Raw genomic sequence first — 101,371 nt, forward strand, 5'->3', positions numbered from 1 at the left:
TGGCGGCGCCGGGGAAGACCCCGATCCACCAGGCGGTCTGGAGGAAGCTGCGACCCTGGGAGAGCATCGCGCCCCACTCCGGGGACGGCGGCTGCGGCCCGAGGCCGAGGAAGCTCAGCCCGGAGGCGGCGATCAGGGCCGCGCCGAAGCCGACGGTGGCCAGCACCAGCATCGGGCCGATCGCGTTGGGCAGCACGTGACGCAGGATCAGCAGCGGCCGGGGCAGCCCGAGCAGCCGGGCGGCCTCGACGTAGCCGGAGCGCCGCACCACCAGGGTCTCGGCCCGGACGATCCGGGCGTAGCCGGGGACGAAGGCGATCGCGATGGCGGCCATCACGTTCCCCGAGCCGGTGCCGAGCACCGTGACGGCGAGCAGCGCGAGCAGGATCGGCGGCAGCGAGAGCAGGACGTCGGCGGCGCGCATCAGCACCTGGTCGGCGGCCCGGCCGCCGAGGGCGGCGGCCAGGCCGAGCACCGCGCCGCCCGCCACCGCGAGGGCGGTGGAGCCGAGGCCGAGCAGCACCGACGGGCGGGTGCCGTGCAGCACCCGGGCGAACAGGTCGCGGCCCAATTGGTCGGTGCCGAACCAGTGCTGGGCGCTGGGCGCGGCCAGGGCGTGGATCGGATCGGTCTCCACCGGGGAGGCGGAGGTGAACAGGCCGGGGGCGGTCGCGGCAGCCGCGATCAGCACCAGCAGGACGGAGGCCAGCACCAGGGTGGTCCGGCCGGAAGCGGGCTTGGCCATCCGGTCAGCGGCTCCTCAGTCGGGGGTCGGCGGCGAGGTGGAGCAGGTCCACCAGGGTGGAGATCAGGACGAAGACCAGCGCGGAGAGCAGCACCAGGCCGATCACCAGCGGCATGTCCTTGTTGACCGCGCCCTGGAGGCTGAGCGCCCCGATGCCGGGGCGGCCGAAGACCGTCTCCACCAGCACCGCACCGCCGAGCAGCGAGCCGGTCAGCCAGCCGGTCAGGGTGAGCACCGGTCCGGCGGTGTGCCGCAGCGCGTGCCGCAGCAGGACGGCGGAGGCGGCCAGGCCCCGGGAGCGGGCAGTGAGCACGAAGGGCTGGCCGAGCGCGTTCTCCAGGCCCTCCCGGAGCACCTGGGTGAGGACCCCGGTGAGCGGCAGGGCGAGGGTGAGGGCGGGCAGTACCAGGGCCGAGAGGTCCTGGTCGCCGGCCACCGGGAAGATCCGCAGTTGGAAGGAGAAGGCGGTGAGCAGCAGGATGCCGATCCAGTACGAGGGGCTGGAGACCGCCAGCAGCTCCAGCAGCGAGCTCAGCCCGCGCAGGGCCGGCCGGCGGCCGGCCGTCGCCGTGGCTGCGACCAGCGCCAGGACGACGGCCAGCACCAGGGCCGCCAGCGCGAGCTGGACGGTGGAGCCGAGCTGATCACCGATCAGCCCGGCCACCGGCCGCTGGAGTTGGTAGGACTCACCGAGATCGCCGGTGAGCAGGCGGCCCAGGTAGTGCAGGTACTGCACCGCGACCGGCTGGTCCAGCCCGTACGCCGCCCGGATCTCCGCCTTCACCTCGGGGGTGGCGGCGGTGCCCGGGCCGAGCATCACGGTGACGGGGTCACCGGGGACCAGCTGGAGCGCGGCGAAGGCGACCGTGGCGGCCCCGACCAGGACCGCGAGGGCACCCACCAGGCGGACCAGCAGCCGGCGGGCAAGTCCGAGCGCCACCGCGGGGAGACCCCGGGGGGCCGTCAGGTCGTCGTGGGTCATGTCACTTACCGAGCCAGGCGTCGTGGAAGCGCAGCCAGGTGTTCGGGTCGGCGGAGAGGCCGTGCACCTGGGCGGACTGGCCGACGGTCGCGGTGCGGACGTACAGCGGGACGATCAGGCCGAGCTCGATCGCGCGCTGCTGGGTCTTGCCGTAGACCTCCTGACGGACCGTCTTGTCGAAGGTCTCCTTGCCCTTGGTGGTCCACTCGTCGAGTTGGGCGTCCTGGTAGAAGGTCGCGTTCTGGCCGCCCTTGGCGGGCTGGCTGGAGCTGTGGAAGTAGAGCCGGAGGACGTCCGGGTCGAAGCGGGCCCAGCTGTAGTCGGCGATGTGCACCTTGCCGCCGTAGACCTGGGCGATGTAGGTGCCGATGTCCAGGCGGGGGCGGGTGACCTCGATGCCGATCTTCTTCAGGTCGGCCTGGATGGCTTGGCCGAGGGTGTCGCGCTGCTCGCGGACGAACTCGGCGGGCGGCAGCGGCCACTCGATGGTGAGGCGCTTGCCGTCCTTGGTGCGGTAGCCGTCGGCGTCCTTGGCGGTCCAGCCGGCCTCGTCGAGGGACTTCTCGGCGAGCGCCCGGTCGTAGGCCCAGCTGTTCTCGAGGGACTTGTCGTAGTAGGGGGTGGTGGGCGCGACGGGGCTCCAGGCCCGCTTGTTGACGCCGAAGTAGACGCTCTTGACGTCGGTCTCGACGTCGATGCCGCGCTGCACGGCCTTGCGCACCCGCGGGTCGTCCAGCGGCGCCTTGGAGGTGTTCAGCACCAGCGAGTAGACGGCGCCGGGGGCGTCGGTGGAGACGGTCTTCAGCTTGCTGTCGGCCTGCACCGTCTTGACGCCGGACGGCGGGATCGGGTCGGCGACCTGCACCTGGCCGCTGTTCAGCGCGCCGAGCCGGACGGAGTCCTCGGTGAGGAACCGGACGGTCAGCTTGTCGAGGTACGCCGGGCCCTGGTGGGCGGCGCCCGCCGGGGCCCAGTTGTAGTCCGGGTTCTTGCTGAAGACCGCGCTCTGGCCCTTGGTGTAGCTGGTGAAGACGAACGGGCCGGTGCCGACGTCGGCCGGGCCGCCGGCCCCGAGCTTGGGTCCGTTCTCCTTGATGGTCTTCGGCGAGTAGAAGCCCAGGTAGGGGGTGGAGGCGGCCTGGAGGAACGGCGCGAAGGGCTCGGCGAAGTTCACCTTCACCGTCTTCGGGTCGACCACCTCGGTGCCGGTGTAGGGGCCGAGCAGGCTCGCCGCGTACTGCGACTTGGTCTCCTTGGCGACGATCCGGTCGAAGTTGACCTTGACGGCCTCGGCGTCGAAGGGGGTGCCGTCGGTGAACTTCACGCCCTCGCGGAGGTGGAAGGTGAAGCTCTTCAGGTCCGGCGCGGCCTCCCACGTGGTGGCCAGCCAGGGCTGGAACTCGCCCTTGGCGTCCTGCTGGACGAGGGAGTCGAAGACGTTGCGCTGGATCGCGCCGGTGACGTCCTGCTGGCTGACGTGGATGTCGAACGAGATCGGCTCCACGTCGGTGGCGTAGGTGAGCGAGCCGCCCTGGACGGGGGTGCCCTGGGCGCCCCCGTCCTTTGCCGGGGCCGCCGAACCGGTGGCGCCGGAGCCGCAGCCGGTGAGCAGCAGGGTGCCCGCGGCGAGTGCGGCGAGCAGCGGGACGGGACGGGGCCCGGTTCTGGGCATCGGTGTGCTCCGTTTGTTGCGAGAGGAAAGTAAGGAGTTCAGCTGGGGGGAAGTCTGCCGAGGCGGCGGGCCGGGCGGACCCCTAGGCAACCCCTAGCCCACCCCTCCCCCGCCCGACCCCGCCCGGGCCCGCCCCCTGACGGCGGGTCAGTGCACCCGGGCCAGCGGATAGCGCGGCACCGAGCGCCGGCGGGCGATCCGCCAGCCCTCGGGGGTGCGGGTGTAGACGTCCAGGTACTCGCCGTTGTGCACCGCGCCGTCGGCCAGCAGCACCAGGTAGCGGCTGCGGCCCCGGACCACGCCGTCCTCGTCCCGGCGGAACGTGATGTCGACGGTCTGGTGGTCCGGGTGCTCCGGCGCGAGGTCGCGGCTGAACGCCCGGATCGCCTCCAGGCCCTCGAACACGGCTCCGGTGCGGGCGAGTTCGATGACCCCGTCGGGGGCGAAGACGGTGCCGAGGGCCTCGGCGTCGGCGTTGTCGAAGGCGTGCGAGAAGCGGGCCAGCAGCTGGCGCAGCTGCTCCGCGTCGTCGAGGGTGAGCTGATCGGTCACGGCGGTCTCCTGGAACGGGAAGGGGCCCGGCCGGAGGCGTCCGGCCGGGCCAGGGGTACAGAGGGGGGTCAGACGGCGACGGGGGCCAGCTGCTGGATGATGCCGAGGCGGTCCGGCAGCACGCTGTACCGGACCACCCTGCCGTCGCGCACGGTCAGCCGGCTGACGCTGTGTCCGGTGAAGGAGCGGCCGGTGGCCGGCACGCCGAAGATCGGGCCGGAGTGGGTGCCCTCGATCCGCCAGTAGGCGATCACCAGGTCGCCCTCGGCGACCAGGTCCTCGACGGTGGCCTTGACGTCCGGCACGTTGGTCCACAGCCAGCGCAGGTGCTCGCGGAAGTCCTCCTGGCTGCCCGGGCCGTCGGGGCCGACCCGGCTCTCGTCCACCGCGTCCTCGGCGATCAGCTCCTCGACCAGGTCGAGCCGCTGGCCGGTGACCAGCTCGTGGTAGTAGCGCAGGACGACGGCCTTGTTGTCCTCGAGCGTGCTCATCGTTCGTTCTCTCCTCGGGAGTTGTAGGGAATCAGAGGGGGTTCAGCGGGCGGCCGGCGGCAGCAGGATGCCGCCGTTGGCGCTCAGGCCGCCGTCCACCGGCACGGTCACGCCGGTGACGTAGGAGGCGGCGGGCGAGGTGAGGAACCAGACCACCTCGGCCTGCTCGCGGGCCTCGGCCCAGCGCTGGGCCGGGATGCGGCGGGTGATGAAGGCGGAGAACTCCGGGTCGGCGACCTGAGCCGCCGTCAGGCCGGTGACGGTGCCGCCGGGGGCGATCGCGTTGATCCGGATGCCCTCGGCCGCGTAGTCGATCGCGGTGCCCCGGACCAGGTTGATCACGGCCGCCTTGGTGGCGTTGTAGGCCCAGGTGCCCGGGTCGCCGCGCAGGCCGGAGACCGAGGAGGTGGCGACGATCGCGCCGCCCCCGGCGGCCCGCAGGGCGGGCACCGCGGCCCGGATGCCGAGCACCACGCTGCGCACGTTCACCGCGAACAGCCGGTCGAAGCGCTCCACCGCGCCCGCCGACTCCAGCGGACCGCCGCCGCCGGTCCCGGCGTTGAGCACCGCCGCGTCGAGCCGGCCGAAGCGCTCCACGGCCAGCTCCACCGCGCGCTGGTTGGTCGCCTCCTCGGCCACGTCCCCGGCCAGGGTGGCGACGCCGTCCAGCTCCTCCAGCGCCTTCAGGCCGTAGCTGTCCAGGTCCACCGCGACCACCCGGTGGCCGCGCTCGGCGTAGAGCCGCACCGCCGCCTCGCCGATCCCGGAGGCCGCTCCGGTCACCAGTACTACCGGGCTGCTGCCCATGCCCGCTCCTTCGTCTCGATCCACTGCCGGACGGCGTCCGCCGTCGTCGGGGTGTGCTGCTCCAGCACGGTGAAGTGATCGCCGGTGATGTCCCGCACCTCGTGCGGCACCGGCCAGTAGGCGCGCCAGTCGTGACGGCCCGTCGGGTCGACCACGGTGTGGCGCAGGGGGGTGTCGGCGCGCAGCGCCAGCACCGGCGCCTGCACCGGGCCGGGCTGCCAGCCGGCGAAGACGGAGTTGTAGCCGCCCATCGCGGTCAGGCTGGCGTCGCTCCAGACCATGTCGTACTGCCGGATGCGGTCGACCATGCCGGTGAGCATCGCGGTCAGCCACCACTCGCCCATGCCCTCGCGGGAGGCGCTGTCGATCGGGTAGGAGTCGATCAGGCCGAGCCCGGCCACCCGCCGCCCGGCCGCCTCCAGCCGCTCGGTGACGGCGTGCGCGACGCAGCCGCCCATCGAGCGGCCCAGGATCACGAACGGCCGGTCCGGGCCGACCAGTCGGAGCACCGCCTCGGTGTGCAGGGTGAGGAAGGTGTCCAGGGTGTCGGGGAGCAGGTCGCTCGGGGTCCAGCCGGGCGAGGGGAGCACGAAGAAGTCGCGCTCGCCCTGGAAGGAGTGGGCCAGCCGGGCGTACTCGTGCGGGCCGGAGATGGCGCTCAGCGCGGGGAAGGCGACCACCGCCGTCTCGCCCTCGCCGGTGGCCAGCCTCAGCGGCTCCAGGGCGTGCTCGGCCCGCTCGGCGACGGTGAACCGGGACCGCAGGGCGGAGGCCAGCCCGATCAGCCCGGAGGCCTCGCCGAAGCTGCCCTGGGCGGCCAGCCTCCGGTAGAGGGTGGAGAGCGGGTGGCGCGGGTCCTCGCCGTCCGGTGCGGTGGCCACCGAGACCGCGCCCGGGGCGGGCGCCTCGGCCACCAACTCCGCCAGGTGGTCCGCCAGTTGCGTCGGGTCCGGATGGTCGAAGGTGACCGTGGGAGCCAGCCGCAGACCGGTCACGGCGGTCAGCCGGTTCCGCAGCTCGACGGCGGTCAGCGAATCGAGCCCGAGGTCGTTGAACGGGCGCAGCTCGCCGACCGCGCCCGCCTCGGTGCCCAGCACCCCGGCCACCTCGGTGCGCACCAGCTCCAGCAGGGCGGCGGTGCGCTCGGCCGCGGCCAGCGCCAGCAGCTTCGGCAGCAGGGCCGGGCCGCTCGCGGCGGCGGCCCGGGCGGCGGCCCGCCGGCCGGCCGGGACGAGCGCGCCGAGCAGGGCGGGCAGCACGGGCTGGGTGCGCAGCACCGCCAGGTCCAGCGGGGCGGCGACCAGGTAGGGGTCCTCGGCCCGGAGCGCCGCGTCGAACAGCCGGGCGCCCTGCGCGGCACCGATCGGGCGCAGGCCCGCCCGGGCGGCCCGGCGCCGGTCGGCCTCGCCGAGGTGGGCCGTCACGGCGCTGGCCTCCGCCCAGCTGCCCCAGGCCAGCGACTGGCCGGGCAGGCCGATCGAGCGGCGGTGGGCCGCGAGGGCGTCCAGGTAGGTGTTGGCCGCCGAGTAGCTCGCCTGGCCCGGGCCGCCGAAGGCGGCGGCGACGGAGGAGTAGAGCACGAAGGCGGCCAGGTCGTGACCCCGGGTCAGCTCGTGCAGGTGGCGGGCGCCGTCGGCCTTGGGGGCCCAGACGGTCTGCACCCGCTCGGGGGTGAGCGCGGCGAAGACACCGTCGTCCACCACCCCGGCGGTGTGCACCACGGCCGTCAGCGGGTGCTCCTTCGGGATCGCCGCGATGGCCTCCCGGAGTGCCTCGCGGTCGCCCGCGTCGGCCGCCGCGATGGTCACCCGGGCGCCCAGGCCGACCAGCTCGTCCTGGAGTTCCTCGGCCCCGGCCGCCCGGGCGCCGCTGCGGGAGAGCAGCAGCAGGTGCCGCACGCCCCGCTCGGTCACCAGGTGACGGGCCAGCAGCCCGCCCAGCACCCCGGTGCCACCGGTGATCAGGACGGTGCCGTCCTCGTCCCAGGGGCGGGCCGCACCGACCTCCGGCGCAGCCGCCCGGACCAGCCGGGGCACGTGCACCCGGCCTTCGCGCAGGGCGAGTTGGGGCTCCCCGGCGGCCACGGCGGCGGGCACCAGGTGCTGCGAGTCGTGGTCGGTGTCGATCAGGACGATCCGGCCGGGGTGCTCGGACTGGGCGGAGCGCAGCAGCCCCCAGACCGGGGCCAGCACCGGATCGGGCGCCTCACCGGAGACGGGCACGGCGCCGCTGGTGACCACGGCCAGCCGGGTGTCCTGGTCTGCCTCGTCCGCCAGCCACTGCTGAACGGCCGTCAGCACCTCGGCGAGCACGCCCTCGTGACCGGTGACCCGCAGCTCGCTCCAGGTCTCCGGGCCGGCCGGCTCGGCCGCCGGGACCTCCGGCCAGTCCAGCCGGAACAGCGCGTCGCGGTCCGCGCCCGCCGCCGGGGCGAGCTGCTCGGCCGAGACCAGCCGGGCCCGCAGGGCGGCCACCGAGGCGACCGGCTCGCCGGTCTCGTCGGCGACGTCGACCGAGATGGCCTCCGGTTCGGTGTAGCGCAGGCGCACCCGCAGGGCGGCGGCGCCCGCCGCGTGCAGCCGGACGCCGGTGTAGGCGAACGGGAGGCGGCTGGTGCCGGCCGGGGTGTCGGTCAGGCCGTGGTGGGCGGTGACGTGCACGGCGGCGTCCAGCAGGGCCGGGTGCAGGCCGAACTCCCCGGCACTCTCCCGGACTTCCTCCGGCAGCGCGACCTCGGCCCAGAAGGTGTCGCCGTCCCGCCAGGCGGCCCGCAGGCCCCGGAACGCCGGACCGTAGGCGAGCCCGGCGGCGGCCAGCTCGGCGTAGACCTCCTCGGTCGGCAGCTCGGTGGCGCCCGCCGGGGGCCACTCCCGCAGCGCCTCGCCCGGGGCTCCGGGGCCGGCCAGCAGCAGACCGGAGGCATGCCGGCTCCACTCCTCGGTACCGGCCGGGCGGGAGTGCACGGTGACCTCGCGGGCCCCCGTACCGTCCGCGCCGCCGACGGCGACCTGCACGTGCACCGCACCGTGCTCGGGCAGCACCAGCGGAGCCTCGACCACCAGCTCGTCCAGGGTGCCCGCGCCCAGCTCGTCGCCGGCCCGCACCGCGAGCTCCAGCAGGGCGGTGCCGGGCACGATGACGGTGCCCTGCACGGCGTGGTCGGCCAGCCAGGGGTGGGTGCGCAGCGCGAGGCTGCCGGTGAGCACCACGCCCTCGCCGTCCGGGAGCCGGACGGTGGCGCCGAGCAGCGGGTGGGCCGCCTCGGCCAGGCCGAGACCGGCGGCGTCGGCCGCCCGGCCGACCGGGTCCAGCCAGTACCGGCGGCGCTGGAACGGGTAGGTGGGCAGCTCCACCGCGGACGGGTGGGACGGGCGGCCGGTCAGGGCCGGCCAGTCCACCCGGTGGCCCTGGACGTGGATCCGGGCCAGCGCCGTGACGGCACTCTCCGCCTCGCCCCGGTCGCGGCGCAGCGCGGTGGCCGTCACCGGGGCCTCCAGGGTGGCACCGACCAGGCCGGTCAGCGTGCCGTCCGGGCCGAGCTCCACGAAGGTGCTGACCCCCTCGGCGGCCAACTCGCCCACCACGTCGGCGAACCGGACCGGCTCCCGGACCTGCCGCACCCAGTACTGCGGGTCGGTCAGCTCGGCGGCGGTGGCCACCTTGCCGGTGAAGTTGGAGACCACCGGGATCTGCGGCGCACGGAAGGTGAGGCCGGCGGCGATCCGCCCGAACTCGGCGAGCATGCCGTCCAGGTGGGCGGAGTGGAAGGCGTGACTGACCGTCAGCTGCTTGGTCCGCCGGTCGGCGAACACCTCACGGACGGCGGCCACCGCCTCGGCGTCGCCGGAGACCACCACCGAGCGCGGCCCGTTCACGGCCGCCACCTCGGCACCGGGGAGCAGGGCCGCGCGGACCTCCTCCTCGGTCGCCTCGATCGCCACCATGGCGCCACCGCCCGGGAGTTCCTGCATCAGCCGGGCCCGGGCCGCCACCAGGGTGGCCGCGTCGGCCAGCGAGAGCACCCCCGCCACGTGGGCCGCCGCCAGCTCACCGATCGAGTGGCCGGTGACGTAGTCGGGGCGCACGCCCCAGGACTCGTACAGCCGGTACAGCGCCACCTCGACGGCGAACAGCGCGGGCTGGGTCCAGCCCGTCTCGTCCAGGCCCTCGCCGCTCTCGATCACCCCGGCCAGCCCGGGCAGGCCGAGCGCGGCCTGCACGGCGTCGAACGCCTCCGCGAACACCGGGAACGCGGCGGACAACTCCCGCCCCATCCCCACCCGCTGACTGCCCTGGCCGGAGAACAGCACGGCCAGCCGGCCGCTGCCGAGGGTGCTGCCGCTGACCACGCCCGGCCCGGCCAACTCCCGCAGGCCCGCCACCGGGTCGCCGAGCACCACGGCCCGCTCCTCGAAGGCGGCCCGGTCGGCCACCAGGGCCCGCGCCACCTCCAAAGGGTCGGCAGTGGCCAGCAGTTCGGCCACCTGGGCGGCTCGCTGCCGGAGCGCCTCGGGGGTGCGGCCGGAGACCACGAAGGGCAGCACGCCCGGGGCGGCGTCGCCCTCCGCCGCGACCGGCTCGTCCGCCGGGGCCTGCTCGATGATCACGTGCGCGTTGGTGCCACTGGCCCCGAACGCCGAGACGCCGACCCGGCGCGGGCCCTCCGTCTCCGGCCAGGCGCGCTGCTCGGTGAGCAGCTCGACCGCCCCGGCCTCCCAGTCCACGTAGGGGGTGCGCTGCTCGGCGTGCAGGGTGCGCGGCAGCACGCCGTGCCGGATCGCCTGCACCGACTTGATCACCCCGGCCACGCCCGCCGCCGCCTGGGTGTGGCCGATGTTGGACTTCAACGAGCCCAGCAGCAGCGGCTGTCGGCGGTCCTGACCGTAGGTGGCCAGGATCGCCTGGGCCTCGATCGGGTCGCCGAGCCGGGTGCCGGTGCCGTGCGCCTCGACGGCGTGCACGTCGGCGGCGGTCAGCCGGGCCGAGGAGAGCGCCTGCCGGATCACCCGCTGCTGGGCGGGGCCGTTGGGCGCCGTCAGGCCGTTGGAGGCACCGTCCTGGTTGACCGCGCTGCCGCGCAGCACCGCCAGCACGGGGTGGCCGTGGCGCTGGGCGTCGGAGAGGCGCTCGACCAGCAGCAGGCCCACGCCCTCCGCCCAGCCGGTGCCGTCCGCCTCGGCGGCGAAGGCCTTGCAGCGCCCGTCGGCCGACAGGCCGCGCTGGCGGGAGAACTCCACGAAGCCCTGGGCGGTGGCCATCACGCTGACCCCGCCGGCCAGCGCCAGGTCGGATTCGCCGGACCGCAGCGACTGGGCGGCCAGGTGCAGGGCGACCAGCGAGGAGGAGCAGGCGGTGTCCACGGTGACCGCCGGGCCCTCGAAGCCGAAGGTGTAGGAGATCCGCCCGGAGGCGACGCTGTCCAGGCCGCCGATGCCGAGGAAGCCCTCCAACTCGCCCGGGGCGTCGTGCAGTCGGGGCGTGTAGTCGCTGCCCGCGATTCCGGCGAAGACGGCCGTCCGGCTGCCGCGCAGCCCGGCCGGGTCGATCCCGGCCCGCTCGAACGCCTCCCACGCGGTCTCCAGCAGCAGCCGGTGCTGCGGGTCGGTGGCCAGCGCCTCGCGCGGCGAGATGCCGAAGAACTCGGCGTCGAACTCCGGCGTGGTGTCCAGGAATCCGCCGTGCCGGGTGTACGAGGTGCCCGGGTGGTCCGGGTCGGGGTGGTAGAGCGCCTCCAGGTCCCAGCCCCGGTCGGCGGGGAACTCGCCGATGGCGTCGACACCCTCGCTGACGACCCGCCAGAGGTCGTCCGGCGAGGCGATCCCGCCGGGCAGCCGGCAGGCCATCCCGACGATGGCGATCGGCTCGTGCTTGGCCCGCTCCACGTCCTGGAGCCGCTTGGTGGCCTTCTGGGCGTCGGCCAGGGCCCGCTTCAGGTAGTCCCTGAGCTTCTGGTCGTTGGACATCGTTGCCTCTCGGAATCACAGACGGAAGGTGCGTGCGGGCCGCTCAGAGAGCGTCGGAGTTGCCGTCGATCAGGGCGAAGAGCTCGTCGTCGGTGGCGCTGTCCAGGTCGAAGTCCGCGTCGCCGGGGAGTCCCTGGTCGAAGCGGTCCACCAGGGCCCGCAGCCGGGCCAGCACCGCGTCCCGGTCCGGGCCGTCCTCGGCCGCCGGGCCGTCGAACAGGCGCTCCAGCGCGGCCACCGACTCCAGCGCGCCGAGCTCCACCGGCTCGTCGCCCAGCGGGAGTTCGGCCAGCAGGTGGGCGGCCAGCGCCGACGGGTTCGGGTGGTCGAAGACCAGGGTGGCGGGCAGCTCCAGGCCGGTGCCGGCGCCGATCCGGTTGCGCAGTTCGACGGCGGTCAGCGAGCTGAGGCCGAGGTCCCGGAAGGCGCGGTCCGCGCCGACCTCCCCGGTGTCCGGGTGGCCGAGCACCGCCGCCGCCTCCCGGCGGACCAGGTCGAGCAGCAGGGCCTCCCGGGCCGACGGGTCGTCGAGCACCCGGAGCCGGGCCACCCACGGGGCGCTCTCGCCCGCCTCGGCGGCGGCGAAGGCCGGGGCGGTCACGGTCGCGTTGGTGACCGTGGCGTCCAGCCAGTACCGCTGCCGCTGGAAGGCGTAGCCGGGCAGCGCGATCCGGCGCGGCCTGGCCCCGGCCAGCACGCCCGGCCAGTCCACCGGCACCCCGCGCACCCAGAGCTCGGCGGCGGAGAGCAGGAAGCGGTCCAGGCCGCCGTGGTCGCGGCGCAGCGTGCCGGTGACCACCGACCCGGCGCCGGCCCCGGCCGAGGCCAGGGTCTCCTGGAGCGGCACGGTGAGCACCGGGTGCGGGCTGACCTCGACGAAGACCGTGTGGCCCTCGGCGGCCAGCGCCCTGGTGGCCTCCTCGAAGCGGACCGTCTCGCGCAGGTTGGTCACCCAGTACTCGGCGTCCAGCCCGGCGGTGTCCTGCCAGTCCCCGGTGACGGTGGAGAGCAGCGGCACCTCCCCGGTGCGCGGGCGGACCGGGGCGAGCAGCTCCAGCAGCTCCTCCCGCAGCCCGTCCACCTGGGCGGAGTGCGAGGCGTAGTCGACCGGGATCAGCCGGGCCCGGACCTCCTCCGCCTGGTAGCCGGCCACCAGCTCGGCCAGCGCCTCCGGCTCGCCGGAGACCACGGTGGCGGACGGGCCGTTGACCACCGCGACCGAGATCCGGCCGTCCCAGGCCGCGATCCGCTCGGTGACCTCGGCGGCGGGCAGCGCCACCGAGGCCATCCCGCCCCGGCCGGAGAGGGCCAGGATGGCCCGGCTGCGCAGGGCCACCACCCGGGCCCCGTCGGCCAGGCTCAGGCCGCCCGCCACCACGGCGGCGGCGATCTCGCCCTGGCTGTGGCCGACCACCGCGTCCGGGCGGACGCCGTGGGCCTGCCAGAGCTCGGCCAGCGAGACCATCACGGCCCACAGCACCGGCTGCACCACGTCCACCCGGTCCAGGCCGGGCGCACCCGGCTCGCCGCGCAGCACGGCCGGCAGCGACCAGTCGGTGTACGGGGCCAGCGCCGCCGCGCACTCCGCGATCCGGGCGGCGAACGCCGGTGCGGTGTCCAGCAGTTCGACCGCCATGGCGGCCCACTGGGAGCCCTGGCCGGGGAAGACGAAGACGGTCCGGCCGTCCACGTCCGCCCGTCCGGTCACCAGTGCGGCCGAGGGGTCACCGGCGGCCAGCAGCTTCAGCCCGGCCGGGTCGCCGACCACCACCGCCCGCTCCTCCAGCGCGCCCCGGGTGGTGACCAGGGAGTGCGCCACGTCGACGGGCTCGGCGCCTTCGAGCAGCTCGGCCACCAGCCCGGCCTGCTCGCGCAGCGCCTGCGGGGTGCGGGCCGAGACCGCGAACGGCAGCACCGGCGGGGTGGCACCGCGCTCGGGCGCGGCCGCCTCCTCCGGGGCCTGCTCGATGATCACGTGGGCGTTGGTGCCGGAGACCCCGAAGGAGGAGATCCCGGCCCGGCGCGGACGGTCCAGGGCGGGCCAGTCCTGACGCTCGGTCAGCAGCTCGACCGCACCGGCCGACCAGTCCACGTACGGGGACGGCTCGTCCACGTGCAGGGTCTGCGGCAGCACGCCGTGCCGGATCGCCTGCACCATCTTGATCACCCCGGCGGCGCCGGCGGCGGCCTGGGTGTGGCCGATGTTGGACTTCAACGAGCCGAGCAGGAGGGGCTGTTCGCGGTCCTGGCCGTAGGTGGCCAGCAGCGCCTGCGCCTCGATCGGGTCACCGAGCCGGGTGCCGGTGCCGTGGCCCTCCACCGCGTCCACCTCGTGCACGGCCAGCCCGGAGTTGGCCAGCGCCTGCCGGATGACGCGCTGCTGGGACGGACCGCTCGGCGCGGTCAGCCCGTTCGAGGCGCCGTCCTGGTTCACCGCACTGCCGCGCAGCACCGCCAGCACCCGGTGCCCGTTCCGCCGGGCGTCGGAGAGCCGCTCGACCAGCAGCAGGCCCACCCCCTCGCCCCAGCCGGTGCCGTCCGCCGCACCCGCGTACGCCTTGCAGCGGCCGTCCTCGGAGAGGGCGCGCTGGCGGGAGAACTCCACGAAGGTGGTCGGGGTGGACATCACCGCGACGCCACCGGCCAGTGCCAGGTCGCACTCCCCGGCCCGCAGCGACTGGGCGGCCAGGTGCAGGGCGACGAGCGAGGAGGAGCACGCGGTGTCCACCGTGACCGCCGGGCCCTCGAAGCCGAAGGTGTAGGAGATCCGCCCGGAGGCCACCGAGCCCGCCGTGCCGTTGCCGAGCCAGCCCTCCAGCTCGGCCGGGACCTCCCGGACCCGGGGCGCGTAGTCGTGGTACATCACCCCGGCGAAGACGCCGGTCCGACTGCCCCGCAGCGTGGCCGGGTCGATGCCCGCGCTCTCCAGCGCCTCCCAACCGGCCTCCAGCAGCAGCCGCTGCTGGGGGTCGGTGGCCAGCGCCTCGCGCGGCGAGATCCCGAAGAAGCCGGCGTCGAACTCGGCGGCCCGGTCCAGGAATCCGCCGTGCCGGGTGTAGGAGGTACCGGGCCGGTCCGGGTCCGGGTCGTACAGGTTCTCCAGGTCCCAACCCCGGTCGGTCGGGAACTCCCCGACCGCGTCCCGGCCTTCGGCGACCAGCTGCCAGAGCTCGTCCGGGGTGGTCACCCCACCGGGCAGGCGGCAGGCCATGCCGACGATGACGATCGGGTCCTCGGTGGTCCGGGCCTGCGGCGCCGCCGTCCGGACCGCCGGGGCGGGGGCCGCCCCGAGCAGCTCGGTCAGCAGGTGAGCAGCGAGTGCGGTCGGGTTCGGGTGGTCGAAGACCAGGGTGGCGGAGAGCCGCAGGCCGGTGGCCGCGCCGATCCGGTTGCGCAGTTCGACGGCGGTCAGCGAGTCCAGGCCGAGGCTGGTGAACGGGCGCTGGGCGCCGACGCCCGCGGCGTCGGTGCCGAGCACGGCCGCCACCTCGGTACGGACCAGGCGGAGCACTGTGGCCAGCCGCTCGGCCTCGTCGGCCAGCTGGGCCAGCCGCTCGGCGAGCGGGGTCTCCCCCGCCGCCGCGCCGCCGGTGCTGGCCGCCCGGCGGGCCGGGCGGACCAGACCGCGCAGCAGCGCGGGCACCGGACGGCCGCGCAGCGCGGCCAGGTCCAGCGGCGCGGGCACCAGCACCGGACGGTCCGTCAGCAGACCGGCGGCGTCGAACAGCGCGGCCCCCTCGGCCGAGCCGATCGGGCGGATGCCGAGCCGGGCCAGCCGGGCGTGGTCGGTGGCCGACAGGTGGCCGGTGATGCCGCTGGCCTCGGCCCACTGTCCCCAGGCCAGCGACTGTCCCGGCAGGCCGATCGAGCGGCGGTGCGCGGCCAGCGCGTCCAGGTAGGTGTTGGCCGCCGAGTAGCTCGCCTGCCCCGGCGAGCCGAGCACGGCCGCGACGGAGGAGTAGAGCACGAAGGCGGCCAGGTCGTGACCCCTGGTCAGCTCGTGCAGGTGGCGGGCGCCGTCGGCCTTGGGGGCCCAGACGGTGGCCAGCCGCTCGGGGGTGAGCGAACCGAAAACACCGTCGTCCACCACCCCGGCCGTGTGCACCACGGCCGTCAGCGGGTGGGCCGTCGGGATCGCCGCGATGGCCTCCTTCAGCGCCTCGCGGTCGGCCGCGTCGGCCGCCGCGATGGTCACCTCGGCACCCAACCCGACCAGCTCCTCCCGGAGTTCGGCCGCACCGGCGGCCCGGTCACCGCTGCGGGAGAGCAGCAGCAGGTGCCGCACGCCCCGCTCGGTCACCAGGTGACGGGCCAGCAGCCCGCCCAGCACCCCGGTGCCACCGGTGATCAGCACGGTGCCCTCGGGGGCCCAGGGCTGCTGCTCGGCATCCGCCGGCAGGGTCACCCGGGCCAGCCTCGGCACGTGCACCCGGCTGTCCCGGACGGCCAGTTGGGGTTCGCCGGAGGCCAGCAGGGACGGCAGCAGGCCGTCGATCCCGGCGTCGGCGTCGGCGTCCACCAGCACGATCCGCTCGGGGTGCTCGGACTGCGCGGAGCGCAGCAGCCCCCAGACCGGCGCCACCAGGGGATCCGGCACCTGGTCGGCCACCGGGACGGCGCCGGTGGTCCGCACCACCAGCCGCGCCCCCTCGTTGGCCTCGTCCGCCAGCCAGTTCTGAACGGCCGTCAGCACCTCGGCCAGCACACCCTCGCGGGCCTCCACCGTCAGCAGGGTGTGCGCGGCCGCCGTGTCCGCCTCGGGCAGCTCGATCTCCGGCCACTCGACGGCGAACAGCGCGTCCCGGTCGACGGCCGGGGCGGTGCCCAGCACGCCGTCCTGCACCGGCCGGGTGACCAGCGAGCCGACGGTGATCACCGGACGGCCCTCGGTGTCGACGGCCTCGATGGCGTAGTCGTCCGCTCCACCGGCGGTCAGCCGGACCCGGATCCGGTCGGCGCCCGCCGCGTGCAGGCTGACGCCCCGGTAGGCGAAGGGCAGGCGCCGCACTCCGGCCGCACTGCCGTGCAGGGCCGGGAGTTGGGCCGCCGCGTCCAGCAGGGCCGGGTGGATGCCGAAGCGGGCGGCGTCGGGGAGCAGCTGCTCGGGCAGCGCGGCCTCGGCGTACAGGGTGTCCCCGTCCCGCCAGACGGCCGCCAGGCCCCGGAAGGCCAGCCCGTAGTCCAGCCCGACCCCGGCCAGCAGCTCGTACGCCTCGGCGACCGGGATCTCCTCGGCGCCCTGCGGCGGCCAGGCGAACGCCTCGACGGCCGCAGCGGGCCGCTCGGAGAGCACACCGCTGGCGTGCCGGGTCCACTCCCCCGCCGCGCCGGTACGGGAGTGCACCGCGACGGTCCGGGTGCCGTCCGCCGCCGACTCGCCCACGGCGAGCTGGAGTTGGAGTGCGCCCTCGGCGGGGAGCAGCAGCGGGGACTCCACCACCAGCTCCTCCAGGGTGCTCGCGCCGACCTCGTCGCCGGCCCGGACGGCCAGCTCGACCAGGGCCGCGCCGGGGGCCAGTACGGTGCCGAGCGCGACGTGGTCGGCCAGCCAGGGGTGAGTGCGCAGCGAGAGGCTGCCGGTCAGCACCAGGCCCGAGGAGTCCGCCGGGGTGAGCACCGCGCCGAGCACCGGGTGCTCGACCGCGCCGAGGCCGAGGCCCGAGGCGTCGGCGGTCCGCCGGGCCGGCTCCAGCCAGTACCGGCGGCGCTGGAACGGGTAGGTGGGCAGGTCGAGTTCGGGGCGGCGGCCACCGCCGAACAGCACCGGCCAGTCCACCTGGTGGCCCCGGACGTGGATCCGGGCCAGCGCGGTGAGCGCCGTCTCGGCCTCGCTCCGGTCCCGGCGCAGCGCGGCGGCCGTCACCGGCTCGTCCAGGGTGGCGCCGACCAGGCCGGTCAGCGTGCCGTCCGGGCCGAGCTCGACGAAGGTGGAGACCCCCTCGGCGGCCAACTCCCGGACCACGTCCGCGAACCGGACCGCCTCGCGGACGTGGCGAACCCAGTACTGCGGGTCGGTCAGCTCGGCGGCGGTGGCCACCTTGCCGGTGAGGTTGGAGACCACCGGGATCTGCGGGGCCTGGTAGGTGAGCCCGGCGGCCACCCGACCGAAGTCGGCCAGCATGCCGTCCATGTGGGCGGAGTGGAAGGCGTGGCTGACCGTCAGCCGCTTGGTGCGCCGGTCGGCGAAGACCAGCCGGACCGTCTCGGCGGCCTCGGCGTCGCCGGAGACCACCACCGAGCGCGGGCCGTTCACGGCAGCGATGTCGACCCCCGGGACGAGGGCCGCGCGGACCTCCTCCTCGGTCGCCTCGATCGCCACCATGGCTCCGCCGCCCGGGAGTTCCTGCATCAGCCGGGCCCGGGCCGCCACCAGGGTGGCCGCGTCGGCCAGCGAGAGCACCCCCGCCACGTGGGCCGCCGCCAGCTCACCGATCGAGTGACCGGCCAGCAGGTCCGGCCGCACCCCCCACGACTCGTAGAGGCGGTACAGCGCCACCTCGACGGCGAACAGCGCAGGCTGCGTCCATCCCGTCTCGTCCAGCCCCTCCCCACTCTCGATCACCCCGGCCAGACCGGGCAGCCCGAGCGCCGCCACCACCGCGTCGAACGCCTCCGCGAACACCGGGAACGCGGCGGACAACTCCCGCCCCATGCCCACCCGCTGGCTGCCCTGGCCGGAGAACAGGAAGGCCAGGTCGCCGGAGCCGGCCGTACCCCGCACCACGCCGGGGCCGTCCAGCTCGCGCAGCGCCGCGACGCCGCCGAGCACCACCGCGCGCTCCTCCAGCGCGGCGCGGGCGGTCACCAGGGACTGCGCCACCGCCAACGGGCTCTCGGAGTGGGCCAGTTCGGCCACCTGCTTGGCCTGGGCGGCCAGCGCCTCGGGCGAGCGGGCCGAGAGCACGAAGGGCACCAGGGCCGGGGCCTCGACGGCCTGCGGCGCCCGGCTCTGCTCCGGGGCCTGCTCGATGATCACGTGGGCGTTGGTGCCGGAGACGCCGAAGGCCGAGACGCCGGCCCGGCGCGGGCGGTCCAGCGCGGGCCACTCCTGGTCCTCCGTCAGCACCCGCACCGTGCCCGCCGACCAGTCCACGTGCGGGGACGGCGCGTCCACGTGCAGGGTGCGCGGCAGCACGCCGTGCCGGATCGCCTGCACCATCTTGATCACGCCCGCCACGCCCGCCGCCGCCTGGCTGTGGCCGATGTTGGACTTCACCGAGCCGAGCCAGAGCGGGTGCTCGCGCTCCTGCCCGTAGGTGGCGATCAGTGCCTGGGCCTCGATCGGGTCGCCCAGCGTGGTGCCGGTGCCGTGCGCCTCGACGGCGTCCACCTCGTGCGCGGCCAGCCCGGCCTGGGCCAGGGCTTGGCGGATGACGCGCTGCTGGGACGGACCGCTCGGCGCGGTCAGCCCGTTGGAGGCACCGTCCTGGTTCACCGCGCTGCCGCGCAGCACCGCCAGCACCTGGTGGCCGTTGCGCCGCGCGTCGGAGAGCCGCTCGACCAGCAGCAGGCCCACGCCCTCCGCCCAGCCGGTGCCGTCCGCCGCCGCCGCGAAGGCCTTGCAGCGCCCGTCGGGCGACATGGCCCGCTGGCGGGAGAACTCGACGAAGGTGGTCGGCGTGGTCATCAGCAGCACGCCACCCGCCACCGCGAGGTCGGACTCCCCGGAGCGCAGCGACTGCGCGGCCAGGTGCAGGGCGACCAGCGAGGAGGAGCACGCGGTGTCCACGGTGACCGCCGGGCCCTCGAAGCCGAAGGTGTAGGAGATCCGCCCGGAGGCGACCGAGCCCGCGTTGCCGATCCCCAGGTACGCCTCCAGCTCGGCCGGCACCTGCTGCCCGGCACCCGCGTAGTCCCGGCCGGAGATGCCGGCGAAGACGCCCGTCCGGCTGCCGCGCAGCGCGGTCGGGTCGATCCCGGCCCGCTCGAACGCCTCCCAGGTGGTCTCCAGCAGCAGCCGCTGCTGGGGGTCGATCGCCGGCGCCTCGCGCGGCGGGATCCCGAAGAACTCGGCGTCGAACTCGCCGATGCCGTCCAGGAATCCGCCGTGCTTGGAGTAGGAGGTGCCCGGCCGGTCCGGGTCGGGGCTGTAGAGCGACTCCAGGTCCCAGCCCCGGTCGGCGGGGAATTCGGTGAGGGCGTCCACGCCCTCGCTGACGACCCGCCAGAGGTCCTCGGGCGAGCCGACCCCGCCGGGGTAGCGGCAGGCCATCCCGACGATCGCGATCGGGTCCTCGTCCAGGCCCGTGGCGGCCACCGTGACCGACTGCCCGGTGGATTCGGTGCCCCAGAGCTCGGCCGCCAGCCAGTCGGCCAGCGCGGCCGGGGTCGGGTGGTCGAAGACCACGGTGGCGGGCAGGCGGCGGCCGGTGGCCGCGCCCAGCCGGTTGCGGAACTCGACCGCGGTCAGCGAGTCGAAGCCCTGCTGGCGGAACGCCTTGGCCGGGTCGATCGCCTCGGCCGAGCCGTGCCGCTGCACGGCGGCGGCCTCGGCCCGGATCAGGGCCAGCAGGCTGCGGCGGCGCTCGGCGGCCGGCAGCCCGGCCAGCCGGGCCGTCAGGTCGCCTGCGGCGGCCGGGGTGGTGGCCACCGGCTCCGCCTCCCGGCGGATCAGCTCGGCGGCGATCGGGTGGCGGCGGCCCCGGAACAGCACGGGCCAGTCGGCGTCCACCACCACCAGGGTGGTGTCCCCGTGGTCCAGCGCCTGGCCGAGCAGCTCGACGGCCTGCTGCGGCGGCAGCGAGACCAGGCCGTGCCGGAGCAGCTGCTCCTCCGCGCCGTCGGCGGCGATGCCGTCGCCGGCCCAGTGGCCCCAGGCGATCGAGGTGGCGGGGCGGCCGGCCGCCCGGCGGTGCTCGGCCAGTGCGTCCAGGTAGGCGTTGCCGGGCGCGTAGTTGGCCTGCCCGGGGATGCCGCAGAGACCGGCCACCGAGGAGAACAGCACGAAGGCCGACAGGTCCAGCCCGGCGGTCAGCTCGTCCAGCAGTCGCGCCGCGCCGGCCTTGGCCCGCAGCGCCAGCTCCAGCTGAGCCGCCGTCAGGGTCGGGATCAGGCCGTCGTGCAGCGCGGCGGCGGTGTGCACCACGGCGGTCAGCGGACGCTCGGCGGGGATGTCCGCCAGCACGGCGGCCAGCGCCTCGCGGTCGGCCACGTCGGCGGCGGCGAAGCTCACCCCGGTGCCCAGCGCGGCGAGTTCGGCGGCCAGCTCGGCCGCGCCCGGCGCCTCGGCGCCCCGGCGGCTGACCAGCAGCAGGTGCTCGGCGCCCCGGCCGGCCAGCCAGCGGGCCACGTGGCCGCCGAGTGCCCCGGTGCCGCCGGTGATCAGGGTGGTGCCGCTCGGCTGCCAGGGCCGCTCGGCATCCCCGGCGGGGGCGGCAGCGGTCAGGCGGCGCGCGAAGACCCCGGCGGGGCGCAGCGCCAGCTCCACCTCGCGGTCGGCGGAAGTGTCGGCCAGCAGGGCGGTCAGCTGCCGCCAGGTGCCGGCGTCCGGCTCGGCCGGCAGGTCGGCCAGGCCGCCGTGCAGGCCGGGGAGTTCGGCCGCCAGGATGGCTCCGAAGCCCCACACCAGCGCCTGCTGCGGGTCGGTGACCGGGTCGGCCGGGCCGGTGGAGACGGCGCCCCGGGTCAGGTACCAGAGCGGGGCGTGCGCCCCCGCGTCCTCCAGCGCCTGGGCGAGGGCGACCTCGGCGGCGTAGGCCCACGGCACCTCCGGGTGCCCGGGGTGGGCGCCACCGCGCAGCTGGAGCAGCGAGACCACTCCGGCGTGCGGGCCGGCGGCGGCCAGCGCCTCGGTGAGCGCGGCCCGGTCGGTGGAGCCGGGCACGAGCACGGGCCGCGCCCCGGCGGCGGTGAGCGCCTCGGTGAGGGCGGCGGTCCACGGGTGGCCGGTCTGCTCCTCGGGGGTGACGATCAGCCAGCGGCCGTCCAGCGCGGCGCCGTCGGCGGGCTGCACCGGGCGCCAGGTGATCCGGTGGCGCCAGCCGTCGGCGGCGGTGGCGGCGCGGCGGCGCTCCCACCAGGTGGCCAGCGCGGGCAGCACCGGGACGAGCCGCTCGCCGTCCAGGCCGATCGCCTCGCCGAGCCGGGCGGCGTCGCCCTCGCCGACCAGGTCCCAGAAGGCCTCGTCGGGGGCGCCGCCGGTACCGGTCAGCTGCTCGGGCGAGCGGCTGGCGTCCAGCCAGTACCGCTGCCGCTCGAAGGGGTAGGTGGGCAGCTCGGCCGGCCGGGGCCGGGTGCTGGCGAAGGCGGCCGTCCAGTCCACCAGGACGCCACGGACGTGGAGTTCGGCCACCGAGGCCAGCCAGCGGGCCCGGTCGCCGTGGTCGCGCCGCAGCGAGCCGGCCACCACCGGCTGGTCCACCCCGGCCGCGTCCAGGGTGTCCTCGATCGCGCCGGTCAGCACCGGGTGCGGGCTGACCTCGACGAAGACGGTGTGCCCGTCCTCGGCCAGCCGGCGGGTGGCCTGCTCGAAGCGGACGGTGGAGCGCAGGTTGCGGTACCAGTAGTCGGCGTCCAGCCCGGCGGTGTCCAGCCAGTCGCCGGTCACGGTGGAGAGCAGCGGCACCTCGCCGGTGCGCGGGGCCACGGGGGCCAGCAGCTCCAGCAGTTCGGCCCGCAGTGCCTCGGTCTGCACCGAGTGGGAGGCGTAGTCGATGTTCACCGGACGGGTCCGGACGCCCTCCGCCTGGTACCCGGCGGCCAGCTCGGCCAGCGCGTCGAGGTCACCGGAGGCCACGGTGGAGAGCGGGCCGTTCACCACGCCGATGGAGAGCCGGCCGGGCCAGGCGGCGATCCGGGCCTCCACCTCGGCGAGCGGCTTCGGGATCGACAGCATGCCGCCCTTGCCGGAGAGGGTGGCCAGCGCCTGGGCCCGGCGGGCCACGATCCGGGCCGCGTCCGCCAGGCTGAGAGCACCCGCCACGTAGGCGGCGGCCACCTCGCCCTGGCTGTGGCCGACCACCGCGTCGGGGCGCACCCCGTAGGACTTCCACAGCTCGGCCAGCGCCACCATCACGGCCCACAGGGTGGGCTGCACCACGTCCACCCGGTCCGGGTCGGGGCCGCCGGGCAGGCCGCGCACCACGTCCAGCAGCGACCAGTCGGTGTGCGGGGCGAGCGCCTCGGCCGCCCGGGTCAGCGCGGCGGCGAACACCGGCTCGGCGTCCAGCAGTCCGGCCGCCATGCCGGTCCACTGGGAACCCTGGCCGGGGAAGACGAAAACCACCTTGCCGGGGGTGCCGGCCCGCCCGCGCACCACCTGGGGCGCCGTCAGGTCGGCCAGTGCCTCGGGGCCGCCGATCGCGACGGCCCGCTCGGTGAGGTGGGCTCGGCCGGTCGCCAGGGTGTGCGCCAGGTCCAGCGGGGCGACGGCGCCGAAGGCGGCCGAGATCCGGGCGGCCTGGGCGGTCAGCGCCTCGGGAGTGCGGGCGGAGAGCAGGTAGGGCAGCACCTCGGGGGTCTCGCCCGGCTCGGCCGGGGTCTCCTCGGGGGCCTGCTCCACGATCACGTGCGCATTGGTGCCGGAGACCCCGAACGCCGAGACGGCGGCCCGGCGCGGGCGGTCCAGCTCCGGCCAGTCCTGACGCTCGGTCAGCAGCCGGACGGTGCCCTCGGACCAGTCCACGTGCGGGGACGGCGCGTCCACGTGCAGGGTGCGCGGCAGCACGCCGTGCCGGATCGCCTGCACCGACTTGATCACGCCGGCCACCCCGGCGGCGGCCTGGGTGTGGCCGATGTTGGACTTCAACGATCCGAGCCAGAGCGGCCGTTCGGCGTCGTGGGCCTGCCCGTAGGTGGAGATCAGCGCCTGCGCCTCGATCGGGTCGCCGAGCCGGGTGCCGGTGCCGTGCGCCTCGACCAGGTCCACGTCGGCCGGGGTGATCCCGGCCGAGGCCAGCGCCTGCCGGATGACCCGCTGCTGGGAGCTGCCGCTCGGGGCGGTGAGCTGGCTGCTGCGGCCGTCCTGGTTGACCGCCGAGCCGCTGAGCACGGCCAGCACCCGGTGGCCGTTGCGGCGGGCGTCGGAGAGCTTCTCCAGGACCAGCAGACCGGCGCCCTCGCCCCAGCCGGTGCCGTCGGCGGCAGCGGCGAAGGCCTTCACCCGGCCGTCGGGGGCCAGGCCGCGCTGGCGGCTGAACTCGATGAACATGCCGGGTGCCGAGAGCACCGTGGCGCCGCCGGCCAGGGCGAGCGAGCACTCGCCGGAGCGCAGTGCGCCGGCCGCCAGGTGCAGGGCCACCAGGGAGGAGGAGCAGGCGGTGTCGACGGTGACGGCCGGGCCCTCCAGACCCAGGGTGTAGGCGATCCGGCCGGAGGCGACGGAGGTGGTGGTGCCGGTGAGCACGTAGCCGTCGGTCTGCTCGGCGGGCAGGTGGTGCATGGACGGGCCGTACTCCTGGGCGATCACCCCGGCGAACACGCCGGTCCGGGTGCCGCGCAGCGACTCCGGGTCGATCGCGGCATGCTCCAGCGCCTCCCAGGCGGTCTCCAGCAGCAGGCGCTGCTGCGGCTCGGCGGCCAGCGCCTCGCGCGGCGAGACACCGAAGAACGCGGCGTCGAACTCGCCCGCCCGGTAGAGGAATCCGCCCTCCCGGGCGTAGCTGCGCCCGGGCCGGTCCGGGTCCGGGTCGTACAGGTGGTCCAGGTCCCAGCCGCGATCGGTCGGGAACGGGCCGACCACATCGCGCTCCTCGGCGACCAGCTCCCAGAGCGCGTCCGGGGTGTCGGCGCCGCCGGGGAGGCGGCAGGCCATGCCGACGATGGCGATCGGCTCCTCGGGGCCGGTGCCCGCGGCGCGGGCCTCGGCGTCCTTCAGCCGCTGACGGGTCTGGTGCAGCTCGGTGGCCACCTTGTTGAGGTAGTCGCGGAGCTTCTGCTCGTTGCTGCTCATCTCTGCGTGCGCCTCTCAGGAAATTCCGAGCTCGTTGTCGATGAAGTCGAAGATGTCGTCGTTGCTGACTTCGCTGATCCGGTCGGCGATGCCGTCGTCCGGGGTGGCGGCGGGGGCGCCGCCGACGGTGGCCAGCAGGACGGCCAGCCGGGTGGCCGCGTCGGCCCGGTGCTCACCGCCGAGCGCGGCGAGGGCACGCTCCAGGCGGTCGAACTCCGCCGCCAGGTCGACTCGTTCGGTCTGCACCCGGGCCTGGTCCGGCTCGGCGGGTGCCAGGCGCTCCCGCAGGTGGGCCGCCAGCGAGAGCGGGGTCGGGTGGTCGAAGACGGCGGTGGTGGGCAGCCGCAGGCCGGTGGCGGCGTTGATCCGGTTCCGCAGCTCGACCACACCGAGCGAGTCGAAGCCGGTGTCCATGAAGCCGCCGGCGGGGGTGACCGCCTCCGGGCCCGGGTGGCCGAGCACCGAGGCGGCGGTGGAGCGCACCAGGCCGAGCAGGATGCGCTCCCGCTCTCCGGCGGACTTGCCCGCCAACTGCGCGGCCAGCGCCTCCGGTTCGCCACTGGCGGCCGGGCGGGCCCGCCGTCGGGTGAGGCCGGTGAGCACGGGCGAGAGCTTCTCGGCCGGGACGGCGGCGGTGTCGATCCGGGCCGCCACCAGGGCGGCGTACGGGGTGCCGGTGCCGCCCTGCGCGGCCGACGCGCCCGGCCCACCCGAGGTACCCGGCCCGGCCGGTCCGCCGAGGGCGGCGTCGAACAGGGCCAGGCCCTGGTCGTCCGTCATCGGGGCCAGTCCGGTGGCGGCCAGCCGCTCGGCCTCCGCCGCACCGAGCCCGGCCGCCATCCCGCCGGCCTCCGCCCAGACGCCCCAGGCGAGCGAGACGGCGGGCAGCCCGCGCACCCGGCGGTGCTGCGCGATGGCGTCCAACTGGGCGTTCGCGGCAGCGTAGTTGGCCTGCCCGGGATTGCCCAGCACGGCGACGGCGGAGGAGAACAGCACGAAGGCCGACAGCTCCAGGTGCTCGGTGGCGCGGTGCAGGTGCCAGGCACCGTCCGCCTTGGGCCGGGCCACCGAGCGCAGCCGCTCGGGGGTGAGCGAGGTCAGCACGGTGTCGTCCAGCACCCCGGCGGTGTGCACCACGGCGGTCAACGGGTGCTCCGCCGGGACGCTCCCGACCAGGGCGGCGACCGCCGCCGGGTCACCGATGTCGGCGGCCGTGGCGGTGGCGGCGGCCCCGAGCCGGGCCAGCTCGGCCAGCAGCTCCGGCGCACCCGGGGCGTTGACGCCCTGACGGCTCGCCAGCAGCAGGTGCCGGACGCCGTGGTGGGTGACCAGCCGCCGGGCCACCAGTACGCCGAGCGCTCCGGTGCCGCCGGTGACCAGCACGGTGCCGCCCTCGGCGAGCGGGGTCGGCAGGGTGAGCGCCAGCTTGCCGGTGTGCCGGGCCTGGCTGAGCCGGCGCAGCGCCTGCGGGGCCTGCCGGACGTCCTGGGCCAGCACCGGAAGCGGCGTCAACTCCCCGGCCGCGAACAGTCCTTCCAGCTCGGCGAAGATCGCGGCGATCCGCTCCGGATCGACGTCGAACAGGTCGAAGGCCAGGTAGGCGGCCCCGTCGTGGTCGGCCGCCACGGTGGCCGGGTCGCGCTGGTCGGTCTTGCCCATCTCGACGAACCGCCCGCCCGGGGCGAGCAGCCGCAGCGAGGCGTCGGTGTACTCGCCCGCGAGGGCGTTCAGCACCACGTCCACGCCGCGCCCCTCGGTGACCGCGCGGAAGTCGGCCTCGAAGTCCAGTGTCCGGCTGGAGGCGATCCGGTCCTCCTCGACGCCCAGGCCGCGCAGCACCTCCCACTTGGCCGGGCTGGCCGTGCCGTGCACCACCGAGCCGCCCTGGCGGGCGAGTTGGACGGCCGCCTGACCGACGCCCCCGGTCGCGGCGTGCACCAGCACGCTCTCGCCCGGCCGCAGGCCCGCCAGTCCGTAGAGGCCGTGGTGCGCGGTGAGGAAGGCCACCGGCACGGTCGCCGCCTCGGCGTCGCTCCACCGCTCCGGCACCTTGACGAGCAGCCGGTGATCGGTCACCGCCACCGGGCCGAGGGTGCCCTGCACCAGACCGGTCACCCGGTCGCCGACCGCCAGCCGGGTCACCCCCGGGCCGGTCTCCAGCACCGTGCCGGCCGCCTCGGCACCGATCCGGGCACCGCCCGGGTAGATGCCGAGGGTGATCAGCACGTCGCGGAAGTTCAGCCCGGCCGCCCGGACCGCGAGGCGCACCTCGCCGGCGGCGAGCGGACGCTCCGCCTCGGGGGCGGGCAGCAGCGCCAGACTCTCCAGGCTGCCGGGGTTCGCGGTGTCCAGCCGCCACGGTCCGTCCGGGACGGCCAGGGTGTCGGCGGGGCGGACCCTGACCAGCCGGGGCACCAGGATCTCCCCGGCCCGGACGGCGAGTTGGGGCTCTCCCGAGGCCAGTGCCGCCGGGACGGCCCCGGCCGAGGCCGGGGTGCCGTCGAGGTCGAGCAGCACCAGACGGCCGGGCTGCTCGGTCTGCGCGGTGCGGACCAGCCCCCAGACGGCAGCGGCGGCCGGGCTCGGCACGTCCTCCCCGGCATGGGTCGCGACGGCCTGCTCGGTGGCCAGCACCAGGGTGCCGCCCTCCCCCGCCAGCCAGCCCTGGATCAGCTCCAACGCCTGCTCGGCGTCCTCCACCGGGGCCACCGCGTGCTGCCCGGCCGCCACCTCGGCCACCGAGGCCAGCACCGGCCACCCGGGCGTCAGCCGCCCGCTGTCCAGCGCGGCCCAGCCGTCGGGCGCAGCCTGACCGGCAGTCAGCGCCGCAGCTTCACGGGTCCCCGCCGGGCCGCCGGAGACGGGCACCTGCCCGGCACCGGGACGCGCGGCAGCAGCCTGACCGGCAGTCAGCGCCTCAGCCACCGACGGCACGCCCGAAGCACCTGCCCGTCCACCGCCCCTACCCGTCGGGACCCCCTGACCGGAGATCGACTGCCCGGTGCCCTCGCCCAGCGCCGCCAGGGGCTGCCAGTCCAGGCGGTAGAGGGAGTCGGCCCCGGCCGTGGCAGCGGCGGCCCGCAGGGTGAGGGCGCCGACGGTGGCGACCGGCAGTCCCGCCGGGTCCGTCACCGCGAGCGCCACGGTGTCCGGACCGGTCGTGCTGATCCGGGCCCGCAGGGCGGTCGCCCCGGGGCGGTGCACCGTCACCTCCCGCCAGGCGAACGGCAGTACCGTCCGCTCGGCGTCCTGCACCACCGCGTGCAGCACCGCGTCCAGCAGCGCCGGGTGCAGCGCGTAGTCCGCGCCGTCCGCCGCCGGGGCGATCTCCGCGTACAGCTCCTCGCCGTGCCGCCAGGCGGCCGTCAGCCCCTGGAAGTCGGGGCCGTACCGGTAGCCCTGCTCGGCCAGCCGCCCGTACAGACCGTCGAGGTCCACCTCCTGCGCACCCGCCGGCGGCCACTGCGCCGCGTCGAAGGCCGCCACGGCCGCGACCGCCAGCGTCCCGGCCGCGTGCCGGGTCCACTCCTGCGCACCGTCCTCCGCCTGCGAGCGGATCTGCACCGGCCGCCGGCCCTCGTCCTCCGCCGCACCGACCACCACCTGCAGCCGCACCCCGCCACGCTCCGGCAGCGCCAACGGCGCCTCCAGGTCCAGCGACTCGATCGCCCCCGCACCCGCCACCCGGGCCGCCTGCACCGCCAGCTCCAGGAAGGCCGTGCCGGGCAGCAGCACCGCGCCGCCGACGACGTGCCCGGCCAGCCACGGATGGGTCCGCAGCGAGAGCCGTCCGGTGAGCAACCAGCCCTCACCGTCCGGGAGTTCGGTGGAACCGGTGAGCAGCGGGTGGCCGGTCTCGGACAGCCCGCCGCCCGTGCCGGGCCCGGCCGCCGCCTGGTCCAGCCAGTACCGGCGGCGCTCGAAGGGGTAGGTCGGCAGGGTCGGCCAGGGCGCCCGCCCCGGGAAGGCGGCCCGCCAGTCCACGGCCACGCCGTGCACGTGCAGTCGGGCCAGGGCCTCCGTCAGGGTGTCCTCCTCGGACCGGCCGGCCCGCAGCACCGCCGCCAGCACCCGCGGCGCCCGCTCCGGGTCCTCCCCGCCTGCCAGGCCCTCCAGGCTCTCCTCGGCCAGCGCGGTGAGCACCGGCCCGGGGCCGAGCTCCAGGTACGCGGAGACGCCGAGGCCGTCCAGCGCCAGCACGCCGTCGTGGAAGCGGACCGCCTCGCGGATGTGCCGCACCCAGTAGCCGGGGTCGGTCAACTCCCCCTCCCCGACCGGGGCTCCGGTCAGGTTGGAGATCACCGACAGCTGCGGCTCGCTGTACGTCAGCCGCTCCGCCACCGCCCGGAAGTCCGCCAGCACGGCGTCCATCTGCGGGGAGTGGAAGGCCCGGCCGACGGTGAGCAGCTTGGTCCGCCGCCCGTTCGCCCGCCAGCTCTCGGCCAGCCGCCGGACCTCGTCGCCCTCGCCCGAGATCACCACCGAGCGCGGACCGTTGACGGCCGCGACCGACACCGCGTCACCCAGTCCGGGCAGCACCTCGGCCTCGGTCGCCTGGACGGCGGCCATCGCACCACCCGCCGGCAGCGCCTCCATCAGCCGGCCGCGCGCGGCGACCAGCGTCACCGCGTCCGCCAGCGAGAAAACCCCGGCCAGGTGCGCGGCGCTCAACTCGCCCACCGAGTGGCCGATCAGGTGGTCCGGGCGCACCCCGCGCGAGAGCGCCAGCCGGTGCAGCGCGACGTGCAGGGTGAACAGCACGGGCTGGGTGTACGCCGTGGTGTCGATCAGCGCGGCCTCCGCGCTGCCCTCCTCGGCGAACAGCACCCGCTTCAACGGCACCGTCAGCTCGGCGTCGAACAGCGCGGCGATCTCGTCCACCGCCGCCGCGAACACCGGCTCCCGTTCGTACAGTTCGCGCCCCGCGCCGGGCCGCTGGCTGCCCTGGCCGGAGTACAGGAAGGCCGTCCGGACGTCCCGCTGCGCCGTGCCGGTCAGCACTCCGGGGGCCTCCCGCCCCTCGGCGACCGCCCGCAGGCCCTCGGCCAGCGCCTCCTCGCCGAGCAGCACGGCGCGGTGCTCGAAGTGCGTCCGCCCGGTCGCCAACTCCGCCGCCAGGCCCGGCTCCCCGGCCACCTCGACCAGTCGGCCGGCCTGCGCCCGCAGGGCCGGCACGCTGCGGGCCGACAGCAGCAGCGGGCCGCTGTCCTCCGCACCGGCCGTCGCCTTCTCACCGGCCGTCAGCTCCTCGGCCGGCGGCGCCTCCAGGATCAGGTGGGCGTTGGTACCGCTGATGCCGAAGGAGGAGACGGCGGCCCGGCGCGGGCGGCCGGTCTGCGGCCAGCCGGTGGTACCGGTCGGCAGGCTCACCGAGCCCGTGCTCCAGTCCACGTGCGGGGTCGGCTCGTCCAGGTGCAGGGTGCCGGGCAGCTCACCGTGCTGGAAGGCCTGCACCAGCTTGATCACACCGGTCACCCCGGCGGCGGCCTGGGTGTGGCCGATGTTGGACTTCAACGAGCCGAGCAGCAGCGGCTCCTGACGGTCCTTCCCGTAGGTGGCCAGGATCGCCTGCGCCTCGATCGGGTCACCGAGCGCGGTGCCGGTGCCGTGTGCCTCGACGGCGTCCACCTCGTGCCCGGCCAACCCGGCCTGGGCCAGCGCCTGCCGGATCACCCGCTCCTGGGCCGGCCCGTTCGGGGCGGTCAGCCCGTTCGAGGCGCCGTCCTGGTTCACCGCGCTGCCGCGCAGCACCGCCAGCACCCGGTGCCCGTGGCGCCGCGCGTCCGAGAGCCGCTCCAGCAGCACCAGCCCGACGCCCTCGGCCCAGGCGGTGCCGTCGGCGCCCCGGGCGAAGGGCTTGGCCCGGCCGTCGGCGGCCAGGCCGCGCTGACGGCTGAACTCGGTGAACATGCCCGGGGTGGACATCACCGTCACCCCGCCCGCCACCGCCAGGTCGCTCTCGCCGGAGCGCAGCGACTGGGCGGCCAGGTGGATCGCCACCAGGGAGGAGGAGCAGGCGGTGTCCACCGTGATGGCCGGTCCCTCCAGGCCCAGCGCGTACGCCAGCCGGCCGCTGGCGACCGAGCCGAGCGTGCCGGTCAGCGCGTGCCCCTCGTAGCCGCTCGGGGTCTCGTGCAGGCGCGGGCCGTACTCCTGCTGCATGGCACCGACGAAGACACCGGTGCGGCTGCCGCGCAGAGTGGCCGGGACGATCCCGGCCCGCTCGGTCAACTCCCAGGCGGACTCCAGCAGGAGGCGCTGCTGCGGGTCCATCGCGGCGGCCTCGCGCGGGGCCAGGCCGAAGAACGCGCCGTCGAAGGTGTCGGCGTCGTGCAGGAAGCCGCCCTGCCGGGTGTAGGTGGAGCCCGGGCGTTCGCCGTCCGGGTCGTAGAGCGCCTCCAGGTCCCAGCCCCGGTTCTCCGGGAACGGGCCGATGGCGTCCCGGCCGTCCCGCAGCAGCTCCCAGAGCCGCTCGGGGGTGTCGGCCCCGCCGGGCCAGCGCCCGCTGAGCGCCACCACGACCACCGGGTCGTCGTCCTGCGCGGCGGGTCGGACGGGCGCCACCGGCTCGGCCTGCCCGCCGCCGGCCAGGTAGGCGGCGACCGCAGCGGGGGTCGGCCGGTCGTAGGTCAGGGTGGCGGGCAGGTCCAGGCCGGTGGCGCCGGCCAGCCGGTCGCGGAACTCCACGGCGGCCACCGAGTCGAAGCCCAACTCCTTGAAGGTGTGCGCCGGATCGACCGCCGCCGGGCCGCTCTGGCCCAGTACCAGCGCGGCGGCCGAGCGGACGGCGGTCAGCGCCTGCGCCTCGGTCAGCCCGGTCTCCGCAGCCGCCTCCGCCGTCACCACCTCCACCTCCGCCGCCTCCGCCGTACCGACCGCCCGCTCGGGCAGCGGCGCGGTCTCGCCGTCCAGCCAGAGGTGGCGGCGCTGGAAGGCGTAGGTCGGCAGCGTCAGGTGTCCGCCGCCCGGCCCGTGGAGCGTGGCCCAGTCCACCGAGCCGCCCCGGACGTGCAGTTCGGCCAGCGAGCTGCGGAACTGCGCCAGCCCGCCGTGGTCGCGGCGCAGCGTGCCGGTGACGGCCGCGCCGGTCTGCTCGGTGGTCTGGCCGAGGCCCAGGGTGAGCACCGGGTGGGCGCTGCTCTCCACGAAGCTGCGGTGTCCGTCGGCCAGCGCGGCGCGGACGGCCTGCTCCAACTGCACGGTGGAGCGCAGGTTCCGGTACCAGTAGGCGGCGGTCAGCTCGGTGGTGTCGAGCGCGGCGCCGGTGACGGTGGAGTAGAAGACGGTGTCGGTGGCCTGCGGACGGACCGCCGCCAGCAGCTCCGGCAGCCGCTCGGCCAGCGGCTCCACCTGCGGGGAGTGCGAGGCGTAGTCCACCGGCACCAGCCGGGCCCGGACCTCGCGCTTCTGGTAGCCCTCGACCAGCTCGGCCACCGCCGCGCGCTCGCCCGAAATCACCGTGGCGGAGGGCCCGTTGACGGCGGCGACGCTGACCCGGCCGTCCCAGGCGGCCAGGTCGGCCGCGACCTCGGCGGCCGGCAGCGGCACCGCCGCCATCGCGCCTCGCCCGCTGGTGCCGAGCCCCGCGATGGCCCGGGCGCGGAGCGCCACCACGGCGGCGGCGTCGGCCAGCGAGAGCGCACCGGCCACGTACGCGGCGGCGATCTCGCCCTGGGAGTGCCCGATCACCGCGTCCGGCGTGACCCCGGAGGCCCGCCACAGGGCGGCCAGCGCGACGTTCACCGCGAACAGCGCGGGCTGCACCACGTCGACCCGCTCCAGGTCGGCCGCGCCCTCCTCGCCGCGCAGCACCGCCGTCAGCGACCAGTCCACGTACGGGGCGAGGGCCTCCTCCACGGCCGCGATCTCGGCGGCGAACGCCGGTGCGGTGTCCAGCAGTTCGCGGGCCATGCCGTCCCACTGCGAGCCCTGCCCGGGGAAGACCAGCACGGTGCCGCCGCCCCGGTGGGCCCGGCCCTGCACCAGCCCGGCTGCCTGCTCGCCGCGCTCCAGCGCGCGCAGCGCCTCGACCAGCTCGGCCCGGTCGGCGCCGCTGACCACGGCGCGGTGCTCGAAGTGGCTGCGGGTGGTGGCCAGCGCCCGGCCCACCGCGCCCGGGTGCGTCCCGTCCGCCTCCGCGAACTCCCGGAGCCGAGCGGCCTGGTGACGCAGCGCCGGCCCGGAGCGGCCGGAGAGCGGCCAGAAGCCCCGGCCATCGCCGGACTCCGGCCCGGCCCCCGGGACGGGCGCGGCGCCGACGATCACGTGTGCGTTGGTCCCGCCGACGCCGAACGAGCTGACCCCGGCCAGCGGCGCGGCCTCCGGCCAGGCCCGGCCCTCGGTGGGGACGGCCAGGCCGAGGCGCTCGAACGGGATGTCCGGGTTCGGCGTCTCGAAGTTGAGGCTGGCGGGCACCGCCCGGTGGTGCACCGCGAGCACGGTCTTCAACAGACCGACGATGCCGGCCGCGCCCTCCAGGTGGCCGACGTTGGTCTTGGCCGAGCCGACCAGCAGCGGGGACCCGCCCGCCCGGGCGGTGCCGAGCGCGGCCCCGAGCCCGGCCGCCTCGATCGGGTCGCCGACCCGGGTGCCGGTGCCGTGCAGCTCGACGTAGCCGATCCGCTCGGGCCGGACTCCCGCACGCCGCACGGCCCTTCGGATCACCTCGGCCTGCGCCTCGGCGCTCGGGACGGTCAGCCCGTCGGTGGCGCCGTCGCTGTTCACCGCGCTGCCGTGCAGCACGGCGTAGACCCGGTCACCGTCGGAGAGGGCCCGCACCAGCGGCTTGAGCACCAGCACCACACCGCCCTCACCGCGCGCGTAGCCGTTGGCCCGGGCGTCGAAGGTGAAGCAGCGGTCGTCCGGGGAGAGGGCACCGAAGCGCTCCACGGTCCGGGTGGAGTCCGGGGCCAGGTTGAGGTTCACCCCGGCCGCGAGGGCGTACTCCGACTCGCCGGTCCGCAGGCTCTCCACCGCGAGGTGGACCGCGACCAGCGAGGAGGACTGCGCGGAGTCCACCGTCAGGCTCGGGCCGCGCAGGTCGAGCGCGTAGGAGACCCGGTTGGCGATCACGCCCTTGTTCAGCCCGGTCAGGGTGTGCCGGGAGACGCTGCCGGTCCGGGCCGCCAGGGACGCGTAGTCGGCCCCGATCGCCCCGACGAACACCCCGGTCCGCGAGCCGCCGAGCGCGGCGGGCAGCACGCCCGCGTCCTCCAGTGCCTCCCAGGCGAGTTCGAGCACCAGCCGCTGCTGCGGGTCCGCGACGGCGGCCTCGGCCGGCGAGATCCCGAAGAACTCCGGGTCGAAGCCGCCCACTTCGTCCAGGTACCCACCGGCCCGGGGCCGCTCCCCCTCGGCGAACCGCCCCGCCGGGTACACCCCCACGGCGCTGCCGCCCTCCGCCAGGAGCCGCCAGAACGCCGCCGGATCTGCCGCCCCCGGCAGCCGGCAGGCGGCACCCACCACGGCCACCGCGTCCGGCGAGGCGGTGTCGGGCACTGCGCCGTCGGGCGCTTGGGGGTCGAACGGGTCCAGGCGAGACATGGTCGGTTCACTCCTGAGGGGAGGCTGTGTCAGTGCCCCTCAGCGTTCCGCCCGCAGCGTCCCACCGGGCCCCTACGCAACCCCTGTCGTACCCCTAGCCCGGGCCTGACGGCCCATCGGATCGCTTGACCACCTGGGCCGCCCGTCCTCGGGCCGGGGGCAGGTGTGCCCTACCGTCCCTTCCGTCCCTGGCGCTCGGCCCGGGAAGCGGGCAGGGTGCGTGCGATCCGCTCCACCTCCGGGAACCGGGTCACCCCGATCCGGGCGGCGCCCAGCGACAGCAGCCAGGGCAGCAGTTCGGCACTGGCCTCCAGCTCGTCGTAGAAGCCCAGTCGCAGGTCGGTGAGCTCCGACTCGAAGGTCCAGTCGTCGACGGCGTCGGCCAGGTGTCGGTCCGCCGCCTCCGTCCGGGTGCCGGCCCAGACCGTCAGCCACGGTGCGAGGACGCCGGTGCTGACGGCGACGACTCCAACACCTGCGTGGCGTGATCGGGGGCGGGGTACTCGTGCAGCGTGGAGCACCACCATGCGTGCCAGACCTCCTCCAGCGCCTCCCGCTCGGGGGCGGGCCAGTCCTGCCAGCCTGCGGCGAGCAGCCGGGAGGCGATCAGCCCGTGCGCGACGTGGAGCCGGCCGGTGACCAGCTGCCGGACGATCCGGGGCGTCATCCGGCGGTACATAGCGGGGAAGTCGTCCCAGTTGCCCTCCGACCTGGCCGCGAGGGAAGGGATGAGGTCATCCGGCATCGGAATCCCGCCCGAGTACTCCGACCGGCGGCTCGGTGAAGATCCCGACGCTACCAGCGAGTCCACCGGCGCGGCCCCCGGTTTTCGCCGGAGCCCGCCCGGTGCCGCCGGATCACCGCACCGCCCGACCTGCACCGGCGACCGTCGGTCGTAGGCGGTCAGCGCACGCATGACCGGTTGCCCGGTGCGGTCCTTGACGTACAGTGCGGCCGGCCGCCGGGGATGCCAACTTGGCCTTCACACGCCGACGTTGGACTTCCTCGCCTCATTCGCGCACCGATTCCCCGGCCGACCTTTTCGGCCATGAGTACCCTGTACGGCATACACATTCTTGATGACCCCACCGTGTCGCCCCGGCTCCGCAGCTTCCTTGAGCCTCGTGCGCGGCGACATGCACCCACATCTGCCGATCGGATCAGGCAGTACGCGACAGCTGTCGACGACGCCGGGTTCGAGCATCCCGCGGAACCCGAGATCGTGGACGCGATGATCCGGTTCGAGGAACGGTACGGCGGCCTGTCCTATTCGCCGCGAGGCGGCAACGCCAACGAGTACGGCCTCGACGGGGACCCGACAGCCCACTGGACGTCTCATGGCTGGGCCTTTCCCGGAATCCTCGACGGCCCCGGGACCTGCCGGGTGGACGTACTTGCCGACGGCCGCACCGCGATTCCGGTACCGGGGTTGGCGCACAGGGTGATAAACAGCAGCGTCGGTCAGCGTCTGGAGGCCGACGCGCTGTTGGCGAGCGTGCACCGGTGGCCGCACCTCGTCCTGCAGACCACCACTGGCCTCGGAGCGAACCCTTCCGTCGCCGAGGAACATCTGCCACCCCGCACGGACGAAGCAACCGGCCCCGCCGACAAGTGGTGGTTCGACGGCAGGTTGGCCTTCCACCTGGAGCTCTACCGCTGGTGGACACCGCAGACGGACTGTGACACCTGGATCGTGCGCTGCTTCGCACCGGACGGCGATGCTCTTGACCGAGCCGCCTCCACCCTGCGAGCCGCAGTCCCCGGACTCACCGCCGCCCTCTTCGACTGGTGCTCACTGTGTCATGAGGGCCTGGACACAGGCCGATCCTGCTTGCCCGTCCTTCCCTCAGCGGAGCGGTGACACTCACCGCTCCGCTCGAGCCGCTCCGCCACCCCTCGGAACCGATCATCTAGCCGAAGGTGAACGCGAAGGCCTGGAGGCCCGGGGTCAGCCGGAGTTCGAGCTGCGCCTGACGGGCCGTCCCGTCGTCGGTTAGGCGGTAGAGGGTGGGGGTGCCGTGGACCTGGAGGGTCTTGGTCTGCTTGCCGTCGACCAGCACGGTGACGGTGCCTTCGCCGGCCAGGACGAGATTGGCGTTCTTGGCCCGGTAGGTGAAGCCGAGCCGGGCGTCGGGTCCGGCCGTGAACTGCTCGTAGCCGGTGGTCCAGGTGCCGGCGAGGGAGAGCCGGCCGGGCGGGATGCCGTCCGCGGGGAAGGCGTAGACGGCCGGCTGGTCCTGGACCAGGGCGGGGGTGCCGGTGTAGCTGCGGATGCCGGTGGTGCTGAGGTAGGTCTCCGGAGTGCGGTCGGCCGCCAGCTCGTCGTTCTCCTGCCCGGTGGCGGGCGGGAGTTGGACGGTGGGGTCGGCCTGCCGGAGCAGGTCGCGGATGAGGTTCTCGGTCTGGGCGTAGCGGCCTTCGCCGAAGGTGAAGTAGCGGACGGTGCCCTGGGCGTCGATGAGGTACTTGGCGGGCCAGAAGCGGTTGCGGTAGTTGTCCCAGGTGTCGAGCTGGTTGTCGAGGGCGACGGGGTAGGTGACGCCGAGCTTGCGGGCCTGGTCGGCGACGTTGCCCGCGTCCTTCTCGAAGGCGAACTCGGGTGAGTGGACGCCGATGACCGTCAGGCCCTTGTCGCGGTAGGCACGGTCCCAGGCCTCGATGTGGGGCAGGCTGCGCTGGCAGTTGATGCAGGAGTAGGTCCAGAAGTCGATCAGGACCACCTTCCCGTGCAGGGCGGCCAGGTCGACGGGTGCCCCGCCGGGGGTGTTGAGCCACTTGGTGATGCCGGCGATGGGCGGGGCGGTGCCGCAGGAGCGGAGCTCGTCGACACCGTCCTCGCAGCGGGCGAGGTCCTTGTTGGAGTCGTCGAAGAGACCGGAGAGCTTCTGGCGGGCGGTGTCGTTGTCCTCGACCCGCTTCTGCACGGAGGACGTGTAGTCGGGCAGGGCCCGCTGCAGGGCGGTGGTGGCGTCGAAGGCGAGGGCGAAGGCCAGCACGATCATCAGGCACCCGGCGGCGATCCGGAGCTTGCGGGCACGGGTGCGGAAGGCGGCCACCCGCTCGGACACCCGGCGGCCCGCGAGGGCGAAGACCAGGAGCGGGATCGCGGTGCCGACGGCGAAGGCCAGGGTCAGGGCGACGATCCCGGCGTTGATCTCCCCGCGCGCTCCGGCGACGGTGATCGCGGCGAGCACCGGACCGGCACAGGGCACGTAGAGCAGCCCGAGGCCCAGGCCGAGGACGAAGGCGCTGCCGTCCTTGTTCACCCGGCGCTGCGGGATCCGGGAGAAGGGCCGCTCCAGCAGCCGCTCGATCGGCGGGAAGATCAGGCCGAGGCCGATCAGGACCAGCAGCGACAGGCCGACGTAGCGCAGGATGTCCTGCGGCAGGCCCAGGGCCGAGATGATCGTGACGCCGAGCAGGGTGAAGAAGCTGAAGCTCAGCACCAGCCCGGCGACGACGGCGTACGGACGGCGGTTGCGGCGGGGTGCGGGCACCGCTTCGGGGGTGGCCGTCAGCAGCGCCCCGCCGTCCGGCCCGGCCCCGGTCGGCGCAGTCGGCTTCGGGCCGGGCCGGACGGCCGACGGATCGCCGCTCGGGCCGCCCGCGAGGAACACCACCGGCAGGACCGGCAGGATGCACGGCGAGACCGCCGTGATCAGGCCGCCGAGCAGGCCGATCAGGACCAGTGTGACCATGGGGACCGCCTCCGTTCGGGGCGGCGCGGGGATGCGTCTCCTCCGACCGGGATTCGGCGCCGCCCACGGCCCGGATGGGTTCCGACGGTCCGGCGCACCCGCCCGAACCGACCTCGGCTCACCGGCAGCAGGACCTGGTACGTGATCGCCTGGCGGCTACCGGACGCCCGGAACCGGCGGAGGGGCAGGCGGGGAAAGGTGATGGTGACGGGGTTCGACGGTGCGTGGCATCGGCCCGTGACGAGGACACCGAGGCCAGGAGCCCATCGCCCCGTGTACGGGCCTCGCATACGGGGGTGACGGCGGCGCCGGCTGCACGGATCGAGGCCGGCTGCTCCTGGCGAGGGCCGAGCCGAGCCGTCTCCATGACACGACGTCAGTGCGGCGGCATCGGCCCCGGGAAGGGCACCGGCCTCAGACCGGCCCGTGCTGCACGCCCGCCGGGAGCTCGGCCCGGAGCAGGCGGACGAAGTGTTCGCCGCAGGCCAGCACCCGCTCGGTGGGCACGTCACGGTCGAAGGCCGGCGGACAGCCGCCCGTGCCGTACGAGTTGGCGATCTCGCGGGGCACCGCCTCGCCCCACGCCCGGAGGCGGTCGAGCACCCGCGCAGCCAGGTCGAGCACCACCGCGATCCGCTCCGGGTCCGTCCCGACGTGCCGGTCCAGGGCGGCCGTGACGTGCCCGCCGAAGCCGGTGGTGGCCTGGAACTCCCAGTACTCGCCGGCCTGCGACAGCCACTCGGGCGAGTCGGCGAGGCTCCGTGCCTCCTCCGTCACCAGGCAGAGCCAGAGTTCGAGGTAGTGGTCGACCACCCAGTAGCCGATGCCGCGGTGCTGCACGTAGGAGCTTCCCATGCCGACCAGTCGACCACGTCGCCCCGACCGTCCGCCATGGATTTCCTTACCACGCCCGGTCTCCCGACTCGCTTGCGGGAAGGGCGACTTGGTCAGCATTCGCCCCCGCAGCAACTCGTCCGGCGATACCCTGGCTCCCCCGTGCGGCGGGTGCGGGGCATGAGGGGGTACCCATGGTGTCCATCGAGGAGAAGTACCGGATCAAGCTGGGCTGCCGGGTGAGCGTCCAGCCCGGGATCACCGCGACCAAGGTCAACTGGAGCATCTCCGAGATCTCCGGCGACGACCGGCGGCGACCCGAACGGGGCCGCTCGGTCGAGGAGTTCACCTGCAGTCGCTGCCGGCGCTCGTTCTGCGCCACGGTCGAGAACAGCACCGCTGCCAAGCAGAAGCGGTGGATCTACCTGATCCTGGGGGTGCTACTGCTGCTCACCCTGGTGGTGACCGTCCCGATGGTGATCGACCTGGGCGGGCGGCCGGTGGAGGAGGACGACCCGAACGCCACCGACGGGTTCGGCCTGGTGCTGCTCGCCGCCGTCTTCGGCTTCATCGCCGGGCTGACCTTCTTCCGGGTCGAGTGGGCCTACACCGGCATCAAGAAGTTCCGCCTGGTACGCCACGACGGCGCCCGATCGGTCTGGGTGAAGGGCCACCGGATCTTCTGACCGAATCGCGAAGGGTCAGCCATCTAGCCCATTCTACAAGGGAGTTGAGGAGCAAAGGGGTCTCAAAACCTACTGTCGCAGGCCCGCTGCGCCACCGTAGGAATGGGGTGGCGCCGACACCGTCCGCGCCACCCGCCCGCGACCAGGAGCCGCCGATGCCCCGCCCCGATCGCACCCGTGCCGCCGCCCCGGCCTCCCTGCCGGTCCGGCCCGTCCGACCCGGCCTCGTCGCGGTGCTCGGCGCCGCCACGGCCGTCCTCGCCCTGACGGTGACGCCGGCCCGGGCGACGCCCGGTGACAGCCTCACGCTCTGCGCCTCGCAGTACACCCCGAGCGGCTACGTGGACGTCAGTTGGGGTACCAGTTCGAGCTGCGGCTCGGGTTCCGCTCCCAACCGCAAGCAGGTCACCGAGGTGGCCGGCTACGGCGCCGGGACGACGGTCGACTTCTGCCACTCGAGCATCCCGCCGGCCGGTTGGGTGGAGACCGCCATCTTCTACAGCTCCTCCTGCCAGTACAACGTGAACCCCGGCTTCACCCGCAACGCCGGCCGCATGCTCCAACTGGCCGGCTACCCGATCGGCACCTACGTCAGCGCCTGCGCCAACACGCTGCCGCCGTCCGGCTGGACCCCTCGCAGCGAGTACTACGACAGCAACTGCCAGTCGGGCCCCAACCCGAGCACGGGCAAGAACGCCTGGCAGCTCCAGCGGATCTCCTGAGCCCCGCACGTCCCCGCCCCCGGACATACGGGTCCGGGGGCGGGGACGGGGGCGGGGACGGGGCGTGCGGGAGCCGGTGAGGCGGCGTCAGGCCGGGCGAGCCCCCGCCTCGGAGAGCTCGGCCGCCCCGCCGAGCGGGACCACCTCGGCCAGGTCGGCCCGGCGGCGGACGCCGAGCTTGCGGTAGACCCGGGTCAGGTGCTGCTCCACGGTACTGACCGTGACGTAGAGCCGCCGGGCCACCTCGCGGTTGGACATCCCCCGGGCAGCCAGCTCGGCCACCCGGCGCTCCGCCTCCGACAGACCCTCCACCGCGACCGCCGCGACCGGGTCGTGCACCACGGAGAGGGTCGGGGCGCCCCGCAGCCGGCGGTCCGTCTCACGGGCCCGGCCCGGGTCACCCGCCATCCCGTGCGCCTGGCTCAACTCGGCCAGTGCCTGAGCGAGTTCGTGCTCCGATCCGGCCTCCTCCAGCAGGTCCACCGCCCGCTCCAACAGCGGGGTGCGCTCGGCCCGCTCCCCGGCGGCAGCCCGGGTGAGCAGCGCGAGACCCCGGACACGGGCGTGTCCGGCCTGGCCGAGCCGGGCCAACTGCTGGTCCGCCAGGTGGGCCGCGGCGTGCGGGCGACCCAGCGCCAGCTGTGCCCGGGCCGCACCGATCCGCCACGGGGCCAGGGCCGGCAGGTGGTCCAGGCCCCACCGGGCCATCAGCTCGCCGCAGCCCCGGTACTCCGTGAGCGCCTCCTCGGGCCGGCCGGTGGCCAGCAGGTGCCCGGCCCGAGCCTGCCGCAGGTGCAGCCCCGCCGGGGTCAGCTCCATCCCGGCCGGAGCGGCCAGGCCGAGGTAGTACTCGGCATCCTGGTGCCGGCCCCGGGCCGTCCGGGCGGCGGCCAGGGTGGAGAGCGGCAGGCCGACCGCCACGCCCCACGCCTCCGGCCGGACCTGGGCGAAGGCCGCCCGGGCCTGCTCGTCGGCGGTCCGCAGGTCGCCGAGGCGCAGCGCGGTCTCGGCCCGCAGCGCGGAGAACAGCGCCTGCCAGGTCGGATTGCCCCGAGCACCCGAGCGCTCGGCCACCGGACCGCACCAACGGGCCGCCCGGTCCGCCCGGTCGGTGTAGAGCAGCACGGTGAGCGCGGAGGTCAGCGAATCCATCGGCACACCGCCCAGCCCGCCGGCCCGCAGCACCGCCTCCGCCCGGAGCACGGCCTCGGCCGGCTCGACCACGCCCGCCAGCAGCGCCTCCAGCAGTCGCAGACCGTCGGCCCGGTAGGCGGTCCGGTCCGGCCCGCCGGCTCCGCCGTCCCGCAGGCCCGGGTACCAGTACGCCAGCCAGGAGCGCAGCCGGGCCGCACCGTCCGGATCGGCGCAGCTCCGCTCGAACCGGGCCAGCTCCTGCTGACCCTCCGTCACCCTCCCCTGCCAGTACAGGTAGCGGATCGAGCGCAGCTCGTGCCGCACGGTGGACGCCCGGTCGGTCACCGTGCCCGGCAGCGAGGGCACGCACTCGATCCGGTCCACGCCACTCGGGGGCTCGGGCAGCTCCGCACCGTCCGGCCCGGCCGAAGCCACCAGGAGGGCCACATCCGCCGGGAGCACCGGCGACGAGGCAGACTCGACAGACGCGACGGACGCGACGGACTGCGTGAACGGAACGGACGCCGCGGACTCCAACGCCAGGGCGGAGAGCGGCGGGGTCACCAGCGCAGCCAGGTCCGGGGCGAGGGCGGCGGCCAGGTCGAAGGTCGGAGCGGTCACGGTGCCCGCCGCCGCCGACCCTCCGGCCGAGGCCGCAGGAGCTGCGGGAGCGGCGGGAACGGCGGTCGCCCGCGCGCTCGTTGCCCCTCCTGCCTCCGGCTCCGCAACCGGCCCGGCGGTGGCGCCCGGCCAGTCGGCGAACGCCACCCCGGCCACCGGCGCAGGCACGGTCCCGGCAGCGGGCGCGGCGGCGGGCGCGGGCGCGGCCGCGGGCACGGGCACCTCTCCGCCCACGGGCACGGCCCACGGGCTGCGCAAGTGCCCCTCGGCGACCCGGAACTGCTCGGCCACCGTCTCCGCCGCCGCCCCGCGTCGCCGCAGCAGCTCCCCCGCCCGACGGTGCAGCGCGGCCAGCTCGGTCGGGCGGACGGCGGCCAGCAGGTCGCCGCCGGCCGTCGGGTGCCGGAAGCCGTCGCCCCGGAACAGCCCGGCCGCGTTCAGCAGGTAGAGCGCCCGGGTGACGGAGTCCGGTACCAGCAGCAGGAGTTCGGCCAGCAGCTCAGGCCCCGCGCCGGCTCCGAGGACCGCGACGCCGCGTGCGCAGCGCAGCGCCAGCGGGTCGATCCGGTGCAGGCAGTGCATCAGGCCGCGCCGGTAGCCCTCCCCGACCACCAACCCACCGCCCGCACCGCCCGCACCGCCCGCCGCCGCACCGCCCCGCTCCTGATCGTCCATCAGGGCGTGCACCAGCAGCGGGTTCCCGCCCGTCAGGGCGTGCGCCTCGGCCGCCAACCGGTCGGCGGCGCCGCTGCCCAGCCGCTCGCGGAACAGCTCGGCGACCACGGCGACGGGCAGCAGCTCCAGCCGGACCTGCCGGTGGTGCGGCTGACGGGCCAGCTCCACCTCGAAGAAGGGGTTCGGCGGGGTCATGGTCTCCCGCGAGCCGAGCACGGTGAGCACCCGGGCGTTCCGGGTGCGGCGCACCAGGTAGAGCAGGAACTCCAGCGACTGCGGGTCCGCGTCCTGCCGGTCGTCGACCGCGACCAGCACCGGGCCCCGGTCGGCCAGCCGCCGGACCAGGCCGAACAGCCCCTCCAGGGTGCGCTGGGTGAGCTGGCCCGGCCCGCCGTCGGCCGCAGCCGGGCCGGAGCTCTCCCGGACGCCCTGGGCCAGCAGCAGTTCGGCGCTCTCCGCCTCCGCCTGGTCCAGATCGGCGCTCTGGAAGAGCTGCCGGGCCAGGCCGAGCGGGAACTCCCGCTCCAGCGGCGAGCCGGTGCCCAGCAGGACCTGCGCACCCTGACGGGTCGCCAGGTCGGTGAAGGAGTAGAGCAGTTCGGTCCGGCCGCTGCCCACCGAGCCGTGCAGGGCCACCACTGTGCCGACCCCGGCCGTGCAGCGCTCCAGGCCCTCGACCAAGCGGCCGTACTCGGTCTCGCGCCCGATCGGCCGGGCTCTGGGCGGGTCGAGGGGCGCGGCCGGCAGGGCAGGCGGCAGGGAGAGGTGCGTGGCCATCGGTACTCCTGGAGCAGGCGGCGCACCGGGGCGGCAGGCGGAGTGCCGGCCCCGCGCGCGGGGTTCTGGGGAGAGCGGGGGTGCGAGGAGAGGTGCGGGAACCTCGGGGAGGGCATGGCCTCCACCGGTCCGCAGCGCGGGTCTGCCGCTGCCACGGCCGTCGCCGGCGGTGCTGCTGCCGGCGCGCCGGGTCGGCCTCGCTCAGCGACAGAGCGAGCTGGCGCGGCGCTGCAGGTCCACGTCGAGCCTGGCCACCAGACGCAGGCGCGTGGCACCGCGGCCGGCCGTCACCTGCTCCACTGCCATCCCCGCTTCCGTTCCCCCGGTCCGCCACGCCCCGGGCGTGGCAGGTGACCCTGTGTCACCGTGCTGCAGAGAGGCCCCGCAGCACCTGCTCCGGCGGTCCTCCGGGACCGGACACGGCCGTTGACACGACCACGAACCGGTATCTGACGGAGTCCACCCGTGTTCGAGTCTATGAAGCCCCCGGTGACGGAGTCAATCGGCGTCCACATCGGCAGGGCCCGCTCCACCCCTGCTCCGTGACCGCACCATCCGGGTCGGCTGAGCTGCGGAACTGCTGCGGGCCCCGGCGGAGTGACGGTACGTCAGCCGGGCCGCGACCGCCGTCGGCGATCACGAACGGCGACGGCGGGGGCGGCCGTACCCCGGGCCGGGTCAGCGTCGCCACCACCGGCCCGCAACCTCCGGCGGCCGGGCCACGTCTTCACCTGTGGCATACCCGACGCACACCCAGGAGTCATCCGTGAAGCGCCTGATCGTGATACCCGTCGTGGCCGTCCTGCTGGGCACCGGCGTGGCCTCCGCCGCGCCCGCCACCGCAGGTTCCGTCGCCACCACCGCCTGCCCGACCGGCTGGGGCAGCCTGCCGAAGACCGTCCCGGCCGTCGACTACTCCCAGCCCCTCACCGACATCCGGGCCGGTGCCCACCCCTGTTTCGACCGGCTGGTCATCGACATCCCCGGCACCTCGGCCGCCGATCCGGCCGGCTACCGCGTCCAGTACGTCAGCGCCCTCCACCAGGACGCCTCCGGCGACGTCATCCCGATCCGGGGCGGCGCCATCCTGGAGATCTACGCCGACGCGCCCTCCTACGACCCGAACACCGGCAGCCCCACCTACCCCGGCCGGGCCGGGCAGCCGCTCCCCGGTGTCGATCTCGCCGGCTACCGCACCTTCGTCGAGGCCAAGTTCGCCTCCAGCTTCGAGGGCCGCAGTCAGATCGGGGTCGGCGTCCGGGCCCGACTCCCCTTCAAGGTGCAGCAGTTGGACAACCGCCTGGTGATCGACGTGGCCCACTCCTGGACCGCCTGACCCGGCGGGCGACCGCCCGACCCACCTGCCGCAGCCCCCGCTGCGGCAGGCCGCCCCGCCCCGCGCCCGCCGGTCACCCCCGCCCCGCCTGCCACTCCTCGAACCCACCGGGAGCCCGGTCCGGCGGCAGCAGGTCGCTCACCCGCACCTCGGTCTCCCGCCCACCCCGCAGCGGACGGACGAAGACCGTCGCGCCGACCACGTCCATCACCCGCACCCGTGCCCCCGAGCGCCGCAGGACGACCACCTCCCCCTGCCGGGGCTCCCACCCCGTCTGCGCCGAGCCCGTACCGAACATCCGTCCCGTTCCCCTCCGTTGGCGTTCCCCTCCGGTGCGCGAATCCTTCGCCACCAGCGGGGCGGAGCGACCAGAATGGCCATGTCACGGACAAAGGGGGGGCACTGGCGGTACCGTCGGGGGGCACTACCCTCGGCCGGCCGCGACAGCAGGCCCGGAGAGGGTGCGACCGAAGAACTCCACGGCGTCCCGGGCCACTTGACGGCGGACCGGCTCGCCCGACGCGGAGCCGTCGACGAACAGGTAGTGGCCGACCTCCTCACCCGCGCACGCGACCTCGGCACCGGGGATGTGCTCGGCGTAGTACAGGGCGTTGCCCGGCCCCGGGGAGTTGTCGTCGGCACCGCCCCACCGGATCGCCACCGGCCGCCGCACCGCCTCCAGGGACGCCTGGTCCACCAGCCCGCCGATGCCCGGGCAGATCAGGAAGGCCGCCGCCACCTCGGGCACGGTACGGTCCGCACCGGACGCCCGGATGATCGGCTCCCGCTCCTCGGGCCGGTAGCGGGCGTCGATCGCGTCCAACAGGTCCGGGTACTCGGGCAGCGGCGGCATCGGCACCAGCCGCTCCGCCACCGCCCGGTAGTGCTCGGGCGCGATCCGCGCCCCCACCGTCGCGGCGGCGGTGTAGCCACCGAGCGAGAAGCCGACCGCGCCGACCGCGCCCAGTTCCCGCTCCTCCCGCAGCCGCTCCAGCACGAAGCCCAGATCGCGGGGGCGCTCCCAGCTGAACGCGAAACCCTCCGGCAGGTAGCCGTCCACCCAGTTGTTCCCGTGGTGGTCGACCCCCGCCACCAGGTACCCGGCCAGCGCCAACTCCTCCGCCAGCCAGGCCAGATCACGGGCACTGCCGCCCGTCCCGTGGGACATCAGCAGCACCGGGGGCGGCCCGCCGACCGGCCTCGCCGCAGGCTCCCACAGATAGGCGCGCACCGGACGCGGGGTGCCGGCCACCGCCTCGGGCGACCAGTCGGGACGGCCGGGGTCGGTGTACGCACGGATCACGGGATCACTCATGATCCGCAGCCTAGGTGACGGCCGATCAGCCCTGCCATGGTCGGAGACCCTGCCACCGCACCGACCACCGCCCGTCCAGCGCCCGGGACCTCGGCTCCTGGTGCGGTGGCCGGCAGGGCTCCGCATGCAGCACCACGCAGTCGCTCGAACCCCGCTCCGGGAGGACCACCAGCAGTCGGCCACCAGGCTGAGCACCGTTTCTGAGTAGCCGTACTCATGGCCCGCCACCTGCCCCGGCCGGACAATCTCCCTCATGACGACCGGTTCACTGCCCTGCCCGGGTTGCGGAGCGCCGCTGGCCACCGCGCCCGGCGCCGCCCGCTGCCCCGCCTGCCGGCTGCCCCTGCTCGGGCCGGACGCCGCCGAGCTCTGGCACGTGACCGTCACCCTCACCGGCCTCGACGCCCAGCGGCGCGGTCTGGTGCTGCGCCGCGACCAGCTGCTCGGTGCGCTCCGCGCCCGCCAGGACCTCCCCGACCCGCCACCCGCCGCTCCGGGCTGGGCTCCCGCCCCGGCGGGGTGGTCACCCGCTCCCCCCGTCCGGCCGGCAGCCTGGCCGACGCCGGCCCACGCGCCCGGCACGGAGGTCTCCGGACCGTCCGCCCAGACCGTCCTGCTGGTGCTCGGTGGGCTGCTGGTCGCGATCGCGGCGCTGGTCTTCACCGTGGTCAGCTGGGGCCGGCTCGGCATCGGCGGGCGGGCTGCGGTGCTGGCCGCCGTCACCCTCTGCGCGCTGCTGGCACCGCTGCCGCTGCGCCGCCGGAGCCTCACCGCCACCGCCGAGACCTCTGCGGTCCTCGGCCTGGCCCTGGTGCTGCTCGACTGGCACGCCGCCCGCACCGTCGGCCTGGCCGGGCTCGACCGTCTCCCGGGCGCCGGGTACTGGGCAGCCGCCACTGCGCTGACCGCCCTCGGCGCAGCCGCCTACGGCGCCGCCCTCTCCCTCCGGGGCCCGCGCGCCACCGCGCTCATGCTCCTCCAACTACCGCTCTCCCTCACTGCCTTGGCCGCGGACACCAACCTCGGCGGGTACGCGACCGCCTTCCTGCTGACCGCCCTGCTGGACCTCTTGGTGGCCACCCGCCTCGCGGCACCCGCCGTCACCGGGACCACCGGGACCGCTGGGACCGCCGCAGCCACCAAGACCGCCCGGAGCACTGCGGCCACCGCCTCCCGGGCCCTGATCGCCTGCACCATCGGCTTCACCCTGCTCGGCACCCTCGCCACGGCCACCCAGCTGCTCGCCGCCACCACCCTGACGGAGTCCCGGCTCGCCTGGCCCTCCCTCGCCCTGCTCACCGCCCTCGGCCTCGCCGTCTCCACCGGACGCCCCGTCTCCCTGCTCCCCCGCACCCTCGGACACGAACTCCGCTGCGCGGCAGCCGTCCTGGCCGGACTGGCCCCGCTCGCCGCGATCGGTGTCGGCCTGCGCTTCCTGCTCCCCGCCGCCTGGATCCCGCTCGGCTACGCCGCCCCCGCCGCCCTGCTGACCCTCCTCGCCCTCTCCACCCTCACTGCCCGCCCGCTCACCGCCGCACCGGCCGTCGACCCGACCGCCCTCAGCACGCCCACCGCCTCGACCGCACCGATCCCGCCGATCCCGCCCACCGGATCCGCCCCCACGTCACAGACCCCGCCCACCCCCACCGGTCTGCTGATCGCGGGCACCGGCACCGTCCTGCTCGCCGTCCTCGCCGTCCTCCCCGCCCTCTCCCTCGCCTTCTTCGGCCCGCTGGAGCGCTGGGCCATCGCCTGGTCCTGGCCCGAGGCATCCGGCGCGGACCTGCACACCCCCGCCACCTGGTCGCTCCCGGCCGCCCCGGCCGTCATGCTGGCCCTGCTCACCACCCTGCTGGCGGTCACCGCCACTCGCTGCGCCGCCACCGGCCGCCGGGCCCAGGCCGGCGCCCTCCGCCCGGCCGCCCTCGGCACCGGGGCCGCGCTGCTCTGCCTGCTCCCCGCCTTGGTCGAACTCCCGCTCACCGCAGGCGCGTTCTGGGCCCTGCTGCTCACCGGGGCGGGCACCGCCGTGCTGGCTAGGCAGCGCCCCACCGAGCCCACCCCGCACCTGCTCACCCTCCTCCCGGCCGCCACCGCCGCCGCCGTCTGGGGCGGCACCGACCGCACGGCCACCGTGGTCGTCGGCACGGTCCTGACCGCCTGCGCGGCGCTGCTCGCCGCCCGGCTCCCGCACCGCTGGGCCCCGCCGTTCGGCGCCCTGGCCGTGGCCACCCTCGCCGTCACCGCGCTCGCCGCCGGGCGGATCGGCGGCCTGGCCGCCCACGAACTCGCCTTCGTGCTGCTCGCGGTGACCGCCCTCACCGTCCCGTCGGCCGCCCGGCTCGCGGCGCCCGGCCCGCACCACCGGCTGGCGCTCGCCGTCGAGGGCACCGGGTACGCGGCCGTCCTGCCGGCCCTCGCCCTGACGGGCGGTCACCTGGGTGCGCTCAGCCTGGCCCTGGCCGTCGCCGGGGTGCTGGCCCTCGCGGTGGCGCTGCGCCCGGACCGCCGCCGGGCCGCCGCACCGGTCGGTGCCGGGCTGCTGGTGCTCTCCTCCTGGGTGCGGTTGGCCCTCTCCGGGGTCACGGTGCCCGAGCCGTACACGCTGGGTGTCGCGGCAGCTGCCCTGGCCGTCGGCCACCTGCGCCGCCGCCGCAGCCCCGGGCTCTCCTCCACCGCCGCCTACGGCGCGGGGCTCTCGCTCGCCCTGCTGCCCAGCCTGGTCGCGGTCTGGGCCGAGCCGCACTGGCTGCGCCCGCTGCTGCTCGGCACGGCGGCCCTCGGCCTCACCCTGCTCGGCGCCCGCCGGAGGCTGCGCGCACCCCTGCTCTTCGGGGCCGGCACGCTGGCCGCCGTGGCGGTGCACGAGCTCACCCCGCTGCTGACCCAGGTGCTGGGCGTGCTGCCCCGCTGGGTGCCGCTCGCCGCGGCCGGTCTGCTCCTGCTGGTGCTCGGCGCCACCTACGAGCGCCGCCTGCGCGACGCCCGCCGGCTCCGCGAGGGCCTGAGCCGCCTCCGCTGACGGCGCCGATCCCGCTCCCCTCCCCCGCCGCAGGGGAGTTGACGGACCCCTCCGGCGCAGGTGACGGCATGTCAGGCGCTTGACGCACCCGGGGGCCGGTGTGGTTAGGGTGATCCATGACTGTCTCCGCAACGATGATCACGATCGACTGTTCCGACCCCGGCGCGCTGGCCCGTTGGTGGGCCACCGTGCTGGACGCCGAGATCACCGAGGACTTCGGCGAGTTCGTGATGGTGGGTGCGAAGCCGTTGACGCTCGGGTTCCAGCTGGTGCCGGAACCCAAGCTGAGCAAGAACCGGGTCCACCTGGACCTCAAGGCCGACGACCTGACGGCCGAGGTCCGGCGTCTGGTGGACCTGGGTGCCACCGTCGTCGGCGAGCAGCAGGCGCCCGGTCTGGTCTGGACCGTCCTCCAGGACCCGGCCGGGAACGAGTTCTGCGTGAGCCACGGCCACTGACCGAGCACCTCACCGAGCGCCTCGCCGCGCACGCCGACCAGGCTGGAGCCCCGATGGAATCGAAGATCGTCGACCGCACCGACCTCTCCCGCTACGAGGTCGTCGTCGACGGCGACCGGATCGCCGGGTTCGCCGAGTACCGCCTCGGCGAGGGTGAGATCGCCTTCACCCACACCGAGGTCAACCCGGCCTTCGAGGGCCACGGCCTGGCGAGTTCGCTGGCCCGCTTCGCCCTGGACGACGCCCGCGAGCGCGGCCTCGCGGTGCTGCCGTACTGCCCGTACATCAAGGCCTGGATCGCCAAGCACCCCGAGTACACCGACCTGGTCCCGGCCGACAGCCGGGACTACTTCGGGCTCTGAACCGCCCCGCGGGGGCCGAGGACCCGGCCGGGGTGTCGCGTACCTGATCGCGCGTCACCCCGGCCGTCCCCTGGCGTGCCCCCGGAGATCCTCCGCCGTTCACCTTCCGCCGCCAGACTCCGCAGTGGAGGTGCGGCATGAACGGTCGGACGACCACCGGCACGGGCCAGGACATCTGGACCCTCCGCTGCGGCGAACGGCCCGGCGGCGGGCCCGGACGCCCGACGGAGGACCACATCGTGGTGCTCCCGGAGGCGGTGGCGGTCCTGGACGGCGTCTCCACCGTCACCGACGAGGCACCGCTCGGCGGCTGGTACGCCCGGACCCTCGGCGGCGTGCTGGCCGAGCACCTCACCCGCCACCCGAGCCTCCCGCTGCCGGTCCTGCTGGCCGCCTCGATCGCCGCCGTCTCGACCGGGCACGGCCTGCGCCCCGGCCACGGCCCGGCCGCCACCGTGGCGGTGGTCCGCCGCACCGGTGAGCTTCTGGAGGCCGCCGTGCTCGGCGACAGCCCGGTGGTCGCCCTCGGCCGCGACGGCTCCGTCCACCACCTCTCCGACGACCGGCTCGCCACCCTGCTCGACCCCCGTCCGCAGACCGCCGAGTACCGCGCCCGGCTGGCGGCCGGCTCCGGCTTCGACCGCCGCCACCACGAGCTCATGCGCGAACTCCGCGCCTACCAGCACACGGTGCTCAACCGCCCCGGCGGCTACTGGGTGGCCGAGGCCACGCCGGAGGCCGGCCTGCACGCCCGCACCGCCGCCTGGCCGCTGGCCGGGCTCACCGACGTGCTGCTGCTCACCGACGGCGTCTCCTCGGCCGTGACCGACCATCACCTGCTGGACTGGCCCGCCCTGGCAGCCACCTCCCGCCGCACCCACCCGCAGCAGGTGGTCGACACCCTGCACGACACCGAGGCCGCCGACCCGGACGCCATCGCCTGGCCCCGGGCCAAGCCCCACGACGACAAGGCACTGGCCCACCTGCTGCTCGACCTCGTCGACGGCTGAGCCGGACGGCGGGGGTGCGGATTCTCGCACAGCACCGGGCCCGCCGGACGCCGTGTACCGAAAGTGCGTCGACGCCCCTCCGCCGTCCGGAAGGATCGCGGGAAATCGGTGCGCCGACGGACCGGCGCCGTGCGCGGAGCCTCCGGAGGTGGCAAGCACGTGCCACCCGGGTCAGGTCGGCCACCGGTCCCCGCACCGACCCGCACCACACCGCACCACACCGCACCACACCGCACCACATCGAACGACTGGGTGATTCGTGAACGCTGTTCCGGCCCTGCACCTGCGGACCCCCGCCCCGCCGGAGATCGCCGAGCTCCGCGCCCTGCTCCCCGACGACGCCCTGCTCGTCGGGGAGGCCGAGGTCCGACGCCACGCCGGGCACCCGGCCGGAGCGCCGGAGCACGCACCGCCGATGGCCGTCGCCCTGCCGGAGGACGTCGGGCAGGTGCAGCGGGTCGTCCGCTGGGCGGCCCGTCACCGGGTACCGCTGCTGCCGCGCGGGGTCGCCGGGGCCGGCCCAGCCGCCGGAGCGGCGCGCGGGATCGTCCTATCGCTCGAACGGCTGGCCACGATCCGGGAGTTGAACGCCACCGGCCGGTACGCGGTGGTGGAGGCCGGGGTGGTCGGCGCCACCCTCGCCCGGGAGGCTGCGCGGCTGGGGCTGCACCCCCCGGGCGGCCCGGCGGACTCCACCATCGGCACGGACCTGGCCGGCCACCCGGGCGGGCGGCACTGCGTACGGTACGGCGTGACCACTGACGACCTGCTGGGACTCGAACTGGTGCTCGCCGACGGGCGGTTGGTGCACACCCGGGGCCACGCCCCGGCAGGCCCGGAAGGCACCCCCATCATCGGTGGCCTGCCGGGCCTCGAACCGGCGTTCTCCGACGGGCAGTTGGCCCACACCCTGGCAGGCCCTGCGGCCCACCACCCACCCCACCTGGCCACCGACTCGGACGGCGCCCCCATCGCCGACGTGCCACTGATGCTCGAACTCCATCTCTCCGATGGCAAGTTGATTCATACCCCGGCGCTCCGCAGCCTGACTCATCCGGCCACCGACCCGAACGGCGCCCGCTCGGCCGTCGCCCCCGCCATCGTCACCGCCGCCACCCTGCGGCTGCGCCCGCTGCCGGGTACCGAGCCGACCGCCTTCACCGCCACCTTCACCGCCGGCTTCGACGACCTGCGGGCGGCCGGCGCGGCGCTCGCCGCGATCGCCCGGCAGCCCGGCGGACCGGGCCTGCTCGAAATCCTCGACCGGGCCGCCCTGGACACCGTCCGGGAGCACCGGGTGGCGGGACTGGACGGGACCTGCGCCGCGCTGCTGATCGGGCAGGCCGAGGGGGAGGACGCCCGGCGGCTGGTGGCCGAGACGGTGCGGCTCTGCCGGGAGCAGGGCGCCACTTCCATGACGATGTCCGGCAGCGCGGACGGGGCACGGGAGTTGCTGGGCGTACGGCGGGCGGCCGGGGCGGCGCTGCTCGGCGCCGGGGCGGCCACCGTCGTGGCGGACCTGGCGGTGCCGCCCGGCCGGCTGGTCGAGATGCTCGGCCACATCGAGCGCGCCGGTCGCGGGGGCAGCGTCCGGATCGCCACCGTCGGCCATGCGGCGGACGGTGCCCTGCACCCGGTGCTGATCCTCCCCGACCAGGCTCCCGCGACCTGGCGCGAGGCCCGGCGGAAGGCCGGCCTGCTCCGACGCCGGGCACTCGACCTCGGCGGTCGGGCCCCCGACCCCGTCGGCCCGACCGCCGCCCCTCGATCGCCCAAATCCCTTGGAACCACCGACCCGTGGCCTGCCAGGATCAGCGGATGCCTGACCTGAACGCCCTCACCCTGGAGTTCCGCACCACCTGGCAGACCGCCCGCAACGGCCCACGGCACGCCACCACCGCCGTCCACCCGGTCGTCGACGGCCGCGATCTCGTCACCGAGGCGTTCGCCCCCGGCCCCGGCAACTCGCCGGAGTACCTGCTGCACACCGGAGACGGACTGCGCGCGGCCACGGTGGCCCGGGAGGTCGAACCGGCCACCGCCGACTGCTCCGAGGAGTGCTTCGGCGCGCTGTGCGTGACGGTCGAGCGGGTGGACGGCCAGGTGCTGTGGCACCGCCGGCGCCATCCGAACGGGGTGGCGCCCACCCTGCCGGTCCACCGGTTCGACGCCCGCCGGTACGACGCCGAGGTCGCCCGTGCCGAGCAGGACCACGGCTGGGAGTGGCCCGCCCGGACCACGGCCCGGCTGCTCCGCGAGCTGCTGCGCGAACGGGCGGAGCAGTTCGAGCGGTGGGGGTTCCCGGTGGTCTCGGTGTCGTCCTGGACCGCCGACGAGGTGACCGTGGTGTTCGGCCACCCCACCGTCCGTCCCGACGGCACCGCCCCCTGGCTGCCGTTCCGTTCCGACCTCGCCGTCACCGACGAGGCTCCCGCCGCCCAGGCGTCCTGCCTGGCCCACGAGTCGACGCGACGGAGCCCGCGCCACCACGCCGTGCGCTGCGGCGGGTCGGCCGACTCCGCCCGCCGCCTCGGCTTCGCCTGATCCCCGCCGTCGGCCTGACCCGTCGGCTCCCCTGAGCCCGGCTGCCTGCCCGACCCCGCTGCCCACCCTGACCTGGCCGCTCGCCCGGCCCCGCTGCCCGGCCGCTTCCGACCCGGTGTCAGGCCGCCCGCACGGGCGCGGGCCTGCGCTGGAGGAAGGCCTCGGCCACAGCCAGGTTGATCAGCCAGCAGGTCCAGCCGGCCGCCGCGTAAGCCTGGTCGAAGGGCGCCCCCAGGGCGTCGAAGAGCGGGAGCCAGACCCGCAGCGTGACGGCCGCCAGGATCAGCGCGTAGGAGCGGACGGCCCACACCCGGTGGCGGTCGAAGCGCCGCTGACGGGCCGTTTGGAGCGCGGCGGCGGAGCTGCCCAGCAGCAGCACGCCGAGCACCCCGAAGCCGATCGGGGCGATCGGCGGGAAGAGGCCGTGAGGGGCGAGCACCAGGCCGCCGACGCCGGTGACGGCGACGCTCAGCAGGTAGGCCCGGCCGACGAAGCGGTGCACGGCGGGACGGCGGGCCCGAAGCCGGGCCGCGAACTGCAACGGGCCGAGCAGCAGCGCGGCCGTGCCGCCGCCGATGTGCAGCAGCAGCGGCGTCAGGTGGGCCAGGTAGGTGGCGCGCTGGTCCTCCAGGAAGGTCTCCGGGTCGCCGGTGAAGTACCGGGCGGAGAGCAGGGCGACCGCCGCCCCGAGGAGGGCGAACAGGGTGAGTGCGGCACGGCGCGGGAGCAGCGAGCCCGGGCGCCGGGCGGCCCGGTGGTGCGTGGTGTTGTCCATGGGGCGGACGGTAGGCCGGGAGGTGCGGGCCGGGAGTCCCCCGGCCGGAGCGGTCCGTGCGCTCCCCCTCGGGGCATCACCGGCCGGGCGGACTACCCCGAGGGGATGATGCGCGGGCCCGTCGCGCCCCGGTACGGTGCCGCGGACCGGCCCCGTCCGACCACGCACCGTCCCGGGATCCACCACCATGAAGCGACCTGCCCGCAGCCTCCTGCTCGACCTCCTGCTCGCCACTGCCTTCCTCCTCGAGATGCTCGCCGAACGGGCATCGGTGGCAGGTGAGTTGGGCGACCGGCTGCCGCTCGCCGTCCTGCTCAGCACCGTCCAGGCGGCTGCGGTGGCGGCCCGCCGCTCCACCCCGCTGAGCGCCTACCTGATCGCGACCGCCGCACTGTCGGCCGAGGCGCTCTGGGTGCTCGACTCCCCGATCTCGCCGTACGCCAATCTCTTCGGGCTGTACGCGCTGGGCCTCTACGGCACCCGGGGCCGCGCCTGGGCCGGCCCGTTCATCGCGCTGGCCGGGATGGCGGGCTACTTCACCGGCTCGGAGGGCGCCCGGACCTATCCTGCCATCCCGGCCGGGGTGCTGTTCCTCTGGCTGCTCGCCTGGGCGATCGGCTACGGCACGGCCCGCCGGCAGGAGGAGCGCGAGGCCGCCCGGGCACGGCTGCACCGGGAGGCGGTCAGCGGCGAGCGGGCCCGGATGGCCCGGGAGTTGCACGACCTGGTGGGCCACACGGTGAACGTCATGCTGGTCCAGGCGGGCGCCGCCCGGCGGCTGCTCGACCGGGAGCCGGAGCACACCCGGACGGTGCTGACCGAGCTGGAGCAGACCGGCCGGGACGCACTGGACGAGCTGGACCGGGTGCTCGCCGCGCTCCGGCACCAACCGGACCCGGGAGCTGACGACCCGTCGGGCCGGCCGGGGCTGGCGGATCTGGACCTGCTGACCGGCCGGATGGACCGGGCCGGGCTGACGGTCGGCCTGCGGCTGGACCCGGTCGCGCTGGCCCGGCTGCCGCGCAGCATCGACGTCTCGGCCTACCGGATCGTCCAGGAGGCGCTGACCAACACCGTCAAGCACGCCCGCGCGGCCTCCGCCGACGTGTCGGTGCGCCGGCTCGGCGACCGCCTGGAGATCGAGGTCAGCGACGACGGCCGGGGCCCGGTCGAGGGGTACGTCCCCGGGCGCGGGCTGATCGGCATCGCGGAGCGGGTCTCGATGCTGGGCGGCAGCGTGGAGCACGGGGGAGGTGACCGGGGCGGCTTCCGCGTGCACGCCGTCCTGCCGGTCCGGTGACGGCGGATCAGCACCCGTCCGGGACCGGTGCACCGCGACCGACCCCGGACGGCCGGGCCCCGGGCGGTGGGACCCCGACCAGTCGGACCCCGAGCAGCCCGGCCCCGGACGGCCGGCCCCCGGCCGCCGACCACGCCGCGCCGCCGATCCGGCTGGTGGTCGCCGAGGACGACGCACTGCTCCGGGCCGGGATCGCGCTGGTGCTCGGCACCGACGACGGGCTGGAGGTGGTCGGCCAGGCCGCCGACGGTCTGGCCGCGGTCGAGCTCTGCCGGGAGCTGCGGCCGGACGTGGTGCTGATGGACGTCCGGATGCCGGGGATCGACGGCATCGAGGCCACCCGCCGGATCGTGGCGGCGGAACTGCCGACCCGGGTGCTGGTGCTGACGGTGTTCCAGCACGACGAGTACGTCTGGGAGGCGCTGCGGGCCGGGGCCAGTGCCTTCCTGCTGAAGCGGGCCTCGCCGGAGCGGCTGATCGAGGCGGTCCGCGCGGTGGTGGCCGGCGAGGCGCTGCTGGACCCGGCCGTGACCCGCGCCCTGGTGGACCGGATCGCCGCCACCGGCTCCGCCGCGCTCCGCCCGCAGGTCCTGCACACCCCGGAGGACCCCCGGCTGGCCCGCCTCACCGCCCGCGAGCGCGAGGTGCTGCGGCTGGCCGCCGAGGGCTGGTCGAATCCGGAGATCGCCGCCCGGCTCTACCTGGCCGAGTCCACCGTCAAGACCCACATGAAGCGGGTGCTGGCCAAGCTCGGGGCCCGGGACCGGGCCCAGGCGGTGGCGATCTCCTACCGGGGCGGGCTGATGTCCTCCTGACCCGCGCCCCCGGCCGCCTCCGCCGCCACCGGCGCCCCGCGCCGGCCCTTCACCGCCCGCACGGCCCGGGTGACCAGGTACCCGAGCAGCCAGGGCAGCAGGGTGAGCAGCCCGACGTACACCCTCAGGTAGCCACCGTAGAAGTCGTCGTCGTGCTCCGAGCGGTCCCAGCGTTCGAGCGGGAACGAGACCATGACGCCCATCGCCACCACCGGAAGCAGCGGCACGAGCACCGAGGCGAGCCGGGCCCGCCAGCCGGGGCGGCGGGCCGTGGTGATGCCCAGCGCGAGCATGACGACCGGCCCCAACGGCAGCCAGAGCATCACCGGCAGCATGAAGACGGTCCACCAGCTGTCCGAGTATCCGAACATCATCGGCAGCCTCCAGGTGCGACGGGTTGGACGGGTGTGACCGGGCCGGTCATCGCCACCACCCTCGCCGGGTCGCGGACGAAGGGTCAACGCGGTTTCCGACGCCCCGTCAGGAAGCCCCGCCCGCCCGGCCCCTGGCCGCGCCGGGACGCCGCCCGTACACTGCTGCCCGACCCGACCCATTACCGGGCGGTAGGTACGGAGGAGACGAGATGACGGACGGTCGGGTGCACGCCTTCGGGGACGACGCACTGGGGGAGCACGACGCCGTGGCCCTGGCGGCGGCCGTCCGCTCCGGCGAGCGGAGCCCGGCCGAGCTGGCCGCCGCCTCGGCGGCCCGGGCCGCGGCGGTCGAGGAGCTGCGCCCGGTCGCCTTCGCCCTGCACGACGCCCCGCGTTCGGCGCCCGGCGCCCCGGACGGCCCGTTGTACGGCGTGCCGACGTACCTCAAGGACAACGTGGACCTGCTCGGTGTGCCGACCGGCCACGGCAGCGCCGCCTTCCGGGCCCGCCCGGCCCGCACCACCGCGCCGTTCGCCGAGCTCTACCTCGCCACCGGGGTGGCGGTGCTGGGCAAGACCCGCCTGCCCGAGTTCGGGCTGAACGCCACCACCGAGTACGCCGCCGCCGAGCCGGTCCGCAATCCCTGGATGCCCACGCACTCCTCGGGGGCCTCCTCCGGCGGCTCGGCGGTGCTGGTGGCCACCGGCGTGGTGCCGATCGCGCACGCCAACGACGGCGGCGGCTCGATCCGCATCCCGGCGGCGGCCTGCGGCCTGGTCGGCCTCAAGCCCACCCGGGGTCGGCTGGTGCCGAACGAGCAGGGCCGCAAGCTGCCGCTGGACATCGTCACCGACGGCGTGATCACCCGCTCCGTCCGGGACACCGCCGCCTTCTACGCGGCGGCCGAGCGGCACCACCGCAACCCCGCCCTCCCGCCGGTCGGCCTGGTCGAGGGCCCGGGCGGCCGGAAGCTGCGGATCGGCCTGGTGCTGGACTCGCCCGTCTCACCCAGCGACGAGCAGACCCGGCAGGCGGTCCGGGAGACCGCCGCCCGGCTGGAGGCGATGGGCCATCAGGTCACCCCGGCCACCCTGCCGTTCGGCACCGACTTCTCCCGGGACTTCCTGCTCTACTGGGGCTTCATCGCCTTCGTGATCGCCTCCACCGGCCGCCTGGTGGTGGACCGCAGCTTCCGCACCCGCGATCTGGACCCGCTCACCCGGGGTCTGCGCCGCAGCTTCCTGGACGAGTACCGCAAGGGCCCCGGGGTGATCCGGCGACTGCGGCAGGCCGAGCGCACCTACGCCGGGATCTTCCGGGAGCACGACGCGGTCCTCTCCCCCGCCCTGGCCCACACCACCCCGCCGCTCGGCCACCTCAGCCCCACCGTGCCGTTCGAGGAGTTGAGGGAGCGTCTGCTCCGCTACGTGGCCATCACCCCGGTCAACAACGTCTCCGGCGGCCCGGCGATCACCCTGCCCACCGGCGCCTCCGCCGACGGCCTGCCGATCGGCGTCCACCTCTCCGCCGCCCACGGGCAGGAGCGGCTGCTGCTGGAGCTGGCCTTCGCCCTGGAGGCGGACCGTCCCTGGCGGCGGATCCAGGACTGACGACGCGCGCGGCGGGCGCCGCTCCCGACCGGACGTTGTCAGCGGGGCCTGGCAAGATCGAGCCGAGCGAATGACCGGTCAGGGAGCGCGCAGCGGCGGTCCCGTCGTACGGATGGAGACAGTCAGCATGGCCGCCAGCAAGTCGGCGAAGCAGCCGCCCGCCCCGCACGTCGCCGACAGCCACGACCTCATCCGGGTGCACGGTGCCCGGGAGAACAACCTCAAGAACGTCAGCGTCGAGATCCCCAAGCGCCGGCTCACGGTCTTCACCGGCGTCTCCGGCTCCGGCAAGAGCTCGCTGGTCTTCGACACCATCGCGGCGGACTCGCAGCGGATGATCAACGAGACCTACAGCGCCTTCGTCCAGGGCTTCATGCCCACCCTGGCCCGCCCCGACGTGGACGTGCTGGAGGGCCTGACCACCGCGATCATCGTGGACCAGCAGCGGATGGGCGCCGACCCGCGCTCCACCGTCGGCACCGCCACCGACGCGAACGCGATGCTGCGCATCCTGTTCAGCCGGCTCGGCAAGCCGCACATCGGCTCGCAGCAGGCGTTCTCCTTCAACGTCGCCTCGATCAGCGGCGCCGGCGCGGTCACCGTCGAGAAGGCCGGGAAGACCGTCAAGGAGCGCCGCAGCTTCAGCATCACCGGCGGCATGTGCGCCAACTGCGAGGGCCGGGGCAGCGTCAACGACCTCGACCTGGCCGAGCTCTACGACGACTCCAAGTCGATCATGGAAGGCGCCATCACCGTCCCCGGCTACAAGGCGGACAACCACTGGACGGTCGGCATCTTCGCCAACTCCGGCTTCCTCGACCCGGACAAGCCGATCCGCGACTACACCGAGCAGGAGCTCCAGGACTTCCTGTACCGCGAGCCCACCAAGGTCAAGGTGAACGGGGTCAACCTCACCTACGAGGGCCTGATCCCGAAGATCCGGAAGTCCTTCCTCAGCAAGGACAAGGAGGCGATGCAGCCGCACATCCGGGCCTTCGTGGACCGCGCCGTCACCTTCACCGCCTGCCCGGAGTGCGGCGGCACCCGGCTGAACGGGACCGCCCGCTCCTCCAAGATCGCCAAGATCTCCATCGCCGACGCCTGCGCGATGCAGATCAGCGACCTGGCCGCGTGGGTGCGCGGGCTGGACGAGCCCTCGGTCGCCCCGCTGCTGGACTCGCTCGGACACACCCTGGACTCCTTCGTGGAGATCGGCCTCGGCTACCTCTCGCTGGACCGCCCGGCCGGCACCCTCTCCGGCGGCGAGGCGCAGCGGGTCAAGATGATCCGCCACCTCGGCTCCTCGCTCACCGACGTCACCTACGTCTTCGACGAGCCCACCACCGGCCTGCACCCGCACGACATCCAGCGGATGAACGACCTGCTGCTGCGCCTGCGCGACAAGGGCAACACGGTGCTGGTGGTCGAGCACAAGCCCGAGGTGATCGCCATCGCCGACCACGTGGTCGACCTCGGCCCCGGCGCCGGCTCGGGCGGCGGCACGGTCTGCTTCGAGGGCACCGTGGAGGGGCTGCGCAAGGGCGGCACGGTGACGGGCCGTCACCTGGACGACCGGGCCGCGCTCAAGGACGAGGTGCGCAGGTCCACCGGGGTGCTGGAGATCCGCGGCGCCAAGACCCACAACCTGCGGGGCGTGGACGTGGACGTGCCGCTCGGGGTGCTGGTGGTGGTCACCGGGGTGGCGGGCTCGGGCAAGAGCTCACTGGTGCACGGCTCGCTGGTGCGCAGCAAGGCGGCGTCCGAGGCGGGCGTGGTGGTGGTCGACCAGAGCCCGATCCGGGGCTCCCGGCGGAGCAACCCGGCCACCTACACCGGGCTGCTGGAGCCGATCCGCAAGGCCTTCGCCAAAGAGAACGGGGTCAAGCCCGCGCTCTTCAGCGCCAACTCGGAGGGCGCCTGCCCGACCTGCAACGGCGCCGGCGTGATCTACACCGACCTGGCGATGATGGCCGGGGTGGCGACCACCTGCGAGCTGTGCGAGGGCCGGCGCTTCGACGCCTCGGTGCTGGAGTACCACTTGGGCGGCAAGGACATCAGCGAGGTCCTGGCGATGTCGGTGACGGAGGCCGAGGAGTTCTTCGGCTCCGGCGGCGGCGCGACCCCGGCGGCGCACCGGATCCTGGACCGCCTGGTGGACGTCGGCCTGGGCTACCTGACGCTCGGTCAGCCGCTCACCACCCTCTCCGGCGGCGAGCGCCAGCGGCTCAAGCTGGCCACCCACATGGGCGAGAAGGGCGGCGTCTACGTGCTGGACGAGCCCACCACCGGCCTGCACCTGGCCGATGTGGAGCAGCTGCTCGGACTGCTGGACCGGCTGGTGGACGCCGGCAAGTCGGTGATCGTGGTGGAGCACCACCAGGCCGTGATGGCCCACGCCGACTGGATCGTGGACCTCGGCCCGGGCGCCGGCCACGACGGCGGGACGGTGGTCTTCGAGGGCACCCCGGCCGAGCTGGTCGCCGCCCGCTCGACCCTGACGGGCGAGCACCTGGCGGCGTACGTCGGCGCCTGAGCCGGCGCCCGCCCCTCGGCGGCCCGGCCGGACTGTCCACCCCCGTGGGCCAGTCCGGCCGGGCCGCCCGCTCGTGCGACCCCGCCCGTGCGGGCGGCGGGTGCCCGCGACCGGTGTCGATCTCTTCCACGCGGCGGCGCTCGCGGAGGTAACGCGCGACGGGCATCCGGTGTGCGGCCCCTGCCCGCGACGGGCTACAGCCTGGCGCCCCATCCTCACGCGGCACGAACCACCTCTCGTGCGGTCATCGGCCGGACGGCCGCCCCGGGGCTCGTGCCGGGCGGACGGGCCGTCAGACGACCCGTGCCACCCGCTGCTCCCGTCCCTTTCCGGACCAGCCTGCCGCGACCTGCTCCGCCCCGCCGAGGATCTCGGCCGCGACCGGCCCGGACATCCGGAACACGTCCCGCATGAAGCGCAGCCGCCCGGCCCGCAGGGCCCGCAGTGCCGGGCCGTGGTCCACCGCCACGAAGAGCGCGGCGGCGAGCAGCAGCACCCGCCAGCCGGCCACCGTCACCTTCCGTGCCGTAGGCCCGAGTTCGGCCAGCGAGTCGGCCAGGCGGTCGCAGTGGAACGGGATGTGCCGCTGCTCGTCGGCCATGATCAGCCCGGCCACCCGGCTCGCCAACGGGTCACCGGCTCCGTCCCGGACGGCCCGGTAGTAGGGCACGGCGACCAGCTCGGCGATCATCAGCACCAGCAGCTCGGTCCGCATGCCGAGCAGCCGCCGCACCAGGACGAAGACCCGGTCGCTCCAGTGCCCGTCCAGGGTCGCCCGACCGCCCGCCGCCAGCAGCCGGGCCAGCAGCCGGGCGTGGTTCTGCTCCTCGGCGACGAACAGCCGGGCGGCCCGCGCGTAGTGCGGGTCCCCCGCGAGGTCGGCCTTGCCGATCAGATTGGCCCCGTCGCCGTCCTCCCCGACCTGGAACTTCTGCAGGCTGGCCCAGACCGGGTCCGGCAGGTGGGCCCCGGCCGACCAGTCCGGGTCGGCGGTGGCGGAGCGGCGGGCCGCCTCGGCCTCGAAGTGGTCGACCCAGCGGGCGAATTCGTGCGTGGTCATGGTGGTCCCCTCGTGGTGACGGCGGGCGCGACGGCCCGGGCACACACCGGGATCACTCCGGAACCACTCCGGGATCACGGCACGCCGATCAGGGCCGCCGACGGCGAAGTCCGCTCCCGTCCTGCGACGAGGACGACTCTAGACGCAGAACTGAACACGTTCAACAGAGCGCCGCCGACGGCTCCCGGCTCAGCCGGCCACTCCCCGGACCGCCTCGGCCATCGACCGCTCACCCGCCGCGTTGGGGTGGAAGGCCGCCGCACCGCTGCCGAACAGCGGCTCCAGCCAGCGCGTCCCGACCGGCTTGCAGACGTCGTGGCCCACCGAGGGGCCGTAGACGTCCACGTAGCGGGCCCCGTGTGCGGCGGCCTGCGTGGCGATCACCGAGTTGAGGCGCTTCTGCGTGTCACGCAGCCAGGGCGCGTCGCCCTTGGCGATGCTGACGGTGGACCAGCAGTTGGAGCCGTCGTCCGGCAGGATCGCCGGGTAGCCGGTCACCAGCACCACCGCGCGGGGCGCCCGCTGCCGGATGCCGTCCAGCACCGCCCCCACCTTGGCGCCGGTGGCGTCCACCTTCGCGGCCAGCTGGTCCGTCCCCCCGGAGGTGTAGCTCCCCTTGCAGGGGGCCCCGCCGCCGTTGAAGAAGCCGAGCGTGGTGCAGCGCACGATGATGTCGGCGAAGCCCACGTCGTTGCCGCCGATGGTCAGCGTCACCAGGTCGGTGTCGGCGCTCAGCGCGTTGAACTGCGGCCCGGCGGAGCCGCTCTGAGTGCTCGTCATGTGCACCGTGGTGGCACCGCCGCAGGTCACATCCGCCTTGACCGCCGGGGCCAGGGCGGCGGCCAGCACCGAGGGGTAGTTCTTGTCCGACCGGGCACAGGCGGTGTCCACCTGGGTCGGCACCCCGGCCCCGGAGGCGTAGGAGTCGCCGAGCGCGACGTAGCGGGCGTACCCGCGCTGCGCGGCGCCGGCGGGGCCGGCGGCAGCGACCGCCCCGGTGGCCAGCGCGGCGGTGAGGGTCAGGGCGGTGCAGGCCGCGCGGGCGCGCGGGATTCCGGTCGTCGGCATGGGGGTGCCTCCGTGGGTGGGGGTGAAGGGTGGGGGAACGGCACGCACCACTCGGCCCCGGACGGCTCCCGTGACTACCGAGCGGTAGTACCGCCCGGTAAGGATGTGGTCACCCCGTCGGTGAGTCAAGCACCCTGACGCTTCGGCAAGTTGATCGATAACGGCAGCTCAGCGGTCCTTGAACTCCTCGATCGCGTCGTGGACCACCCTGACCATCGACTCGCTGCCGACGTGGCCGGAGTCCTCGGAGATGTGCAGCCGCGCACCCGGCCAGGCCTTCACCAGCTCCCAGGCGGTCTGCGGCGGGCAGCCGAGGTCGTGCCGGCCGGTCACCACCACGCCCGGGATGCCGGCCAACTTCGGCATGCCGCGCAGGATCTGACGCTCCTCCAGCCAGGCGCCGTGGGCGAAGAAGTGGGCGCAGATCCGGACGAAGGCCAGCTGGGCGTCGCCGGGGCGGTCGCTGTACATGCCGGGCCGGTTGTTGGGCTCGGCCGAGACCACCGCGTCCTCCCAGGCCAGCCAGGCGCTGGCGGCCCGCTCCCGGACGGCCCGGTCCGGGTGCTCCATCAGCCGGGCGTAGGCGGCCGGGAGGTCCCCGTCCCGGTCCTCCTCCGGGACGCCCTCGCGGAAGCGGTCCCAGGCCTCCGGGTGGACCCGGCCGGCGCCACGGTAGAGCCAGTCGATCTCGTCTCGGGAGCTGGTCATCACCGCCTGGAGGATCATCTCGCTGACCCGGTCCGGGTGTTGCTGCGCGTAGGCCAGTGCGAGCGTGACGCCCCAGGAGGCGCCGTTCACCAGCCAGCGTTCGATGCCGAGGTGCTCGCGCAGGCGCTCCATGTCGGCGATCAGGTGCGTGGTGGTGTTCCGGCTCAGGTCCACCGCCGGATCGGCGGCGTGCGGGGTGCTCAGCCCGCAGTTGCGCTGGTCGAACAGGACCACCCGGTACCGCTCCGGGTCCCAGGCCCGGAGCGGACCCTTCGGGCCGCCCGCACCGGGGCCGCCGTGCACGTACACGGCGGGTTTGCCCTCCGGGTGGCCGAATTGGGCGTAGTGGATGCGGTTGCCGTCCCCGGTGTCGAGGCACCCGGTGTCGTACGGCATGGTCGGCTCGTAGCGGGGCACGGGAGACGACCTTACCCGCACGGGCCGCCCGCCCGGGGCGCATCGGGATTCCCGCGCCGCCCGGGGCGGACGCGGAGAAGCCGGGGAGCGGGGGGCGGACCCCTCTCCCCGGCTTCAGCCGGTGGTGCAGGCAGTGCGGGTGGCGCGGGCAGTGCGAGTGGTACTGCCGGTGCTACTGGAGGCCGGCGCTGACCGCGTTCGCCAGCTCACCGTTGGCGGTGTCGCCGCTGAACTCCCAGTAGAACGCGCCCCGCAGGCCCTGCGCCTTGGCCCAGGCCATCTTGGAGGTGATGGTGGCCGGGGTGTCGTAGCTCCACCAGTTGCTGCCGCACTTGGCGTAGGCGGTGCCGGCCACCGTGCCGGTGGACGGGCAGCTGTTCTTCAGGACCTTGTAGTCCTCGATGCCCTGCTCGTAGGTGCCCGGGGCCGGGCCGGTGGCGGTGCCGCCGGGCGCGTCCTGGGTGACACCGGTCCAGCCGCGGCCGTAGAAGCCGACGCCGAGGTTGAGCTTGGAGCCGGGGATGCCCTTGCCCTTGAGCTTGGTGATCGCCGCCTCGGAGTTGAAGCCGGCGATCGGGATGCCGGTGTAGGAGGTGAGCGGGGAGTGCGGGGCGGTCGGGCCCTTGGCGTCCCACGCACCGAAGAAGTCGTACGTCATGACGTTGTAGAAGTCGAAGTACTGGGCCGCCCCGGCGTAGTCCGCCAGGTCGAGCTTGCCGCCGTTGGAGCCGTCGGCGGAGATCGCGGCCGTCACCAGGTTGCCGGTGCCGAACTTGGTCCGCAGCGCCTGGGCGAGGTTCTTGAACGCCGCGGCCCCGCTGGTGTCGCAGGACAGACCACAGGCGTTCGGGTACTCCCAGTCGATGTCGATGCCGTCGAAGATGTCCGCCCAGCGCGGGTCCTCGACCAGGTTGTAGCAGGAGTTGGCGAACGCGGTCGGGTTGGCCGCGGCCTGGCCGAAGCCGCCGGACCAGGTCCAACCACCGAAGGACCACAGGATCTTGATGTTCGGGTACTGCTTCTTCAGCTTGCGGAGCTGGTTGAAGCTGCCGCGCAGCGGCTGGTCCCAGTTGTCCGCGACGCCGTCCACGCTCTGGTCGGCGGTGTACGCCTTGTCGTAGTCGGCGTAGCCGTCACCGATGGTGCACTGGCCGTTCTGCACGTTGCCGAAGGCGTAGTTGATGTGGGTGATCTTCGCGGCGGTGCCGGAGGTCACCAGGTTCTTCACGTGGTAGTTGCGGCCGTAGACGCCCCAGTTGGTGAAGTAGCCGAGCTTGACCTTGCTGCCGCCCGGGTCGCCGCCCGTGGTGGTGGCCGTCACCGAACCGGAGGCCGGGCCGGTCTGGTCGGCGGTGTCGCGGGCGATCACCGTGTAGGTGTACGTGGTGCCCTTGGTCAGGCCGGTGTCGGTGTACGAGGTGCCGGTGACGGTGGCGACCTTCACGCCACCGCGCAGCACGTCGTAGTTCTTCACGCCCTTGTCGTCCGTCGCAGCGGCCCAACTCAGCGCCACCGAGGTGTCGTTGACCGCGCCGGTGACCGGGGTGCCCGGCGCCGACGGCGGGAGGTCGGTCGGGTTGGTGCCGCCGGTGGTGGTGACCGAGACGGCGCCGGAGGCCGGGCCGGTCTGGTCGGCGGTGTCGCGGGCGATCACCGTGTAGGCGTAGGCGGTGCCCTTGGTCAGGCCCGTGTCGGTGTACGAGGTGCCGGTGACGGTGGCGACCTTCACGCCACCGCGCAGCACGTCGTAGTTCTTCACGCCCTTGTCGTCCGTCGCCGCCGCCCAGGTGAGCGTCAACGAGGTCTCGGTGACGTTGCTCGCGACCGGGGTGCCCGGCGCGGACGGCGGGAGGTCCGTCGGGTTGGTGGTGCCGTCACAGCTGCCGCCGTTGAGCTTGCAGCCGCTCGGGGCGCCGGAGCCGGTGCCGTTGAAGCCGAAGGTCACGCTGGCGCCCGGGGCGAGCGTGCCGTTCCAGCCCTTGTTCTTGCCGGTCCAGTGGGTGCCCGAGCTGGTCACGTCGGCGTCCCACGCGGAGGTCACGGCGGTGCCGGCCGGGTAGTCCCACTCCACGGTCCAGCTGCTGAGGGCGGTGGTGCCGGTGTTCTTCACCGTCCACTTGCCCTCGAAGCCGGAGCCCCAGTCGGAGACCTTGGTGTAGGTGGCGGTCGCCGAGTCGGCGGCCTGGGCGGCCGGGGCGAGCGCCACCAGCGCGGTGACGGGCAGGGCGAAGGCCGCGAGTGCGGCTGCCGCCCGATGACGGAGCCTGGACGTTCTGATGGGGCGTGGGGGTGCCGTGGTCAAGGGGTGCTCCTCCGTAGTTCCACGGCAGCCGATGGGGCGGCTGCCGGATGGGGGGACGGAACTGCGCCGCCTGTGAGTCGACTCGCGGAGCCGTCGCTCACCACAGTTGTCACGGGGGAGATTAGAAAGGTCTGGACCAGTACGTCAATAGGTTCAGACCAATAGGCAGAATGACGTCAACTCCCGTTACTGCGCCATGGGTTGGGACCTGCGGAAATGGTGATAAGGAAAGCTTCCTTACCATCGGCAGGCCCGTGATTTACCGTCAGGTCACCCACCCGCCACGCGGGCCGGCGTCCGCCCCCGGCCACCCCCGGCCACCCACAGCCGCCCCCGGTCGGCCCCACCCAGCCCCGGCCGGCCGTCCGGGGGCGGACGCCGCACGATCAGGCCCGGACGCGGAGCATCGCCAGCGGCGGGTGGGCCAGCGCCTCGGCCCAGAACTCCTCGCCGTACTCCCGGAGTCCGGCCTCGCTGATCCGCAGCGGCACCCACTCGGCCTCCTTGAAGCCGGCCGCCTCCAGGCTGCTCCGGTAGGCCTCGCGGTCCGGGGCGGAGGAGACGATAGTGATCGGCTCCGGCTCCAGCAGCGCCGTCACCCGCACCCGGACGCCGGTCTCGATCTCCCCGGCCGGCTCGCAGCGGAAGCCGTAGTCCTCCAAGGCGGCGCAGTCGAAGCCGTAGTCCGGATTCTGCGCCAGCACGAAGAACTCACCCCCCGGCACCAGGCTCCGGTGGACGTTGCGGCACATCTGCTCCATCTCCGCCAGGGATTCCGCGTAGTTGAGGCACTGCACGCCGAGCACCACGTCGAACTTCCGCTCCGGCTCGGCGAGTTCCAGCACGTCACCGACCTCGTAACGGATCCCCAGCGGCGCCGCCTCCTCGATCGCCCGGGCCGCCGCGACCATCCCCTCCGAGATGTCCACCCCGACCACCTCGGCCGCGCCCCGCCGCCTGAACTCCCGGCTGTAGAAGCCGGTGCCGCAGGCCAGGTCCAGCACCGACCTGCCGCCGACCTCGCCGACCAGCTCCAGGAAGCTCGGCACCTCCCCGAACCGCATCAGCGGCAGGGCCTTGAAACCCTCGAACGCCTCACCGATCCGGTCGTACTGCTGCCCGCTCACGGACGTACCCCCTCCTGACCGCGCCCCGTGCGCCGCCGTGCCGGAAAGTCTCTCCCCGGCCGCCCGTCGGACGTATTGGCGGATGCCACAGAGAACCCGGGCCGAGAACCGCCCACTGCACCACAAGCCCCAAGAGCCACACCCGGCACACCAGTTGAGCAACCGTCAGCCGAACCGATCATGCACACCCGGGCAGCACATCAGTACGAAATGGAACGATCACATTCGGTCTCTTCCGATCCTTCGCCCCGCCTCCCACCCGGACTCGGCAATCATGATCTCGGAAGCCGGCGGACCGGCGGACCGGTCAGGGGAGAGACAGCAGCAGTGAGACCGGACGGACGGCGAATACCGGCACCTCCGAGCACCTGAACGAACGACTCGATCCAGCACGGCCCGCCCGACGTCCCCGGTGCACCGCGCGGGGCCGACCGGTCCGTGCTGTCCGCCAGTGCCTTTCGCGGTGCACACCGCGCCCCGGCAGCCCTGTGGGCGCCCCTTCCCCGAGGAGTAGTCATGTCTGGCCTGGGAGCACCACCCGCGCCGCAGCTGAGCCTGTCCACTCAGGCGGCCAGGCTGCTGGCCACCACCACCAAATCCGAACCGCAGATGCAGGGCATCACCGGCCGGAACCTGCTGCGTGCCCTCCCCTGGGTCGAGGTGGAGGCCGGCACCTACCGGGTGAACCGCCGTCTGCTGCTGCGGACCGGCACCGGCCGGGTGCTCTTCGTCCAGCAGGGCGCGGACGAGGTCCGGCCCGTACCGGCCTCCCTGGACGCGCTGCCCGCCCTGCGCGGCTACCCCGACCAGGAGGTGCTGGCCGAGCTGGCGGCCGGCTTCCGGCTCCGTGAGGTGCGGGCCGGCGAGCTGCTGGCCGACCAGGGGCAGCCGGTGGAGGAGGTCTTCCTGATCGCCCACGGCCGGCTGGAGCGGATCGTCGCCGGCCGGTACGGCGAGCCGCAGGTGGTCGGCGTGGTCACCGACGGCGCGCACCTCGGCGACGAGGCACACCTGAGCCCGGCTCCCGAGTGGTCGGCCACCCTGCGGGCCGCCACCGACGCCACCGTGCTCGCCCTGCCCTGGGCGCGCTACCGCGAACTCGTGGACCGCACGCCCTCGTTGCGCGCGCACACCGAGGAGTTCCGGGCCCGGGCCGGCCGGGCCGTCAACCGCAAGGGCGAGGCCGAGATCGCGATCAGCGCCGGCCATCGGGGCGAGCCGGAGCTTCCCACCAGCTTCGTGGACTACGAACTGGCGCCCCGCGAGTACGAGTTGTCCGTCGCGCAGACCATCCTCCAGGTGCACACCCGGGTCTCCGACCTCTACAACGACCCGATGGACCAGCTGCAGCAGCAGCTGCGCCTGACGGTGGAGGAGCTGCGCGAGCGGCAGGAGCACGAGATCGTCAACAACCGCGAGTTCGGGCTGCTCCACAACGCCGCCTACGACCAGCGGATCTCCACCCGCAGCGGCCCGCCGACCCCCGACGACCTGGACCAGCTGCTCGCCATGCGGCGCTCCACGCACGCCTTCTTCGCGCACCCGAAGGTGATCGCGGCCTTCTTCTCCGAGTGCAACAAGCGCGGGCTCTACCCGGACCCGGTCGAGCTGAACGGCAAGCCGGTGCCCGGCTGGCGGGGCGTGCCGATCTTCCCGTGCTCGAAGATCCCGGTCTCCGACACCCAGACCTCCACCGTGATGGCGATGCGCTTCGGCGAGAAGCAGCAGGGCGTCGTCGGCCTGCGGCCCAAGGACCTCCCGGAGGAGGTCGAGCCGGGCCTGAACGTCCGCTTCATGGGCATCAACCAGCAATCCGTCTCGCGCTACCTGGTCAGCGGCTACCACTCGGCGGCCGTCCTGGTGCCGGACGCGCTCGGGCTGCTGGAGAACTGCCAGATCGGGGCCACCGCGTGACCGGCACCGAACTCCGGGAGCTGGCCTCCCTGTTGCGCGGCCCCAGCGGCCTGGGCACCGGCAGCCTCTACCCGACGCTGCCCGCCGGGGGCCCGGAGGCAGCCGAGAGCCCGGCACTTCCGGACTCCCTGGACGTTCCGGACGCCCTCGAAGCCCTGGAAGCCCCGGTAGTCCCGGCCCCCTCGGGAGCGCTGGGAGCCCCGGGGGTGCCGGGGGTGCCGAGGGTGCCGGGAGCCCTGCAGACCCCAGGTGCGCCCGAGGCCGAGGCGGCTGCCGCCTCGGCGCCGACCGCACCCCGCATCCCCGGCCCGCCGGAGCTGTCCTTCCCGGTCACCGGGGTCGCGCCCGCCGAGCCCTCGGCCGCGTTCTCCCCGCCCTCGCTCCCCACCCTGCCCGGCCTGGCCGTCCCGAGCCTGACGCCGCCCCCGGCCACGGAGCCGGCTCCGGCTCCGGCCCGCAGCGGCAAGCCGGCCCCGGGTGATCCAGTGCCCGGGCTCTACTTCCACCCCATCGCCGAGCCCGACCCGGTCCGGGTGGCGGAGGTCAGCCGGCGGATCAAGGACTGGGCCGTCCACGAGGTCGAGCTCTACCCGCCGGAGTGGGAGGACCAGTTCGACGGGTTCTCGCTCGGCCGCTACATGGTCGGCTGCCACCCGGACGCGCCGAGCGTCGAGCACCTGATGGCCGCGACCCGCCTGATGGCCGCCGAGAACGTCCTGGACGACACCTACTGCGAGGACCACGGCGGCTCGCCGGTCGGCCTCGGCGGCCGGCTGCTGATGGCGCACACCGCCCTCGACCCGCTGCACACCACCGCCGAGTACACCCCGGCCTGGCAGGAGTCGCTCCAGGCCGACCCGCCGCGCCGGGCGTACTTCTCCGCGATGGAGTACTTCCGCCAGCTGGCCAGCGCCTCCCAGGCGGACCGCTACCGGCACGACATGGCCCGGCTGCACATGGGCTACCTGGCCGAGGCGGCCTGGGACCAGACCGACCACGTGCCCCAGGTGTGGGAGTACCTGGCGATGCGTCAGTTCAACAACTTCCGCCCCTGCCCGACCATCACCGACACGATCGGCGGCTACGAGCTCCCGGCCGACCTGCACGCGCTCCCCGCCCTCCAGCGGGTGATCGCCCTGGCCGGGAACGCCACCACCATCGTCAACGACCTGTACTCCTACACCAAGGAGTTGCAGAGCCCGGGCCTGCACATGAACCTGCCCGTGGTGATCGCCCACCAGGAGGACCTGGAGCAGCGCGAGGCCTACCTCAAGGCCGTCGAGATCCACAACGAGCTGATGCACGCCTTCGAGGCCGAATCCGCCGCGCTCGCCGTCGAGGTCCCGCACCCGGCCCTGCTGCGCTTCCTGCGCGGCGTCGCGGTCTGGATGGACGGCAACCACAACTGGCACCAGACCAACACCTACCGCTACACCCTGCCCGACTTCTGGTGACCGCCGCCGGCCTCCGGGCCGGTCCGGCGCGCCATCTGACGGCACACCACGTACCAGCACACCCCCTGCCACACGCCACGAGGAGATCCCCCATGACCACCACCGCCGCCCCCACCACCGCCGCGATCCCCGGTCCGGCCAGTGCCTACCAGGGCGACATCGCCCGGTACTGGAACAACGAGGCCCGGCCGGTCAACCTGCTGCTCGGCGACGTGGACGGTCTGTACCACCACCACTACGGCATCGGCGACGTCGACCACTCCGCCATCCAGGCGGACGACCCGGCCGAGCGCGAGGCCAAGGTGATCGCCGAGCTGCACCGCCTGGAGTCCGCCCAGACCAACGTGCTGCTCGACCACCTCGGCCCGATCACCGCCGAGGACTCGCTGCTCGACGCCGGCTGCGGCCGGGGCGGCTCGATGGTGATGGCCCACCAGCGCTTCAACTGCACCGTCGAGGGCGTCACCCTCTCCTCCACCCAGGCCGACTTCGGCAACAAGCGCGCCGTGGAGCTCGGCATCGACCACGCCGTCCGCTCCCGGGTCGCCAACATGCTGGACCTGCCGTTCGAGAACGGGCAGATGGCCGCCTCCTGGAACAACGAGTCCAGCATGTACGTGGACCTCGAGGACCTGTTCTCCGAGCACTCCCGGGTGCTCAAGCGCGGCGGCCGGTACGTCACCATCACCGGCTGCTGGAACCCGACCTACGGCCAGCCCTCCAAGTGGGTCTCCCAGATCAACGCCCACTTCGAGTGCAACATCCACTCCCGCCGCGAGTACATGCGGGCGATGGCCGACAACCGCCTCGTCCCGCAGGCCGTGATCGACCTGACCCCGGCCACCCTCCCCTACTGGGAACTGCGCGCCACCACCTCGATCGTCACCGGCATCGAGGAGGCGTTCATCGAGTCCTACAAGGACGGCTCCTTCCAGTACCTGCTGATCGCCGCCGACCGCGTCTGATCCCGGCCGCGTCACGGCCCGGCCCCCGCTCCGTGCGGGGGCCGGGCCGTGACGCGTCGTCAGTCCTTCCGGTCGTCCACCAGCCGCAGCCGGTAGCGGCCCTGCGGCGGGGCCACCGGCAGCCGGCCGGCGCCGAGTTCGGCCAGCAGCACGGCGGGGTCGGTGCCCAGCGTCACGGTCCGGGGCTCGCCGTCCAGCCGGACCAGCATCAGGCCGAGGTCCAGCTCCAGCACGTCCGGCAGCAGCGGCACCGCCGGGCAGACCCGGCGCAGGTGGTCGGCGAAGGCCGAGGCCTCCTCGGTGGCGTACAGCCCGGGCGTCCGGCTCCGGGCGTAGCCCGCCACCAACTCCCGCACCCCGGCCTCGCCCAGGGTCAGCAGCAGCAGCCGGACGGTGTGCGTCAGGGTCCCGGCCAGCGCCCCGGCGCGGAACTCCAGGATCAGCTCGCGCAGCAGCCCGATCGCCGGGTCCGCCGCCAGCTCCCGCTCCAGCGCGGTCCGCGGCTCCCGCCCGACGGCCAGCCCGCCGAGCGCCGCCTCCCACTCCTCCGGCGACGGCCCGCCGACCACCTGCCGCACCACCACCCTCGGCGCCGCCACCGCCGCCGGACCGCCGGGCAGCCACATCTCCCGCAGCCGGTCCGTCAGCTCCCGCACCGCGCCCGCCGCCAGGCCCGGCGCGGCGGAGGCGGTGACCTCGAACAGCACCGCCCGCAGCGCGGGCAGCCGGGGCAGCACCCGCTCGGCGAGCCGCATCAACTCCTCGTCCGGCAGGGCGCTGTGGGCATCCAGCCAGTAGCCCCGGTACTCGAAGCCCCCGGCCAGGTGGACCTCCCAGACCCGCTCCAGCGGCAGCCCGGCGAGCAGCTCGTCCACCGTGCAGCGGCCGTTGCGCTCGTTGGCGAGCACGTTGTGCAGGTCCAACAGCAGTCCGCAGTCGGCCCGTTCGGCCACCTGGGCGGCGAACGCGCCGTCGCCCAGCTCGTCCGCCCTCGGCCGCAGGTAGTTGGTGCCCAGCTCCACCGCGAACGGCACCGGCAGCGCGTCGGCCATCGCGCGCACCGAGCGGACCGCGCGCTCCACCCCGGCCGGGCTCTGCCGGGGCGGCAGCATGAACCCCGTCCGGAAGCCGTCCGGCCCGCCGACCCGGTTGAAGGCCAGGTGCTCGCTGACCCACGGCACCGCCATCCGATCGGCCAACTCGCCGAGCAGCCGCAGGTGTTCTTCCTCCGGAAGGACGGTGCCGCCGACCGGGTCCCCGATGCTGTGCAGCAGCCGGGCCCCCGGCAGGCCGGCCAGGCGGCGCAGCGCCTCCTCGTCGGTGCCGACGGTGCCGTCCGGCCGCTTCCGCCAGAAGGTCTGCGGTTCGACCTCGATCACGTCGAGCTTCTCCGCACACTCCTCCACCAGCCGCTCCAGACCCCGCACGTAGGTCAGCCCCACCCCGAGACGCTCCATCCCCGCGCCGCCCGGCCGCCCGCCGCAGCCCGGCTCAGCCGGCCTGGACCGCGCCGCCGAGGGTGTACGCGGCCGAGCGGCCGAAGGACCAGTCGAAGCCGGAGTGGCAGCTCGGGCAGCTGTCCTGGTTCACGCCCGCCTTGAGCTCGGCGGCCATCAGGTCCAGGCCGTCGGCCTCGGCGAGCGAGAGGGTCGACTCGACGGTGGCGTCGGCGTACGGGGTGGCGAGGGACATGGCACGACCTCCTGCAACGGGGCCCGGCGGCGCCGGGCACGGTGATGTTGCAAGCAGCATGCCGTCGATCCGGCGGCCCGCCCTCCGCCCCGGCGCCAAACTGCCGCGCAACTGCCGCCCCGTCAAACTCCGGGCCGCACAGTCGCCTTGGCGGCTGGGCTCCACAGGATGCCTCTCCAGCAGTACGTCTACTTCGCCCTGTTCAGCCGCACCGTCCCCGCCCGGGCGATGACCGCGGACCTGGGCCTGGACCCCGACGAGTCGTCCGTCCGTGGCAGTCGGTGCGCCGCGCCGAGGCCGGTCCCGGTCGAGCACCGCTGGCAGATCGAGTGTCGGGAGCCGGGCCTGACCGTCGACGAGCAGATCGCCTGCGTCCTCGACCGGCTCCGGCCCCACACCGACCGCATCGCCGACCTCGCCGACCGGCTGGCCGATGACGGCGAGGGCGGCGCGGTCCTCCAGGTCGTGCGGTCCTTCCACAGCGTCGCCCCGGCCCGGCCGGAGACCGGGGACGCCCCAGCCCCGTACGGCTGGCACCTGGACCGCAGTGTCCTGGACTTCCTGGCCGCCACCGGCGCGGAGCTCGGCGTCGACGAGTACGACCTGACCGACGACGACGAGGAGTAGCCGCGTGCTCCGACGTGCCTAGCGCACCGGCTCCGCCGGCCGGCACAGCACCGTCACCGCCACCGAGGCCGCCGCCACCACCGTGATCGCCGGGCCGGCCCCGAGCCACTGGGCCACCGCCCCCGCGACGGCGGCGCCGATGCCCTGCCAGGCCATCCGGCCGGCCGACTCGACGCCCTGCACCTGCCCGAGGGCAGCGGCCGGGCTGGCCTCCAGCAGCCGCTCCTGGAGCGGCAGGGTGGCCGCGAAGCCCGCCCCGGCGAGCAGCACGGCGACCGCCAGCACCGCGACCGGCGGGTGCAGGACGAACAGCAGGTACGGCACCGCCAGCAGCAGCCGCAGCGCGAAGGCGTACCGGCGCCGTTGCGCGGCGTCCAGCAGCCGGCCCACCGTCAGGTCGCCGAGCAGCATCCCGGCCGAGCCGGCCGCCAGCAGGGTGCCGGCCTGGCCGGGGGCGTAGGAGAGGAAGAGCGCCTCGCAGCCGACGACCAGTCCGTTCGGCACCCAGAGGTTGAGCAGCAGCACCCGGCGCCGCCGGTCGGCGAAGAGTTCGACGTTGGCCGCCCAGGTGGCTCGCGGGCCGGGCCGGCGGGCGATCCGGACGGTGCGCTCGCGGACGGTGGCGGCGACCACCAGCAGCCCGAGCCCGCCGAGCCCCGCCGCCGCCCCGAACAGCTGGTGGGGCGTCAGGTACCGCAGCAGCAGCGCCCCGAGGGCGTAGCCGAGCACGGCGGTGGCGCCGAAGGTGACGTTCATCAGCGACCGAGCCGACGCATAGCCACCGGCCGGGACCACCTCGGCGAGCAGGCCGAGCCGGGTGCCGGTGCCGAGCGACTGGAAGAAGCCGAGCACCAGCAGCAGCGCGAACCGGGCGGCCAGCGGCAGCCCGGGCAGCGCCTGGGCGGCGGCGCCCGCCACGGTGGCGCCCTGGAGCAGCAGCAGGGTGCGGCGCGGGCGGCGGCCGTCGGCCACCGACATCAGGGTGAGGGCGCCGAGCACGGTGGCGAAGGTGGCGCCGTACATGCTGACGGCGGTCAGGAAGGGCGAGCCGGTGCGCTCGGCGACCAGCGAGCCGAGGGCGAAGCCGGCCAGCGTGCCGGCGGCGGCGTTGAGGGTGGCGGAGGCGTACAGGCCGGCGAACTCGCGGTCGCGGAGCAGGGTGAGGTAGCCGGTGCGGGCCGGGCCGGCGGTGCCGGTCAGGGTGTGGGTCACGGTGTCGGTAGGCATGAAAAAAGCCTCCGGACGCGCCCAGAGTACGGGGGGCGTGCGAAGGCCGACGGCGTGGACTATAGCATTCGACACACCCCGTGCACGTGAGATCAGTCTCAGTGATCTTGCTTTGCCATTCGTTTACACTCCTGTAGACCGAACCGATCCACCAACCGACGAAAGAAGGAGCCGCGGTCCCCGCGATGGACGAGCCTCCCAGTTCCACCCGTGCCGTTCCCGTACAGCAGGACGACCAGTCCGGAGCGGGGGTGGCACGGTGACCGAAGTCCTGCTGCTCCTGCTCGCCCTGGCCCTCACCCTCGCCTGCGCGGTCTTCGTGGCCGCCGAGTTCTCCCTCACCACCGTCGAGCGCGGTGAGGTCGAGCGGGCCGCCGCCGCCGGCGAACGCGGCGCGGCCGGTGCGCTGGCCGCCGTCAAGCGGCTGACCTTCCAGCTCTCCGGTGCGCAGCTCGGCATCACCGTCACCAGCCTGGTGATCGGCATGCTCGCCGAGCCCTCGGTCTCGGTGCTGCTGCGCGGGCCGCTCACCGCGATCGGCCTGCCGCACGGCGCGGTGGACACGGTGGCCGTCTTCCTGGGCGTGCTGCTCTCCACCGTGGTGCTGATGGTGGCCGGCGAGCTGGTGCCGAAGAACTGGGCGATCTCCCGCCCGCTCGCGGTGGCCAAGATCGTGGCCCGTCCGCAGTACCTGTTCTCGGCCGCCTTCTCCCCGCTGATCGGGCACCTGAACAACACCGCGAACCGGGTGGTCCGCCGCTTCGGCCTGGAGCCCGCCGAGGAGCTGGCCTCGGCCCGCACCCCGCAGGAGCTGATCGCGCTGGCCCGGCACTCCGCCCGCGAGGGCGCGATAGAGCCGGACACCGCCGACCTGTTCGTCCGGGCGCTGCGCCTGCGCGAGTTGACGGCGGAGAACGTGATGACCCCTCGGGTGGACGTGCAGGCCCTGGAGGAGCACGCCACCGCCGCCGACGTGGCCAACCTGACCCGGGCCACCGGCCTGTCCCGCTTCCCGGTCTACCGGGGCAGCATGGACCAGGTGGTCGGCACCGTGCACATCCGGCACGCCCTCGGCGTCCCGGCCGCCGAGCGCGCGAGCCGTCGGGTCACCACCCTGATGACCCCGCCGCTGCTGGTGCCCGAGACCCTCACCGTGGACCGGCTGCTGGACCAGCTGCGCGGCGAGGAGAGCCTGGCCGTGGTGATCGACGAGTACGGCGGCACGGCCGGCATCGCCTCGCTGGAGGACATCGTCGAGGAGGTGGTCGGCGAGGTCCGCGACGAGCACGACCCCACCGAGATCCCCGACCTGTTCTTCGTCGGCACCCTCACCGACGGGCGCCGCCAGTGGGACGCCGACGGCATCACCCGCACCGACCAGTTGGAGACCCTCGGCCTGCCCTCGGCCGACGGCCCGTACGAGACGCTGGCCGGTCTGATCGCGCACCGGCTGGGCCGGATCCCGGCACCGGGTGACCTGGTCGAGCTGGAGGGCTGGCAGCTGGAGGTCGAGAGCGTCGACCACCACGTCGCGGAGCGTGTGCGGATCACCGCGCCCGAGGACCGGGACGAGGACCAGGACGAGCAGACCGCCGCCGCCCGGACGGAGGAGGACCGTTGATCGCGATCCAGCTCTTCATCGGCCTGCTGACGCTGGTCAGCAACGCCTTCTTCGTCGGTGGCGAGTTCGCCCTGATCTCGGTGCGCCGCAGTCAGGTCGAGCCGCAGGCCGAGGCCGGCGACCGCCGGGCCAAGACCGTCATCTGGGGCCTGGAGCACGTCTCGGCGATGCTGGCCACCGCCCAGCTCGGCATCACCGTCTCCTCGCTGGTGCTCGGTGCGGTGGCCGAGCCGGCCATCGCGCACCTGCTGGAGCCGGCCTTCCACGCCGTCGGCGTGCCGGACGCGCTCACCCACGTGATCGCCTTCGCGATCGCGCTGACGGTGGCCACCTACCTGCACATGCTGCTCGGCGAGATGATCCCGAAGAACCTGGCGCTGGCCTCCCCGGAGAAGGCGGCGATGCTGCTGGTGCCGCCGCTGGTGGCCACCACCAGGGCGCTGCGCCCGCTGGTCTTCTCGATCAACGCCTTCGCCAACACCATCCTGCGGATGCTCAAGGTGGAGCCGAAGGACGAGGTCGGCTCGGTCTTCACCGAGGGCGAGCTCTCCCGGATGGTGCAGGACTCCTCGGACGCCGAGCTGCTCAGCGAGCGGGACACCGAGCTGCTCCAGGACGCCCTGGAGCTGGGCAGCCGTCCGGTCTCCGAGGTGGTCACCCCGACCGCCGAGGTGGTCTTCGCCCAGCCCGGCACCACCCCCGCCCAGTTGGAGGAGCTGGCCGCCCGGACGGGCTTCTCGCGCTTCCCGCTGCTGCGGGCGGACGGGACGGTCTCCGGCTACCTGCACGTCAAGGACGCGCTGGAGCAGGACGAGAGCCGGGACCTGCCGTTCCCGGCCCGGGCCCTGCACCCGATCGCCCGGGTCGCCGAGTCCACTCCGCTGGACGACGTGCTCACCGTGATGCGCCGCTCCGGCACCCACCTGGCCGCCGCCGTCGCACCCGACGGTTCGGCGACCGGTCTGGTGACCCTGGAGGACGTGCTCAAGGAGCTGGTCGGTCCGGCCGCCCCCTGAGGCCCGGCCCCGCCGGGCCGCCTCCGCTCCGACGCCCCCGGGCCCGTTCAGGGCCCGGGGGCGTCGCCCGTCCGCATGCCGACCGCCCGGCCCCTGCCACCCGCCCGGACGCCGTCACCCGTTCGGATGCCGTCGGCGGGCGGAGGTCGTGTGCTTGCGGTAGGGGGCCGCCGCCCGTCCGGGCGGCGGGCGCACGCTCCGGCAGAGGGAGTGACCGGCCATGGCCATCCTCGTTCACGCAGTGCTCCCCGGGGTCACCGTCGACCAGTACGACGCGCTGAACGCCCGGCTCCAGCAGACCCCGGAGATCTTCGCAGGCTGCCTCTCGCACGCCTGCGCCCCGACCGACCGGGGGCTGGAGATCTTCGACCTCTGGGCCAGTGAGGAGCAGATGGACGCGTTCGCCGGGAGGATGATGCCGATCGCGGCGGAGTTCGGCTGGGCCACCGCCCCGGAGCGCCCGGCCGTGCTCCGGGTGCACCACCACTGGGTCCCCGGGGCATGACCGCCGCCGGTCTCGCACGCCCCCCGCGCGTCCCCGACGTTCGCACGCCGCAAGCGGTACCGTGGGCGATCCACCGCGACCTGCGAGGAGCGGCTCGATGCCCCGTGCCAACCGTGACCTGACCACCATCGCCGACACCATCGAACCGACCGACCACATCGTGCCTCCCGCCCTGCGGGCCAAGGTCCACGAGGTGGTCGCCGCACACGCCAGGGACGGCGAGGACCGCCGCCTGCTGCTGGAGGCGCTCGGCCTCTCCGCCGGCGAGGACCGCACACCCTCGCACCCCTGACCCACCGTCAAGCGGGCCGCCCTCCCCGGAGGGCGGCCCGCTGCCGTGCGCCCGGGACCTTGGTCCGCGGGGATGGCGACGTAGGACTCAGGTAAAGGCCGCCCCGGAGGCGGACATTGGAGTGGTCTGGACCAATCCTCTCCACCAGGGGTCACGCCATGAGTACCACCGTCCAACGCGCCGGACAGCCGTCCGCCGGAGCACCCGACCCGGGCCAGTACCGGCCCGGACGCACCGTCACGGACTGGGATCCGGAGGACGCCGACTTCTGGCGGAGCACCGGCCGCCGGGTGGCCAACCGCAACCTCTGGATCGCGGTGCCCGCGCTGCTGGTCGGCTTCGTGGTCTGGCAGGTCTGGTCGGTGACCGCGACCAACCTCAAGGACGTCGGCTTCGGGCTCTCCACCTCGCAGCTGTTCTGGCTCACCGCCATCCCCGGCCTGACCGGCGGCACCGCCCGGATCTTCTACACCTTCCTCGGCCCGAAGATCGGCCAGCGGCGCTTCACCGCACTCTCCACCGTCGTCCTGGTGGTCCCGCTGCTCTGGCTCGGCATCGCCATCCAGGACACCTCCACCCCGTACGTCGTGCTGGCCGCCATCGCCGCGCTCTGCGGCTTCGGCGGGGCGAACTTCTCCTCCTCGCTGGCGAACATCGGCTTCTTCTTCCCCAAGCGCGAGAAGGGCAACGCCACCGGCATCAACGGCGGCCTGGGGAACCTGGGCGTCTCGGTGGTCCAGCTGCTCACCCCGATCCTGATCACCTCCTCGGTGCTGGCCATCGGCTCGGCCCAGCACAAGGCCGACGGCACCCCGGTCTACCTGCAGAACGCCGCCTTCGTCTGGATCCCGGTGATCGTGCTGCTGGCCGCGATCAGCTGGTTCGGGCAGAACGACCTCAAGGTCGCCTCCACCCCGTTCAGCCGGCAGAAGGTCATCTTCCGCCGCAAGCACACCTGGCTGATGACCTGGCTGTACGTCGGCACCTTCGGCTCCTTCATCGGCTTCGCCGCCGCGCTGCCGCTGCTGATCAAGACCACCTTCCCGGACTACTCGGTCGCCACCTACGCCTGGATGGGCCCGGCCGTCGGCGCGCTGGCCCGCTGGGCCGGCGGCTGGATCGCCGACCGGCTCGGCGGCGCCCGGGTCACCCTGCTCTCGTTCGCCGGCATGGCGGTCTCGATCGTCGGCGTGATCACCTTCCTCCCGGCCGGCGGTGACGGCGGCTCGTTCTGGGGCTTCTTCGCCTGCTTCCTGGCCGCGTTCCTGTTCTCCGGCATCGGCAACGGCTCCACCTTCCGGCAGATCCCGGTGATCTTCCGGGCCCGCGCCCTGAAGGGCCTCACCGAGGGCACCGCCGCCCACGACCAGGCGCTCAAGCAGGCCGAGATGGAGTCCGGCGCGGTCACCGGCTTCACCGCCGCGATCGCCGCCTACGGCTTCTTCTTCATCCCGGCGATGTTCGCCAACTTCGCCGTCACCAGCGCGATGTGGGGCTTCGTCGCCTTCTACCTCAGCTGCCTGGTGGTCACCTGGTGGTACTACGCCCGCAAGGGTGCCGAGTACCCGAGCTGACCACCCCACCACCTCCGGGCCGGACCGCCTCCCAGCGGTCCGGCCCGGCCGTGCGTGCCGACGGACCGTCAGCGCCGCTCGGGCCCCCGCCCGCCGTCACCCGCCCGCCGTCACCCGTCAGCCGGCCTCGGCGAGGGTGCGGCGGGCGTGGGCCAGGAAGCCCTCCAGGGCGAAGGCGAAGCCCGCGTCGGCGCGGCGCCCGTCGGGCACGGCGTCGAGGGCCCGGGCGAGCAGCGGAGTCGAGCCGTCCGGGGCCGGGGCCCACATCGACTCGGGGGCGGCCAGGTCGATCGCCGAGCCGAGCACCAGGTTGTCCAGCGCGGTGATCAGCGGCATCACCACCGGCTCGGGGAAGCCGACGGCCAGCAGCAGCTCGACCGCCCGCTCGTAGTGGGCCAGCGCCTCGGGCGCGGCGACCTGGGCCATCATCAGCAGCGGGACGGCTCGCGGATGGGCGGCGAAGGCCGCGCGGTAGGAGAGCGCCCAGGCCTCCATCGCCCGGTCCCACGGCCGCAGTTCGAGGCCCGCCGGGTCGATGTCGGCGGTCAGCCTGGCCCGCAGCAGCTCGATGATCCCGGCCCGGCCCTCGACGTGGTGGTAGACCGACGCGGTCTGCACGCCGAGCCGTTTGGCGATCTGCGGAATGCTGAAGTCGCCGTGCTCGTCGACCAGTTCCAGCGCGGTGGACGTGATCCGGTCCAGGTCCAGCAGGGCCTTGCTCGGCCGCCCCATCGTTCCCCCTCCTCGGGTGGCCGGTGCCCACGAGGGCGCGGGACATCGGGTCTTCCCACAGCGTATCCGGGCGGGCTAGGGTGCCGAAACCATCATGCTTTAGGTTTACGGAGGACGCCCCGGACCCCACCCCGGCCTCCGTGGAAGGGCAGGTCCCGCATGGCTTCCCACCCGGCCCCGACCCCCGCACCCGGACCGCACGCGTCCGCCCCCACCCTGCGTCCCGGCGCGCTCGGCACCGCCGACATCGCCTTCTTCGTCGTCTCCGCCGCCGCCCCGCTCACCGTGATGGCCGGCGTCGCCCCGCTCGCCCTGCTGATCGGCGGCACCGGCGCACCCGCGGCCTACCTGGCGGCCGGCCTCACCCTCGGCCTGTTCGCCGTCGGCTTCACCACGATGAGCCGCCACGTGCGCGGGGCCGGCGGCTTCTACGCCTTCATCACCCAGGGCCTCGGCCGCCCGGCCGGCTTCGGCGCGGCGCTGCTCGCCCTGCTCGGCTACCTCGGGATGAACATCGGCGTCTACGGCCTGCTCAGCTCGGCCACCCACGACACCCTGCTCTCGCTGACCGGCCTGGACGTCCCCTGGCCCCTGATCGCGCTGACCGGACTGGTCGTCATCTGGTACGGCGGCTACCGCTCGATCGACTTCGGCGCCAAGCTGCTCGGCGTCCTGCTGCTGGCCGAGACCGGCATCCTGGTGCTGCTGGCCGGCGCCGTGCTGCTGAAGGGCGGCGCGCACGGGCTCTCCCTCGACGCCTTCTCCCCCGCCCACCTGACGGACCGTGGGATGCCCGGCGTGCTGGCGATGGCCTTCGCCGCGTTCACCGGCTTCGAGTCCACCGTCATCTACCGCCGCGAGGCCCGCGACCCGGACCGCACCGTCCCGCGCGCCACCTACCTGGCCGTCGCCTTCCTCGGCCTGTTCTACGCCTTCGTCGTGTGGACGGTCATCCAGGCCTTCGGCGACCGCGAGGTGGTGGCGGCCGCCGCGGAGGACCCCGGCGGCCTGTTCTTCACCGCGATCAGCGGCTACGTCGGCCCGTGGGCCGCCGACACGATGCACGTCCTGATCGTCACCAGCCTCCTCGCCTCGCTGCTGGCCTTCCACAACGCCACCAACCGGTACGGCCTCGCACTGGCCGAGGAAGGCGTGCTGCCCGCAGCGCTCGGCCGGGTGCACCCGCGCCACCGCTCCCCGTACGTGGCGGGCCTCGCGCAGACGGTGCTGGGCGCCGTCGTGGTGCTGGCCTTCGCCGCCGCCGGGGCGGACCCGTACACCCAGCTGCTGCTCTGGGTGAACACCCCCGGCATGCTCGCCCTGGTCACCCTGCAGTTGCTCGCCGCGCTGGCCGTGCCGCTGTACTTCCGCCGCCTGACGCACCGTGCGGGTGTCCTGCGGACCGTCCTGGCCCCGGTCACCGCCACCGTCCTGCTGGCCGCGGCCCTCTGGCTGATCGTCACCCACACGGACCTGATCACCGGCGCGTCACCGGCCGTCAACACCATGCTGATCCTGCTGGTGCCCACGGTGTTCCTGATCGGCACCGGCTACGCCCTGCGGGCCCGGGCCACCCGCCCGGGGGTGTACGCCGCCTTCGCCACCGAACACGCCCCACCCGCCGCCCCTGCTCCGACCAGCTGACCACCCGTCAACCCGCCCGCCCACCCCTGGAGTACCGCGTGACCCTCGCCCCCGACACCGTCCTGCTCGCCGCCCGGGTGCACACCCTCGACCCCGACCGGCCGCAGGCCACCGCCGTCGCCCTCCGGGACGGCCTGATCACCGCCGTCGGCGACGCGCAGCAGGCGCGCGACTGGCGCGGCCCCGGCACCGAGGTGATCGACCTGGGCACCGCGACGCTCGTCCCCGGCCTGGTCGACGGCCACAGCCACCCGGCCCTGGGCCTGGAGATGGCCGACGGCACCGATCTCTCCCCGGTCCGCGACCTGGACGGTCTGCGCGCCGCGCTGACCGGTGCCCGGCGGGCCGACGGCTGGGTGGTCGGCTGGGGCCTGGACCACAACGTCTTCGGCGGCCGCCCGATCCACCGCGACCTGCTGGAGGCGGTGCTCGGCCCGGACACCCCCGTCTTCCTCCGCCTCTACGACGGCCACTCCGCGCTGGCCAGCGGCGCCGCCCTGCGCGCCGCCGGCATCGACGGCCCCCGCGCCTTCGCCCAGCGCGCCACCGTCGTCTGCGACGCCGACGGCGCTCCCACCGGACACCTGGTCGAGCACGCCGCGATGGACCTGGTCTCCGCGATCGTGCCGCGCCGCCCGTTCACCGAGCGGCGCGACGCGCTGCTCGCCCTGCTCTCCGCGATGGCCTCGACCGGGCTGACCGGTGCCCACGTGATGGACGCCGGCGGCGAGGTGCTCGACCTGCTGCGCGCGATCGAGGATCGGGCCGAGCTGCCGCTGCGCCTGCGGATCGCCCCGTGGTGCATGCCCGGCATCGACCGGGACGGCCTCGACGCGCTGGCCGCGCTCCAGGGCACCGCCGGCCGGAACTGGCTGGTCGGCGGTGTGAAGTTCTTCATGGACGGCACGGTCGAGGGCGGCTCGGCCTGGTTCGAGCACGCCGACTGCCACGGCCAGGGCCGGGACGGTCTCTGGCTGGACCCGGCCGAGTACACGGCCGCCGTCCACCACCTGCACGCCGCCGGGGCGCGGACGGCCACCCACGCGATCGGTGACGCGGGCGTGCGGCACGTGCTCGACTCCGTCGCGGCGCTCGGCCCGGGCGGCCGGATGCGGCACCGGGTCGAGCACATCGAGAGCCTGCCCCCGCAGCAGGCCGCCCGGTTCGCCGAGTTGGGCGTGATCGCCTCCATGCAGCCCACCCACGGCGCCTACACCCGGGCCGACCACACGGACGAGTGGTCCCGGCGGCTCGGCGAGGAGCGCGCGGCGCTCGCCTGGCCGTGCCGCACCCTGCGGGACACCGGCGCGGTGCTCGCCCTCGGTTCGGACTGGCCGATCGCGCACTTCGACCCCCGCGAGGTGCTGGCCCACGCACAGCTGCGCCGCACCCCTGGCACCGACATCCCGCCGGTCGTCCCCGCGCAGGCCCTCACCCCCCTGATGGCGCTGGAGGGTTACACCACCCACGCCGCGATCGCCGCCGGCGAAGCCGACCGCACCGGCCGGATCGCCCCCGGCCTGCGCGCGGACCTCACGGCCCTCGCCCTCGACCCGCTGGCCGTCCCCGCCGACGAGCTCGCCCAGTCCCCGGTGGCCCTGACCGTGTCCAACGGCCTGATCACCCACCGGAGTTCCTGAACCGACACCCGGCCCGCCGAGCCGCGGCCCGACCCCGGCCCGCCGACCCTCCGGGCGGGGTCGGACCTCGGTCCGCACCGCCACGGGCCGGGGAGCGGCGGCCACCGCTGACCCGGTGCCACCGACTCGGACGGCCGCCCGGCAGGCGGCTCCCCGGCGCGGTCGGCCTCCCGCTCCGCCCTCTCCTGGGCCCGGCCGGATACCCTGGCCGGGCCCGACCCTCCTCACCGCAACGGACCACCCCCGCATGGACCTCAGCTTCACCGGCCACGTGATCGAGTGGCGCGGCCCCGCCCCGTACTACTACGTCCCCGTCCCGGCCGACGAGTCGGCCGCCATCCGCGAGGTGGCGGCCCGGGCCAGCTACGGCTGGGGCGTGATCCCGGTCGAGGCCAGGATTGCCGGCACCGCCTTCACCACCTCGCTCTTCCCCAAGGACGGCGGCTACCTGCTGCCGCTCAAGCTCGCCGTCCGCACCCCGCTCGGCCTGACCACCGACGACCCGGTCGCGGTGGAACTGACCGTCCGGCTCTGACCGCTGACCCGGCGTCAGGGCGCCGAACCGGTGGCCGCCCCGTCCTCGGGCAGCTCCAGGTAGGCGTGCAGGGCCGCCGCTCCGGCCAGCAGCGCCCGGCCCCGCGCGGTCAGCCGGGCACTCCACTCCGCCAGGGCCGCCTGTAGGGGCTCGGCCCCGCCGGCCGTCCGCACCTGCTCCAGCACCAGCCCGATCCGCTCCAACCCGTGGCCGCCCCGCCGCAGTTGACGGACCAGCAGGGCGTCCCGCACCTGCCCGGGCCGGTAGACCCGGTATCCGGTCCGCCGGTCCCGCTCGGGCACCACCAGCCCGGCCGCCTCCCACTTGCGCAGCGTGGCCGGGCGCAGGCCGAGGCGGTGCGCGAGGTGCCCGATCAGCAGACCGTCCGTGCCCCGCACCTCCTCCACCGACACCGGTCCCGGGTCACCCGGCGCCGGGTCTCCCGACACCCGGTCACCCAACGCCAGGTCACCCAGCGCCAGGGCGACCGACTCCAGCGTCCGCCGGTCCTCCGCGAGCAGCGCGTGGCTCCCGTCGATCAGCCGCAGCGCCTCCTCCTCCCGTCCTCGGTGCACCGCCCGCATCACCGCACCGGCGGTCGCGTGACCGTGGCCGGGGATCAGGGCGAGGAAGGTCCGCAGCGCGGCGGCGTGCAGCTGCGTGTAGGCGCGGTAGCCGTTGGGAGAGCGTTCGGCGGGCGGCAGGAAGCCCGCCTCCTCGTAGTTGCGCACCGCCTGGGTCGACAGGCCGTGCTCCCGGGCCAGATCGACCGGGCGCAACCCCTTCTTGAGACTTTTGCCGCGCATCCTCGGGTCCACATCTCCGAAAGTCCACACCGAAGGTTCAAGGATACGGTCGAAGCCATGACCTTCCAGCCCACCGGGCTCACCCCGTTCAGCGGTGAAAGCCTGGCCTCCCTGCTCTCCCCCGCCGTCCGGGTGCTCGGCCTCGGCGAGCCCACCCACGGCGCCGATGCCTTCCTCGACCTGCGCAACGAGCTCTTCCGCCACCTGGTCGAGCAGCACGGCTACCGCTCCATCGCCCTGGAGTCCGACTGCCTGGCGGGCCTGACCGCCGACGCCTACGTCGCCGACGGCACCGGCGGGCTCGACCACGCGACGGCGCACGGCTTCAGCCACGGCTTCGGCGCCTACCCCGGCAACCGCGAACTGCTGCGCTGGATGCGGGAGTGGAACGCGGCCCACCCCGCGCAGGACTGTCTCCGCTTCGACGGCATCGACGGCCCCCTGGAGATCAGCGGCGCCGCCGCCCCGGGCCCGGCGCTCACCACCCTGCACGGCCTGCTCGCCGCCCACCTCGAACTCCCGGTCACCCTCGACGAGTTGACGGGACTGCTGGGCGACCCGGCCCGCTGGACCGACCCGGGGGTGATGGCGGACCCGGCGAGGTCGGTCGGCCGCACCCCCGAGGCCGCCAAGCTGCGCCTGATCGCCGACGACCTCACCGCGCTGCTCGCCGCCCAGGCACCCCGGCTGCTCGCCGCCACCTCCGCCGAACACCTCCGGTCGGCCGCTCTGCACGCCCGCACCGCCACCGGCCTGCTCCGCTACCACGCCGGCCTGGCCGACACCGACCCCGAGCGGCTCTCCCGCCTGTGCGGACTGCGCGGCCTGATGATGGCCGACAACCTGTCAGCCGTCGCCGAACGCGAGGCCGATCGGGGGCCGACCTTGGTCTTCGCCCACAACAGCCATCTCCAACGCACGGTCAGCAGCATGCAGTTCGGCGGCCGGCGGCTCAGCTGGTGGAGCGGCGGCGCCCTGCTCGCCGCCCGCCTGGGCGACGGCTACGCGTTCACCGCCACCACCTTCGGCGCGCGTGGCACCGACCACCCGGCCCCCGACACCATCGAAGGGCTGCTGCACACCGCCCACCCCGGCAGCCGCACCGTGCTCCCCGCCCCTGCCCTGGCCGGAGCCCTCCCCCCGGAGACCCCCCTGCGCACTCCGGCCGACCACACCTACGCCCCGCTCGATCCGGCCACCGTCGGCGAGGCCGACGCGGTCGTCTTCCTCCGCGGAATCTGACCCCGACTCACTCGTACGGCCCCGCAGTGGACATCAGGAACAGCACTCCCAGCGGAAAGGCGACGGCCGCCACGGCCGCGAGCCCGAGCAGCGCGAGCACGACCCCGGTGATCGCCTCCGCAGCGGTGACCGGCTCCCGCCGTCGCCTGGTCCGCGGCGGCCGAGGACGACGGCGCTGCTCGTCCGGCGGCTGCCACAGCTCGCCCCACATCTGACTCACCCTCATCATCCCCTCGCCTCGCGGATTCCCGGCTCAGTCTCGCCCGTCCGGCCCCGGGGCACCTGAGTACGGGTACTCAGGTGCCCCGTGGCCGGCCTGCGGGGTCCAGGGGGCCGGAGCCGGAGCCGGGCCGTCCAGCGCGGTACGGAACTTGTCCTTCAAGGTCCTCGGCGGGGCCTGGACCTCGCCGGAGGAGTGCACCAGCCGGGCGGTGGTGATCCGGACGTGGCACTCCCGGTGCTGGTGCTTCAGCAGCACCAGCCAGGAGCCGTCCGAGGTGACGAACGCGTGCCGGGCCGGCACGTCCCCCGGCCTGGTGTGACGGGCGATCAGGTCGGGCAGGTGGCGCAGCGCGGCCTCCTCGGCCAGCGCGCGGGCTGCCTCCTCACCACCGTCCACCGCGTGGGTGGCCACCAAGGTCCAACGGTGCAGCTTGAGTTCGACGCCGTCAGCACGTCGGGTCGCGCGGGTGTCCTCCTCGACGAGGACGTACCACCGGTCAGCAGTCATACCGCGAGCCTAGGCACCTCGACCGCCCCGCACGCGGCCCTCGGCACACCGGTACGAAGCGGTGACGTCCCCGACACCCCGACGCCGCGCACCGTCCGTCCTCCCCCGCCACGAAGCCCCTGACCGCACCGGCCAAGAAATGGGCTGCGCCGACGCCGGCCCCCCGGGCTACGGTGCCTCATGATCTCCGCAGACCCGACCCCCGGGCTCCGATGGTTCAGTGCCCGGATCCGCTTCGCGCACCTGGCGACCGGCAGCGACGACCACCTCTACTCGGTCTCGGCCTACCTCGTCCTGGCCGACGACTTCGAGGACGCCCTGCCGAAGGCCCTCGCCCGGGGCCGCCGGGAGGAGCGGACCTACGCCAACGGCGCCGGTGGCACCAGCCGGACCGCCCTGGTGGTGGTGGAGACGCTGGATGTCCTGGACGCCGTCGAGGACGGCGTCGAAGTGGCCTGCCTCTGGTCCGACGACCTCACCCCGAACCCCTTCGCGTTCGACCACCCCTTCCACCCGGAGGAGTCGAAGCCCGGCCACTCCCTCTGAACTGCCGGTGGTGATCGCCCGATCGGCCATGCCACCGGCCGGCCGGTGATGCTCCGACAGTCCGGGGCCGCACGGCGGTCGGGCCCCGGCGCGCACGGTATGCCGCCGGGACCGACCTGCCCGCCGGGCCCGACCGGATCACGGTACGGGCCTCGGCGGGGCTCCTGCTGGGGCTTCGGCACGGACTTACGGCACGGGCTGCTGCTGGGTGACGCAGTGGATGCCACCGCCGCCGAGGCCGAGGTAGTCGATGTTCAGCTGCACCACCGTGCGGCCGGGGAACAGCGACTGGAGCTTGGACTTGGCGGCGGCGTCGGCCCGCGAGTCGCCGAACTGGGCGGCGATCACCGCGTCGTTGCAGACGTAGTAGTTGGCGTAGGAGCCGACGAAGGCCGGGTCCGACTGGCGGATGGAGTAGTAGTCGGGGCCGCCGAGCTTGGTGGCCTGGATCCGGACGCCGCGCGCGTCGGTGGCGGCGGCCAGCACGTTGTACTGGTTGATCTCGTCCTTGGTCCAGACGTCCGACGGGTCGTCAGTGGCGTTGGGCTGCTGGACGAGCGCCTGGCCGGGCTCCAGGAAGCGCGAGGTGGCGTCCACGTGGTCGCCGGTGATGTCCTGGCCCGCCACCCCGGCGAACCAGATCACCTTGCTCGCCCCGTAGGCGTTCTTCAACGCGGTCTCGGCGGTGGCCTGGCTCATGCCGCGGTTGCGGTTGGAGACCAGCAGGCTGCTCTTGGTGGCCATCAGGGTGCCCGCGCCGTCGGTCTCCACCGCCCCGCCCTCGCCGACGATGGCGGCGGCGGTGAACGGCAGGCCGAGCAGCGCGGCGACCCGGGCGGCCACCTTGCCGTCGTTTGTGTAGGTCTGGTTGCCGCCCCAGCCGTTGAAGTTGAGGCCGATGCAGTCCAGGCCGCCGAGGCCGTTGGTGCGGAAGACCGGGCCGGTGTCACGGGTCCAGCAGTCGTTCACCGGGATGCTGGTGATGACGGTGATGTTGGCGGCGGTGCAGGCCCGGCGGGCGGCGGCGGCCGAGGCCGGGTTGGCCATCATGTAGACCGGCTCGTAGCGGGCCACGGTGTTGGCGATCAGGGCGATGTTGCCCTGGATCTGGCTGAGCGAGGGCACCTTGCCGCCGCGCCGGCCGCCGCTGCGGCCGGTCCAGATCGAGGCGTCGTCCGGCCAGGCCATCCAGGTGCGGGTGTGCCGGACGGTGTCCACCGGCACCGAGAAGGTGCCGGCCGCCAGGCCGGGGGCGGTACCCCCGGCAGCGGACCGGGTGGTGGTGGAGGCACCGGCCGAGCCGCCGGCCACCGCCCAGGTGGCCCCTGCGGCGGCCAGGCCCGCCGCCGCGAGGAAGCCGCGCCGTCCGAGCTCGGTCCCGCTCCGGCCGGTGTCCCCGGCGATGCCGGTGGTGCCGGCTCTGCCGTCGGCGGCGGGCGACTGCGAGTGGGGTTCGCGTGCGCTGGTCATGAAGTGACCTTCCGTCAGTGCGGCCGTGGTCGCTCCACGGCCTGATGCAGAAGGTAAAACTGACCAAGCGCTCGGTCAATACTTCACGCAGAAGCTGTTGCGCTCCGACGAAGCCTCAGCGGCATCCGGGGAAGTAGAGTGCCCGGATGGCGCAGCTCCAAGATCAGACACCGGCCGCCCGCCGGCCCCGGGCCTCGGCCAAGGGCGAGCAGACCCGGGCCCGGCTGCTCACCGCCGCCCGCGAGCTGCTCGCCGGGGACGGCGAAGTCCCGTTCACCACGCGGAACGTGGCGGCTCGCGCCGGAGTGACGCACGGGATGTGCCACTACCACTTCCAGACCCGCACCGACCTGATCGTGGCCGTGGTCGAGGCGATCCGGCCGGAGTGGATCGACCCGCTGGCCGAGGCGGCCGCCGGGCCGGGCGGCTTCGCCGAGCGCGCGGAGCGGGTGATCGTACTGCTCAGCCAGCCGGAGGCCGGTGACCTCTCCCGGCTGCACTCGGCACTGCACTGGTTCGCGGTGAACGACCAGCCGGTCCGGGAGGCACTGGCGGCGGAGTACCGGCGCTGGCGGGCCTGCTTCACCACGCTGTACGCGGTGCTGGCCGAGGAGCGCGGCGGCGCCTTCGACCCCGCGCCGCTGGGCGAGGCGGCCGCGGCCGGGACGGACGGGCTGGCCGCCTTCCAGTCCCTGGATCCCGCCTACGACCCGGCACCCGCCCTCCGCGCGCTGTTCGCCGGCCTGGCCGCATCGACGGCCCCGGCCGCCTGAGCCCACGGCGGTCCGGGCTGCCGGCCGCCCCGCTCCGCAGCACTCCGAGTCCACGTCAGGTCTCCGCCGCCGCCCGCTGCTCGGCCCGCAGGCCGGTGACCACCGTGCCGACCAGGCTGGCCGCGATGATGCCCTCGGCCCAGAACAGCGCCACGTAGTCCATCAGGCAGCCGATCGGCGGCGAGCCGGTGGCCGCGTTGCGCAGCCCGATCAGCGCGAACAGCGTGGCCGCCATCCACCCCAGTGCGGGCCAGACCAGCGGGCTGCGCTTGCGGATCAGCACGAACGCGCCGCCCATCACCGACAGCGCCAGCGCCCACATCGCCGCGATCATGAACCAGGCCAGGATGAAGGTGCTCCGGGAGCGGGTGATCTTCGCTTCCAGCACCGCCTCCGCCGGTGCCTCCGACACGTCCTGAGCCTTGGTCAGGAAGAACGGGTCGGCATCGGTGAACAGCACCTCCAGCGGCACCGGTTGACCACCCGAGGACGCCTCCCAGCTCGCCGACAGCTTGTACCGGTCGAAGGGGTAGTCGCTGGGCGTCCCGCCGTACAGGCCGAGGGTCACCGCCTGCGGGGTGGCGGCCTGCCCGGCCTCCACCTTCAGCTTGGTGGCGGTCTGCGCGTTCACCGTGATCTCCACCGGGCGGGTGAAGGTCATCGCCTCCGGGCCGGTGGCCAGACTGCCGTGCGGCACCAGCACGGTGTAGAGCGTGACCTCCTGCGAGCCCGGGTCCACCTCCTGCACCGTGATGTCCAACTCCACGCCGTCGCCGACGAGTTCGACCCCGAGACGGCGCGGCTCCTGGCGGCTGTTCCGCTCGTCCAGGTAGAGCGTGATGCCGGCGCCCACCAGCACCACGATCAGCGCCAGCAGCACCAGCTGCCACCGTGCCGGGCGGGCCCGCCGCACCGCGCTCAGCGGGCTCACCGGACGGACTGCACAGCGGCCGCCGGTGGCACTGCGGCGACGGGTGGCACGGCGGCGACGGGCTCCGGCTGCTGCTGGGTGGAGCAGTGGATGCCGCCGCCGCCCGCCGCGATCGCGTTGATCTCCACCGGCACCACCTGGCGGCCCGGGTGGAGCTCGCCGAGGATGCCGGCCGCCCGGTCGTCAGACGCCTTGTCCCCGAAACTCGGCATGATGACGGCGCCGTTGACGACGTAGTAGTTGAGGTAGGTGGCGAGGAAGTCCTTGCCCCGGTCCGGCTGCCCGCTGAGGTCCGGCTCGACCAGCTCGACGATCCGCAGCTTGCGGCCGTTGGCGTCGGTGGCGTCCTTGAGCACCTGGAGGGCCTGGTCCGAGGCGCGCGACCAGATGTCCGGCTCGGCGTCCGGGCCGGGGCGGTGCAGCACCACCACGCCCGGATCCGCGAAGCGGGCCAGCGCGTCGACGTGGCAGTCGGTGATGTCCTGTCCGGCCACTCCGGTGAACCAGATCACCTTGCGGACGCCGAACAGCTCCTTGAACGAGGCCTCGATCTGGTCCCGGCTCTTGCCCGGGTTGCGGTTGCCGTTCACCCAGCAGCTCTCGGTGGCCATCAGGGTGCCCTCGCCGTCCACCTCGATGCCACCGCCCTCCCCGGTGATCGGGGCCTCGATCCGGCGCAACCGGTAGCGCTCCAGCACCTTGCGGGCGACCTGGGAGTCGTTGCCGTGGGCCTGCTTGTTGCCCCAGCCGTTGAAGTTGAGGTCCACTCCGGCGATCGCCCCGCCGCCGGTCACGAAGGTCGGGCCGGTGTCCCGGGCCCACAGGTCGTCCACCGCGAGGTCGATCACCTCGACGCTGGAGCCGCAGAGCTGCCGGGCCTCGGCCGCCTGCTCCGGACGGGCCATCAGCACCACCGGCTCGAACCGGGCCACGGCCTGCGCGACCCGGGCGATGTCCTGTCGGACGGCGGGCAGTTCGGCACCCCAGACCTCCTCCAGGGCCGGCCAGGCCATGAAGGTCCGGGTGTGCCGCCGGGACTCGGCCGGCATCGCCAGCGCCACGGGCGTCGGCGACGGTGCAGCGGACGACGGGGCAGCGGACGGCGACGGCGACGGCGAGGCCGACGGCTCCGCACCACCGTCGTCCGCCGAGGAGGAGCAGCCGTCGAGCAGCGCGACGGCGGCCAGGACCGAGCCCGACCGCAGCAGGGTCCGGCGGGACAGGGCGGGCTCTCTCACGGACGGATCCCCTCACGGCAGGAACGGGCACGGAACGGCCCGTCCGACAGTAGGGGCGCACCCGGCCGTTCCCGGTCAGGCACTGCACCCCCACTCGGGCGAATCACGCGAACGGCCGTCCGGCCCGCCGCCGCGAGGGGCACGACGGGCCGGACGGCGGGTGCTCCGCGCCGACTTCACGGCAGCGGCTCACGACACCGGCTCCACAGCACTGCGGCCGCAGCACCGCAGCACCGGATCAGAGCGCCCGGCGAGCCGCCGCGATCGCCTTCGGATCCCAGCCCAGCCTCGGTACCGAGTCCAACAACAGCCGGGTGTACGGGTGTTGGGGATTGGCCAGCACCTCGGCCGTCCGACCCGCCTCCACCACCTTGCCCTGGCGCATCACGATCACCTCCTCGGTCACGCAGCGCACCACGCCCAGGTCGTGGGTGATGAAGAGGTAGCCGATCCCGGTCCGCTCGCGGATCTCCGCCAGCAGGTTGAGGATCTGCGCCTGCACCGAGACGTCCAGCGCGGCCACCGCCTCGTCCAGCACCAGGAGGGCCGGCTCGACCGCCAACGCCCGGGCGATGGCGACGCGTTGGCGCTGTCCGCCGGAGAGCTGGCGGGGCAGCGCGGACGCCTCGCGGGCGCCCAGGCCGACCTGCTCCAGCAGTTCGTCGATCCGGGCGCGGTGGTCGGCCCCGGGGAAGTGCAGCCGCAGCGTCTCGGTCAGCGCGGTGCCGACCGAGCAGCGCGGGTCCAGCGAGAGGTAGGGGTCCTGGAAGACCATCTGCACCTCCCGGGCCCGGGCCAGCCGGGCCGCCCGGCCCCGCCCGCCGGAGGCCGTCCGGTCCCGGCCGTTGACCGACACCCGTCCGCGGTCGGCCCGTTCGAGGCCGACCACGATCCGGGCGCTGGTGGTCTTGCCGGAGCCGGATTCGCCGACGATGCCGAGCGATCCGCCCGCCGCCAGGGTGAAGGAGACGTCGTCCACCGCCCGCACTCCGCCGTAGGAGCGGTGCAGTCCGACCACCTCCAACACGGGTGCGGCGGTGGCTGCCGACGGTGCGGTCAGCTGATCAGCCATGGGCCCGGACCTCCCCGGTACGGTCGCTGTGGTGGCAGGCCGCCTGCCGGCCGGGCTCACCCGGGACGGGCAGCAGGACGGGCTCCCGCTGGGTGCACTCGAAGGTGGCGATCGGGCAGCGTGGTGCGAACGGACACCCCGTCACCTCCTCGCGCAGGCTCGGCGGCCGGCCCTCGATCGCCGCCAGCCGACCGCCCGGTGCGTCCAGCCGCGGGGTGGCCGCGAGCAGGGCGGCGGAGTACGGGTGGCGGGGCCGCTCGAACAGCGCCTCGGCCTGGCCGGTCTCCACGATCCGGCCGGCGTACATCACGTACACCCGGTCGCTGATCGCGGCGGCCAGGCCGAGGTCGTGGGTGACGAACAGCAGGCCGGTGCCGAAGCGCTGCTGGAGGTCGTCCAGCAGCGCCACCACCTCGGCCTGCGAGCTGACGTCCAGGGCGGTGGTCGGCTCGTCCGCCAGGATCAGCGCCGGATCGCCCATCAGGGCGGCGGCGATCATCACCCGCTGGAGCATGCCGCCGGAGACCTGGCCGGGGTAGCGGTCGAGCACCGAGGCGGGCAGGCCGACGGCGTCCAGCATCTCCACCGCGCGCCGCTCGGCCTCCTTCGCCGAGCGGCCGTCGTTCAGCCGCAGGCTCTCGGTGAGGAAGTCCCCGAGCCGGCGCAGCGGGTTGACCGCCGCCCTCGGGTCCTGGAAGACCATCGCGGCGGTGTGGGTGCGCAGCTTGCGCAGCTGAGGGCCCGTCATGGTGAGCACGTCGTCCCCGGCCACCCGCAGGGTGCCCTCGGTGACGGCGCCGGGCGGCAGCAGGCCGAGCGCGCTGCGCGAGGTGAGGCTCTTGCCGGAGCCGGATTCGCCGACCAGGGCCACGGTCTCCCCGGCGGCCACGGTGAGGTCCACCCCGGCCAGCACCGGCCGGGCGGTGCCGGGCAGGTGCAGCCGGTAGCCCCGGACCTCCAGGGTGGGGGCCTTCTCCAAGGTGGTCGTCTCCAGGGTGGTCATCGGTCCCTCCTGGCGACCTGGTCGGCCCAGCGTTCGCCGACGACGTTGAAGGCGACCACGGTCAGCACGATCGCCACGCAGGGCAGGATCGCGGAGAGCGGGTAGCCGTTCTGCACGGCCGACTGGCCGTCGAAGACCATCCGGCCCCAGTCGGGGGTGAGCGCGGGGACGCCCAGCCCGAGGAAGGAGAGGCCGGCCAGGTCGATCAGCGCGTAGCCGAAGTTGATCGTCGACTGGGCCAGCACCACCGGCGCGATGCCGGGGATGACGTGCCGCAGGCAGATCTGCAGGCCGGAATGGCCCTGCACCTGGTAGGCCTCCACGTAGGGGCGGGCCCGCTCGGCCAGCACCAGCGAGCGGGTGAGCCGGCTGACGTAGGGCAGGTAGGCGACGGCCAGCGCGATCACCGGGGCCAGCAGGCCCTCGCCGTAGACCGAGACGATCAGGATGGCGAGCAGCATGCCGGGGAAGGCGAAGACCAGCTCGGTGCTGCGGGAGAGCACCGAGTCCAGCCAGCCGCCGCGCCAGGCTGCGGTGACGCCGACGGCGACCCCGGCCAGGGTGGAGAAGACCACCACGCCGAGCGGGCCGAGCAGCGAGGTGCGGGCGCCGAGCAGCAGCCGGGCGAGGGTGTCCCGCCCGGAGGCGTCCACCCCGAGCAGGTGCTCGGCGGACGGGGCGGCCAGCGCGTTGCCCAGCTCGACCGCGTTCGGGTCGGCGGGGGCGAGCCAGGGGGCGAGCAGCGCGGCCAGCACCACCAGGGCGACGAAGCCCAGGCAGACCAGCTGGAGCACGCTGCGGTCGGTGCGGATCCGGGCCAGGCCCGGCCGGCGGGTCAGGGCGGCGGTCATCCGGTGCCCCTCCCCGCGCCGAGGGTGACCCGGGGGTCGACCAGCGGGTGCAGCAGGTCGACCAGCAGGTTCACCCCCATGAACAGCCCGACCATGATCAGTGAGATGGCCTGCACGGTGGGGAAGTCCTTGGTGGTGGTGGAGAGTTCGAGCAGCTGGCCGATGCCGCCGACGGCGAACGCGGTCTCCACCAGCACGGTGCAGACCAGCAGCGTGGAGACGATCAGGCCGCCGGTGGTGAGCACGGTGCCCAGCGCGTTGCGGAAGACGTGACGCCGGATCACCTGGTGCTCCGTCACCCCCCGGCTGCGGGCCACCGTGACGTGCTCCTGGCCCATCCCCTCGGCCATCGCGGCCCGGGTGACCCGGGCCAGCATGCCGATCAGGTAGAGCGCCAGCGCGACGGCGGGCAGGGTCAGGTGCCACACCATGTCGCCGAAGCCCTCGCCGGTGCCGCCGCTGGGGAACCAGCCGAGGCCGACCGCGAAGACCGCCTGGAGCAGCACGGCCGCGACGAAGGACGGGGTGCCGACGGCGACGGTGGTGGCGACCAGCACGGTGGAGTCCACCGCACCGCCCTTCACCGCGCCGAGCCAGCCGAGCAGCAGTCCGACCACCAGCACCAGGACCAGGGCCATCGCGACCAGCAGCAGGGTGGCCGGCAGCCGGTCGGCGAGCAGCCGGGAGACGTCGGTGCGGTAGGTGACGGAGCGTCCGAAGTCACCCTGGAGGATCTGGCCGGCCCAGCGCAGGTACTGCACGAGGAAGGGGTCGTCCAGGTGGTACTGGGCGTTGACCGCCGCGATGGCCTCGGGGGAGGCCGAGCGGCCCGCCAGCAGGAAGCTGGCCGGGCTGCCCGGCGCCAGGTACATCGCCCCGAAGATCACGAAGGAGGCGGCCGCCAGGGTGGCGGCCATCTCGGCCAGCCGCCGGGCGGCGAATCTGAGGAAGCTCACGGGGCTGCTCCCACCTCGGCGGCCCACGGCTGGTACAGGTAGGAGATGGTGGTGGGGGCGCCGCTGATCCGCTTGTTGAGGAAGACCGCGGTCGGCCACTCGGCGACCGGGATCCAGAGCAGTTGCTCGGAGGCGGTCTTCTGCAGCTTGGCGCTGAGCGCGTACCGCAGGGCCGGGTCGGTCGCCTTGACCGCCTCGTCCACCAGACCGTCGTAGGCCGGGTCGCTGTAGCCGGCGAAGTTCTGGTACGCGCCGGTCTTGAAGTTGGCCAGCAGGTCCAGCGGGTCGGTGATCGAGTCGTAGTAGGTCTCGGGGAACATGTCGATCCCCTCGCGCGCCTGCGGGTCGGTGAACAGCGCGGTGAACGCGTTCGGTGCGATGGTCTTCAGCTTGACGTCCAGTCCGATCTTCGCGCCGGCCGCCTGCACGGCGGTGGCCAGCACCGAGACGTCCAGGCCGATCGGGCTGGTGGCCACCGTGATGCTCTTGCCGGTGGCGCCGGCCTCCTGGATCAGCGCCTTGGCCCTGGCGAGGTCCGGCTCGGTCGGGGTGAGGCCGGTGAACGCCTGGGTCCGGACGGTCTCCGGCGCCCCGGCCCAGACCGCCTTGCTGGTCAGCGAGCCGGTGACCTGCCCGGCCCCGCCGAGGCCGGCCTTGACGAAGCCCGAGCGGTCCAGCGCCAGCGAGAGTGCCTGACGGACCCTCAGGTCGCCGAGCACGCCCTTCATGTTGGTCACGTTGACGTTGACGGTGCTCAGGCCCTCGCCGTGGTAGAGCGTGCCGTTGCCGCCGGAGCGCAGCCGCTGGTACGCCTCGGTCGGGATCAGGTAGCCGCCGTCGGCCTCGCCGCTGAGCAGCGCGTTGACCCGGGCCGAGGGGTCGGTGAGGAAGCGGAAGACCGCCTTGCCGGCCTTGGCCTTGTTGCCCCAGTAGCCGTCGAAGCGCTCCAGCTCGATCGACTGGCCCTTGGTCCAGGCGCCGAGCTTGAACGGGCCGGTGCAGGCCAGGCTGCCGGTGGTCCCGTAGTCCTTGCCGGCCGCCTCGACGCCCGCCTTCGAGGCGATCACCCCGGCGGCGGTGGCCATGTACTGGTTGAACTGCGAGTCGGGCTGGGTGAGCTTGACGGTCACCTGGAGCGGCCCGGTCCTGGTGATGCTGCTGACGTGCTGGAACTGCTGGGCCCAGGCGGCGGCGTTGTCCGGGTTCATCTGGCGGCCGAGGCTGTAGACCACGTCGTCGGCGGTGAGCGTGCCGCCGTCGTGGAAGCGGACGTTCGGCCGCAGGTCGTAGACCCAGGTGTTCGGGTCCGGGTTGGTCGCCTTCTCGGCCAGGCCGGGCCCCAGGGTGAGGTCCGGGTTCCACCGCATCAGGGACTCGCAGACGTTCGAGAGCACCGTGTTCTGCGGGTAGCCGAAGGCCGAGACGTAGTCCAGGGTGGGCGGCTCGGCGTAGACCGCCCAGCTGAACGAGTCCAGCCCGGCCTTGCCGGCCGGGGTCCCGGCGGAGAGCTTGAACGCGGCGGCGTCGGCGGTGTCGGCCTTCGGCGGGCCCGAGCAGGCCGAGGCGGTGAGGGCCAGCAGTGCGGCGGCGGCCAGCGCCGAGGCTCTCACTGCTGCGGAGCGGTACTGACGGTGCGTCATGCGCGGGGCTCCTTCGGGATCTGCTGGGTGATGCAGTGCACGCCACCGCCGCCGAAGGCGATGGCCCGGGCCCGGACGCCGACCACCTTGCGGCCCGGGAAGCAGTCCGCGATCACCGCGAGCGCCTCCTCCTCACCGGGCAGGTCGGCGACGGGGACCACCACGCCGCCGTTGGCGACGTAGAAGTTGAGGTAGCAGACCTCGATCTCCTGGCTGGCGATCTCGGTGAAGACCGTCTGCGGCAGGTCGACGATGTCCAGCGCGCGGCCCTGCGCGTCGGTGGCCGCCGCCAGCACGGCGCGGTTGTCGCGCATCCGCTGGTAGTCCGGGTGGGCCGGGTCGCTCGGGAGCTGGATCAGCACCTGACCGGGCGCGGTGAAGGCGCAGACGCCGTCCACGTGGCCGTCGGTCTCGGTGTCCAGCAGGCCGCCGTACGGGAGCCAGATCACCTTGCTGACGCCGAGCCTGGCGATCAGCTCGGCCTCGATCTGCTCCTTGGTCATGCCGGGGTTGCGGTTCTCGTGCAGCAGGCACTGCTCGGTGGTGATCAGGGTGCCCTCGCCGTCCACCGTGACGGCGCCGCCCTCCAGGATCATCCCGGACTCGATCCGGTCGACGCCGAGGCGCTCCAGCAGCAGGCCGGAGATCCGGTCGTCGGCGTCCCACGGGCTGTGCTTGCGGCCCCAGGCGTTGAAGCGGAAGTCCACCCCGGCCCGGGCGCCGTCCGGGCCGAGCACGAAGATCGGCGCCGAATCCCGGAACCACGCGTCGTCGATGGGCAGTTCGGTCACCTCGATGCCCTCACCGCAGAGCGCGCGGGCCTCCTCGCCCTGGCCCGGGGCGGCCACCATGGTGACCGGCTCGAACTCCGATATCGCCCGGGCGACCTCGGCGTACTCGCGCTTGGCATCCTCGAAGGTGGCCCCCCAGAGGTCCTCGCGGGTGGGCCAGGCCATCAGGCAGCCCTCGTGCTCGGTCCACTCGGCGGGCATGCGGAACGTCATGACAACTCTTCTCGTGAATGGTGGTTCGAAGGGTGGAGCGGCCGGGCCCGGTGCGCTCAGCGGGCCGGCGGGACGGCGGGCTGGGACTGGGTGGCGCAGTGGATGCCGCCGCCGCCCGAGGCGATGCCGTCGATGTTCAGCTGCACCACCCGGCGGTCCGGGTAGGCGGCCTGGAGGATGGTGTACGCGAGGCCGTCGGCGTAGCGGTCGCCGAACTGCGGGGCGATCACCGCACCGTTGACGGTGTAGTAGTTGCTGTAGCTGGAGAGGAACTCCTTGCCCTCGCCCCGGATCAACTTCTTGTCCGGGCCGGGTAGTTCGGTGATCTGGAGGCGGCGGCCCCGGGCGTCGGTGGCGCTCTGCAGGATCCGCTTGGTGTCCTGGTAGACCCGCACCCACCGGGGGTCGGTGTCCGGGCCGGGCTTGTCCAGCAGCACCTTGCCGGGGGCGGTGAAGCGGGCCAGGCAGTCGATGTGGCAGTCGGTGATGTCCGCACCGGCCAGGCCCGGCACCCAGATCACCTTGTCCTGGCCGAGCGAGCGCTTGAGCTCCTCCTCGACCCGGGCCCGGCTCATCCCGGGGTTGCGGTTCGGGTTGACCAGCGAGCTCTCGGTCACCAGCAGGGTGCCCTCGCCGTCGGTCTCCAGCGAGCCGCCCTCGCCGACGAACCCGGCCCTGATCCGGTCGACGCCGTAGCGGTAGAGCAGTTCCTCGGCGGCCACCGCGTCGTTGCCGTAGGGCTGGTAGTAGTCGGTGCCGCGCTTGCCCCAGCCGTTGAAGTTGGTGTCCACGCCGGCCACCGCGCCGGGGGCGACCACGAAGGTGGGGCCGAAGTCGCGGATCCACAGGTCGTCGTTGCGGATCTCCTCGACCTCGATCCGGTGGTAGGCGCCGTAGCCGCAGGTGTAGCGGGCGTCGGCGGCCTGCTCGGGCCGGGCCAGCACCACGACCGGCTCGTAGCGGGATATCTCGTACGCCACGTTGGCGATGTCCCGCCGGACGACCGAGAGGTCGTAGGACCAGACCGAGCGCAGGGCCGGCCAGGCCATGAAGGTACGGACGTGCCGGTCGGTCTCGGCCGGCATCCGCAGGGTGGCGCCGCCGGGGGTGGTGGCGGCCCGGGCGGCTCCGGCGCCCGGCAGGGCGGCACCGAGGGCCGCCAGCGGTACGGCCGCCGCGCCGAACTTCAGCAGGCTGCGGCGGGTGGGGGTGGAGATGGCGCTCATCAGGACTCCCTGGAGGGATCGGGAGGTGTGTGGGGTGACACACATCCTGCTCTGGACTGAAAATTCAGTCAAGGCATGAGACGCAGCGGATCGGGGAATGAGCCTCCCTCACGCCGCCTACGCACCCCTACAGGCCAGCAACCAGCGGAGGTATTCGCTGAAAATCTCGTCAGGACGACTACTGTGCAGGTAGAGTGAACGCCCGTGTCAGACCGTCGAACAGAGATACTCAGGGCCGCCACCCGTGTGATCAGCCGGCGCGGCGTGCGCGGCCTGCGGGTCGCCGAGCTCGCCACCGAGGCGGGCGTCTCGGCCGCGCTCATCTACTACCACTTCACCGACCGGGCCGGGATCCTGCGCGAGACGCTGGAGTTCATCGGCGAGCGGGCCGACCGGTACACCACCGAACAGGACCCGGCCACCGCCGGTGACCCGCGCGCCGAGCTGTCCCAGGCCCTGCTGCTGGAGCTCCAGGACACCCCCGAGGTGCGGGAGAACAGCACCGCCTGGGGCGAGTTGAGGGCCAGCGCGGTCTTCGACCCGGAGCTGCGCGAGGACCTGGCCCGGGCCACCCACACCTGGGTGCACGAGATCGCCTACCTGCTCGGCCAGGCCGACCCGACCGGCACCGCCCCCGCCCACGCCTCCTCCGCCGAGCGGCTGACCGCCCTGCTGGAGGGGCTCAGCGTCCGCTGGCTCAGCGGCTCGATCCCGTTGGAGCACGCCCGGATGCTGCTCGCCGAGGCGATCGAGGCCGAACTCCCGCCGCGCGGGCGGTAGTCCGAGGACCGCAGGCGGGCCCGGGCCTCGGACATGCCGCTGGCCCTCCGGACCGGCTCGGTCCGGAGGGCCGTGTGACGCCGCCTCAGCTGACGCCCGGCCAGGCGCCTGCCGTCCACGGGGGCGGTCTCCTCGTAGGGGGCGGCCGTGACACCGTGCGGCTGCGCCGCGTGGGCGAGCGTCGGCGAAGGCCCCTCCTGCCGGTTGACGGGCGTCGCCGAAGGGCCCCTCCTGCCCGTTGGGGACAGCAGGGCGCGCGCCTCGGCGGCGCCGCGAAGGTGCCGCCTCCCGGCCGGATGCCGGGGAGGGTCCGCATGGAGCATCGGCGACCGAGGAGAAGCCGGCGTGGAGCCCCCTCCCGCCCGATGCCGGGCAAGGAGGGCACGTGCTCCGGCGACGCCCGCTCAGCTCCACCCGGCAGACGACCCCTGGCCGCCCCGCCCGTCGTCGTCCGCCCCGTCAACCGCCGCGCGGTCAGCCCGCGTCGGGGGTGCCGGGCAGGTCATGGGTGGCGCAGTGGATACCACCACCACCAGCCGCGATGTTGTCGACCACCACCTGCACCACCTCCCGGCCGGGAAGCTGCTCAGCTCCACCCGACAGACGACCCCTGGCCGCCCCGCCCGTCCTCGTCCGCCCCGGCAACCGCCGCGCGGTCAGCCCGCGTCGGGGGTGCCGGGCAGGTCATGGGTGGCGCAGTGGATACCACCACCACCAGCCGCGATGTTGTCGACCACC

70 protein-coding genes and 1 pseudogene are annotated in these 101,371 nt (G+C 74.5%); 30 read left to right on the forward strand and 41 right to left on the reverse strand.

Going from position 1 to position 101,371, the window contains the following annotated elements:
- From ACIRBX_RS01405 to ACIRBX_RS01455, 11 genes and pseudogenes are all read right to left on the reverse strand, one after another.
- The coding region (locus ACIRBX_RS01405; RefSeq protein WP_402293038.1) for an ABC transporter permease at positions 1–745 on the reverse strand (745 nt) is incomplete at its 3' end.
- Between the two features lie 4 nt (positions 746–749).
- Entirely contained in the window at positions 750–1,727 is a 978-nt protein-coding gene (locus ACIRBX_RS01410) for an ABC transporter permease (RefSeq protein ID WP_402293040.1), read from the reverse strand.
- Position 1,728: 1 nt separating this feature from the next.
- Positions 1,729–3,399, reverse strand: coding sequence for an ABC transporter substrate-binding protein (locus tag ACIRBX_RS01415; protein WP_402293041.1), 1,671 nt, complete (start codon positions 3,397–3,399; stop codon positions 1,729–1,731).
- A 147-nt stretch (positions 3,400–3,546) separates the two neighbouring features.
- Entirely contained in the window at positions 3,547–3,951 is a 405-nt protein-coding gene (locus tag ACIRBX_RS01420; protein ID WP_402293042.1) for a nuclear transport factor 2 family protein, read from the reverse strand.
- A gap of 68 nt (positions 3,952–4,019) precedes the next feature.
- Positions 4,020–4,442, reverse strand: coding sequence for an ester cyclase (locus ACIRBX_RS01425; RefSeq protein WP_402293044.1), 423 nt, complete (start codon positions 4,440–4,442; stop codon positions 4,020–4,022).
- A 42-nt stretch (positions 4,443–4,484) separates the two neighbouring features.
- Positions 4,485–5,249 carry an SDR family NAD(P)-dependent oxidoreductase gene (locus ACIRBX_RS01430; RefSeq protein ID WP_402293045.1) on the reverse strand — a complete coding sequence of 255 codons (765 nt, stop codon included), beginning with the start codon at positions 5,247–5,249 and terminating at the stop codon, positions 4,485–4,487.
- Positions 5,231–11,194, reverse strand: a pseudogene (locus tag ACIRBX_RS01435) (type I polyketide synthase); the annotation flags it as partial. The pseudogene ACIRBX_RS01435 and the gene ACIRBX_RS01430, both read right to left, overlap by 19 nt.
- Positions 11,195–11,255: 61 nt before the next feature.
- Positions 11,256–24,101, reverse strand: a complete 12,846-nt coding sequence (locus tag ACIRBX_RS01440) for a type I polyketide synthase (RefSeq protein WP_402293046.1) — start codon at positions 24,099–24,101, stop codon at positions 11,256–11,258.
- A 15-nt stretch (positions 24,102–24,116) separates the two neighbouring features.
- Complete coding sequence (locus ACIRBX_RS01445) at positions 24,117–33,644, reverse strand: type I polyketide synthase (protein WP_402293047.1); 9,528 nt, start codon at positions 33,642–33,644, stop codon at positions 24,117–24,119.
- Positions 33,645–33,814: 170 nt separating this feature from the next.
- On the reverse strand, positions 33,815–34,171 hold the full coding sequence (locus ACIRBX_RS01450; protein WP_402293048.1) for a hypothetical protein: 357 nt from the start codon (positions 34,169–34,171) through the stop codon (positions 33,815–33,817).
- Entirely contained in the window at positions 34,072–34,311 is a 240-nt protein-coding gene (locus ACIRBX_RS01455; protein ID WP_402293050.1) for a hypothetical protein, read from the reverse strand. Before ACIRBX_RS01455 ends, ACIRBX_RS01450 begins: the two co-directional genes overlap by 100 nt.
- A gap of 381 nt (positions 34,312–34,692) precedes the next feature.
- Here ACIRBX_RS01455 and ACIRBX_RS01460 point away from each other — a divergent pair, with 381 nt between their 5' ends.
- Positions 34,693–35,505 (forward strand): hypothetical protein, encoded by an 813-nt coding sequence (locus ACIRBX_RS01460; RefSeq protein ID WP_402293051.1) that lies wholly within the window; start codon positions 34,693–34,695, stop codon positions 35,503–35,505.
- Positions 35,506–35,554: 49 nt separating this feature from the next.
- On the opposite strand, the gene ACIRBX_RS01465 is transcribed toward ACIRBX_RS01460, so the two are convergent.
- A complete protein-coding gene (locus ACIRBX_RS01465) occupies positions 35,555–37,342 on the reverse strand; it encodes a cytochrome c biogenesis protein DipZ (RefSeq protein WP_402293052.1) in 1,788 nt (595 codons plus the stop codon).
- Between the two features lie 414 nt (positions 37,343–37,756).
- The gene (locus ACIRBX_RS01470) at positions 37,757–38,197 is read right to left on the reverse strand and encodes a hypothetical protein (protein WP_402293053.1); all 441 of its coding nucleotides are present in this window, start codon (positions 38,195–38,197) and stop codon (positions 37,757–37,759) included.
- A 173-nt stretch (positions 38,198–38,370) separates the two neighbouring features.
- On the opposite strand from ACIRBX_RS01470, the gene ACIRBX_RS01475 reads away from it, so the two are divergent.
- Positions 38,371–38,862: a hypothetical protein gene (locus ACIRBX_RS01475; RefSeq protein ID WP_402293055.1), complete on the forward strand. Its 492-nt coding sequence runs from the start codon at positions 38,371–38,373 to the stop codon at positions 38,860–38,862.
- Between the two features lie 155 nt (positions 38,863–39,017).
- Complete coding sequence (locus tag ACIRBX_RS01480) at positions 39,018–39,584, forward strand: hypothetical protein (RefSeq protein WP_402293056.1); 567 nt, start codon at positions 39,018–39,020, stop codon at positions 39,582–39,584.
- Between the two features lie 87 nt (positions 39,585–39,671).
- Here the strand turns inward: ACIRBX_RS01480 and ACIRBX_RS01485 are convergent, their stop codons facing one another.
- Positions 39,672–42,791, reverse strand: a complete 3,120-nt coding sequence (locus ACIRBX_RS01485; protein WP_402293057.1) for an AAA family ATPase — start codon at positions 42,789–42,791, stop codon at positions 39,672–39,674.
- Positions 42,792–43,557: 766 nt separating this feature from the next.
- Between ACIRBX_RS01485 and ACIRBX_RS01490 the strand changes: the two genes are divergently transcribed.
- Complete coding sequence (locus ACIRBX_RS01490) at positions 43,558–44,127, forward strand: hypothetical protein (protein WP_402293058.1); 570 nt, start codon at positions 43,558–43,560, stop codon at positions 44,125–44,127.
- A 73-nt stretch (positions 44,128–44,200) separates the two neighbouring features.
- Here the strand turns inward: ACIRBX_RS01490 and ACIRBX_RS01495 are convergent, their stop codons facing one another.
- Together ACIRBX_RS01495 and ACIRBX_RS01500 are read right to left on the reverse strand one after the other, a co-directional pair.
- Positions 44,201–44,425 (reverse strand): hypothetical protein, encoded by a 225-nt coding sequence (locus tag ACIRBX_RS01495; RefSeq protein WP_402293060.1) that lies wholly within the window; start codon positions 44,423–44,425, stop codon positions 44,201–44,203.
- Between the two features lie 126 nt (positions 44,426–44,551).
- Positions 44,552–45,442 carry an alpha/beta hydrolase family protein gene (locus ACIRBX_RS01500; protein ID WP_402293061.1) on the reverse strand — a complete coding sequence of 297 codons (891 nt, stop codon included), beginning with the start codon at positions 45,440–45,442 and terminating at the stop codon, positions 44,552–44,554.
- A gap of 253 nt (positions 45,443–45,695) precedes the next feature.
- Here ACIRBX_RS01500 and ACIRBX_RS01505 point away from each other — a divergent pair, with 253 nt between their 5' ends.
- From ACIRBX_RS01505 to ACIRBX_RS01530, 6 genes are all read left to right on the forward strand, one after another.
- Positions 45,696–48,464: an SCO7613 C-terminal domain-containing membrane protein gene (locus tag ACIRBX_RS01505; protein ID WP_402293062.1), complete on the forward strand. Its 2,769-nt coding sequence runs from the start codon at positions 45,696–45,698 to the stop codon at positions 48,462–48,464.
- A gap of 116 nt (positions 48,465–48,580) precedes the next feature.
- On the forward strand, positions 48,581–48,922 hold the full coding sequence (locus ACIRBX_RS01510; protein ID WP_402293063.1) for a VOC family protein: 342 nt from the start codon (positions 48,581–48,583) through the stop codon (positions 48,920–48,922).
- Positions 48,923–48,975: 53 nt separating this feature from the next.
- A complete protein-coding gene (locus tag ACIRBX_RS01515) occupies positions 48,976–49,284 on the forward strand; it encodes a GNAT family N-acetyltransferase (protein WP_402293064.1) in 309 nt (102 codons plus the stop codon).
- 137 nt (positions 49,285–49,421) lie between these two features.
- A complete protein-coding gene (locus tag ACIRBX_RS01520; RefSeq protein WP_402293065.1) occupies positions 49,422–50,294 on the forward strand; it encodes a PP2C family serine/threonine-protein phosphatase in 873 nt (290 codons plus the stop codon).
- Between the two features lie 259 nt (positions 50,295–50,553).
- Complete coding sequence (locus tag ACIRBX_RS01525; protein WP_402293066.1) at positions 50,554–52,125, forward strand: FAD-binding oxidoreductase; 1,572 nt, start codon at positions 50,554–50,556, stop codon at positions 52,123–52,125.
- Positions 52,113–52,838 carry a hypothetical protein gene (locus ACIRBX_RS01530; protein ID WP_402293068.1) on the forward strand — a complete coding sequence of 242 codons (726 nt, stop codon included), beginning with the start codon at positions 52,113–52,115 and terminating at the stop codon, positions 52,836–52,838. The genes ACIRBX_RS01525 and ACIRBX_RS01530 overlap by 13 nt, the downstream gene beginning before the upstream one ends.
- Positions 52,839–52,956: 118 nt before the next feature.
- On the opposite strand, the gene ACIRBX_RS01535 is transcribed toward ACIRBX_RS01530, so the two are convergent.
- Positions 52,957–53,613: a DUF2306 domain-containing protein gene (locus ACIRBX_RS01535; RefSeq protein WP_402293069.1), complete on the reverse strand. Its 657-nt coding sequence runs from the start codon at positions 53,611–53,613 to the stop codon at positions 52,957–52,959.
- A 187-nt stretch (positions 53,614–53,800) separates the two neighbouring features.
- Here ACIRBX_RS01535 and ACIRBX_RS01540 point away from each other — a divergent pair, with 187 nt between their 5' ends.
- Together ACIRBX_RS01540 and ACIRBX_RS01545 are read left to right on the forward strand one after the other, a co-directional pair.
- Entirely contained in the window at positions 53,801–54,913 is a 1,113-nt protein-coding gene (locus ACIRBX_RS01540; RefSeq protein WP_402293070.1) for a sensor histidine kinase, read from the forward strand.
- A 146-nt stretch (positions 54,914–55,059) separates the two neighbouring features.
- Complete coding sequence (locus ACIRBX_RS01545) at positions 55,060–55,728, forward strand: response regulator (protein ID WP_402293876.1); 669 nt, start codon at positions 55,060–55,062, stop codon at positions 55,726–55,728.
- Here ACIRBX_RS01545 and ACIRBX_RS01550 read toward each other — a convergent pair.
- Positions 55,701–56,102, reverse strand: coding sequence for a hypothetical protein (locus tag ACIRBX_RS01550; protein WP_402293071.1), 402 nt, complete (start codon positions 56,100–56,102; stop codon positions 55,701–55,703). The genes ACIRBX_RS01545 and ACIRBX_RS01550 overlap by 28 nt on opposite strands.
- 209 nt (positions 56,103–56,311) lie before the next feature.
- Here ACIRBX_RS01550 and ACIRBX_RS01555 point away from each other — a divergent pair, with 209 nt between their 5' ends.
- Both ACIRBX_RS01555 and ACIRBX_RS01560 read left to right on the forward strand, forming a co-directional pair.
- A complete protein-coding gene (locus tag ACIRBX_RS01555) occupies positions 56,312–57,712 on the forward strand; it encodes an amidase (RefSeq protein ID WP_402293072.1) in 1,401 nt (466 codons plus the stop codon).
- A gap of 127 nt (positions 57,713–57,839) precedes the next feature.
- Positions 57,840–60,245 (forward strand): ATP-binding cassette domain-containing protein, encoded by a 2,406-nt coding sequence (locus ACIRBX_RS01560; RefSeq protein ID WP_402293073.1) that lies wholly within the window; start codon positions 57,840–57,842, stop codon positions 60,243–60,245.
- A 292-nt stretch (positions 60,246–60,537) separates the two neighbouring features.
- On the opposite strand, the gene ACIRBX_RS01565 is transcribed toward ACIRBX_RS01560, so the two are convergent.
- The 5 genes from ACIRBX_RS01565 to ACIRBX_RS01585 all read right to left on the reverse strand — a co-directional run bounded on the left by ACIRBX_RS01565 (position 60,538) and on the right by ACIRBX_RS01585 (position 66,927).
- Positions 60,538–61,305 (reverse strand): ferritin-like domain-containing protein, encoded by a 768-nt coding sequence (locus ACIRBX_RS01565; protein ID WP_402293074.1) that lies wholly within the window; start codon positions 61,303–61,305, stop codon positions 60,538–60,540.
- 189 nt (positions 61,306–61,494) lie between these two features.
- Positions 61,495–62,373 (reverse strand): SGNH/GDSL hydrolase family protein, encoded by an 879-nt coding sequence (locus ACIRBX_RS01570; protein WP_402293076.1) that lies wholly within the window; start codon positions 62,371–62,373, stop codon positions 61,495–61,497.
- 168 nt (positions 62,374–62,541) lie between these two features.
- Positions 62,542–63,477, reverse strand: coding sequence for a prolyl aminopeptidase (pip, locus tag ACIRBX_RS01575; protein WP_402293877.1), 936 nt, complete (start codon positions 63,475–63,477; stop codon positions 62,542–62,544).
- Between the two features lie 193 nt (positions 63,478–63,670).
- The gene (locus tag ACIRBX_RS01580) at positions 63,671–65,800 is read right to left on the reverse strand and encodes a glycosyl hydrolase family 18 protein (protein WP_402293077.1); all 2,130 of its coding nucleotides are present in this window, start codon (positions 65,798–65,800) and stop codon (positions 63,671–63,673) included.
- A gap of 386 nt (positions 65,801–66,186) precedes the next feature.
- Positions 66,187–66,927, reverse strand: a complete 741-nt coding sequence (locus ACIRBX_RS01585) for a class I SAM-dependent methyltransferase (protein ID WP_402293078.1) — start codon at positions 66,925–66,927, stop codon at positions 66,187–66,189.
- A 516-nt stretch (positions 66,928–67,443) separates the two neighbouring features.
- On the opposite strand from ACIRBX_RS01585, the gene ACIRBX_RS01590 reads away from it, so the two are divergent.
- The 3 genes from ACIRBX_RS01590 (at position 67,444) to ACIRBX_RS01600 (ending at position 71,260) form a co-directional block, all read left to right on the forward strand.
- Complete coding sequence (locus ACIRBX_RS01590; RefSeq protein WP_402293079.1) at positions 67,444–68,841, forward strand: family 2B encapsulin nanocompartment shell protein; 1,398 nt, start codon at positions 67,444–67,446, stop codon at positions 68,839–68,841.
- A gap of 128 nt (positions 68,842–68,969) precedes the next feature.
- Positions 68,970–70,295 carry a family 2 encapsulin nanocompartment cargo protein terpene cyclase gene (locus ACIRBX_RS01595; protein ID WP_402293878.1) on the forward strand — a complete coding sequence of 442 codons (1,326 nt, stop codon included), beginning with the start codon at positions 68,970–68,972 and terminating at the stop codon, positions 70,293–70,295.
- A 92-nt stretch (positions 70,296–70,387) separates the two neighbouring features.
- Positions 70,388–71,260, forward strand: coding sequence for a geranyl diphosphate 2-C-methyltransferase (locus ACIRBX_RS01600; protein ID WP_402293080.1), 873 nt, complete (start codon positions 70,388–70,390; stop codon positions 71,258–71,260).
- 59 nt (positions 71,261–71,319) lie between these two features.
- Here the strand turns inward: ACIRBX_RS01600 and ACIRBX_RS01605 are convergent, their stop codons facing one another.
- Positions 71,320–72,702 (reverse strand): DUF692 family multinuclear iron-containing protein, encoded by a 1,383-nt coding sequence (locus tag ACIRBX_RS01605; RefSeq protein ID WP_402293081.1) that lies wholly within the window; start codon positions 72,700–72,702, stop codon positions 71,320–71,322.
- A 49-nt stretch (positions 72,703–72,751) separates the two neighbouring features.
- Positions 72,752–72,952, reverse strand: a complete 201-nt coding sequence (locus tag ACIRBX_RS01610; RefSeq protein ID WP_402293082.1) for a hypothetical protein — start codon at positions 72,950–72,952, stop codon at positions 72,752–72,754.
- 168 nt (positions 72,953–73,120) lie between these two features.
- On the opposite strand from ACIRBX_RS01610, the gene ACIRBX_RS01615 reads away from it, so the two are divergent.
- A complete protein-coding gene (locus ACIRBX_RS01615; protein WP_402293084.1) occupies positions 73,121–73,579 on the forward strand; it encodes a DUF4279 domain-containing protein in 459 nt (152 codons plus the stop codon).
- A gap of 18 nt (positions 73,580–73,597) precedes the next feature.
- On the opposite strand, the gene ACIRBX_RS01620 is transcribed toward ACIRBX_RS01615, so the two are convergent.
- Positions 73,598–74,806 (reverse strand): MFS transporter, encoded by a 1,209-nt coding sequence (locus ACIRBX_RS01620; RefSeq protein WP_402293085.1) that lies wholly within the window; start codon positions 74,804–74,806, stop codon positions 73,598–73,600.
- Between the two features lie 259 nt (positions 74,807–75,065).
- On the opposite strand from ACIRBX_RS01620, the gene ACIRBX_RS01625 reads away from it, so the two are divergent.
- The 5 genes from ACIRBX_RS01625 to ACIRBX_RS01645 all read left to right on the forward strand — a co-directional run bounded on the left by ACIRBX_RS01625 (position 75,066) and on the right by ACIRBX_RS01645 (position 79,814).
- Positions 75,066–76,427 carry a hemolysin family protein gene (locus ACIRBX_RS01625; protein ID WP_402293086.1) on the forward strand — a complete coding sequence of 454 codons (1,362 nt, stop codon included), beginning with the start codon at positions 75,066–75,068 and terminating at the stop codon, positions 76,425–76,427.
- Positions 76,424–77,443, forward strand: a complete 1,020-nt coding sequence (locus ACIRBX_RS01630; protein ID WP_402293087.1) for a hemolysin family protein — start codon at positions 76,424–76,426, stop codon at positions 77,441–77,443. The genes ACIRBX_RS01625 and ACIRBX_RS01630 overlap by 4 nt, the downstream gene beginning before the upstream one ends.
- Before the next feature lie 220 nt (positions 77,444–77,663).
- A complete protein-coding gene (locus ACIRBX_RS01635; RefSeq protein ID WP_402293088.1) occupies positions 77,664–77,948 on the forward strand; it encodes a hypothetical protein in 285 nt (94 codons plus the stop codon).
- Positions 77,949–78,045: 97 nt separating this feature from the next.
- Positions 78,046–78,240: a hypothetical protein gene (locus tag ACIRBX_RS01640; RefSeq protein ID WP_402293089.1), complete on the forward strand. Its 195-nt coding sequence runs from the start codon at positions 78,046–78,048 to the stop codon at positions 78,238–78,240.
- 158 nt (positions 78,241–78,398) lie between these two features.
- Positions 78,399–79,814: a NarK family nitrate/nitrite MFS transporter gene (locus ACIRBX_RS01645; RefSeq protein ID WP_402293090.1), complete on the forward strand. Its 1,416-nt coding sequence runs from the start codon at positions 78,399–78,401 to the stop codon at positions 79,812–79,814.
- Positions 79,815–79,931: 117 nt separating this feature from the next.
- On the opposite strand, the gene ACIRBX_RS01650 is transcribed toward ACIRBX_RS01645, so the two are convergent.
- On the reverse strand, positions 79,932–80,546 hold the full coding sequence (locus ACIRBX_RS01650) for a TetR/AcrR family transcriptional regulator (protein ID WP_402293091.1): 615 nt from the start codon (positions 80,544–80,546) through the stop codon (positions 79,932–79,934).
- 159 nt (positions 80,547–80,705) lie between these two features.
- Between ACIRBX_RS01650 and ACIRBX_RS01655 the strand changes: the two genes are divergently transcribed.
- The 3 genes from ACIRBX_RS01655 to ACIRBX_RS01665 all read left to right on the forward strand — a co-directional run bounded on the left by ACIRBX_RS01655 (position 80,706) and on the right by ACIRBX_RS01665 (position 84,365).
- Positions 80,706–82,190 carry an APC family permease gene (locus ACIRBX_RS01655; RefSeq protein ID WP_402293092.1) on the forward strand — a complete coding sequence of 495 codons (1,485 nt, stop codon included), beginning with the start codon at positions 80,706–80,708 and terminating at the stop codon, positions 82,188–82,190.
- Positions 82,191–82,228: 38 nt separating this feature from the next.
- Positions 82,229–83,830: an amidohydrolase gene (locus ACIRBX_RS01660; RefSeq protein ID WP_402293093.1), complete on the forward strand. Its 1,602-nt coding sequence runs from the start codon at positions 82,229–82,231 to the stop codon at positions 83,828–83,830.
- A gap of 247 nt (positions 83,831–84,077) precedes the next feature.
- Positions 84,078–84,365, forward strand: a complete 288-nt coding sequence (locus ACIRBX_RS01665; RefSeq protein WP_402293094.1) for a DUF1905 domain-containing protein — start codon at positions 84,078–84,080, stop codon at positions 84,363–84,365.
- A 14-nt stretch (positions 84,366–84,379) separates the two neighbouring features.
- Here the strand turns inward: ACIRBX_RS01665 and ACIRBX_RS01670 are convergent, their stop codons facing one another.
- Entirely contained in the window at positions 84,380–85,171 is a 792-nt protein-coding gene (locus tag ACIRBX_RS01670; protein WP_402293095.1) for a MerR family DNA-binding transcriptional regulator, read from the reverse strand.
- 57 nt (positions 85,172–85,228) lie between these two features.
- Here ACIRBX_RS01670 and ACIRBX_RS01675 point away from each other — a divergent pair, with 57 nt between their 5' ends.
- Complete coding sequence (locus tag ACIRBX_RS01675) at positions 85,229–86,413, forward strand: erythromycin esterase family protein (RefSeq protein ID WP_402293096.1); 1,185 nt, start codon at positions 85,229–85,231, stop codon at positions 86,411–86,413.
- A gap of 7 nt (positions 86,414–86,420) precedes the next feature.
- Here the strand turns inward: ACIRBX_RS01675 and ACIRBX_RS01680 are convergent, their stop codons facing one another.
- Positions 86,421–86,639 carry a hypothetical protein gene (locus ACIRBX_RS01680; RefSeq protein WP_402293097.1) on the reverse strand — a complete coding sequence of 73 codons (219 nt, stop codon included), beginning with the start codon at positions 86,637–86,639 and terminating at the stop codon, positions 86,421–86,423.
- 27 nt (positions 86,640–86,666) lie between these two features.
- Positions 86,667–87,143 (reverse strand): hypothetical protein, encoded by a 477-nt coding sequence (locus tag ACIRBX_RS01685; protein ID WP_402293098.1) that lies wholly within the window; start codon positions 87,141–87,143, stop codon positions 86,667–86,669.
- 180 nt (positions 87,144–87,323) lie between these two features.
- Between ACIRBX_RS01685 and ACIRBX_RS01690 the strand changes: the two genes are divergently transcribed.
- The gene (locus tag ACIRBX_RS01690) at positions 87,324–87,689 is read left to right on the forward strand and encodes a DUF4288 domain-containing protein (protein ID WP_402293099.1); all 366 of its coding nucleotides are present in this window, start codon (positions 87,324–87,326) and stop codon (positions 87,687–87,689) included.
- A gap of 186 nt (positions 87,690–87,875) precedes the next feature.
- On the opposite strand, the gene ACIRBX_RS01695 is transcribed toward ACIRBX_RS01690, so the two are convergent.
- On the reverse strand, positions 87,876–89,159 hold the full coding sequence (locus tag ACIRBX_RS01695) for an agmatine/peptidylarginine deiminase (protein WP_402293100.1): 1,284 nt from the start codon (positions 89,157–89,159) through the stop codon (positions 87,876–87,878).
- A 146-nt stretch (positions 89,160–89,305) separates the two neighbouring features.
- Between ACIRBX_RS01695 and ACIRBX_RS01700 the strand changes: the two genes are divergently transcribed.
- Positions 89,306–89,932 carry a TetR/AcrR family transcriptional regulator gene (locus ACIRBX_RS01700; RefSeq protein ID WP_402293101.1) on the forward strand — a complete coding sequence of 209 codons (627 nt, stop codon included), beginning with the start codon at positions 89,306–89,308 and terminating at the stop codon, positions 89,930–89,932.
- 55 nt (positions 89,933–89,987) lie between these two features.
- Here ACIRBX_RS01700 and ACIRBX_RS01705 read toward each other — a convergent pair whose 3' ends face one another.
- From ACIRBX_RS01705 to ACIRBX_RS01745, 9 genes are all read right to left on the reverse strand, one after another.
- A complete protein-coding gene (locus tag ACIRBX_RS01705) occupies positions 89,988–90,863 on the reverse strand; it encodes a DUF4436 family protein (RefSeq protein ID WP_402293102.1) in 876 nt (291 codons plus the stop codon).
- Positions 90,860–92,101, reverse strand: a complete 1,242-nt coding sequence (locus tag ACIRBX_RS01710) for an agmatine deiminase family protein (protein ID WP_402293103.1) — start codon at positions 92,099–92,101, stop codon at positions 90,860–90,862. Before ACIRBX_RS01710 ends, ACIRBX_RS01705 begins: the two co-directional genes overlap by 4 nt.
- A gap of 238 nt (positions 92,102–92,339) precedes the next feature.
- Positions 92,340–93,173, reverse strand: coding sequence for an ABC transporter ATP-binding protein (locus tag ACIRBX_RS01715; protein WP_402293104.1), 834 nt, complete (start codon positions 93,171–93,173; stop codon positions 92,340–92,342).
- Positions 93,166–94,176 (reverse strand): ABC transporter ATP-binding protein, encoded by a 1,011-nt coding sequence (locus tag ACIRBX_RS01720; RefSeq protein WP_402293105.1) that lies wholly within the window; start codon positions 94,174–94,176, stop codon positions 93,166–93,168. The genes ACIRBX_RS01715 and ACIRBX_RS01720 overlap by 8 nt, the downstream gene beginning before the upstream one ends.
- Positions 94,173–95,027 carry an ABC transporter permease gene (locus tag ACIRBX_RS01725; RefSeq protein ID WP_402293106.1) on the reverse strand — a complete coding sequence of 285 codons (855 nt, stop codon included), beginning with the start codon at positions 95,025–95,027 and terminating at the stop codon, positions 94,173–94,175. The genes ACIRBX_RS01720 and ACIRBX_RS01725 overlap by 4 nt, the downstream gene beginning before the upstream one ends.
- Complete coding sequence (locus ACIRBX_RS01730; RefSeq protein WP_402293108.1) at positions 95,024–95,983, reverse strand: ABC transporter permease; 960 nt, start codon at positions 95,981–95,983, stop codon at positions 95,024–95,026. Before ACIRBX_RS01730 ends, ACIRBX_RS01725 begins: the two co-directional genes overlap by 4 nt.
- Positions 95,980–97,623 (reverse strand): ABC transporter substrate-binding protein, encoded by a 1,644-nt coding sequence (locus tag ACIRBX_RS01735; RefSeq protein WP_402293109.1) that lies wholly within the window; start codon positions 97,621–97,623, stop codon positions 95,980–95,982. The genes ACIRBX_RS01730 and ACIRBX_RS01735 overlap by 4 nt, the downstream gene beginning before the upstream one ends.
- Positions 97,620–98,627: an agmatine/peptidylarginine deiminase gene (locus ACIRBX_RS01740; RefSeq protein ID WP_402293111.1), complete on the reverse strand. Its 1,008-nt coding sequence runs from the start codon at positions 98,625–98,627 to the stop codon at positions 97,620–97,622. Before ACIRBX_RS01740 ends, ACIRBX_RS01735 begins: the two co-directional genes overlap by 4 nt.
- Before the next feature lie 56 nt (positions 98,628–98,683).
- The gene (locus ACIRBX_RS01745; RefSeq protein WP_402293112.1) at positions 98,684–99,853 is read right to left on the reverse strand and encodes an agmatine deiminase family protein; all 1,170 of its coding nucleotides are present in this window, start codon (positions 99,851–99,853) and stop codon (positions 98,684–98,686) included.
- A 204-nt stretch (positions 99,854–100,057) separates the two neighbouring features.
- Here ACIRBX_RS01745 and ACIRBX_RS01750 point away from each other — a divergent pair, with 204 nt between their 5' ends.
- Complete coding sequence (locus ACIRBX_RS01750; RefSeq protein WP_402293114.1) at positions 100,058–100,633, forward strand: TetR/AcrR family transcriptional regulator; 576 nt, start codon at positions 100,058–100,060, stop codon at positions 100,631–100,633.
- Between the two features lie 474 nt (positions 100,634–101,107).
- Here the strand turns inward: ACIRBX_RS01750 and ACIRBX_RS01755 are convergent, their stop codons facing one another.
- Complete coding sequence (locus tag ACIRBX_RS01755) at positions 101,108–101,278, reverse strand: agmatine deiminase family protein (RefSeq protein ID WP_402293115.1); 171 nt, start codon at positions 101,276–101,278, stop codon at positions 101,108–101,110.
- Positions 101,279–101,371 lie beyond the last annotated feature (93 nt).

Source organism: Kitasatospora sp. NPDC096147 (assembly GCF_044763225.1).
Classification (GTDB): Bacteria; Actinomycetota; Actinomycetes; order Streptomycetales; family Streptomycetaceae; genus Kitasatospora.

Excerpts from the sequence above, each read along its gene's own strand:
- ACIRBX_RS01460 (WP_402293051.1), top strand. The coding sequence starts at position 34,693 with ATGAGTACCCTGTACGGCATACACATTCTTGATGACCCCACCGTGTCG.
- ACIRBX_RS01735 (WP_402293109.1), bottom strand. The coding sequence starts at position 97,623 with ATGACGCACCGTCAGTACCGCTCCGCAGCAGTGAGAGCCTCGGCGCTG.
- ACIRBX_RS01440 (WP_402293046.1), bottom strand. The coding sequence starts at position 24,101 with ATGAGCAGCAACGAGCAGAAGCTCCGCGACTACCTCAACAAGGTGGCC.
- ACIRBX_RS01410 (WP_402293040.1), bottom strand. The coding sequence starts at position 1,727 with ATGACCCACGACGACCTGACGGCCCCCCGGGGTCTCCCCGCGGTGGCG.
- ACIRBX_RS01650 (WP_402293091.1), bottom strand. The coding sequence starts at position 80,546 with ATGGGGCGGCCGAGCAAGGCCCTGCTGGACCTGGACCGGATCACGTCC.
- ACIRBX_RS01550 (WP_402293071.1), bottom strand. The coding sequence starts at position 56,102 with ATGATGTTCGGATACTCGGACAGCTGGTGGACCGTCTTCATGCTGCCG.
- ACIRBX_RS01675 (WP_402293096.1), top strand. The coding sequence starts at position 85,229 with ATGACCTTCCAGCCCACCGGGCTCACCCCGTTCAGCGGTGAAAGCCTG.
- ACIRBX_RS01520 (WP_402293065.1), top strand. The coding sequence starts at position 49,422 with ATGAACGGTCGGACGACCACCGGCACGGGCCAGGACATCTGGACCCTC.
- ACIRBX_RS01740 (WP_402293111.1), bottom strand. The coding sequence starts at position 98,627 with ATGACGTTCCGCATGCCCGCCGAGTGGACCGAGCACGAGGGCTGCCTG.
- ACIRBX_RS01680 (WP_402293097.1), bottom strand. The coding sequence starts at position 86,639 with ATGAGGGTGAGTCAGATGTGGGGCGAGCTGTGGCAGCCGCCGGACGAG.
- ACIRBX_RS01560 (WP_402293073.1), top strand. The coding sequence starts at position 57,840 with ATGGCCGCCAGCAAGTCGGCGAAGCAGCCGCCCGCCCCGCACGTCGCC.
- ACIRBX_RS01700 (WP_402293101.1), top strand. The coding sequence starts at position 89,306 with ATGGCGCAGCTCCAAGATCAGACACCGGCCGCCCGCCGGCCCCGGGCC.
- ACIRBX_RS01615 (WP_402293084.1), top strand. The coding sequence starts at position 73,121 with ATGCCTCTCCAGCAGTACGTCTACTTCGCCCTGTTCAGCCGCACCGTC.
- ACIRBX_RS01590 (WP_402293079.1), top strand. The coding sequence starts at position 67,444 with ATGTCTGGCCTGGGAGCACCACCCGCGCCGCAGCTGAGCCTGTCCACT.
- ACIRBX_RS01415 (WP_402293041.1), bottom strand. The coding sequence starts at position 3,399 with ATGCCCAGAACCGGGCCCCGTCCCGTCCCGCTGCTCGCCGCACTCGCC.
- ACIRBX_RS01720 (WP_402293105.1), bottom strand. The coding sequence starts at position 94,176 with ATGACCACCCTGGAGACGACCACCTTGGAGAAGGCCCCCACCCTGGAG.
- ACIRBX_RS01655 (WP_402293092.1), top strand. The coding sequence starts at position 80,706 with ATGGCTTCCCACCCGGCCCCGACCCCCGCACCCGGACCGCACGCGTCC.
- pip (WP_402293877.1), bottom strand. The coding sequence starts at position 63,477 with ATGCCGTACGACACCGGGTGCCTCGACACCGGGGACGGCAACCGCATC.
- ACIRBX_RS01500 (WP_402293061.1), bottom strand. The coding sequence starts at position 45,442 with ATGAGTGATCCCGTGATCCGTGCGTACACCGACCCCGGCCGTCCCGAC.
- ACIRBX_RS01535 (WP_402293069.1), bottom strand. The coding sequence starts at position 53,613 with ATGGACAACACCACGCACCACCGGGCCGCCCGGCGCCCGGGCTCGCTG.
- ACIRBX_RS01665 (WP_402293094.1), top strand. The coding sequence starts at position 84,078 with ATGGACCTCAGCTTCACCGGCCACGTGATCGAGTGGCGCGGCCCCGCC.
- ACIRBX_RS01640 (WP_402293089.1), top strand. The coding sequence starts at position 78,046 with ATGCCCCGTGCCAACCGTGACCTGACCACCATCGCCGACACCATCGAA.
- ACIRBX_RS01635 (WP_402293088.1), top strand. The coding sequence starts at position 77,664 with ATGGCCATCCTCGTTCACGCAGTGCTCCCCGGGGTCACCGTCGACCAG.
- ACIRBX_RS01570 (WP_402293076.1), bottom strand. The coding sequence starts at position 62,373 with ATGCCGACGACCGGAATCCCGCGCGCCCGCGCGGCCTGCACCGCCCTG.
- ACIRBX_RS01600 (WP_402293080.1), top strand. The coding sequence starts at position 70,388 with ATGACCACCACCGCCGCCCCCACCACCGCCGCGATCCCCGGTCCGGCC.
- ACIRBX_RS01555 (WP_402293072.1), top strand. The coding sequence starts at position 56,312 with ATGACGGACGGTCGGGTGCACGCCTTCGGGGACGACGCACTGGGGGAG.
- ACIRBX_RS01540 (WP_402293070.1), top strand. The coding sequence starts at position 53,801 with ATGAAGCGACCTGCCCGCAGCCTCCTGCTCGACCTCCTGCTCGCCACT.
- ACIRBX_RS01645 (WP_402293090.1), top strand. The coding sequence starts at position 78,399 with ATGAGTACCACCGTCCAACGCGCCGGACAGCCGTCCGCCGGAGCACCC.
- ACIRBX_RS01565 (WP_402293074.1), bottom strand. The coding sequence starts at position 61,305 with ATGACCACGCACGAATTCGCCCGCTGGGTCGACCACTTCGAGGCCGAG.
- ACIRBX_RS01690 (WP_402293099.1), top strand. The coding sequence starts at position 87,324 with ATGATCTCCGCAGACCCGACCCCCGGGCTCCGATGGTTCAGTGCCCGG.
- ACIRBX_RS01495 (WP_402293060.1), bottom strand. The coding sequence starts at position 44,425 with ATGTTCGGTACGGGCTCGGCGCAGACGGGGTGGGAGCCCCGGCAGGGG.
- ACIRBX_RS01685 (WP_402293098.1), bottom strand. The coding sequence starts at position 87,143 with ATGACTGCTGACCGGTGGTACGTCCTCGTCGAGGAGGACACCCGCGCG.
- ACIRBX_RS01455 (WP_402293050.1), bottom strand. The coding sequence starts at position 34,311 with ATGACGCCCCGGATCGTCCGGCAGCTGGTCACCGGCCGGCTCCACGTC.
- ACIRBX_RS01530 (WP_402293068.1), top strand. The coding sequence starts at position 52,113 with ATGCCTGACCTGAACGCCCTCACCCTGGAGTTCCGCACCACCTGGCAG.
- ACIRBX_RS01505 (WP_402293062.1), top strand. The coding sequence starts at position 45,696 with ATGACGACCGGTTCACTGCCCTGCCCGGGTTGCGGAGCGCCGCTGGCC.
- ACIRBX_RS01470 (WP_402293053.1), bottom strand. The coding sequence starts at position 38,197 with ATGGGAAGCTCCTACGTGCAGCACCGCGGCATCGGCTACTGGGTGGTC.
- ACIRBX_RS01425 (WP_402293044.1), bottom strand. The coding sequence starts at position 4,442 with ATGAGCACGCTCGAGGACAACAAGGCCGTCGTCCTGCGCTACTACCAC.
- ACIRBX_RS01620 (WP_402293085.1), bottom strand. The coding sequence starts at position 74,806 with ATGCCTACCGACACCGTGACCCACACCCTGACCGGCACCGCCGGCCCG.
- ACIRBX_RS01515 (WP_402293064.1), top strand. The coding sequence starts at position 48,976 with ATGGAATCGAAGATCGTCGACCGCACCGACCTCTCCCGCTACGAGGTC.
- ACIRBX_RS01445 (WP_402293047.1), bottom strand. The coding sequence starts at position 33,644 with ATGTCTCGCCTGGACCCGTTCGACCCCCAAGCGCCCGACGGCGCAGTG.
- ACIRBX_RS01695 (WP_402293100.1), bottom strand. The coding sequence starts at position 89,159 with ATGACCAGCGCACGCGAACCCCACTCGCAGTCGCCCGCCGCCGACGGC.
- ACIRBX_RS01670 (WP_402293095.1), bottom strand. The coding sequence starts at position 85,171 with ATGCGCGGCAAAAGTCTCAAGAAGGGGTTGCGCCCGGTCGATCTGGCC.
- ACIRBX_RS01610 (WP_402293082.1), bottom strand. The coding sequence starts at position 72,952 with ATGTCCCTCGCCACCCCGTACGCCGACGCCACCGTCGAGTCGACCCTC.
- ACIRBX_RS01715 (WP_402293104.1), bottom strand. The coding sequence starts at position 93,173 with ATGGCTGATCAGCTGACCGCACCGTCGGCAGCCACCGCCGCACCCGTG.
- ACIRBX_RS01430 (WP_402293045.1), bottom strand. The coding sequence starts at position 5,249 with ATGGGCAGCAGCCCGGTAGTACTGGTGACCGGAGCGGCCTCCGGGATC.
- ACIRBX_RS01450 (WP_402293048.1), bottom strand. The coding sequence starts at position 34,171 with ATGGTGGTGCTCCACGCTGCACGAGTACCCCGCCCCCGATCACGCCAC.
- ACIRBX_RS01465 (WP_402293052.1), bottom strand. The coding sequence starts at position 37,342 with ATGGTCACACTGGTCCTGATCGGCCTGCTCGGCGGCCTGATCACGGCG.
- ACIRBX_RS01480 (WP_402293056.1), top strand. The coding sequence starts at position 39,018 with ATGCCCCGCCCCGATCGCACCCGTGCCGCCGCCCCGGCCTCCCTGCCG.
- ACIRBX_RS01485 (WP_402293057.1), bottom strand. The coding sequence starts at position 42,791 with ATGGCCACGCACCTCTCCCTGCCGCCTGCCCTGCCGGCCGCGCCCCTC.
- ACIRBX_RS01725 (WP_402293106.1), bottom strand. The coding sequence starts at position 95,027 with ATGACCGCCGCCCTGACCCGCCGGCCGGGCCTGGCCCGGATCCGCACC.
- ACIRBX_RS01510 (WP_402293063.1), top strand. The coding sequence starts at position 48,581 with ATGACTGTCTCCGCAACGATGATCACGATCGACTGTTCCGACCCCGGC.
- ACIRBX_RS01745 (WP_402293112.1), bottom strand. The coding sequence starts at position 99,853 with ATGAGCGCCATCTCCACCCCCACCCGCCGCAGCCTGCTGAAGTTCGGC.
- ACIRBX_RS01475 (WP_402293055.1), top strand. The coding sequence starts at position 38,371 with ATGGTGTCCATCGAGGAGAAGTACCGGATCAAGCTGGGCTGCCGGGTG.